Genomic DNA, 111496 nt, shown 5'->3' with positions numbered 1-111496 from the left:
AAGAAGTGACCTCGGTCGAACTGACCGAGGCCTGCCTCAAGGCCATTGACGACGCCGACGCGCTGAACGCGTTTGTCCACAAGACGCCCGAGATCGCGTTGGAGCGCGCCAAGGCGGCGGATGAGCGGATCAAAGGCGGCGACGCGCCTTCGATGTGCGGTCTGCCGATCGGCATCAAGGACCTGTTTTGCACTAAGGGCGTGCCCTCGCAAGCGGCCTCGAGTATTCTCGAGGGGTTCAAGCCCGAATACGAATCCACCGTGTCGCAACAATTGGCGGATGCTGGTGCTGTGATGCTGGGCAAGCTGAACATGGACGAGTTCGCGATGGGTTCGTCTAATGAAACATCCGTTTACGGCAATGCGGTCAGCCCGTGGCGGCGCGGCAATGACGATGCACAGCTGACACCCGGCGGCTCGTCCGGTGGCTCAGCCTCGGCTGTCTCGGCTGACCTGTGTCTGGCCGCGACCGGTACCGATACCGGCGGTTCGATCCGCCAGCCTGCTGCTTTTGTCGGCATCACCGGCATCAAGCCAACCTATGGCCGTTGCTCGCGTTGGGGTATCGTGGCCTTTGCGTCTTCGTTGGATCAGGCTGGACCGATGACCAAGAACGTCCGTGACGCAGCGATCATGCTGGAAACCATGTGCGGTCATGACCCCAAGGATTCCACCAGCGCCGAGCTGGCCGTGCCAAATTTCGAGGCGATGCTGACCGGCGATATCAAAGGCAAGAAAATCGGTATCCCCAAGGAATACCGCATGGACGGCATGCCTGCCGAGATTGAAAAGCTTTGGGCCGATGGCACCGCTATGCTGAAAGACGCAGGCGCCGAAATCGTAGATATCTCGCTGCCGCATACCAAATACGCGCTGCCTGCCTATTACGTGATTGCTCCTGCCGAGGCGTCGTCGAACCTCGCCCGCTATGACGGTGTCCGGTATGGCCGCCGAGCGCAGTTGGCTCAAGGCGATGGCATCACCGAGATGTACGAAAAGACCCGCGCCGAAGGCTTCGGTCATGAGGTCCAGCGCCGGGTGATGATCGGCACCTACGTGCTGTCTGCAGGCTTCTATGACGCCTACTACAACCGCGCCCGCAAGGTCCGCACCCTGATCAAGAAGGACTTCGAAGATGTCTTTGCCGCAGGCGTTGATGCGATCCTGACCCCGGCAACGCCGTCGGCCTCGTTCGGTCTGGGCGAGATGACCGAGGCTGATCCTGTTCAGATGTACCTGAACGATGTGTTCACCGTGACAGTGAACCTCGCTGGCCTGCCCGGTATTTCGGTTCCTGCTGGTCTGGACAAACAGGGCCTTCCGTTGGGTCTGCAGCTGATCGGCCGTCCGTGGGAGGAAGGCGATCTGCTCAACACCGCCTACGCGCTAGAGAGCGCGGCTGGGTTTGTGGCCAAGCCCGGAAAATGGTGGTAATCCTCAATCCTGACACGGCAATAAGGAACCGGAGCAGCCAAATGCGCAAATTGCTTCTGATCCCGGCCCTTGGGCTGATCGCGGCATGTGATACCGTTACCCCTGTTTCGGGTACCGGTTTCAATACGCCGGAATATCAGGCGCAGCGCGAGGCCGAACTGGCCGGGCAGGGTCTGGCCGGTAATCCGCTTGCGCCACCCGAGGCGGTTTCAGAGCAGCCGCTCTCGGCGCAGGGGGCTGTTGGTGCCGTACCAACAGGCGACGCCTCTGACATCGCCAACCAGACGGCCATTGCCTTGGCGAATACGTCGGGTCAAGAGACGCGCGTCGCGCCTCTGACTGCAACAAACAACCCAAGTATCTCTGATGAACAGGATTTTGAGGCTGTCTCAAACCGTCGCAGTATCGATGCCGACGCCGCTCGTATCGAACAGAATCGGCAGTCTTACGAGGTCGTCGCCCCTACTGCCGTGCCCGAGCGTGGCTCTGACGGGCAACCCAATATCGTGCAATACGCCCTGAGCACTTCGAACCCCATCGGTACCCAGTTGTACAGCCGAGCCGGATTTAACCTGCAGGCCAAGGCACAGCGCAACTGCGCTCAGTTCGCCTCTCCTGATCAGGCGCAGATTGAGTTTCTGTCGAATGGAGGCCCCCAGCGTGACCGCAAAGGGCTGGATCCGGATGGCGACGGTTACGCCTGCGGCTGGGACCCCAGCCCGTTCCGCAGTGCCGTCAACAACTAAGCTCTCCCCCATCTGGCACCCATCGCCCAATTTCGGCCCCCGTCGGGATGGGCTGTCACCCAAGCTGATCGTGCTGCACTACACCGCAATGGAGAGCGCTGCTGCCGCGCTTGAACGTCTCTGCGATCCGGGTCCCGAGGTCTCCGCCCACTACCTGATAGGTCGTGACGGTGCGCTCTGGCAGCTTGTCCGAGAGGAAGATCGCGCTTGGCACGCCGGGGCAGGGGAGTGGCAAGGGCAAGCCGACATAAACTCCCGCTCGATCGGGATCGAGCTGGACAATGGCGGAGATCACCCGTTTGCCGAACCCCAAATGCGTGTATTGGAACAGCTTTTGCCCGAACTCATGCAGCGTTGGACCATCGCGCCAGAGGGTGTGATCGGGCATTCCGACATGGCACCGGGCCGCAAGTCCGACCCCGGCCCCCGGTTCGACTGGCAAAGGCTGGAACACCAGCGCCTTGCCGCTCGGCGTGGTACTGCCCTCGAACCGAACGTCAACTTCCGCGAGCTGGCGCAGAACCGGGGCTACACAGCGACAAGCGACGAGAAGACGCTCCTAAATTCCACACGCCTGCGCTATCGCCCGTGGGCCTCAGGCCCCTTGCACCTCGATGATCTCATAGCCCTCTGTCCGCTCCCAAAATCGACCTGATCCGCCCTTCATCTGGCCAAAAATATCTCGGGGATGAATTGGCCGTAGGCCAAGAAGGGGCTGGCCCCTTCACCACCCCAACCCCTCTTGACGCCATCACGCACAGAGCCTACCCAACCCACGCGCGGAGGGCCGGATGGCCGCTGGGGTCGTTAGGCCCGAGAGGAAAGTCCGGACTCCACAAGGCAACGGTGCCGGGTAACGCCCGGGCGGGGAAACCCGACGGAAAGCGCCACAGAAATCAGACCGCCACACACGTGTGGCAAGGGTGAAACGGTGGGGTAAGAGCCCACCGCGCCGCTGGCAACAGTGGCGGCACGGCAAGCCCCACCGGGAGCAATGCCGAATAGGGTCCCCGCGCGGGCCGGTCGGTGCAAACCGATACCGCCGCTAGGCACGCCTTGGCCGAGAGGGACCGGGTTGGCAGCTCGAGCCGCGCAGCAATGCACGGCCTAGAGGAATGGTCATCGAAGGGGGCAACCCTGGAACAGGATCCGGCTTACAGGCCCTCCGCGCATCTCCTGTTACCCGCCCGGAGGTGTGTAGGTGCCGCCAAGTGCTGCAGCTTTTTCGGCGACGGCAACAAATTCCTGCGCCGACCATGCGCGAACGGTCTCGATCCTCGAAACCGCACCCGTGCCCGCGACGGCCATGCCAATTGCCACAGCATCACTGCCTTCAGGCAGTTCGCTGATAACGACGACATCATTGCCTCCGGTGGTTATATAAAATGAGATCAGTCTGCCGCCTGCTTTCTCAAGCAAGGCCTTGACGGGACCGGTGCGATCTTCCGGTTTTGCCAACATTCCTTTGACCCCATCTTGCGAATAAGAAGCATAGGTAATGAAAACAGGCATATTTCTCTCCCTTGGTTGCAGTTTATTCGGAGCGCTAAAAGCGGCCGACTCCCTGGCCGTGTCGCGTGCAGGATTGCGCGCAAACCGGAAAAGACCCGGCCAAGTAGACAGCCGGGCGTTGCTATAGTTGTGAGCGGTGTTGTCTGCCGGAATTTACATCCGGCACGGTATTACCTAAGTCCGTAAAACGGGCTTCGAAGGTTCCGGCGACACTATCACAGAATCGTGAGCGCTCCAAATCGACTGCTCTTGAAGCCGTGTCAGGAATTGTTCCCCTAACGCGGCGAATCCGGTTGACTTGGGCGCATGAGCGGTTAAAAGCGCACGCTCATAAGGATTCAACCGAAAGGCCCCTGCCTTTTCGGACGCAGGAGATAACCATGGCGAAGCCGACGACAATCAAGATCCGTCTGAACTCGACCGCGGGCACGGGCCACTTCTACGTGACCAAGAAGAACGCGCGCACCATGACCGAGAAAATGACCATTCGTAAATACGATCCGGTCGCTCGGAAGCATGTCGAGTACAAAGAAGGCAAGATCAAGTAATCTGCCCTCTGACATACTTTTTGAAGAAGGACTCTGCCATGCAGGGTCCTTTTTTGTATTGTTTTGGGGTATCTCTTGGTCGGCCTAAACCAAGCAGGGGCGTTGCAGGGGCGCATCAGAGGTTTGGGTGTTCTGAATCTCAGCGGCTTGCTTTTTCTAATCCCCTGCCGCTACGCTTCAGCAACCCTTTCCAAAATGTTGACCGCCATGAAAAAAATCTTGTTGCCCGCTCTTGCTGTTCTGACATTGTCAGCCTGCGAAGACCCCTTTAACCGCGAAGGTGTTGGTTTCACCGGGATTGATGGTGAACCGCGCACAGTGTCGGATGTAAAAGGCGCCGTAGCCTTTTTGCCGCCAGAAACCAACATCCCGGCGGAACTGGCCAAGCTGCCAACGGTCCAGGTTACATCGGACAAAGCCGAGCTTGAAAAGATCGCGGGTGTCGCAATCGATAATGGCGGTCGCTCAGATGCGAATTCAGTTCAGCTCACTGGCAGTGATACCAATCTGTACCTGAGCAATGTCAGTGTAAACGGTCAGTTGTTCGGCGTCCTGCGTACGGAAAACAACTCCACCAAAGTTGATACATCGGTGGGCTCGGCCTTTGGCGCTCAAACGGAACGCTTTACCGGATGTTTGCCCGCGGGTGATGTATACCGCAAAGGTTCGTCCGAGCGCAGTTCGGGTTTTGCAGTGCCACTGAACTGCCGTTAATTTAGCTTACACAATCTAAGTAAAAGCCCCCGCCATTGGCGGGGGCTTTCTAGTTTCAGTGTTTCTGCAAGTCTTACGAGGCACTGAACAAGGGCTCAAACCCAGCACCGGTCATTCAATCCATGTGACACACCGGGCGATGATCACGCGAGTTCAGAGGCCCCCGCCATCCGTTGGCATCCAAGCAAGCGCTGTGCGTGTTCTCTATTTCACCCCACCGCCAAAGAATAATCAGTGGTGAAACTCAGACCCGATCAGCAGAACTGTTTAACCTCAACTGATAGGAAGCAACGTTCATTGCTCTACCAATGCCTGCCCATTCTCGTCAAAGAAATGAAGTTTGTCGGTGGGAAAATGCAGGCCGATCTTTGCCCCAGGCTTTAGAGCGGTGTCCCCATTCAGGCGCACGGTAACCTTCTCTTCGGCGCCGCAATCCACGATCAGGAAGGTATCTGCCCCCAGATACTCAATCACCTCGATGATGCCATCACATTGCCCATCGCCCGATGACACAACATCGATGTGTTCGGGGCGAATGCCGAGTTTGCTTGCTACACCCGAGCGCGCGAAGTCACCGCCTCTGCCATGTTCCAGAGTGTAGCCATCGTTCTGAGTCGTGCACGGCAATATGTTCATTTTGGGGCTGCCAATGAACTGTGCGACAAACAGATTGGCAGGGCGTTCGTAAAGTTCGCGGGGTGTGCCGACTTGCGCGATCTTGCCGTACTCAAGCACGACGATGCGGTCGGCCAATGTCATCGCTTCAACCTGATCGTGCGTCACGTAGATCATTGTGCGCTTTAGGTTCTGATGAAGTTTCGCGATTTCGTAACGCATTTCGACACGAAGCGCTGCATCAAGATTCGAGAGCGGTTCATCGAACAGAAACGCCGTCGGGTCGCGCACGATAGAACGACCAATTGCAACGCGCTGCCGCTGTCCACCGGACAGGTCCTTGGGGCGACGTTCCAGAAAAGGTCCCAGCTTGAGAACCTCGGCGGCTTTATTGACCTGCTCTGCTATCTCGGCCTTCGGAACACCCGCGACCTTAAGTGAGAACCCCATATTTTCGGCGACCGTCAGGTGGGGATAAAGCGCATAGGACTGGAACACCATCGTCAGACCCCGCTTGGAGGGTGGGTGATCCGTGACATCATTGCCGTTGATTAGTAGCGATCCGCGCGAGATATCTTCAAGCCCACCGATCATGCGAAGCAGGGTGGATTTTCCACAGCCCGATGGACCGACGAAGACGATGAATTCACCTTCATCAATCATTAGGTCAACGCCTTTGATGACCTGGGCCGAGCCAAACCACTTTTCGACGGATTTTAGTTCGATGCTGCCCATTAGTTCCTCCCTGCCCAATGCAGCCAAACCGCGGCTGTCCAGGTGAATGAATTCCCTCCGGCAGGGCTGCCGGTCAGAGGATCGTAGTATTCAGCGAAGCCGTTTGTTGCGATCAGCTGCGACGTTTTCTGGCGCAGTGCCTCGGCTTCTTCGAGGTGCCCCATATCCGCTAATCCAAACCCGATCAGCATATTCATGAAACCCCAAGTGGGACCCCTCCAGTACCTGCGTTGGTCGAAGTTGGGCATCGCGGGGTCATAGCTGGGAACTGGAAAGGGTACTTTTGCAAGCGTCGCCCGCAGGCGCTCCAGCATGTGCTGTGAGTCAAGTCCCCCAAACCAGCAAAGATACGACGCGTTAGAGATGCTTCCGGCCCAATCACCAGTCAGCGCATCACGCGAGTCGAACGAGCTCAGCGTTTCGTTCCACAAAGATCGCGCGCCCGCTTCGAGCCTTTGAATGTCGCTACTTAGTTCATCCGCAGCAATTCCAAGCCTTTCGCTGATCTCCTGCAGATCGCGTGCGGCGCGCAGAGTGATAAATGTCATCGTCGGATCTGCGACTCGGAAGGGATTCAGGCTCAGCAACTTCTGTTGATCCCAGTCGGCCTGACAGCCGATCTGAACCAATTTGATATAGCGGTCATAGTCGTATTTGGTCGGTCGGTCTGCACTGTTGACGTGGCTTGTGTCACGACGCTGGTAGTCTCCGACACCTGTGGGATCTACGCCCTCCATTGCTTTGTCCCAGTCCGGTGCATTGTCGCGACCAGCTTCCCACGGATGCGTGGTGCAGACCGCGCCGTGTTCGTCGAGTCGCCATTTCATGATCCAGCGATGCCACGCCAGCAGAGATGGGAAGAGCGCGCGAACGCGGTCCGCGCCTGCATCGCTATCTTTTTCCCAGATCTTCCGCGCCACAGTTGCAGCCACCGGGGGCTGAATGATGCCAGAGGACGGGATCGGCCCGTGGCCACCCCAGACATCCGGGCCGGGGTAATATCCGTCATCCTGTTTGTGGAACAGGATATGCGGCACCATTCCATCATCCCACTGGCCCGAGAACAGTGTTTCAAGTTCCACCCAGGCTCGATCAATGTCGAACTCGGCAAAACCAAGCGCCGCAATCGCGCTGTCCCAATTCCATTGATAGGGGTAAAGCCCTTCGGTCGGGATGGTGTAGCCGCCGCGATCATTGGCAACCAGAATGTTGCGCGCCTCGCGGTCGGGGTTTGTATGTTGGTTCATCTCAGTCATCCTTTGACGGACCCCGCAGTCAGGCCCTTAGTCATGAAACGTTCAAGTCCCAGGAACAGCGCCATGATCGGAACGGTGGCGATCACCGCACCGGCCATCAGATGCTGTCGGGGAATTTCCGAGGAGTTCAGCATCGTGACGCCTCGGGTCAGGGTAAATTTCGAAGGGTCGTCCAGCAGCATGAAGGCCAGCAGGAACTCGTTCCAAGCGATCATGAAGACGTAGAGCGAGACCGACGCCAGCGCAGGCAGGCTAAGCGGCAGCGTAATCTTCCAAATCACTGCCAGCCGCGAAAGCCCATCCATGAGACCGGCCTCTTCCACTTCCGTCGGCAAACCACGGAAATAACCTTGCAGCATGTACAGCGCGACAGGGATTGTCGTGACCGGGTAGATCATCACGATGCCAAGGATCGAGTTGCGCAAGCCAGTCAGCGAGAACGCGATATAGATCGGCAGCGCCAGAACGATCATCGGCACCATGTAGATCAGCAGAATCGAGCGCGAGAACGCCTTTTGCCCCGAGAAACGGAACCGCGCGACGGCATAGGCTCCGGGGACGCTGAACAGCAGGGTGATAAAGACCGTCAGGACCGAGACGTAGAGCGAGGTCCAAAGATAGGTGCCGAAGTTGAAATCGCGAAACAGCTCGGTATAGCTGCGAAACAGCGCGGTGCCTTGTGATAGATCTACCGAGAAATCCAGCGGGTTCTGCAACAGGGCCTGTTGCGACTTCAGGCTGGTCATCACCATCACATAGAACGGGATGATCACGATCGCGGTAAAGAAGATGTAGCCAAAGCCCGTACAGAACCGGATCACGGCCTCTTCGTACTCATGACGGGTGAGCTCGCCGAACGGAGTCTCTTTCAGGATTGCGGCAACGGATAGGTGCATCACGACTGCCATCGCCACGACGGTGACCAGTATTGCCTGCAGGGATGTGTCAGAGCCGATCAGGACAGGCCCGACTCCGGTCAGGCAAGACAGGCCTAACAAGGCGGAAACACCCAGTCGGGCCGGTGCGCGTTGCGCCGGGAAGCGGACATACACCAGACCGGCAACAGCCCCCCATATCAAGCAGAGCAAGACCTGTGGCCGGAACGCAGCCCCGGTCGAGAATGACATGGTGATGGCGACAGTAGTGGCGATCACCACCAGCCAGAGCGCGCCTAGAATCGGGGCGGTTATATACCCTTTGCGCATCACAAACCCTCCTCACGGCTGATGAAGCGGAAGAAGACGAAGCTGAAGGCAATCAGGCACATCAGGATCACAACGGCCACCGCTGCGCCTGCGCCGATGTTCGAAACCGCAAAGGCCTGTTCATAGACATTTACGGTCAGAGTACGGGTGCCGGCATTGCCGCCGGTCAGCAGGAAGATGTCGTCGAACTTGTTGAACGTCCAAATGAAACGCAGCAGGAACAGTACCGACAGGATGCCCAGCAGTTGCGGGATGCTCAGTAGCCAGAATTTCTGGAATGGTGAGGCTCCATCCATATCTGCTGCTTCATACATGCTGGAGTCGATTGATTGCATCCGCGCCAGAATGAACAGGAACGACAGCGGGAAATAGCGCCAGATCTCGAACACTGTCACCATGATCAGCGCCAAAGGGCGTTCCCCGAAGAAGTTGATCGGTTCACTGCTTAGTCCCATCTGCACCAACAATGCGTTGGCAGAACCTGAGAACGGGTCGAACAAGGTGACCCATGTGAAGGCCACAGCGATGACTGGCGCCACATAGGGGAACAGATAGAGGCCGCGTATGAACCCTTGTCCCTTGAAGCTTTTGTTCAGCAACAAGGCTGCAAACAGGCCCATCACCAAAGCTCCAATGGTGCCGACCACGGTGTAGAACAACGTGACCCACAGCACGCCCCAGAACTCGTCTCCATCAAAGACACGGGCGTAGTTTTCCAGACTGAATTCAAGGTTGGTCAGGACGCTGGGTCCGCTCCCGGTCACGCCGGGCTCTGATCCTTCGAGCAGCTCTTCGAAAGCGTCCGGATCTCCGTCCAATGTGACCGGAATACGGATGCGTTCGCGTTGACCGCCTTCCAGTGTGCCGAAATCGCAGAACAGGTTTTGCCCGTCCAGAACACAGGGACTTGCAACTTCGCGCGCCGTCACGCCGTCCGGTAGAACATCTGTCAGGGTGACTCCGACAACGGCGATGTCCTGACTTGAGTTGCGGACGCGGTATTCAATCCGCAGATCGTCTCCCGATCCGCGCAGGCTTTCACGCACCACAGGTGCAGGCGGACGAAGGTCAGACAGGGTGAAGGGCTTGAAGCTGATCCAAAAGATCGCCAGCAAGGGCAGGATCACCACAAGCGATACACTGATCACTGTCGGAGCCAGCAGCGTCCAGGCCAGACGCGCCTCGCGTTTGGCTAGCGCCCCGGTTCCGGTCGGTGGGGTGGCCGAAGACATGGGATACCTCGAAGGGTTGGGTGCAGCGGCGCAATCGCCGCTGCATGTGTCACAAGGTTACTGAACCTTCGCGAGCTCGTCGTTCATTGCGGCCACTGCAGCGGCGGCATCGATTTCATCGTCGATATATTGGCGCACGACCCGGTTAATTGCCTGGCTGTTGATCATTTTGGACGCCAAAGCCAGCTGGCCTTCAGCAACGCCCCAGCGCTGCGCCACGTCCAGACCGCCGACGATCTCATCGATCATCGCCTGATCATACAGCTCGCCCAACGGGGCTTTGCGGTCCACGCCTACAGGCAGTTCTGCCCATGCTTCCGAGAACGCGGTCGGGTTGTCAGCATTACCGCGACGGACCGGGAACTTGCCCTCGGGTGCGATGGCCAGTGTTTGAGTATAGCCGTCGTCCATGGCGAATTTCACGAACTCCATCGCCGCGTCGGTGTCGGCGTCGTTGGTGATGCCAAAGTAACGAACGTCACCCCAAGCCGCGCCATCCGGGTTCGATGGGCCCGAGAAGTTAGTGACGATACCAGTCTTCGAGGCCAGATCGCGCGAGGTCGGATCATCGTTGATCGTCGGCGGGGCGCTGTCGCGCAGACCGGCCAGTTCGTCAAGGATGAAGGGCGACCAGATGATCATCGCTGCTTTGCCATCAAAATACAGCTCGCGCGATTGTTTCCAGAATAGCTCACCCGGGGGCGAGGCTTTCGAGATCGCCTTGTAGAAATCCAATACCTCTATGGTCTTGGCTTCATCCAGCGGCTGGAAGCCGTCCGCGCCAACAGGGGTCACGCCATTGGCGAGGAACACATGCTCCAAAACCTGACTCATGAAGTTTTCATCAACTTTGGTTGCAGCAACGAAACCGTACATCTCGGGCGGGTTGTGCAACTGCTCCAGCGCAGCGACGACGTTGGCGAATGAGTTCGGGGCCTCAAGGCCCGCTTCATCAAACAGGTCTTTGCGGTAGACAACCATTTGGGTCCATCCATCGACCGGTACCGACGCGGTTTCGTCATTGAACGCCGCCATACCAAGCGCGCCGGGGGCGAAGGTGTCGGCGCCCAGTTCTTCGATCACTTCGGTGGCGGCTTCGGTGTCCAGAATGCCCGCTTCAGCCCATGGCAGGGCATATTGCAGCGGATGATAGACCACATCTGGCAGGTCTCCGGCGGCAAATGCTGCTGTGGCGCGTGTACCCAGATCACTTTCGGTGACCGGGATAACCTCGACCGTGGTGCCGGTTTCAGCCTTGAACTGGTCAGCCATTTCCTGTTGCTTGGCCAGCCGCTCGGGCTGTTCTTCGGTGGTCCAGAAGCGGATCGTATCCGCCTGAGCTGACGTCGCCGCCAATACTAGCGCAAGCGATGTTCCAAGCATCATTCGCGATGCTAAAGGTGCAAGTTTCATAGTCGGTTTCCTCCCCGGTTATGATCTTTTGAAAGTTGAATTTTTCGGGCCAGTTCCTCGGCTGTAACGCTTGGTGGCCCGTCGGAACTGCGTTCGATCAGAACGGCCTCACCAATCTCACGCAGATCTGCGGGCGCTTCACCGCGAGTCTGACTGATCAGCATCGTCGCAAGGCGTTCTCCTGCCCGCTTAGAATCGACGCTGAACGTGGTTAGACCAGGGCTGACATATTGGCATTCAGGGATGCCGTCATATCCCAGAATTGATATATCTTGCCCGACCTCGAGGCCCAGTTCTGTACAGACCGAGTAACACCCCAGCGCAGCCAGATCCGTTGCAAATACTATTGCAGTAGGTGGGTGATTCAGCGTCAAAAGCGCGCGTGCCTCAACCGCACCCTCCTCGCGCGTACGAGCACCTTCCCGGATCAACTCGGGATCGGCAAGCAAGCCCGCGATCTTGAGACCTTCGAGATAACCGTCACGGCGCAGATGGCTGTAGTTGAATTTCGGATCGCTACCGACATATCCGATACGCGTATGGCCAAAATCGACGAGCCGACCAACCGCATCACGGGTTGCAGATTCACCCGAAATGTCGAACCAGGATGTCTCATCCTGCCAGTCCGCCTGCCCATACCCCGTGCGGCCATACATGATGAAGGGAACCTTCAACTCTTGCAGGTATTTCACCCTCGCATCGTCGACCTCGGTCCGGGGCAGAATGAATCCATCGGCTTTGCGCTCTTCGACAAGCCGCCCCAATACATCAAGCATATCTTTTTCGGACTTCGCCGTAGAAATCGTCATCGTCCAGTCGGATGCGCTCGCCGCTTCGCATGCTCCGGCCAGAAAGTCCTGAAGAAATGGATTATGCCGGTCTGGTTCTTCGCTGTTGATGACCATGGCGATGGCGCGCACCCGCCCGGTTCGTATCGCCTGCGCATGGCTGAGTGGGCGATAGCCCATCTTTCGCGCCGTGGTTTCAACGCGCTTTCTCGTGGATTCCGAGATGTCGGTATATCCATTCAGGGCGCGGGACACCGTGCTCTTAGAAAGCCCAAGATGATCGGCCAATTGATCCAGTTTTACCCTGCCGGGGCCAGAATGACTCCGGGGGCGAGACTGCGGTTGCTGGAGACTTGGATTCGTCATCATTCTTCTATTTGTTTTCTCCGAAACCGGTTTCGGCAATCAAAATTATGAAATTCTTTGATTGGATCGACCAAGTACACGAACGTTCCAATGGCGAAAGGCACTGATGAACGCATATGCAAACTTGCAAACGCGGCTTTCAGAGTGGTGCAAGATTAGGGTTGCGCCAACATGGTTGACTGCCGACTGCTACAGTAACTGCAGGCTGATCATTGTTCGCGGAGCTTTGATGGGAATCGGTGAATTGAGCATGAGGACTATGCGTAAATACGGGCGACTATCCGGCTATGAGGGCGTGTAAAATTTGTGGAGGCAAAATAAACTAGTCGGAACATCATGCGAAGTCACCAAGGCTTGGTATGGGCTTTTGAAGAGCAACATAAAAAAAGCCCCGCTTAGCGGAGTGCCAAGCGGGGCTTTCTGTATTCTGTTGGAAGCAGTTTTATTCTCTGTTGCCCAGTAGTTGCAGCAGGAACATGAACATGTTGATGAAGTCCAGATACAGGTTCAATGCACCCATGATTGCCGCTTTGCCAAGCCATTCCTGATCGCCAGCATGAGCCATCTGCAGATAGGTGGTTTTGATCTTCTGCGTGTCATAGGCGGTCAGGCCGGCAAAGATCAGCACACCCAGGATCGACACTGCGAACATGATCGCAGGCGACTGCAGGAAGATGTTGATAACCATCGCGACGATCAGGCCGATAACGCCCATCATCAGGAAAGTACCCATGCCCGAAAGGTCTTTCTTGGTTACATAACCGTACAGCGAAAGACCTGCAAACGCGATCGAAGTCACCAGGAACACTTGCGCGATCGAAATGCCTGTAAAGGCTACGAAGATCCAGCTCAGCGACAGGCCCATGACTGCTGCAAATGCATAGAAAAACAGCTGTGCGCCAGATGCAGACAGCCGGTTGATCGCAGCGCCAAAGCCAAACACCATCGCCAAAGGTGCAAACATCACGATCCAGCCCAGGATATTGGGGCTCAGCGTGACCGGATCACGGAAGATCGACAGCAGTTGCGGGCTCGAGCCCACGGCCCATGCCACGGCAAATGTGATCAGCATGCCTACGGACATCGTGCCGTAGACTTTGTTCATATGGGCGCGCAGGCCCTCGTCTATCTCGGCAGCGCGCGCGCCGGACGCCGTCCGGATCGTGTCGAATTGTGCCATATAGGGGTCTCCCTTCAATATTCTGTTCGCAGCCCACGGATGCGAGCCGGTTTCCCGGTAAATATCGGAGAGTGTGGCCCTCGTTTCAAGGGTTTTAAGCCTGAAACTCAGCAAAACTGTCGGCAATTTTTGCAACTGTCGCCAAAAAACCGGCGGCTTGGTCGCCAAATCCCTCAAGCCGCCGGTATTTTCGAATTAATACAGATGTTTGTGCCAGCTGTCGGGCGCGTCCCAGAACGGGCGCTCTGCTTCGTTACGCGCGTCTTTGCGTGAAACGCCGATGTCATTCAGTGCATCATCATCAAGCTGGGCGAGTTCGCGACGCTGACGAGCGAGGTTAAACAGGTCAAGTATCCGAGCACCAATCGCCTTACGCTTGATGCGACGAGGGGTTGAGATGGCTATATGGGTCATAATCATTGCCCTTTCCTGATTGTTTGATGAAACTTAGCGCTTCAATCAATTTCCTTGATCTATATGGAGCAGTCTGACATATTTTGGAAATGAATGTTTATGACGAGTCTCATAAGGAATCTTGAACATGCGAAATTTGGACATCACTACATTGCGGTCTTTCGTAGCTGTTGCTGATCATGGTGGCGTGACGCGTGCCGCTGGATTTCTTCACCTCACGCAATCTGCGGTCTCTATGCAGCTAAAACGGCTGGAAGAGCTTTTGGGCCTGGAATTACTGGATCGATCCGGCCGAACCATCGCGCTAACGGCGTCCGGAGAGCAGTTGCTGGCTTATGCGCGGCGGATGATTGCGTTGAATGATGAGGTGATCGGGCGGCTGACGGATCAGGCGTTTGAGGGCGAGGTCGTGCTAGGCGTACCGCATGACGTCGTTCATCCGTTCATTCCGCGCGTGTTGAAGCGTTTCAATGCCAGCTTTCCTCGGGTCAGCGTGAACTTGGTCACTTCCAACACGCGGCACTTGAAAGAAGAGTTCGCACGCGGAAGCTTCGATCTGATTGTGACTACGGAATCGGGCGCGGGCGAGGGCGCCGAAACCCTGCACCATATGCCTTTGCGTTGGGTTGGTGCGCTGAACGGATCTGCCTGGCGCCAAAAGCCTTTGCGGCTGGGGTTTTGCCGGAATTGCATTTTCCGCCCGGTCGCGACAGCGGCGCTGGATGATGCGGGAATCGAATGGGATATGAGTATCGACAGCGATTCCGACCGCACCGTTGAAGCCACCGTCAGCGCTGATCTGGCTGTGGGAGTTTTGCTGGAAGGCACCCAGCCCAGCCATCAGGAACTGATTGACCATGCCGGGGTGCTGCCGGATTTGCCCGTGCAGTTCATAAACCTTTATGGTGCCGAGCGGGTACGTGAGGAATACGTATCAGAGCTTGCGAACCTACTGCGCCAAAATTTCAATCATCCAACGGCGCAGCCGCTTAAAGTGGCGAGTTGACGCGGATCACCACTTTGCCGGTGGATTTGCGATCGCGCAGCAGTTCCAAACCTTTTGCTGCGTCCTGCAAGGGCAGGACGTGGCTGATATGAGGCTTTATCCGGCCCTCTGAGTGCCAGCGGAACAAGGTGCTGAAGCTGTCGCGCACGATCTCGGGTCTGAAATTCAGATAGCCGCCGATATATACGCCGATCACGGTCAGGTTCTTGACCAATAGATGGTTGGCCGGGATCTGGGGCACCTCACCTCCCGCAAATCCGATCGGTAACAAGCGGCCTTCCGGGTTGGTCGCGCGGAAGGCGGCCTTGAAGACATCTCCACCAATCGCATCGTAGACCACGTCAGCACCACCCAGAGCGAGAACGCGGTCGCGCAGGTCTTCGCTGGCGTCAATCAGATGATCTGCACCAGCGTTTTGCGCCACGGCCAATTTGTCCTGACCGCGCGCCTGGGCGATCACCGTCGCACCCATCAACTTGCCGATTTCAACCGCGGTTAACCCGACGCCACCGGCGGCCCCGGTGACCAGCAGTGTCTCACCCGGTTGCAAGCGCGCCCGGTGTGCCAGAGCAATGTGGCTTGTGCCATAGGCGATCTGGATCGCGGCGGCGTCTTCGAAACTTGTGGAATCTGGAAGGGGAATAGCCCGGTCTGCATCAAAAACGCCTGATTCGGCCAACCCACCCTGGCCGGAATAAACCGCAACGCGATCACCCAGTTTGTAATGCGCGACATTGTTTCCAATTTCGGTGACAATCCCCGCGATCTCCATGCCCAGTGTATACGGCGCTTCGGGGGTATCTTGATACGTGCCTTTCTGCATCAGAAGGTCTGCAAAGTTCAGGCCGCAGGCGCGGATTGCGATACGGACCTGGTTATGTTCCAAGGGTGCCTCTTGTGTTTCGCACAGCTGCGCGGGTGCCCCTTTTGTCTCGATACGAAATGCCTGCATAACTGGTCTCCGCTCTTTTTGCCGCCATAGGCTGCCTGGCTTAGCCATTTGTCAATTCCATTCGCAATCTTCACAGCGTTAAACTGAACGGGGTGGATCAACTGTTTCCCATTTAGAAACTATTAATCTCTATGTCGGCCGTACAACCACAAACCACTGTTCGAATTCTCTGATTCAACCAGCTTGAAAAAATAGCGGATTGCGGCAATATTGTACTATGGTGCTGTTCGGGGGGCACGATCCGAATTAGGGAGTTCTTAAGCAGCGACCCGCTAACTAAGCGGCGATGGCTGCTGTCGCGGTTTCCCGGACAGGTGTTTGTGTAAAGGAGACTACCAATGACCCATCACGTCGATGTCCATGTGGGCAAACGCGTCCGGCATCGCCGCTGGCTGATTGGCATGACTCAGCAGCAGTTGGCGCAGCAAGTTGGTATCAAGTTTCAACAAATCCAAAAATACGAAACAGGGGCCAACCGGATAAGCGCATCGCGTTTGTGGGACATTGCCGAAGCGTTGGATGTTCCCGTCAGCTTTTTCTTCGAGGGTCTTGAAGAGGCTCAGAAGTCGGATGCAGACAAGAAATCGGTTCCTGCGGATTTGATGGGTGACAAAGAAGCGCTTGATCTTGTTCGCTCGTATTATGCGATCCCGGAAAACCAGCGTCGCCGCCTGTTTGAACTGGCACGCGTGCTGAGCGACGTCGCCTGATACAAGCGCTTGACTTCGCGGGGTGTGGGGCGCACGGGTAAGCAATGCAAAACACCCTACGAAGCGATCTAGAGATTGCCGAAGAAATGGCCGACGCTGCGCGGGCGGCCATTCTTCCGTTTTTCCGCCAATCTAACCTGAAGACAGACAACAAACTCGATGCCGGTTTTGATCCGGTGACAGCCGCTGATCGCGAAGCAGAAAAAGCAATGCGTAGGGTGCTGGCTGATCACCGGCCTGAGGACGGTATCCTGGGGGAAGAGTTCGGTCATTCCGAGGGAACTACCGGACGAGTTTGGGTGCTGGACCCAATTGATGGCACGCGCGGTTTCATAAGTGGTACGCCCACATGGGGTGTTCTGATCGCCCTAAGCGATGAGACTGGACCGAAGCTTGGTGTGATCGATCAGCCCTATATCGGCGAGCGTTTTATCGGAGATAAAGAGCACGCCTTTGTCAAAGGCCCTTTGGGACGCACCGAACTTGGGACGCGTGACACTCGATCTCTGGACCAGGCGATCATCTTCACCACCTTCCCGGAGGTTGGCAGCGCGGTCGAGGCCGCCGCCTTCAAGGCGGTTTCTCAGAAAACGAAGCTGACACGCTATGGGATGGATTGTTATGCCTACGCGTTGCTCGCTGCAGGTCAAACTGATCTTGTGGTCGAGGCTGGATTGAATTCCTACGATATCCAGGCCCCAATCGCGGTGATCGAGGCCGCGGGTGGTATTGTGACGGATTGGCAGGGTAATCCGGCTCACAATGGTGGGCGTGCGCTCGCTGCAGCCAATACTGAGATTCATGCGGCAGCGCTAGAAATTCTGAAGCAATACTAAACGGGTTGCCGACCCTTCTTTGCGACTTTAAACTGATCACGGCTGGTTCTTACGCCCGTTTTCCACCAGCCCATCACTCCATGCATGAGACGGGCAGTATGCGGGAGTGCGAAAATGACAGATTTTCTGATCCGTAACGCCGATATGATCCTGACGATGGATGATGATCGGCAAGAGCTTGCAGGCGCTGATCTGCTGGTTCGGGATGGTAAGATAGCCCAGATTGGCCACCGCCTTACGAGCGATGGCGAAATACATGATGCCACTGGGTGTGTTGTGACCCCCGGTCTGGTGAACACCCATCACCATCTCTACCAAACGCTCACCCGCGCGGTTCCCGGCGGGCAGGACGCTTTGCTGTTTGGTTGGTTGCGAACGCTCTATCCCATCTGGTCCCGCTTTGGTCCTGACGAGATGTTTATATCTGCCCAGATCGGATTGGCCGAGATGGCACTGTCCGGCTGCTCGCTTAGCTCTGACCACCTTTACCTATATCCCAATGGCGCGCGGCTTGAACACACGATCCATGCAGCGTCAGAGCTGGGGCTGCGTTTTCATCCCACGCGTGGGGCTATGAGCATTGGCGAAAGTGATGGTGGACTGCCTCCTGATGCTTTGGTCGAATCCGAGCAGGCTATTCTGGAGGATATGATCCGTGTCGTAGACGCCTATCACGACCCATCTGAGGGTTCGATGTGTCGCGTTGGTTTGGCGCCATGTTCGCCGTTCTCGGTTAGCCGAGACTTGATGCGTGATGCCGCGCTGTTGGCGCGCGACAAAGGTGTGATGCTGCACACCCATCTGGCGGAGAACGATGAGGATATTGCCTATTCTCAAGATCAGTTCGGATGTAGACCCGGCCAATACGCCGAAGAATTAGGCTGGACCGGTTCGGATGTCTGGCACGCTCATTGTGTCAAGCTGGATGGCGCCGAGATTGACCTGTTTGCACGTAGCCGAACCGGCGTTGCGCACTGTCCATGTTCCAATTGTCGTCTTGGTTCAGGTATCGCGCCAGTCCGAAAAATGCGTGATCAAGGCGTGCCAGTCGGGTTGGGCGTGGATGGATCAGCCAGCAACGACAGCGGCAATCTGATGGCCGAGGCGCGCCAGTCTATGCTGCTGCAACGAGTCGCAAACGGCGCTGACGCCATGTCGGCCCGTGAGGCGCTTGAGATCGCCACCCGAGGCGGGGCGGATGTGTTGAATCGGCCCGATTGCGGCCGGCTTATACCCGGTAAACGAGCTGATATTGCCATTTGGGACGTGCAGGCAATTGAAAGTGCAGGCAGTTGGGACCCCGCTGCGCTCCTTCTGGCCGGACCGACGCGTGTCAAACACCTCTTTGTCGAGGGACGCCAGATTGTTCGTAACAGTCAGATCGCCACGATCGACCTGCCAAGGGTCATAGAAACCCAGAATCTTCTGGCACGCGCGCTGGCAGAATAGCGGATCCGCTCTTCATCTGGCTAAAAATACCTCCGCCGGAGGCATGGGCCATAGGCCCATTCCTATCGACCAGAAACAGCTCGTCCGGCGATCCAGGTATCGGTTACGGCACGGTCATCACCCATCATAATGGTCGGGAACACCGCTTCCCAAAGATCATCAGCATGAGCTTCGCGCTGGGCGATAGCAGGCGTCGATGCGAGGTTCAGCACCGCCAGATCGGCCTCCATGCCCACGGCGATGTTGCCAATACGGTCATCCATCCGCAGGGTACGAGCCGATCCCACCGTTCCAAGCCAAAGCAATTGCGAGGGGTGCAAGGGATGGCCTCGCAATTGACCAATCTCATAGGCCGCAGCCATTGTGCGCAGCATTGAAAAACTTGAGCCGCCTCCGGTGTCGGTGGCCAAGCCCACGCGGTGCCCTGAGTGGATCAGACCATTCATGTCAAACAGGCCAGAGCCGATAAACGTGTTTGATGTGGGGCAGTGGATCAGAGCTGCATCTACCTCGCGCAGACGATCGCGCTCCCGCTCTTCCAGATGGATCACGTGCCCGTAAAGGCCATTTCCACCCAGCAGCCCAAACTGCTCATAGGTGTCCAGATAGTCGCGCGCGTCGGGGAACAGGGATCGGACCCATTCGATCTCATCGGTCTGTTCGCTCAGATGGGTTTGCATCAGGCAGTCGGGATGCTCGGCCCAAAGCGCGCCCATCGCCTCCAGCTGTTCTGGCGTCGATGTCGGCGAAAATCGTGGAGTGATGGCGTAAGATATGCGATCAACCCCATGCCACTTTTCAAGCAGAGCTTTGGACTGGTCGTATCCGGTTTGTGCAGTATCTCGCAGCCCCTCAGGCGCATTGCGATCCATGCAGGTTTTACCCGCGACAACCCGCTGCCCACGCGCCTGCGCGGCGGTAAAGAAGGCATCAACACTCTCTGGATGAATGGTGCAAAAGCTGCACATGGTTGTGGTGCCATGGGCTGCGGTTAGGTCTAGATATCTGTTTGCAATTTCAGCGGCATAGGCGGGGTCGTCAAACTTCATCTCTTCAGGGAACGTGTAGCTGTTCAGCCAATCGATCAGCCGCTTTCCCCAGCTCGCGATCATCGCCGTCTGCGGATAGTGGACATGAGAATCCACAAATCCCGCCATGATCAGCTGATCGCCATAATCCTTAATGTTGGCTTCGGGATGCGCGTCAGACAGGTCGGACGCCTGGCCCAGTGCCGCGATGCGGCCATCTTCGATCAGGACGGCTTGGTGAATTTTGGTCGCATCGGTGGGCTCACCTTCGAACGGTGATCCGTTGAAGCTAAGCACACGTCCCTTCAGAAGCGTCTTTTGCGCCATTTGTTCTGTTCTCCGCCTATTTTGGACCGTCAACCAGCATAGGGGCGCGAAAGATGCGGGTAAATTGGACCATTGTCATTGTTTTCCGGTAGCTGCTTCTTCTATCTAGGGGCAATCGACAAGAAAGAGGGGCAGCGCATGACGACAGGCAACGACGAAGCCAGACCCGATCAGCCCCGTGACGAAGACGCCTATGCGCTGGACCCGCGAACCGTTGCGGCCATCCTTTATGCGGTTGATGTCGAAGATCGTGCCAAGCTGATTGAGCTGATGGAGCCGCTACACGCGGCCGATATCGCTGACCTTCTGGAACAGATCAATCCTTACGACCGTGCGCGCCTGATCCGGCTGTATGACAAAGAGTTCGACGGCGATATCCTGTCGGAGCTCGACGAGTCAGTTCGGGAAGAAGTAATCAATGTCCTGAAACCGGACGTTCTGGCCGAAGCCGTTCGGGATATGGAAAGTGATGACGTTGTTGACCTTCTGGAAGACCTTGAAGAGCCGCAGCAAGAAACCATCCTGGGCGCGCTTGAAGACTCCGAACGCGTCGCGGCAGAGCAAGCCCTATCTTATCCAGAAAACTCTGCTGGCCGCCTTATGCAGCGCGAGGTGGTCATGGCGCCCGATCACTGGACCGTGGGGCAGGCCATCGATTTCATGCGTGCCACCGACGATTTGCCGGAACAGTTCTATCACGTCATACTTGTTGACCCGCGATTGAAACCGGTTGCTCAGGTCACGCTGGGCAAGTTGATGGCAACCCGGCGCGAGGTGCCGCTGCAGGACATTGCCGAAGATGAATTCCACACCATCCCCGTCGAACAGGATGAAGAGGACGTGGCCTATGCGTTCAATCAGTATCACCTGATTTCGGCTCCCGTCGTGGATGGCGACGGTCGTTTGGTCGGTGTCATCACCATCGACGATGCGATGGTGGTCCTGGACGAAGAATACGAAGAGGATATGCTGCGTCTTGCGGGCGTCTCGGACGAAAGCTCTCTGTCCGATAGTGTAGCGGCAACCAGTAGGCGCCGCTTGCCTTGGCTTGGTGTCAATCTGGTTACGGCGATTTGCGGATCGCTGGTGATTTCTCAGTTTGAAGCCGCGATTGATCAACTGGTGGCGCTCGCGATCCTGATGCCGATCGTCGCCTCGATGGGGGGCAATGCCGGGACCCAATCACTTACCGTTGCAGTGCGGGCGTTGGCAACACGCGACCTGACCGGCTCGAACGTAGGGCGCGTAATCCGGCGAGAACTGCTGGTGGGAATGCTCAACGGGCTGTGTTTCGCTATCGTGTTGGGAACCGTCGGGATGATGTGGTTCGACTCCCCGCTGCTGGGTGTCGTGATCGGATCTGCGCTGGTCGTGAACATGATCATCGCGGGCTTTGCTGGTACGGTAGTACCGGTGGTGCTGGACCGTCTGGGTGTTGACCCGGCGCTGGCGTCAGGAACCTTTGTGACCACGACAACGGATGTCATGGGGTTCTTCATCTTTCTGGGGCTTGCCAGCGTGGTGCTATTGTGAACGAGACAACCGATCTGACCGAAATCAAGGCCGCAGCGCGCAAGGCGGCATTCGCGCGACGCAAGGTAGCGTTTGATATGCGCATCCCGGGCGCGGCCGGGCGCTTGTCCGAGGTTCTGGCGGGTCATCGCGGTGTTCCCATGTCTGGCTACATGCCGATCCGCACCGAAATCGACCCGCTGCCTGCAATGGCCGAGGCTTCTGCATATGGTCCAGTGGGCGTGCCTGTCATTCAGGCCGCAGGGCAGGCGTTGCGCTTCTCTCGATGGACGCCTGAGGGCATACTGAAAGATGGACCCTTCGGCGCGAAAGTGCCCGAGATCGATGACTATTTCGACCCGGAAATCCTGATCGTGCCACTGGTTGCGTTTGATGCGAAGGGTGGCCGCTTGGGCTATGGCGGCGGCTTCTATGATCGCACGCTTGAAGGGTTGCGCGCCAAGCGCCCGACGCTTGCCATAGGATTTGCCTTTGATGCGCAGGAAGCCGAACATCTGCCGCTGGAGCCGACCGATCAACCACTCGATATGGTGATTACTGAAAGCCGGGTGCTAACTTTCTAAGTTATCCCTCGCTATGCGCGATCGCGATTTCCTTTACATTGGCAGGCTTCAGGCTGAGTGATTGTTTGCTTCTGCCTTGTTATTGCCACTTCCAGCCCCTAGGACCGCAATCATGAGGATTTTGTTTCTTGGTGACGTCATGGGGCGCTCGGGTCGCGCCGCCATCCAGCAGCATCTGCCACGCCTGCGTGACGAATGGCGGCTGGATTTTGTCGTTGTCAACGGCGAGAACTCCTCGAACGGAATGGGGCTGAGCGGGGACCACGCCAAGCTGCTTTTGGACGCGGGGGCCGATTGTATCACCTTGGGCGATCATGCTTTCGACCAGAAAGACATGCTGCAGTTTATTGAGAAAGAACCTCGCATCGTGCGTCCGTTGAATTATGCCAAAGGGGCACCGGGGCGGGGGCATCGACTGTTCACCGCGCCGGGCGGTCGCAAGGTTCTGGTGGTGCAGGTGTTAGGGCAGGTCTTCATGAAACGCCCCTTTGACGATCCCTTTTCGGCCATTGAACCGATCCTGAAATCGCACCCACGCGGCGGCCAGGCGCAGGCGATCATCGTCGACATGCATTGCGAGGCAACGTCCGAGAAAATGGCGATGGGCCATTATTGCGACAAACGCGCAAGCCTTGTGGTTGGGACGCATACGCATGTGCCTACCGCGGATGCGCAGGTATTGCCGGGCGGTACAGGATACCTGACCGATGCCGGGATGTGCGGCGACTATGACTCGGTCATCGGAATGGACAAGCAGGAACCGATGCGCCGGTTCATAACCGGGATGCCCAAGGCGCGGTTTACGCCTGCGACCGGTGAGGCGACCTTGAGCGGAGTTTTTGTCGAAACCGATGACCGCGATGGAAGCGCAAAATCCGTGCAGATGATTCGTGTTGGCGGGCGGTTGCAGCAGTCTACACCCTGAAAAGCACGTCAGACTTGCCCCGCCGCACGCAATACGTGAAACTACCTATTAGGCGCGTATGCCAGATCAGGGTTCGGACAGAATACCAAGAATGCAATTCCTTCAACTGACAGAGATGGGCAGCGCAATTCTGGCGCTGATGATCGTAGCGGGCATGTTCATCATGTTTCTGCGCGAGGTCTATCCGACCGAAGTTGTCGCCATCGGCGGGGCGGCCCTGATGCTGGCAACCGGTATCCTGCCCTATCAAAGTGCGCTTGCAGTCCTTTCGAATCCCGCGCCGTGGACCATCGGCGCGATGTTCATCATCATGGGTGCCTTGGTGCGCACCGGAGCGCTTGATGCCTTCACCTCGCTCGCGCAGAAGCAGGCGCAGGTGAACCCTCGGTTTGCTATCGGGTTATTGATGGCGTTTGTCGTCGTCGCTTCAGCGGTGGTGTCGAACACACCGGTTGTTGTTGTAATGATCCCGGTCTTTATCCAGATCGCCCGCACGCTGAACGTTTCGGCGTCCAAATTGTTGATCCCGCTCAGCTATGCGGCGATCCTTGGGGGTACGCTGACGCTGATTGGCACCTCGACTAACCTGTTGGTCGATGGTGTGGCCCGCGCACAGGGTATGACGGCGTTTTCAATCTTCGAGGTTACCCCGCTGGGCATCGCGCTGGTGATCTACGGTATGGTGTACCTGCGCTTCATTGCGCCACGACTGCTACCCGAGCGTGATAGCATGGCTGAGATGCTCAGCGACCGGTCCAAGATGAAGTTCTTTACTGAGGCGGTTATCCCACCCGACAGCAATCTGATCGACCGCGAAGTGACCGGCGTTCAGCTGTTCAAGCGCCCCGGTGTGCGCCTGATCGACGTCATCCGAGGCGATGACTCGCTGCGGCGGAACCTCAAGGGGGTGACGCTGAAAGTGGGCGACAGGGTAGTTTTGCGCACCGAGATGACCGAATTGCTGAGTCTTCAAAGCAACAAGGAACTCAAGCGCGTGGATCAGGTCTCAGCCGTTGAGACCAAGACGGTTGAGGTTCTGATCACGCCGGGCTGCCGAATGGTCGGTCGAACGCTTGGTGCGATGCGGTTACGTCGCCGATATGGTGTCTACGTCCTGGCGGTTCATCGCAGGAACCAGAATATCGGGCGTCAGTTGGATGCTTTGACCGTGCGCGTCGGGGATACGCTGCTGTTAGAGGGCTCGCCTGCGGATATCCAGAAGCTGGCCGCCGATATGGATATGGTCGATGTTACGCAACCTTCGGCACGAGCGTTTCGCCGCAGCCATGCGCCCATAGCCATCGGTGCGCTGGTCGGGATCGTCGCCATGGCGGGGTTGGGCGTGGCACCGATTTTGCTGTTGTCGATCATCGCCGTTGCTGTGGTTTTGCTGACCCGATGTATCGACGCGGATGAGGCGTTCTCATTTGTCGAAGGCCGATTGCTGGCCCTGATCTTCTCCATGCTCGCAATTGGGGCTGCGCTCGATAAATCGGGCGCGGTTACACTGATTGTCGAAGCGGTCGCACCGGCGCTGGGCATGTTGCCACCTTTCTTGATCATATGGGCCGTATATCTGTTGACCTCGGTGCTAACCGAATTGGTTTCGAACAACGCCGTGGCGGTGGTGGTCACTCCGATCGCGATCTCTCTGGCTCAGGCTGTAGGAATTGATCCGCGCCCGCTGGTGGTCGCGGTGATGGTGGCGGCATCGGCATCCTTTGCGACGCCGATTGGCTATCAGACCAACATGATGGTGTATGGCCCGGGTGGGTACAGATTCACCGATTTTCTGAAAGTTGGTGTGCCGCTGAACCTGACTGTGGGTCTGCTGGCGTCACTTCTTATTCCGTTCATCTGGCCGCTCTGACACTGGCACGGATTCGCCGACCTGGTGTTTCGGGCCTTGTAAATGTCGATATCGTCACAATCTTTTTGCCTAAGATGAATGTGAAAGGATGGGATCATGCCTTTTCCAAAACTCGGGCAGGCCATTGTGGCCGGAGCAATCGTATTGGCCTTGCTGGGCAGCCAAAGCTCGGCAGGAACAGTCACTGGCACGGCAACCTACCGTGAACGGATCGCCCTGCCACCGGATGCGACGCTATTTGTCGAATTGCAGGATATCTCTCGGGCCGATGCGGCAGCGGTCACGCTGGCGGCGCAACGCTATGCGTTGAACGGAGTGCCCTCGGAATTTGAGCTGACTTTTGATGACGCGCTGATCCGCGAGGGTATGACCTATGCAGTACGCGGATCGATCTATCGCGGGGGTGAGCTGTTGTTTACGACGGATACGGTCCATCCCGTGCTGACCAACGGCGAAGGCAATTCGGCAGATCTTGTGCTGGTGCAGGCCGGTGCTCAGAGCCCCGCGACCCTGGAAGGGACTGAGTGGACAGCCATCGGTATCGGTGGAACCGTGCTCGATACAAAACGGCCGCCCCAGCTTTCCTTCGCCCAAGGTGGTGCGTTCGGTGGCACGGGCGGTTGCAACCGGTTTTCCGGGCAAGCCGAGATCACCGGCAACAGCCTTGAGTTTCCAGACAATATGGCCGCGACTTTAATGGCGTGCCCGCCAGAACTGGACGAGGTCGAGGATCAGTTCTTTGCCGCCCTGCAAAACGTGACGAGCTATGCCGTTGCCGGTGACAGCATGGTTTTGCTCGATGCTGCAGGTGAGCCGATACTGAAATTCGTGCGCACCCAGTAATCAGGCCACTGCGCGGGACCTTCCTGCGTTGCGACCCGAGAAGATGCAACCGCCCAGAAACGTGCCCTCTAGCGCGTTGTACCCGTGATAGCCGCCGCCGCCAAAGCCCGCGACCTCTCCGGCTGCAAACAAGCCGGGGACGATTTGTCCATTGGCGCCGATCATCTGACTGTCCAGATTGGTCTGCAGCCCGCCCAGTGTCTTGCGGGTCAGTACGTGCAGCTTGACCGCGATTAGCGGGCCGTTTGATGGATCGAGGAACTTGTGCGGTTTGGCCGTCCGGATCAGCTTGTCGCCCCGATAATTGCGTGCGGCAAGGATGGCCATCATCTGGGCGTCTTTGGAAAACGGATTGTCGACCTGAGAATCCCGTGCCTCGATCTGGGTGCGCAAATGCGTCTCGTCTATCAGACCTCCGCCTAATTGGTTCATGCCGCTGACCAATTCAGTCAGCGTGTTGGCGACGACGAAATCCTCGCCCTTTTCCTTGAACGCCTCGACCGGGCCGGTCGCCTTGGTGCCAGACAGGATGCGCTGACGGATCACCTCTTTCCAGCTGCCCGAAGTGAAATCCGGGTTCTGCTCGGACCCCGATAGTGCAAATTCCTTTTTGATGATCTTCTGGGTCAGAACGAACCAGCTGTATTCATATCCGGTTTTCAGGATCTCTTTCAGCGTTCCCAGCGTATCGAACCCCGGCAGGCAAGGGGGTTGCAGGCGATTGCCGCGCGCATCGAACCACATCGAACTTGGGCCGGGTAGAATACGTATACCGTGCGCGGGCCAGATCGGATCCCAATTGCGCACCCCTTCGGTGTAATGCCACATTCTGTCGCCGTTGATGACATGTCCGCCAGCTTTCTCGCTGATCGGGATCATGCGGCCATCGACATGAAACGGAACGCCTGCCACCATCTCTTTGGGCGGTTCACCCAGCCGGTCGCGGGGCCAGTTCTGTCTCACCATCTCAAAATTCCCACCGATCCCACCAGAGGTGACAATAATCGAAGGGGCATAGACTTCGAATTCGCCTACTTCGTCCCGGTTGGTCTTGCCACCTCTTTGAATGCCGTCATCGGCCAGGACTTCCCCTGACACGCCTTTGGCAGAACCATTTTGCATAATGATGTGGCTGACTTGGTGACGGAACTTCAATTGGATCAAGCCGGCGTCGACATGCGCGCGGACGCGGCGGATAAAATGCTCAAGTACACCTGGGCCGGTTCCCCAAGTGATGTGAAAGCGCGGGACCGAGTTGCCATGTCCGTCCGCATAAGAACCGCCGCGTTCGGCCCAGCCCACGACGGGAAACCAGCGCAGCCCCATGTCATGCAGCCACGGACGCATTTCACCTGCGGCGAACTCGACATAGGCTTCAGCCCATTTGCGGGGCCAGTTGTCTTCATCGCGGTCAAACTGCGCGCTGCCCATCCAGTCGCGCAGGGCCAGATCGTGGCTGTCGCGGATGCCCATGCGGCGCTGCTCGGGGGTGCCGATCATGAACAGGCCGCCGAGGCTCCAAAACGCCTGTCCACCCAGAAAATGCTCGGGCTCCTGATCCAGCACGATCACCCGCTTGCCCCGGTCGCCCAATTCGGCCGCCGCCGAGAGGCCCGCAAGGCCGCCTCCGATCACGATCGCATCTGCGGTGTTATTGGTCATCGGATGTCCTTTCAGCGGCTGCGGAACCAAAGGATGAAGGGGGTTACGACCACATACATCGTGATGCCATAAACGGCGGCAGGAACGGCAAGTGGGCTGAAGCCGGTCGTGGTGCCGGTGATCAAAGCTGCCAGCGTAATTCCCATCGCCGAATTCTGAATGCCAGTCTCGACCGAGATCGTTTTCGCCTCACTCCATGTCAGATTGGCGATGCGCGCCAGCCCCAGACCGATCAGCAACAGCGCAACGTTCAACGCGATCAGAGCTGCCCCAATCGAGCTGAGGTTTTGGATGAAGAACTGCCAGTTTCCGGCCAGTGCCGCCGCGACGATCAGCACGAACAGTATCGATGCGAGCGTCGAAAGCGGGCCGTCGACCCGAATGGCGAACCCCCTTGCAAAGTGACGTATGGCGACACCAATGGCGACTGGAAGGGTCGTGATCAGGAACAGCGCGGTGGCTAATGCGCTGATCGAAACTTTGGGTGCGGCCTCGCCCATGAAATGATCTATGGACCATGCGGCGAGAATGGGGACGGTCACGATGGACAGCAGGCTGATCACCGCTGTCAGGCTGACCGACAGCGCCACATCACCTTTGGCAAACTTTGCTAGGATGTTGCTGGTGACCCCACCGGGGCAAAAGCTTAAAAGCATGACACCCACGGCGATTTCAGCGGGCAATCCGAACAGAGTGACCGTCGCGAAGGCAGCCAATGGTATCAGCACAACTTGACTGATGGCGCCAATGGCGAAGGGGTACCCCCGCGCCAAAACCCGGCGGAAATCGGCGGCTTCTAGCCCGATCCCCAGTGACAACATGATAATGGCCAGCGAAATGGGCAGGCCAACGTTGATAAGCAGGTCCAAGAACAACTCCTCCCAAAGTCATTCGGGCCAGCCTATGCGAGGGGTCGTAGATCAGGCAACAACGCCGTTGGGTCACCCGTAGCGTTGAGCAAACCGGCGCAGGATTTCACCCGGCTCCGTAACGTCTGCGGCATGGCACATATCGATCAAGCTTTGCGCATCCTCCGGCGGAAAATAGCCGTGGTCCTTGTAGATGTTAATCCGCTGCTCAAAATCTTTGGCGTCCGCTTCGGGGTGGAACTGGGTGGCATAGACATTCTGCCCCCAGCGGATCATCTGAAACGGGCAGGGGTCAGACGCTACCAGATGAACGCAGCCATCCGGCAGTAACTGTACGGCTTCCTTATGTCCCACAAACGCTTCGAATTTCGGCTTTAGGCCTGCGGTCAAGGGGTCTTGGGCGCCATCCTCTGTCAGACGGCAGTCGGACGGTCCGACCGGTTCGCCAAATTGCCGTTTGCTGACATCTCCGCCCAAATGTACGGCGAGAATACCCAAGCCATAGCAGCAGCCCATGAACGGGTGATCTTTCGCAGTGATCTGGGGCATCAGTCTCATGATCGCGCCTTCGATCTTTGCATCCAGCGCGGATTTGGTGGTCGGATCGTCACTGACGCAGCCGGGACCCCCACCCACGATGACACCAGCGTAATCGACGACATCCAGCCCTTCGGGCAGGTCTTCGCAATCCAGCCGGATGCGATGAGTTTGCGCAGGGCGCAGCCCGGTTTTGTCCAGTATCGAGGCATATTCGGCATCCGATGCATCGGTTTCCGGGCGCAGTTGCAGGATCAGAAAGCGTTTCATAGGCAGCCTTTAGCCATCAAAGCGGCCAGAACACAAGGATCGCGGGGATCGAGACCGCGATGATCAGGATTTCCAGCGGCAACCCCATGCGCCAGTAATCGCCAAAGCGGTATCCTCCGGGACCAAGCACCAGCGTATTGTTCTTGTGCCCAATGGGCGTCAGAAACGCGGCAGACGCCGCAACGGCCACCGTCATCAGAAACGGATCGGGCGACACCTCAAGCGTGCGCGCCATCTGAATGCCAACCGGGGCGGCGACAATGGCGGTGGCTGTGTTGTTCAACACATCGGACAGGGTCATCGTCACGACCATCAGTACGGTCAGGATTGCCCAGGCGGGCAGGCCGTTGGTCAGCTGAATCAAGGCGTTGGCGATCAACTCGGTTCCGCCCGAGGTTTCAAGCGCGCTGCCCAGTGGGATCATTGACCCCAGCAATACAACCACCGGCCATTCGATGTGGTTGTAGATATCCGCAATCGGCATGATCTTAGTCAGAACATAGGCTACGACCACGAACCCCAGTGCGATCGGCAGATAGATCAGCCCGATACTGGCCGCCAACACGGCAGCCGCAAATAGGCCGATGGCAAGCCAGGCTTTCTCATTCGCGGTTACATTCAAGCCGCGCTCGGCCAGGGGCAGGCAGCCGAGCCACTCGGTGACATCGGGTGCTCGGTCGCGCGGGCACAGCAGCAATAAGATGTCGCCGGGCTCGACCTCGGTTTTGCGAACCTGACTGGTGATCCGGCGCCCTTGGCGTGAAATGCCCATCAGGACTGTACTCTGTCGCCAGGCCAGTCCTAACGCCTGCGCAGTTCGCCCAGTGATGCGCGCGCTTTCGGGGACAACGACTTCAACCACTTCCAGCCCTTCGCCTTCGGCAGTCAAAACCTCCTGCCGACGGGCGTCCGAGAAATCCAGATTGAGCGCGGCGCGGAACTCATCCAGCGCTTCGGGGCGTGCTTCCAGAACAAGCGCATCGCCTTCATGCAGGGTTGCGTGGGTTGATCGACCATAGCGTCGCTTTCCGTCCCGGATCAGGCCGATGATAGCGACGTCAGATTTCTCGGCGGCCTCATAAAGCTCACTGACCCGTTTCCCGATATGGGGCGATTCAGGTGGGATCGTCAGTTCGGCGATGTATTCGGCCAAAACTTCCGAGGGTTCTTCCTGCGCGCCGCGATTGGGAATGAGGCGCCAGCCGATCAGCGCGACGAACGCCAGCCCCGCAATTGCAGCCAATCCGCCCACCGGTGCGAAATCGAACATGTGAAACGGTTCGCCCAGTGTTTCAGCCCTGATCGAGGCGATGATGATATTTGGCGGCGTACCAATCAGCGTGGCCATCCCTCCCAGGATCGTCGCAAAGCTGAGCGGCATCAGGCTAAGGCCGACCGGGCGCCCCGCTTTGCGCGCGGTCTGGATATCGACTGGCATCAGTAGCGCCAGCGCCGCGACGTTGTTCATGAAGGCCGATAGGATCGCCCCGATGCCGCCCATTAGCGCGATATGCGCGCCCAATCCGCGCGATGCGTCGACCAGTGTGCGCGTGATCATGAACACTGCACCCGAGCGCACCAGACCGGCAGAAACCACCAGCACCAACGCCACGATGATCGTGGCCGGGTGCCCGAACCCGGCAAAGGCATTGTCAACGGGCACCACACCCAGCGTGACCGCGATCATCAAGGCGGTGAATGCTACAAGGTCATAGCGGAACCGCCCCCAGAGCAGCATTCCGAAAACGGCGATGAAAAGGGAAAAAAGAATGATCTGATCTGTCGTCATACCGCCACCATAGTCACGGGCGAAGACAGGGCAAGCCGCTCTCTTGATCCTTTGCCCCGCAAACGTCTATATGAGCGCCAAACACGCAATCACGATGACGAGGACGCACCATGGCAGGCCACTCCAAATGGGCCAATATCCAACACCGCAAGGGACGTCAGGACGCCGCGCGGTCCAAACTGTTTTCCAAGCTGTCGAAAGAGATCACGGTCGCCGCCAAGATGGGCGACCCCGATCCCGACAAGAACCCGCGCCTGCGTCTGGCGGTGAAAGAGGCCAAGTCGAATTCGGTGCCCAAGGACGTGATCGACCGTGCGATCAAGAAGTCCGTAGCAGGCGAGGGCGATGAATACGAAGAAATCCGGTATGAGGGCTATGGTCCCAACGGTGTGGCCGTGATTGTTGAAACGATGACCGATAATCGGAACCGTACCGCCTCGACTGTTCGTTCGACCTTTTCGAAGAATGGTGGAAACTTGGGTGAAACCGGCTCGGTCGGGTTCATGTTCGACCGCAAGGGCGAAGTTGTGTATCAGGCAGACGCAGGCGATGCGGATACGATTTTCGAAGCCGCGATCGAGGCCGGGGCAGAGGATGTCGAAAGCTCGGATGACGGTCACATCATCTGGTGCGCAGATACGGATCTGAACGATGTGTCAAACGCGCTGGAAGAGGCGCTGGGCGAATCCGAATCCACCAAGCTGGTCTGGAAGCCGACAACGACGACCGAGTTGGGTCTGGAAGACATGCAAAAGCTGATGAAATTGGTGGATGCATTGGAAGACGACGACGACGTTCAGCGCGTGACCACTAACTTCGAAGCGACCGACGAGGTTATGGCGCAGCTCTGATGTATCGGACAAACGCCAGATGAACCAAACCCGGCCCAGCGGCCGGGTTTTTCTGTTGCAGTTGCGCGTCTTACACAAGCCTTGGTCCTGAAGCCTCTTGCGATTAAACTCAGATCATTGAGGCTGAAGGACCTGAAAGGCAACCGTAGGCACATCATGCAGAGCATCGCAAATGGCGAGTAAATCGACTGATCCGGCCCGACGAAATGTCCCGGTTCTGGCTAGCCAAAGTATCCTTTCCCAGGTGGCGTGGACTTTGGGCAGCCCGTCTATCGTATTGCCATTCCTTGCGGTCTCGCTGGAGTTACCGATGTTCCTTGCCGGTGCATTGGTGTCGATCCGCATGGTTGGCAGCATGATCTCGGACGTGTTTTTCGCCCGCTCCATTGCTGCGCAGGCGCGGAAGAAACGCGGGATTGCCCTGACCGAGATCGGAATTGGCGGTTGCCTTCTGATGGCCCTTTTGATCGCGGCCACCGGCAGTGTCTCATTGACGGCCATTGCCTTTGTGATCGCCTTTTTCATGATTGGGCTTATTGAAGAAAGCCAATCCCTGATGCTGTCTGACTTGTTGGGCGATCATCTGAAATCGAAATCCCGGATGGTTATCCGTTATCTCCAATTGGGCGCGGGAGGTCTTTGTGCCATCGGCTTGGTATTGCTGATACACGAGATCACGAAAGAGTACCCGCCATTCTCGCGGCATTCCGCGGTGATTGCGGCCTCGGTCGTGTTTTTCTTGTTTTCAGCATTATGCATTCTCGGCATGGCCGAGATCGCCCCCGATGAGTCCGGTAATGGAAAACCTAAAGGTGCAGGACGTCAATCGCTGCAGAACATCATCTCCGGAATCGTAAGTATGTTCGAACAGCCATGGTTCCGGCGCTATATGGCTCTGCGGCTTCCTTTGGTTGTCGTGTCGCTGTCGGTTCCGTTTTTTGCGCTCATCGCTGCCGAGGCACATCACAACTCGGCCAAGGGTTTGACGGCCATGATCATCTCATCCGCGTCCGGCTATCTGGTCTCGGCACCCTTGTGGCAACTGGTGAACATGAAATCACACCGTACCGTGATGGTCGCGGGCAACTTGTTGGTCGCAGTGACAGGGATCGTTTTGTTGGCGTTCCACTATGCCGGTATCGATCACGAAGTTCACTTGCACGCCATTGCTCTGTTTGTCGTCTCGGTGGCGACAACTGGAATTTCCAGTGCGCGCCAGCTTTATTTTTTAGACGTTGCGCCCAAGGAACAACGTATTCAGGGCGCAGCAGCCATCAAATCCATCTGCAGACTCGCTGCCGTTGCACTGTCCGCAATTTTGGCCGCGGTTGCACATATGCACGAGGTTGCAGCTGCCATCGTGTTTATCGTGCTGGCCAGCATCTGGGCGGCATTTAGCTGTTACCGCATCGCGAAACCGCAAAAGGCTTCAGAGTCGCAGGCCTAATCTGCCGCCGGTGCGATCAGTTGCTGCGTTGCCGCGCGACGTACCGCTTGGGTCAAGGGTGCAAGGGCAGGGGCAAGGACACGCCCGATCTGCCAGGTCAGTTCGATATCGAGCGGCGCATCGGGGATTACTTCGCAGATCTGCCCATTTGCGATCGCTCTTCTTACAAGGCTTTCGGGGTTCATACCCCATCCTAATCCGGCGATTGCCGCATCAACAAAGGCATTTGTGGACGGCAGAAAGTGAGACGGTGGCGAAAGACGGCTGCCTGTCTGGGTATATATCCAGGATTTCTGCAGATTATCTTTACGGTTGAAGGTCAAGCAGGGGGCCTGTGCCAGGGATTTGGCGGAAACCCCATCAGAAAACCACCGCTGCATGAAGCCAGGGCTCGCGGTCGGCAAATAGCGCAAAGTGCCCAACGCAATGGCATCGCATCCGGTAATGTTCTGACCACCCACCGTTATCGCCGCACTTACGTCGCCACGCCGCAGCCAGTCAGCCGAATGGTCCTGATCGTCAATTACAAGGTCGAACAGTATGTCTTCGGCGCGCGCCATCGCGTCGATAAACCACGTGGCCAGACTGTCAGCCGGTAGCGCGACGCGAACCCGTACCGGACCTTCACGCTGATCCAAAGTCAGCTCTCGCGCCAACTTTGCCTCCAACAGGCCGATATCTTCGGCATGACGGGCGATCCGCAGACCCGCCGGAGTGCCGGTGCATGGGGTGCCGCGATGAATAAGGGCCGCACCAACACGATCCTCCAACGCCTTGATCCTCTGCGAAATAGCCGACGGGGTGACGGATAGCTCTGCGGCTGCGGCCTCAAAGCTGCCGTGTCGCAAAATCGCCGCCAATGCTGATAGCTGATGAGGATCGAGGAGCATTAGAGATACTTAATCTGGGTAATCATCATTAATTTGATAGATTCACACTGGCCATGTAGTCAACGAGCATCGACAGGAGGCTGCATGTTCCCATCAATGATTGCCGGGTTTGCCCTGAGTTTTAGCCTTATATTGGCGATAGGCGCTCAGAACGCCTTTGTTCTGCGCCAAGGCCTGCGGCGCGAGCATGTCTTTGCACTGTGCCTGACCTGCGCAGTGTCTGACGCGATACTGATCGGGGCGGGTGTTGCAGGGTTCGGCACCCTGGCTCAGGCCGCGCCGTGGTTTGAAACGGTGATGCGCTATGGTGGGGCAGTGTTTCTGATTTGGTACGCCCTACGAAGTTTTGGGTCTGCCTGGCAGGGAGGGGCGGTGATGGATACCGCAACAGGGCAGCACACCAGTCTGCGTGCGGCCATGCTGACCGTGCTGGCCTTCACTTGGCTCAACCCCCATGTATATCTGGATACGGTCGTATTGATCGGGTCGATATCGGCCCAATATCCAGATCGCATGGGGTTTGCGATAGGGGCGATGACTTCGAGTTTCGTTTTCTTTTTTTCGCTCGGCTACGGTGCCAGAGTGCTTTCACCGATTTTTGCACGCCCGCGCGCATGGCAGATTCTTGATTTTATCATCGGAATCGTGATGCTTATGATCGCGTTGAAACTTGTTATCATGTGAAGGGTTGTCCCGGATCAGAATTCGGTGTTCAACCGTTTGTATGACCTCACCTAATGATCAGCACCGCCCGCTTGTTGGCATGTTTTGGATGCTTGCGGCCGGGCTGTCCTTTGTGGGCATGAATGCGCTGGTGAAGGTGCTGGGAACCAGCATGAACCCCATTCAAGCGGCATTCTTGCGCTATGTCCTGGGTCTGGTGTTTCTTTTGCCCGCAATCCGGGCGATCCTCGGAACTCCATTGACCCCGCGCAATCTAACGCTGTTTGGACTACGCGGAATGGTCCACGCCATCGCCGTCATGCTGTGGTTTTTTGCGATGACGCGCATCCCCCTCGCCGAGGTGACCGCGATGAATTACATGACACCTATCTACGTCACGGTGGGTGCGGCACTGTTCTTGGGTGAAAAGCTAGCTTTTCGTCGTATCGCCGCGATTGGTGTTGCTGTGATTGGAGTAGTGATCATCCTGCGCCCGGGCTTTCGCGAGATTTTGCCCGGTCACATAGCGATGCTGGGGGCTGCACTAGCGCTTGGTGGTTCCTATCTGCTGGCCAAAGTCATGGTCCGTGATATCCGTCCCTCAGCCGTTGTTGCCCATCTTTCGATATGGGTCACCATCGCGCTTATCCCTTTCGCCGTCGCGGTTTGGGAGCCGCCCAGCCTGCGCGATCTTGGTATACTTTTCATCGTCGCCAGCTTTGCGACTGCGGGGCACTATTTCATGACGCTTGCATTGCAGGCTGCCCCGGTCGCCGTGACCCAGCCAGTGACGTTCCTGCAGCTGATCTGGGCCACTTTGCTCGGCGCTTTGGCCTTCCATGAACGCATCGACATCTGGGTAATCGCAGGAGGCACTCTGATCCTGGCTGCCGTCAGCTTCATCACCTGGCGTGAAGCCGTGCTGAGCCGTGGCGGCACACCGCCGCAAGGTTCTGAGACCCCACCGGCGAAACCAAGAACCGTTATTGATTGACGAGTCAATAAAAACCGCTTAGCCTTCCTTGCACTCAGGTATGGCGAAGAGGCGAAGATGCCAAAACTCGGAATGGAGCCGATCCGGCGGGACGCGATCGTCAAGGCGACGATCGCCGAGCTTGGCGCGCAAAAATCCCTTGATGTCACCGTTAGCCAGATCGCCAAACGCGCAGGGATGTCCAGTGCATTGGCGCATCATTACTTTGGGGGCAAAGAACAGATATTCCTAGCCGCGATGCGGCGTATCCTGACGGATTTTGGATCTGAAGCGCGCGCACAACTCAGCACGGCAGATCCGGAAGAGCGCGCACAGGCCATCATTCGTGCCTGTTTCGCGCCATCATGTTTCACACCGGATGTTATCGCAGCTTGGATGACTTTTTATGTTTTGGCGCAAACCAACGATGATGCGCTGAGGCTCTGGCAAATCTATCAGGCACGCATCCGCTCGAACCTGATCCATGCGTTGCGCCCACATATGAGTGACCCGAGCGAGGCTGCCGAAGGTATGATCGCGCTGATCGATGGGTTGTACATCCACTCTGCACTGAATTCCCCACAAGAGCCGCAGCGGGCAGTCACCCATGCGCTGCGGGTACTGAGAGTTTTCCTAGAGGCCGAAAAATGACAAAGCCGAATATTCTGATCCTGATGGTGGATCAGCTCAACGGGACCCTCTTCCCCGACGGTCCTGCAGAATGGTTGCATGCGCCGAACCTGAAGAAGCTGGCGGCAAGATCAACGCGTTTCGCAAATGCCTACACTGCTTCGCCGCTCTGTGCTCCGGGACGTGCGAGCTTTATGTCGGGTCAACTGCCATCGCGCACTGGCGTCTATGACAACGCCGCCGAGTTCAGCAGCGATATCCCGACCTATGCCCACCACCTTCGTCGTGCGGGATATTACACCTGCTTGTCCGGCAAGATGCACTTTGTCGGCCCAGACCAGTTGCACGGGTTCGAAGATCGTCTGACCACTGATATCTACCCGGCAGATTTCGGTTGGACGCCGGATTATCGTAAACCCGGTGAGCGCATCGACTGGTGGTATCACAATATGGGCTCGGTCACTGGGGCAGGCATTGCCGAGATTTCCAACCAGATGGAATATGATGACGAGGTCGCTTATAACGCCAAGGCCAAGCTATATGACCTTGCACGCGGCAAGGATGATCGCCCCTGGTGTGTGACCGTCAGCTTCACGCACCCACACGATCCTTACGTGGCGCGACGCAAGTACTGGGATCTGTATGAAGACTGTGAGCATCTTGAGCCACAGATCGCGGATCTGGGATATGACAATCAGGACCCGCATTCCAAACGTATTTTCGATGCCAATGACTGGCGCAGCTTCGACATAACGACCGAGGATATTCGCAAATCCCGTCGCGCCTATTTCGCCAATATCTCATATCTGGATGACAAGATCGGTGAGATACTGGAGGTTCTGGAAACGACGCGTCAAGAGGCGATCATACTGTTCGTGTCCGACCACGGCGACATGCTGGGTGAGCGCGGGTTGTGGTTCAAGATGACTTTCTTCGAAGGCTCTTCCCGCGTGCCGCTCATGATTTCGGCCCCCGATCTTCCAGTTGGTCGCATCGATACACCAGTTTCGACGATCGACGTGACACCGACGCTTGGTACGTTGGCGGGCGTCGATATGGCTGAAATCTCACCTTGGACGGATGGTGAGGACCTTGTTCCGTTGGCAAAGGGCACAGACCGAACCGCGCCGGTTGCAATGGAATATGCCGCCGAGGCCTCATACGCTCCTTTAGTCTCTTTGCGTTATGGCAAGTGGAAATACAATCGCTGTACATTGGACCCCGATCAACTGTTCGATCTCGAGGCTGATCCGCATGAGATGGAAAATCTCGCTGGCCTGCCCGAACATGCAGGCACCTTGCAAACACTGCGTACTAAATCCGAGTCGCGATGGGATTTGGATCGCTTTGATGCCGATGTGAGGGCCAGCCAAGCCCGGCGCTGGGTGGTTTACGAGGCATTACGGCAGGGTGGCTATTATCCTTGGGATTACCAGCCTCTTCAGAAAGCGTCTGAACGGTACATGCGCAATCATATGGACCTGAACGATGTCGAGGATAGCCAGCGTTATCCGCGTGGCGAGTAATCCTTTACATTTTTGAAATTGCACCCGTCGGAAGTGCGGAGATTTTTCGTCGAAAAATCTTGCCCCGAAGGTGAACGGAGACACGAATATGGAAGCAGATTTTGTCATTGTTGGCGCCGGTTCTGCTGGTTGCGCGATGGCTTACCGTCTGAGTGAGGCCGGAGCCTCGGTTCTGGTGATCGAGCATGGCGGCACTGACGCTGGACCCTTCATCCAAATGCCTGCCGCCCTAAGCTATCCGATGAATATGTCGCGATATGACTGGGGCTACAAATCCGAGCCCGAACCGCATCTGAACAATCGTCAACTTGCTTGCCCCAGAGGCAAGGTGATCGGAGGGTCTTCTTCGATCAATGGCATGGTCTATGTGCGCGGTCACGCGCGAGATTTTGACACCTGGGCCGAGATGGGCGCAGATGGATGGTCTTACGCAGATGTGCTGCCGTACTACAAACGCATGGAAACCTGGCATGATGGTGGCCATGGCGGTGATCACACCTGGAGAGGCACGGATGGACCTCTGCACGTGTCGCGAGGGCCTCGTGAAAATCCGCTGTTTAAGGCGTTCGTCGATGCAGGTCAGCAGGCTGGATATGAGGTCACTGGCGACTACAACGGTGAGAAACAAGAAGGTTTTGGGCCGATGGAGCAGACCGTCTGGAAAGGACGGCGCTGGTCGGCGGCGAATGCGTACCTTAGGCCAGCGCTCAAGCGGCAAAACTGCGAAATCATCCGGGGTCTTGCGGCGCGCGTGATTATTGAATCCGGGCGCGCATCCGGGGTCGAATTGATACGGGGTGGCAAACGGGAAGTGATCACAGCGCGGCGCGAGGTTGTATTGGCGGCTTCGTCTATCAATTCGCCTAAGTTGCTGATGCTTTCGGGGGTTGGACCCGCGGCGCACCTGGCTGAGCACGGTATCAAAGTGGTCGCCGACCGCCCTGGCGTCGGCGCCAATCTGCAGGACCACCTAGAGCTTTATATTCAGCAGGCCTCGATCCAGCCGATCACGCTTTACAAGCATTGGAACCTGATCAGCAAAGGAATGATCGGAGCGCAATGGCTGTTTACCAAAACAGGCCTTGGCGCATCGAACCAGTTTGAAAGCGCCGCCTTTGTGCGTTCGAAACCGGGTGTGGAATATCCTGACATACAATATCATTTTCTGCCGATGGCGGTTCGCTATGATGGGCAGGCGGCAGCCGAAGGGCACGGATTCCAGGCGCATGTGGGGCCAATGCGGTCGCCCTCGCGCGGCGCTGTGACTCTGCGATCCGCCAAAGCCGAAGACGCGCCGGTGATCCGCTTCAACTACATGAGCCATGACGCGGATTGGGAAGACTTCAGAACCTGCATTCGCTTGACCCGAGAGATCTTTGGACAGCAGGCGTTCAAACCCTTTGCCGGTAAAGAGATCCAACCGGGGGCGGAGGTTCAGTCGGACGATGAGCTAGATGCCTTTATCGCCGAGCATGCCGAAAGCGCCTATCACCCTTGCGGGACTTGCCGCATGGGACGTGCGGATGACAAGGATGCCGTTGTCGACCCGCAGGGGCGTGTGATTGGGGTGGATGGATTGCGCGTCGCCGATAGCTCGATTTTCCCGCAAATCACCAATGGCAATCTGAACGCGCCGTCGATCATGGTGGGTGAAAAGATGTCGGACCATTTGCTGCAGAAAGACCCTCTGCCCAAAGCGAACGACCAGCCCTGGATAAGTCCGAGATGGGCAACGGCACAGCGCTGACACATCCAAAACCCACGGTGTGCATTTATCCTGAAAGCTGGATGATTGCGCTCGGAATTTGATCGGCGTCAAAGCGGAGTGCGACAGTCATGTTTAGCCTTGGGATGTAACGCTGAAACAAGGAGCCAACTGGATGTCTCATACCCCGCATGAACTGGCTGAAGAGTTCCCCGACAAGCTCGAAGTGATGAGCCAGCTCAAGCAAACGGATGCGCATTTTGCCCGACTTGCGGATGAGTATCATGAGGTCAACCGCACCGTGCATCGGGCTGAAACCAATGTTGAGCCGATGGAGGAATTGGCCGAGGTTGATTTGCGCAAGAAACGCGCGGCGCTCAAGGACGAGATCTGGGCGATCTTGTCAAAAAGCTAAGGATTAGGCGGGGGCTCTGCCCCCGGACTCGCAGGATATATATGGCCAGATGAAGATCAGGTGACCTCATAAGGCAGGGTGCCGCGGCTATGGGCGTCGATGGTCAGGCGGCGCTCTAACGGTGGGACTGATCTTTGGTGGCAGGTTTGGCGCTCGCATATGCGACATGATATGCCGATGGGCTCGTAAGCGCTCGCGTTGTTTATGTCGAGATTATCGGCGTAGACCAATGCTTCGGCATGACGAACCTCACATCCCAAGGCGATGGCGTAGCGGCGGACAGGAGCACCGAACGAGCCCCCGGATTTTGAAACATCACGAGCCAATGAGATATAGCGGACGCCATCCGGTGTCTCGGCTAGCTGTTGCAGGAAATGACCCGGGGTCTCGAATGCCCGGTGGACATTCCAGAGTGGGCAGGCGCCGCCGAAGCGGGCGAATTGAAGCCGCGTGGCTGAATGTCGTTTAGTGATTGTGCCCGCCTGATCCACGCGGACGAAGAAGAAGGGAATTCCTTTTGCACCGGGGCGCTGTAGCGTGGACAGGCGGTGCGCCACCTGTTCAATCGACGCCCCGAACCGGTTGCTGAGCAGCTCCAAATCGTGCCGATAGTCCTGCGCTGCGGATAGGAAAGCGCCGTAAGGCATCAGCGAAGCCCCGGCAAAATAGTTGGCGAGGCCAATTTTGGCGATGGCGCGGGCCTCATCGCTTTGGAAACGGGCGAAATCTAGCGTTGCTTCAAGCAGCTTATCCTGACTGATCAACGCCACCTGCAGCAATAGTTGGAAGACCTGCGTTTGTGGTGCGGCGCGCGAGGAAAGGCGCAGGGTTTTGTCACCAGCATTGTAGCTGCGTAAGGTTTCTGTGTCGGCGAAAGTGACGTGAATGCCGCGTTCTGACAGGCTGTTCAGGGCGACTTGCCGAATATCGCTGGTTTCATCGGCACGGCTGGCGAAGCGTTCGGCGGCGCGGTCAACGGCGTCAATATAATTGTCGCAGTAGTGAAAGAAATCGCGCACCTCTTCCCAAGGGCTGGCCTGAATACGGGCATCCTCGCGGCCCAATGCCTCGTCGAGCGAGGCGAGGCGTTCATGGGTCTGGCGATAGGCGCGGTGTAACTCGATGAACGCGCGTGCAAGCGCGGGCGCATTTGAAGCGGTGAGCCTGAGATCAGCCAGAGGGGGCGCCGTTTCGGCGAACACCGGATCGGCCAGTGCTTCGCGCATGTCCGAAACCAATCGTTCGCTATCCCCTGTGCTGAGTTCGGTCACATCCATACCAAACTCTTGCGCCAGTGCCAGGACAACGGTTGTCGAGATCGGCCGGTTGTTATTCTCCATCTGGTTCAAATAGGGCAGTGAAACGCCCAGTTTTGCGGCGAAATCCTTCTGCGTGAGGGTCAGGCGTGTGCGCATTTCGCGCAGCTTGGCGCCAGCGTATAGTTTCTGAGTGGCCATGGCGGTTCTTTGCAGCTTTACTGAATCTGCAGGCTAACTTTGCAAACCCTGTCGCGCAAGCCGTCTACAGACCCAATTGCCGTTCGCGCCAGATAACAACGCTGATCGCGCAGATTGCCAGTGCGGCGGTTGCCAGCATCAGCCAAAGCAGAGGCATCGCGCCTGTCTCATGCGTCAGCAATGCGCCTGCCAATGCGCTGAGTGCCGCGCCGCCGCCCAACATGATCGCACCGCTCAAACCAGAGGCTGTAGCCGCAAGATGCGGGCGGACCGAAAGCGATCCGGCGGTTGCATTTGGGATCGCCATGCCGTTGCCCAACCCGACGAAGGTCATCAGGCCGAAGAAGCTGAGAGCCGTTCCCAAATCCACTAGGAACAACAAAGCTGATAGGGCCACGCCAATTGCATTCAGCCAGCATCCCCAGCGCACCATTCGGTTGACGCCGAAGCGAACCGAGAATCGACCGCTGATGAAGTTACCGAAGAAATAGCCAATCGCAGGCGCACCAAAGTAGATGCCGACCTCGGCGGCTGTCATGCCGAACACTTCGGTCCCGATAAATGGTGCGCCCCCGAGATAGGCAAAGAACGCGCCTGAAGAGAAAGCTGAGGACAGGGAATAGCCCCAGAAGCGGGGCGATTTCAGCAGTTCAGGGTATTCGCGAAATTGCTGCATCAGTGTTTTGCCGCTTGCGGCTGCGGTTTCGCCAAAATCTTGGTAGGTCAGCACCAACGCTAGCGCCGCAAGGGCAAAGGGTAGCCAGAAATTGGCTTTCCAGCCAAAAGTTTCTTCGAGAAGCCCGCCGACAGCAGGGCCGATCATCGGGACGACCGCCATGCCCATGGTGACATATCCGAGCATTGAGGCAGCCTGGTCCTGTTCGTACATGTCCCGCACAGCCGCACGACTTAAGACAATACCAACGACAATGACGGCCTGAAACATTCTGAAGGCCAGAAAGGTTTCGACATTTGGGGCGTATATACACCCCAGCGTTGCCAGCAGAAAAAGGGCGAGTCCCCACAGCAGTACAGGCCGACGTCCGGCCTTATCGGCGATGGGTCCTATTAAGATTTGCAGTGCCGCGTTGACCAGAAGATAAAGCGCGATCGAAAGCTGCATCACCTTGTAATCAGTCTGAAAATACGTCGCCATAAAGGGAAGGCTGGGCAGATACAGATTCATGCTCAGCGCCGACAATCCTGACAACAAAACGAGTGTTGCAAGCGTGGGGGGCGTGCGGCTGACAGAGGGTGAACTGAACTGCATGGTTTACCTTTAGACCCTGATCGCGCGAAATGCCATCGGCAGTTTGGCTTGTTGTGTTAATTAACAAATTTGCAGTTATCTCAAATAGTGTTGCCAAATATTTGCAAATTTGCCGAAAACTTCTTTGGCCGCCGATCCCAACTCGTTATGGTCGCGCAAATTCTCTTGGGAGACTACCGACATGAAAGACATCCTTTCCGAGCTCGAAGGCCGTCGCAACAACGCGCGATTGGGTGGCGGGCAAAAACGCATCGACTCGCAACACGCCCGCGGAAAGCTGACGGCACGCGAACGGATCGAGTTGCTGGTAGACGAAGGCAGCTTTGAAGAGTTTGACATGTTTGTCAGCCATCGCTGCACTGATTTCGGGATGGAGAAACAAAAGCCTGCTGGTGATGGGGTGGTCACAGGCTGGGGTACGATCAATGGTCGAATGGTCTACGTCTTCAGCCAGGACTTCACCGTATTCGGCGGCTCGCTGTCAGAAACCCATGCGCAGAAGATTTGCAAGATCATGGACATGGCAGTTCAAAACGGAGCGCCGGTGATCGGGATCAACGACTCGGGCGGCGCGCGGATTCAGGAGGGCGTCGCTTCATTGGCCGGATATGCTGAGGTGTTCCAGCGTAATATCATGGCCTCAGGCGTCGTGCCACAGATTAGCGTGATAATGGGGCCGTGTGCAGGTGGTGCGGTTTACAGTCCTGCGATGACCGACTTCATATTCATGGTCAAAGACACCTCGTACATGTTCGTAACCGGCCCAGACGTTGTGAAGACCGTCACCAATGAGGTCGTGACGGCAGAGGAATTGGGCGGGGCTTCAACCCACACCAAAAAGTCTTCGGTCGCTGATGGTGCGTTTGAAAACGATGTGGAGGCCCTGGCCGAGGTGCGCCGTCTTGTCGACTTCCTTCCGCTCAACAATCGCGAGAAACCGCCAGTTCGTCCGTTTTTTGACAGCCCTGACAGGGTCGAGACATCGCTGGATACGCTGATCCCGGACAATCCGAACACGCCGTACGACATGAAGGAACTGATCACCAAAGTGGCGGATGAGGGTGATTTTTACGAGATTCAGGAAGACTACGCTAAGAACATCATCACCGGTTTTATCCGGCTTGAAGGGCAGACCGTGGGCGTCGTGGCCAACCAACCCATGGTATTGGCAGGATGTTTGGACATCGATAGTTCCCGAAAAGCGGCCCGGTTCGTGCGGTTCTGTGATTGCTTTGAAATCCCGATCCTGACGCTTGTTGATGTTCCGGGCTTTCTGCCGGGCACTTCGCAGGAGTATGGCGGCGTGATCAAGCACGGCGCGAAACTGCTATTTGCTTATGGCGAAGCGACCGTGCCAAAGGTCACCGTAATCACGCGTAAGGCCTACGGTGGCGCGTATGATGTTATGGCCTCCAAACACCTGCGCGGCGACTTCAACTATGCGTGGCCCACGGCTGAGATCGCGGTGATGGGCGCAAAGGGCGCGACCGAAATCATCCACCGCGCCGATCTGGGCGACGCCGACAAGATTGCGAAACACACTCAGGACTACGAGGACCGGTTCGCAAATCCCTTCGTCGCGGCCGAGCGCGGCTTTATCGACGAGGTGATCATGCCACAATCGACCCGCCGCCGTGTATCACGTGCATTTGCGAGCCTGCGCGGCAAGCAACTGAAGAACCCTTGGAAAAAGCACGACAATATCCCGCTGTAAATGCCCGCCGAGGAGGCCCGAGCCGTAAATGCCCCAATTGACCGGACATAAGACCGTGCAGGTTGCAACCACTCTGCACGCTCCCCCGGAGGAAGGAAGCCGCCGCTGGCGGATCCGGGGATGCGCCGGGGTTTTTACGTTGCTGGTCGGAGTAGGTTCGGCGCTGGCCTCAAACCTGCTGCCCGTGCCGTCGGGTCAACCGGTCGAGCTTAGCGATGTGCTTCTGGACACCAATCCGGGTGAGCTTTGGGTGCGGTTTCGGTTCATTGCACCCAAGATCGGATCGACTGCAGGTCGTATCACATATGATGTCGCCGTAGTCGACATGGAGCATTTGTGTGAAACACTGGCGGTGCCTTACGTGGCCCAGCACGAATTGCAGCCTGCCCGGATTGTGATTTCGTTTTCGGACAGACCGGTAGCGTTCGGCACCTCCGAACCTGACGCAACGCAGTTCTTCGAAGCCTACCGGCTGGATCAATCCCGGTGTATCTGGGAGGGGCTCTGACCATGAACCAACAATGTCACGGTCTCAGAGTGTCCCGATACAGTGATGCAGCTCTGGAGGTTCGCATGATCACTTCAATCCCGCAGGCATGTCCGATGGCCTGCCATATCTGGAACTTGTCCGTTGAGGTTTCGCAATGCTGAAACATCGCGGTTTCCCCGGACGTTTGCCCGGAACAGACTTCCAGTTCACCATTCGGCGGGCCAATCCCAAGGGCGTTACGCCGCTGACCCAGCGAGAACGCTTTCGCGATCGCAAACCCGCCGACAAGCGCGCAGATGTCGCGTTTATCGAGGCGTTATGGGCGCATTTTGGTGATCAGCCCTTTGAGCGAGGCAATCTGGACGCGGGCCGTCTAAGTTGGCTGTTCGGGCGTGAGGTTGTCGCCGCCGAAGACCCGTTTGATCCTGCAAGCTACGATGCTCTGCTGGTGATCAATCTGGACGCCGCGCGCCAATCTTTCCCTGACGTGTTCGACGGAGTGCGCTGATTGTGACCGGGGCTGCCGCACATAACACTCAGATGATCAGTGACACTGGAACCCTGCCCGCTGATGGGCAGGGTAGGCTGTTTTCATCAGAAGTTGAGTTGCGCGGCCAACTGGACACGATTGCCGTCGAATGTGTCGCCGGAAATTGTGTCGTTCCGCTCTCCATAGATGTATTCGGCGCTGAGCGTCAGGTTGTCTGTCGCCTTGTAAAAGGCATTGACGTGGATCGTCTCAAGCTCGGTGAACGACAAAGTACCGGTCGAGGTAGGCAGGTCGTAGTCTTCCTTGCCATAGGCGATGCCGACGTTCCATTTGGAACTCAGGTCCTGACGGAATTCGATGGTGTAGCCATCAACATCGTTGGCCTGACCCCCGACGACTGCGTCGCCCAAGCCGATCAGGTAGGGGCCAAGTGCCTCGCCGTTGACATAGTTGACCTGGAACAACCCACCTTCCCACGGTCGGATCGAGCCCGACAAAGAGAAACCGGTCTGATCGACCTCGACGTCGCCGGATTGCGCCTTGCCGTAGAGCGCCGAGGCACGAGCGATGTATTTGCCATCGTTGTATTCGACCGAACCAGTCAGCACAGGATCATCCGAATCCGAGCCGCCGACGTTTTCTTCAACGGAAACGGCGAAGGTGGTATTCGATCCGATATTGTTGGTGTAGCGCACCTGCGGTACGCGCGCGAAAGCGATCCCGACCGGCCCGTTAAATTCCACCGAGGTCGGGTAGGTGTCCAGAGGTTGGAAATTGGTCCAGTATTGTCCGATCAGCCATTGTTCCCCAATTCGGATATTGGCATGACGAATTCGGAATTCGGCGGTTCCGTCCGAGCCGAAGGCATCGACTTCGATCTGGCCCTGAATGTCACCGATTCCCGAAGGCGTGCTGGTGCGCAGCCCGATACGAGACTGACGGACTGTGGCGCCAAACGTTCCATCCGTCTCGGCCGAGGGTTCACCAATCACGTTTACGAATGCGGTGTCGCCCTGATCGTATTCGAAGTCATAGAAGAAGTCGGCTTTGACATAACCGTAGACGTCCAGAGTGGTGTTGCCGATCTGCAGATCCCCAGTGCCAGACCCGGGATTGGAGGATTCCAGCGCTTCGACCCGGGCGCGCAGTGCAGCCAATTCAGCCTGAGTTTGTGCATCTTGCGCCAAGGCTTGCATACCGGTCACGGAAAGCGCGCTGGCAGCAAGCAGGCTGGCGGTTTTACCCTTTGTTATCATATGGATAGTTCCTTGTGTGCGAGTGTGCAGGGGCACCGTTCCACGCAACTGAATTCTTGGGAAATCACCAAGTTGAGAGAAGATGCTCTCAATTTTTCAAGCAAAAGTGTCGGTAGACATGTGACGTTTCACGCTGCGGTGAAACCGGAATCTAAGTTACTGTCACCGGAAGGATTTTTGCGTGAGTTTGTAGTGATGTTGCGTGAGGTGCCTCGCGCACTGCCTCGCTACAAGTCTTCGATTTGTAACAGGAACGTGACGGATTTCAGACGTAGTCGTCGCTGTCCGGGCGATTACGACGTCGGCGCAAATCTGCGTGGTGCCGCGCTGGATGGGCAGGTTTCAGCCGGAATCTCAGATGGAAACAATAACTGGTTGGCGGCCAGAATTGTGCTGTGCACAGTGATTGAGCCGTGCGGCTCTACTTTGCCTGCGTCGCACAAGCACCTACTATTCCGTACCCCTTCCTTCCGCGGGCAGGCTTGTGTTCCCCACAGAGTTCTGTCCGCGGTTTTCTTTTTGTCAGGTTTGGACAAAAAGCGGCAAAAACCTGCGCAATTCGCAAGATTGTGGTCCGTGTTATTGCATAACAAGGCGCGAAATCGGCATCTGCTCTCAAAGACTGCAAAAAATCTAGAAGGGCAGAAACCATGCGAATCAAACGAATTTCCCTTGCGTTGGCAACCTGCGCGGGTTTGGCGGCCTGCGGTGGCTCGACCGGCGAACAGGCGATCCTTGGCGGCGGTGCGGGGGCTCTGGGGGCAGCGGTCCTCAGTGCAGATCCGCTGCTTGGGGCGGCAGTCGGGGCTGCGGGCAACGTGCTTTACTGCAAGACCCAGAACAACTGTAACTAAAGCTGAATTTAACGGGGCTGGAAAAGTCCCGTCCGTCATTGCGCATCACGCCGTCGTGGGGTCAACGCCCCGCGGCGGCGTTTTGCGTTTCCAGAACATCAAGCCAAAGGACGTTCCATGTTCAACAAGATCCTGATCGCAAACCGGGGCGAGATTGCCTGCCGGGTCATCAAGACCGCCCGCAAGATGGGCATTGGCACGGTTGCCATCTATTCAGATGCTGACAAGAACGCCCTGCATGTTTCAATGGCGGATGAGGCCGTGCATATCGGCCCGCCGCCCGCCAACCAGTCATACATCGTCATCGACAAGGTGATGGATGCCATCCGTAAAAGCGGCGCGCAGGCGGTCCACCCCGGTTATGGCTTTCTGTCCGAGAACTCCAAATTCGCCGAGGCGCTGGATGCCGAAGGCGTCGCCTTTGTCGGCCCCCCGGTCGGTGCGATCGAAAGCATGGGGGACAAGATCACCTCGAAGAAGATCGCGCAGGAGGCCGGGGTTTCGACGGTGCCCGGTTACATGGGCCTGATCGAAGACGCCGATGAGGCGGTGAAGATTTCGAACGACATTGGCTATCCGGTGATGATCAAGGCCAGCGCTGGCGGCGGTGGCAAGGGCATGCGGATTGCGTGGAATGACGAAGAGGCGCGGGAAGGTTTCCAGTCATCCAAGAACGAGGCCGCGAACTCCTTCGGCGACGACCGGATTTTCATCGAGAAATTTGTGACTCAGCCGCGCCATATCGAGATTCAGGTGCTCTGTGACAGTCACGGCAATGGCATCTATCTCGGGGAACGCGAATGCTCGATCCAGCGCCGGAACCAGAAAGTTGTGGAAGAGGCGCCATCGCCGTTCCTTGACCCTGAAACCCGCAAGGCGATGGGCGAACAGGCGGTCGCGTTGGCCAAGGCTGTGAACTATGCCAGCGCCGGTACGGTGGAATTCATCGTGGATGGCGAAAAGAACTTCTACTTCCTCGAAATGAACACCCGCCTGCAGGTGGAACACCCGGTGACCGAACTGATCACTGGTGTCGATCTTGTCGAACAGATGATCCGTGTGGCCGCTGGTGAAAAACTGTCGATCACGCAGGATGACGTCACCCTGACAGGCTGGGCGATTGAAAACCGTCTTTATGCAGAGGACCCGTATCGTGGCTTCTTGCCCTCGATTGGCCGCCTTACCCGTTATCGCCCGCCGCAGGAGGTCGCAGCCGGCCCGCTGCTTGTGAATGACAAATGGCAAGGTGATGCGCCTAAAGGGGATAGCGCTGTGCGTAACGATACCGGCGTCTATGAGGGCGGCGAGATCAGCATGTATTACGACCCGATGATCGCCAAGCTGTGTACTTGGGCACCGACCCGCGAACAGGCGATTGAAGCCATGCGCGTGGCGCTGGACAGTTTCGAAGTCGAAGGCATCGGTCACAACTTGCCATTCCTGTCAGCGGTCATGGATCACCCGAAATTTGTAAGTGGTGACATGACGACCGCTTTCATCGCCGAGGAGTATCCGGACGGGTTCGAAGGCGTCGACCTTCCCGAAGAGGATTTGCGCCGTATCGCAGCCTCGTGCGCTGCCATGCACCGGGTTGCCGAAATCCGTCGCACCCGCGTATCGGGCCGGATGGACAACCATGAACGGAAGGTCGGCAAACGTTGGAATGTCGCTCTGCAAGGGCAGGATTTCAGCGTCAAGGTTAAGGCTGACAAACAGGGCGCGACTGTCAAATTCAAAGACGGGTCAGCTCTGCGTGTGTCCTCTGACTGGACGCCGGGTGACCAACTTGCGGTGTTGGACGTGGATGGCAGCCCGTTGGTCTTGAAGGTTGGAAAGATATCGGGCGGGTTCCGTATCCGAAACCGAGGGGCTGACCTCAAGGTACATGTGCGCACCCCGCGTCAGGCCGAACTGGCCCGCCTGATGCCCGAGAAGCTGCCGCCTGATACATCGAAAATGCTGCTCTGCCCAATGCCGGGCTTGATCGTGAAGATTGATGTGGAAGTAGGTCAGGAGGTGCAGGAAGGTCAGGCACTTTGTACCGTTGAGGCGATGAAGATGGAGAACATCCTGCGCGCTGAGAAAAAAGGCGTTGTCTCCAAGATCAACGCGGGCCCCGGCGACAGTCTGGCCGTTGATGATGTGATCATCGAGTTCGAGTGATGATGCGGACACCTGCGACATATCTCTCAAGGTTCCCAGCGGCTTCCGCCGGGATATTGAGGCATGTCGCAGGTGCTCAGCCGCCCTCACGTCGTTCGCGGATTTCGCGTTCGCGCAAAGGCGTCTTGTCAATGGATCGGCCAATCTCACGCACGCTCCATGGGCTGGGTTTGCGCAGTTTGACGACACCATCCTTGTCAACAAACACCATCTGGAAACCACGCGGTCGCAGTTTTGATCGGATCGATGATCGCGCCGCCGGATCAGTATCGGTCAAGACAATCACGTCGCGATCCCGCATTGCGTCCTCGCCTTCGAGCAACATGTCAATCTGTTGCTGGAATCTTGGGTCTGCCGGGGTATCGGCAAAAACGACGATCGGGCGATGCGTCCAGAGAAAATCGCTTAGATCGCTGTCAGCTACTGGACGAACAAAGCTGTCATCCGCAGGGGCAGTCGCGTCGGCGGCCAAGGCGGCCAACGGGAATAGTGCCGAGAAAACAAAGGCAAGCGTGCGTGTCATGAGGCCTCCTGTTGTGATGAATATAGCCTCTGCTGGGGCGAATGCGACTGACGAAATGCGTGTGATCACCAAAAATTTGCTTCGTGGACGCCGCACCCACCCATGCGTATTTATCAATTTGCCTACAAAACGCGCCGTTCCCGCGGCCTTCGCGTTGGGAGAGTAGGCCGATGGAAGTGATCCTGCATTGTGGCGCGCATCGGTGTGCAAGCACCAGTTTCCAGAACTATCTAAGCCGGAACGTGCAGGTCCTTGCAGATCAAGGTCTGGCGTATTGGGGGCCGGAGCGAACACGCTCCAATGGCCTCAACAGCTTGAACAAATTGACGCCTGAGGTCTGTGATGGATTACGCCGCGAGTTGGACGTATGTCAGCAAGACGGCGCGACGCAACTGTTGGTCAGCCAAGAGAATTTCGTGGGCTCAATGGAGCGCAATATTGCCTTTGCCTCGCTCTATCCAGGTATGCAGGAACGTGGGCAGCTTTTGGCAAGGGCATTTGATGGAAGAGTCACCAAAATTGCTTTGAATATCCGCGCGTTGGATATGTATTGGTCTTCCGTGGCCGCCTATAAGTTCAAACGTGGCAGCGCCCCAATAGAGCCCACAAAGTGGACCCGCATCGCGCAAAGCAAGCGGAGCTGGCGAGACGTCATCACCGATATTAGCCACGCCTTCCCGGGCGTCCCATTACTCGTTTTGCCGTTTGAGGAATTTGCGGGTCATCAACAGGCGCAGCTTCAGGCGCTGACGGGTCGCACCGCGCCCGAATTCAGCGATGGCCTTGCGTTGAATGCTGCGCCCAAACCCACGCCCCATGGTCTGACCGCTGAACAGGCGATGCAGCTTTGGGCTGATTATGCCGATGATCTGGAATGGCTTGCCTCGGGCGCCGATGGGAGGGCTGAACTGATCTGCCGGACAGATAGCAATGCACGCGGGGTCGCCCCCGCCGAAACCAGAATTGAACAGAGGAAATCGACATGACCGACACCAACGACTGGCAGGTGCTGGCTGAAAAAGAGCTGCGCGGCCGACCTTTGGGCGATCTGACCAAAGAGACGCTGGAAGGCATCGAAGTCAAACCGCTTTACACTCAGGAAGACACGGCTGATCTGCCGCATATGGGCTCGCTTCCGGGCTTCGGTCCGTTTACGCGCGGCGTAAAGGCGACGATGTATGCAGGGCGCCCTTGGACGATCCGTCAATATGCAGGCTTCTCGACGGCTGAAGAATCGAATGCATTTTACCGCCGCAATCTGGCGGCCGGCCAGCAAGGTGTCTCGGTCGCCTTCGATCTGGCGACTCACCGGGGTTATGACAGTGACCATCCCCGTGTGGTGGGCGATGTCGGCAAAGCCGGTGTGGCCATCGACAGCGTTGAGGATATGAAAATCCTGTTCGACGGTATCCCGCTGGACAAGGTTTCAGTCTCAATGACGATGAACGGGGCAGTGATCCCGGTTCTGGCCAGCTTCATCGTTGCAGGTGAAGAGCAGGGGCATGACAAGGCCGTGCTCTCGGGCACCATTCAGAACGACATTCTGAAAGAGTTTATGGTGCGTAACACCTATATCTACCCGCCCGAGCCTTCGATGAAGATCATCTCGGACATCATCGATTACACTTCGAATGAGATGCCCAAGTTCAACTCGATCTCGATCTCGGGCTATCACATGCAAGAGGCCGGGGCGAACCTGGTGCAGGAACTGGCTTATACGCTGGCCGACGGGCGCGAATATGTGCGCGCCGCGACGGAATCAGGCATGGACGTGGATCAGTTCGCGGGTCGTCTGTCGTTCTTCTTTGCCATCGGCATGAATTTCTTCATGGAGATCGCGAAACTGCGCGCCGCGCGCACCCTTTGGCATCGGGTAATGACCGAGTTCGGGGCGAAATCCGAACGGTCGAAAATGCTACGAACTCATTGCCAGACCTCGGGCGTGTCGCTGCAGGAACAGGACCCCTATAACAACGTGGTCCGCACCGCCTATGAGGCCATGAGCGCGGTTCTGGGCGGCACACAGTCACTGCATACCAACGCACTGGACGAGGCGATCGCGCTGCCAACCGATTTCTCGGCACGTATCGCGCGAAACACGCAGCTGGTGTTGCAAGAGGAAACCGGCGTGACCGATGTGGTCGATCCGCTGGCGGGCTCTTACTACGTCGAAAGCCTGACCAACGAGCTGGTCGAAAAAGCCTGGGCTCTAATGGAAGAGGTCGAGGAAATGGGCGGTATGACCAAGGCCGTTGCTAGTGGCATGCCCAAGCTGCGGATCGAGGAAAGCGCTGCGCGCCGTCAGGCCATGATCGACCGGGGTGAAGAGGTCATCGTTGGTGTCAACAAGTATCGCAAAGAGCAAGAAGACCCGATCGATATTCTGGACGTCGATAACGTGGCCGTGCGTGAAGCTCAGGTCGCGCGGCTGGAGCGTATCCGTGCAACGCGCGACGAGGCGGATTGCCAACAGGCGCTGGACGCCCTGACAACAACCGCCCGCGAGGGAGGCAACCTGCTGGCCGCCGCCGTCGAGGCCGCCCGAGCCCGCGCATCCGTAGGAGAGATCAGCATGGCAATGGAGAAAGAGTTCGGTCGTCACCGTGCCGAAGTGAAGACCCTGGCCGGTGTTTACGGTGCGGCCTACGAGGGTGACGAAGGTTTTGCCGCGATTCAGAATTCCATAGAAGAATTCGCCAAGGCCGAGGGGCGTCGCCCGCGTCTGCTGGTGGTCAAGATGGGGCAGGACGGCCACGATCGAGGGGCTAAGGTGATTGCCACTGCCTTTGCCGATATCGGGTTTGATGTGGATGTCGGCCCTCTGTTCCAGACGCCTGCAGAAGCCGCACAGGACGCGGTGGACAATGATGTGCATGTGATCGGGATCTCTTCGCAGGCTGCGGGGCATAAGACATTGGCGCCTCAGTTGGTTGAGGAACTGAAAAAGGCAGGGGCTGAAGACATCATAGTCATCTGCGGTGGGGTCATTCCGCAACAGGATTACCAGTTCCTTTACGATCACGGTGTGAAGGCGATCTTTGGTCCGGGAACGAATATCCCTGACGCGGCAAAAGACATCTTGCGTTTGATCGGCGAAGCCAAAACCTGACGCCGGCGCCAAGATTTTTCGTACGAAAAATCTTGTGATTTCGCCCCTTTGCGGAAAACATGCGACCAGACCCAAATGGTCTGGTCGTTTGTCATCAGGAGGCGTCTTCATGTTACTGGATCATCTGGCTGTTGCGGGCGAAACGCTTGAAGAAGCTTCTGACCATATCGAACAGGCGCTGGGCGTGCGGCTTCAGGACGGCGGCAAGCACGAAAAATTCGGAACGTATAATCGACTTCTGGGCTTGCGGGATGGGCTCTATCTGGAGGCGATTGCGATCGACCCCGAAGCCTCCAAACCGCAAAGGACGCGCTGGTTCGATCTGGACCGGTTCACCGGATCACCCCGCCTGACCAACTGGATTTGCCGGGTTCCGGATATCGAAGCGTCACTGACCGTTTTCCCCGACGGCGTCGGACAACCTATCGATCTGAACCGAGGCGCGCTGCGCTGGCGTATGGCAGTCCCCCCAAATGGACGTCTGCCATTTGACAACCTCTTTCCGGCGCTTATCGAGTGGAAGGGTGATCTGCATCCGGCGCAAATGCTTCAGGACAGTGGCTGCCGGTTACGCCGCCTTATAGTGTGCCATCCGGATGCAATCGACTTAGCCAAAGGTCTGGGGGCGTTGGAGCATGTCGCGTTTGACAGCGGCCCGGCTGCTTTGCGCGCTGAAATCGATACCCCGCACGGGCTACGCGTGCTGGAATGAACATCCGGCAGGCCAGAGCCCAGGATGCATCCGCGATTGCGGCGATAGCAAACGTGATTATCCGTGATACGCTGGTCACTTTCACCACCGATGAACGCAGCGTTGAAAGCGTGGTGGCAGAGATCGAAAGCAGAGGTCCCGCCTTCTTGGTCGCCGAGCGCAGTGGTGCCGTCGAGGGGTTTGCGACCTATGGCACCTTCCGCTCGGGACCGGGATATGCGCAGTGCCGCGAACATTCGATACAGTTGGCACCCGAAGCCAGAGGCCAGAATGTTGGCCGTTCGTTGATGGAGGCTCTTGAAGCCATCGCGCGGGAGGATAACGTGCATGTCTTGGTGGCGGGCATTTCATCGGCCAACCCCGCAGCCATCGCCTTCCATAAGGCAATTGGCTTCAAGCAGGTGGGACGCATGCCTGAAGTGGGGTTCAAATGGGGGCAGCGGCTGGATCTTGTCCTGATGCAGAAAATACTCGGCCCGCAGTCATCTGTCGCACCTGACAGTCGTGACAAGGCACGCTAGGGTGCGCCCATGTCGATCTGGTCCAGAATAGCCGACGCGCTGAACGCGCTTGCCCAGGGCGAAAGCCTGACTGCGGTGTTTGAGAAACTGCGCACGCCGCCAGAACGTTCGGTGGCCTTTGCGATTGCTGTCGTGGCGCTTGGCGCCAAGATGGCCAAGGCCGACGGTCAGGTGACGCGGGATGAGGTGACGGCTTTCCGTGAAGTGTTCCAGATCGCGCCCGAAGATGAAGACGGGGCGGCCAAGGTCTTTGACATGGCACGGACAGACGTTGCTGGATATCAGGACTATGCCCGCCGGATTGCCCGCATGTTCGCCGAAGATAGCACCACCCTGTGCGATTTGATGGAAGGGCTGTTTCACATTGCCATGGCGGACGGGTTCTACCATCCGAACGAAAACGAGTTTTTGGAAGAAGTCAGCCGCATTTTCGGCCAGACCGACGCTCAGTTCATGGCCCTGCGCGCGCGTTTCGTACCGGATGCGCCGAAAGACCCCTATACGGTTCTGGGCGTTCCCCGCGACGCTCCTCTGACCGAAATTCGCAAGGTTTGGCGGCAACTGGTGCGAGAAACTCACCCCGATGCGATGCTGGCACGCGGCGTTCCGGAAGAGGCGGTGCGGCTGGCCGAGAAAAAGATGATTGACATCAACCGCGCCTGGGATGAAATCAATGGCGCTCGGGTCTGATCCGTGCGGTTGGCGACCTACAATATCGAATGGTTCGCCAACCTGTTTGATCGCAAAGACAGCCTGATTGTCGATGGCAGCTGGTCAGGGCGTCACGATGTGACCAAGGCCCGGCAGGTTGAGGCGATCGCAAAGGTGCTGACGGCGATCGATGCCGATGCGATGCTGATCGTCGAAGCCCCCAACACAGGCAAGTCTCAGAATACCGTCCGTGCCTTGCAGCGATTTGCCGAGGCGTTCGGTCTGCGTACAAGCCATGCAATCATGGGATTTCCCAATGATACACATCAGGAATTGGCCCTGCTTTATGATCCCGAAATTCTTACAGCCAAACACGACGCAAGGGAGGCTGAGAACGCGCCGCGTTTCGATGCCGAGTTCCGGATCGACCTGGATGTGGATGCGACCGAGGATCTTGTTCGGTTTTCAAAGCCTCCGATGGAATTGGCGATCCAAACAACCTCAGGGCAGGAGTTTCGACTGATCGGGGCGCATCTGAAGTCCAAAGCGCCCCATGGCGCTGCATCGCGGGATGAGATGATACGAATTTCGATTGCCAATCGCCGTAAGCAGTTGGCGCAGGCGGTATGGCTGGGTCGACGGGTCCGACATCATTTGACGGAGCAAGAGCCGGTGATTTTGCTGGGCGATCTCAATGACGGACCCGGGCTGGACGAGTTCGAACACCTCTTCGGTCGATCGTCGGTCGAGATATTGTTGCAGGCGGGGCTCTATGATCCTCATGCAGCAAGGGCATTGGAACTGCGCCCCGGTTCCGTTCCGGCAACTGCACGATTTGCGCGGCCTAATGAGGGACGGTATCTTGAGGCGTTGTTGGACTACATCATGATTAGCGAGGATTTGCGCACCCACCACCCGAACTGGCGCATCTGGCATCCGTTTCGCGATGCCGCCTGCTGGGGCAACCCCGAGCTGAGGGATGCCTTGCTAACCGCATCCGACCACTTCCCGGTGACGTTGGATATCGACCTCTGACCTTTCAACACTCGGCACGCTCGCTTATATTCAAGCTATGCTACGTCTCATGCTGATCAGCGCTATTTGTACTGCCTTGGCCCTGCCTGCCCAAGCACAGGACGATTCGGGTAAGTCGCTGATGGAGCGGGGTGCCGAGTTGTTTCTGGAAGGCTTGCGGCAAGAGATGGAGCCCACGATCGAAGACCTGCGTGGATTTGCGGACCAATTTGGTCCGGCTTTGCAGTCTTTCATGCGGGAAATGGGTCCGGCGCTGGCTGAGTTGGCTGCTCAGGTGCAGGATTGGAGCGCGTATGAATCGCCCGAGATGTTACCAAACGGCGACATTATCATCCGCAAGAAGCCCAAAGATCAGCCCGAAGAAGTTGTGCCGGAAGAAGAGACTTCTAACGGTTATACCGATATCTGATTATCCGCGAATGATCACTTTGGGTTCTGATTTCAGCGCGCCGGCCAACGAGTTAAAACGGGCCTCGGCGACTTCGTTGAACAATGCGCCTGCCGATTTGGGCAGACGCAGTTCGAGCTTTTGTTTTTTGGGATAGTAACGCATCTTGCCCATGGCTGCGTCGTGCTGCATCCAAAGCATCGCTCCGAACCGTAGTGCTTTGCCTAGGATTTCGGCCTGTTCTTGGCCGCGTTCTTCGAGCAGTTCGTAAAGCTCGGTAAAGCGGCTCCCTTCACGTTTGTTGCGATATCGGTGTTGCAAAGCGAGCCCGATAAAGATCCGCTCGGAATGTTTGATCCCGCTCATGTTGGCGCGGGTGACATATTCGAAACAGGCCTCGGCCCGGTAATCTGGATGCGCACGCCAACTAACGTCGTGCAGCAGACAAGCTGCCTTGATCAGGCGCAGCATCGGTTCCGGCGCCGAACGGAACAAGGGCATGACAAAATCGAACAGGTGTTTGCCGAAACCGGGCAAGCGCGCGTCTTTCGCTTCGGCAAACCGGCAGGCTTCGATCAAAGGATCCCGGTCGCGCAGGCGTTGCGGCATCTGTTCATACAGCAATCCTTCGCGGATGCCGTAGCTTGAAATCGCGATGTCCTTTGGTTTGAACGTGCGGATCAGGCGTGAAAGCACATCCATTGCATAGGGGATCAATGCCATACGCGATCCCGACACACCGGCCAATGCGCGCAATTCATCAGGATCATTCTGTTCGATGAACTTGATGGTCTCGCGTACCTGACTTTGTGTCATGCGGTATTCGTGCAGCACGTTCAGCGGATAGCCTCGGCGCAACATGTCCAGACGTGCGAAGGCGCGCCAACTGCCGCCGACCAGAAACAGCCGATCACGTTGAGGGCCCATCCGGTCGCGCATCTCTTCCAGCGTCTTCTTGATATGCTCCTTACGCGCCCGGCGACCGCCTTTGATATCGCGCAGCTTGAGCGGCCCCAGGGGCGAAGTCATGCGACGTCCGACCTTGCCGCCTCCGATCTCAGCGAGTTCGACGGACGAGCCACCGATGTCGCAGATCAGCCCATAAGCTCCGGGCCAACCCAGCAGCACGCCCTGAGCTGAGAGCCGTGCTTCTTCCTCGCCATCGACAACGTTGATGATCAGGCCGGTTTCGGCTTTTGCCTGCGCGCAGAAATCCGGTCCATCGCTGGCCTCGCGCACCGCAGCGGTGGCGACCGCGTGCAGGGCGGGCAGGCCGAGGTCTCTGGCAAGATGCTGAAACCTGTGCAAGGCAGCCAGCGCCCGTTTGCGACCTTCAGGGTTCAGTCGGCCGGTCTCTGACAGGCCGGCGCCCAGTTCGCACATCACCTTTTCATTGTAGAAATAGGCCGGTGAGCGCGCCGCGCCGTCAAAAATCACCATCCGGACCGAGTTCGATCCGATATCGACAACCCCGACCCGGGAAAGTGCACGGGCGCCCGGATCTTCGAACAGCGGCCTTCCGAACAGCCCGTGATCCGGGAAATCAGTCTCGGCAATCTTGGTCATGGTGTCCCCAGGTCTTTTGCGCGACAGGATGCGAGATCACCCTTGTCCGGTCAATTGCAGGCATCCGATTGTTCGGCTTCTGTGTTCAATAGACGCACCGCCAGCGCACGGGTGATGTCGCGTTTTTCGGTCAGCGCAATTTCGTCCAGCTGTTCGACGACGCGGGCGGCGGTTTCAAAGCTGCGATTCATGTGCTTGACCAGATAGGCTATGACATCAGGCCCCGGATTGAGCTGCCGGTCGGTGAATAGCTTCGCCAGCACTGCGCCCAGCAACGCATCGTCCGGTCCTTCAAGCGACACATGATGCGCACCTTCGGCCCGGCTTTGCAGATCGGCCAGCGGCAGATGCCACAGTTTCGGCGTCGTGCGCCCGGTCATCAGCAAGGCGTGGCCCTCGGCCAGAACCAGATTGTGCAAATGGAACAGAGTTTTCTGCTGCTCGACGTCCGCCGCGATTACTGGCACATCTTCGACCGCCACCGGACCGCGCGCCAGGTCCGGCACGTCGTCATATCGAAGCGCGGCGGCTTGTACGATTCGACCGCCGGTCTCGCCGGCCCAGACATGCGCCAGATGGGTCTTGCCCGATCCTGCAGGGCCGCTCAGCACCAGTTTGTTGCCAGGCCATGAGGTGGCAGAGATCATCGCAACAGCTAGCGCATTAGCAGGCGAGACGAAAAAGTCTTCGCGGCCCAAGGCAGTCTTGGACGGCAGATCAAAGCTGAGCTGCATGGCCATTTATTCGTCTTCCTGATTGAGCCCTTCAAGCCCGGTATATAGGCGGCTGTGCAGATACTGCTCGGTCGCAAACCGTGCCAGCACACCCAAGGCAGCCGCTACAGGTACTGCGATCAGCATTCCGACGAAGCCGAACAGCGCGCCGAAGACCGACAAGGCCAGCAGCAGCCAGACCGGGTGCAGGCCCACCGAACTACCGACGAGTTTGGGCGTCAGGAAGTTGCCCTCGGTCACCTGTCCGATAGCAAAAATACCGGCGACCAAACCGATATGTGCCCAATCCCCCCAGAACTGAAACAGGGCCAGGCCTATGGCCAGGGTGCCTCCGATCAGGGCGCCCAAATAGGGGATGAAGGTTACCAGCCCTGCAATGAAGCCGACGATCAGGCCGAATTGCAGACCGACCAGCATCAATGCGACAGCATAGTAGGTGCCGAGGATCAGGCAGACGGTACCCATTCCACGCACGAATGAGGCAAGAACGGCGTCGATTTCACCAGCAAGTCGTTTGATCGTGGGGGCGTGATCACGGGGCAAGAGCTCTCCGATCCGGGTGATCATGCGATCCCAATCCATCAGCAGATAAACCGCGACAACCGGTACGATAACCAACAGGACGACAACATTTATCGCTGAACCCAATGAGGCCAGAACGGTTTGCAGCACATCGCCGGTTTTTGATTTCAGCGTCTCGCCAAATGACACCAGCATCTGGTGGGTATTTGATTCGCGATCGAGCAAAGCCGGGAATTGTTTCTCAATAAAGGCGCGCAGTTCTTTAAAAAGGCTTGGCAAAACATCAATCAGATCCAGTAGCTGTGTGATCAACGCGGGCACAACCATAAGAATCATCAAAACAAAACCAAACACGCCGACAACGGTAATGATCCCGGTCGCAGCCATGCGCGAAAGGCCGAGTGTTTCCAGGCGGTCCGCAACGGGATCAAGGAAATATGCAATCGCACCACCGATCACAAAGGGCAGCAAGACATCGCCCAACAGGTACAAAAGCAGCACGAAAACAGCGGCGGCAATGCCCCAGTATCTAAGCTGATCCTTCACCGGCAAGGCCATGGCGCAATCCCTCGTTTGCACAGCATTGCCGTGTTCTTGGCCCATGACGCCCGGCGATGCAAGCGGTTCATGGCGAGCGATTTTTATACCCTAGTCTGTCAGAGTACCCAGTTCCGGTGTCTCACCTGTGGCCATTTCATCAGGCCAGTTGGTGCGCCAGATTTCCGCCGACCAGTGTCCGCAATGTACCTTCGGGCGATCAAAGCCGGGCAGGGCAGGCAGCAGTGGCGCAACCACCACATCGTGGCGCGGAACGGCGAAATAAGGGAAGGAATAGCGTTCACGCCCGGATCGATTAACCACGCGATGCGGGGTCGATTTCAACCGCCCGCCCGACCACAGTTCCAGCATGTCGCCGATATTGACCACGAAGCCGCCGGGCGGGCAGTCCGGTGTGATCCAGCCGCCGGTGCGGGTCTGCACCTCAAGTCCTCCGACCGGATCGGGAGCGATTATTGTCAGCGCGTCGGTGTCCTTATGCGGATGAATTCCATAGCCAAGCTCATCCGGGGATTGTGGCGGATAGTGTAGCAGGGTCATGTTGGTCATCGGGTCGCGGAAGGCGTCGCGTAGTGTGTTGGGCGGGATTTTTAACCCCACTTCCAATGCACCCAGCAAAAGATCTGTCACGCCATCAAGCTGTAGCCAGTAATCCAGTATTACCGCGCGGGCCTGGGGCACTTCTCGGGGCCAGATATTCGGGCCGTAAAGTGCGCATTCAACCCGGATCGGCGCATCTTCGGCTGCTTCGAAATGCAGCTTGTACCCTTCGTACTTATCCGCCGCGCCCGAGCCGTCATTGGGCGTGAAGAACCCCATCGGAATGTACCCACGATAGTTTTCGCGGGTGATGGCCTGATCCCATTTTCGGGCCTCGTCGATATCAAAGATCGCACTGACACACTCGCGCACCTGCTCGATGTGCTCAGGCGCGATGCCTGTCCCTGTGATCGATAGAAACCCGATGCTGGTGCAGGCATCCATGATCTGCGCGACCGTTGCCTGATACAGCGGACCAGAAGGATCAGTCAGCGGGCTGATATCTATGGTTGGAATACGCTCCATCAGTTAATTCTCACGCCTTGTCGTTCCAGTTCCTGATGCACAGGAACAAGGTTCATGCTGTCGAGATCTTGATTGCTTTTCAAGGATAACGCCGCAGCGATCCCTGCGCCCTGACCCATCACCGCACAGCAGGACATGTTGCGCGTCGCGGCGTGAGCGACCCGATCCGCGCCATGGGAACGGCCCGCAACCAACAGGCCCTTGATCCCTTTGGGCAGCATCGAGCGATACGGAATCTGCATATATCGCCCCGTGGTCGGCAAGATCAGAATGCCGTAGCCATCGATGAATTCAGGGTAGATACCGATGGAATCCTCGAACCGGCCCTGATGTCGGGCATCGGTTTCGGTCATGTTGTAGACGGCATCGATCTTGCGCGTGTCCCGAATGCCGATGGTCATTCCGAAATTGCGTAGACGTGCGTTTTCGCACCCCGGCATGAAACGGCGAAGGGCATCAATGGCCAGCATCGCCTGTCGGCGGCCTTCGATTTCACCAAAGGTCAGGCTGTCGGGGTCGGTTCCGTCAATCTGATCCATATGAATCAGGTTCATATAAGTCAGTTCTCCGGTATCGTGCATCGCCCCCCAGGTCCCCGCGATCGTGTTCAAATGAGCCGGTATCAGGCCCTCATCAATCGCCTGCTGGAAGGGTTTCTTGACGAATGGCGAGAACATGTCGTCCTCTTTGCCCGAGGTTTCGATATTCCATTCGCCACCGCCACCCCAGTCTTTATAGGTCTGCGGGTCGGCTTTGACACCTTCAATAAAGGCCCGTTTATCGACACCGGCCAGATGGAACATCACTGAGGCCGCCATCATGTCCTCGCGTGGCGTCTTGTGGGTCGGGGCGCCCGCGCGATGCGCTACATCTGCATCCCCTGTGGCGTCGATGACAACCTTGGCCAAGATCGCCTCACGTCCCGCTTTGGATTCGGTAATCACCCCAGTGATGCGATCCCCCTCCATGATCGGGGCGACGAATTGCCGGTGCAACATCGGATGGACGCCAGCCTCTTCAACCAGCTTGTCGGCCACCAGCTTGAAGCCCTCGCTGTCCAGTTCGTAGCTGAGCGATTGGCTTTCAGGCACTGCTGCACCCATCTCTTTGGCGCGGGTTTCGAACTCCATGCCGATGCCTCCGGCCTCGACAGTTTGTTCGTGGCGATACCAGGCAAAACCTTCGACGCCGACTGCCGTAATATTCCCACCCATGCAACCGAATCTATCCATCAAGGAAACTTCGGCCCCAGCGCGTGCGGCAGCCAGCGCTGCTGACAATCCAGCGGGGCCCGAGCCCACAACCAATACGTCTGTCTGATGAACAACGGGGATCTGGCGGGCGGGTTCGGTGATTGTTTGCATTGCTGCCTCGCGGTTTAACGTTTGCGCCAACATTGAAAACCCCAACGCTCGGGTCAATCAAAAAACCGACTGCGCATGGGTCGCAAAACACCGATGTGCGATTGCCCCCGGCTAGGCTTTGGAATAATCACCTTGCAGCGAAATTCTCACCCGTAAGGTTACGTTATGCGCCTCAGCCGTTACTTTCTGCCCGTTCTCAAGGAAAACCCCTCGGAGGCTCAGATCGTCAGCCACCGGCTGATGCTGCGTGCCGGGATGATCAAACAGGCCGCCGCCGGGATTTATTCCTGGTTGCCATTGGGCTTCAAAGTTCTGCGCAAGCTGGAGAACATTGTGCATGAAGAGCAGGCGCGGGCTGGGCACATCGCGATCCAGATGCCGATTCTGCAATCAGCCGACCTTTGGCGCGAATCCGGTCGTTATGACGATTATGGCCAGGAAATGCTGCGCATGCAGGACCGCCACGGTCGCGATATGCTGTACACGCCGACCGCCGAGGAACTGGTGACCGACATCTTCCGCGGCCACGTGAGCAGCTACAAAGACCTGCCGCTGACGCTCTATCAGATTCAGTGGAAGTTCCGCGATGAAATCCGCCCACGTTTCGGCGTGATGCGGGGGCGCGAGTTCTACATGAAGGACGGATACAATTTCGATCTGACCAAAGAAGACGCGCTGCACGCCTATAACCGCCACTTGGTCAGCTATCTGCGCACTTATGAGCGGATGGGTCTGCAAGCCATCCCAATGCGCGCTGATTCTGGACCTATCGGCGGTGACTACACGCATGAGTTCCTGGTTCTGGCCGATACTGGTGAATCCGAGGTCTTTTATGACAGCGCGGTAACCGATCTGACCTTCGGCGATCGTGAGATCGACTATGATAGCCGCGAACAGTGTCAGGCGATCCTCGAAGAGTTCACCTCTAAATACGCCCGCACGGACGAAACCCACGACGAAGCCCTGTTTGACCAAATCCCCGAAAACCGCCGCCGCGTGGCGCGTGGTATCGAAGTGGGGCAGATCTTTTATTTTGGCACCCAGTATTCCGAAGCTCTTGGAGCGACTGTGCAAGGCCCGGATGGCAAGCCGGTTCCGGTGCATATGGGCAGCCACGGCATCGGCGTTAGCCGCCTGATCGGTGCGATCATCGAAGCCAGCCATGACGATAAGGGCATCATTTGGCCCGAAGGCGTGACTCCATTCCATTGCGGCATTGTGAACTTGAAGCAAGGTGATGAAGAGGCGGACGCGGCGTGCGATAAACTCTACAGCGCGTTGACTGCGCTGGGGCTTGAGCCGCTTTATGATGATCGGAATGAACGGGCAGGGGGCAAGTTTGCCACCATGGACCTGATCGGTCTGCCGTGGCGCATCACAGTGGGCCCGCGTGGTCTGAAGAACGGTGTGGTCGAACTCACCAGCCGCCGTACCGGCGAAAGTGAGGAACTCAGCCCCGAAGCGGCCGTCACCAAGATCGCAGAAATCTATGAGGGCATCGCCTGAACAAGGCGGTGCAACGTTCGGCGGTTTAGCTCAGGAAGCTGAGGTCGGACGTGCGGTCAGGAAATCGCCGTCCGCTTCGCTGCCGCGTGCGACCACGATCGGGCGACCAAAGCGGCGTACAAGTTCCGCCAGTTCGAAGCCCAGAAACCGCAATCCACAGACGCGTTCGTCAGTGGTGCGATCCGTGATGCACAGCCGCCCCTGCCGGAAAGCAAGGCGATAGCCTTTGTCCCGCAGTATGTCGGCCAACCCGGCCCAGCTTGCTGCGCTTGTGAAAACTGGCCTGATCGCTGCCCGCAACAATGCGGCGCTTTCGCAATCCAGTTCTGTTGCTGCTGAACGGGCAGTAATCGGGCCCGTACCTTCCATATGTTCTTGAATACCCATGAGCGTGCCTCCGCCCTTAAACTCTTAAAATGTGTCCCCCACACAAATAGGGTGACAAAGTTTCTCACACTAATCAATTTGTGAAACAATATTTCGCACCTGAATGTTGCGATTGTGACTCAGTCGGGTGCTGATATCTCACATTGACTTCATAACTGAAACAATAAGCCCTTGTCTGTGAAGGGGTTCACAACCATTGGTATAATTTGCGGCCAGTGATTTCTCGCGCTGCCGCTGATGAGTTGGCGCTTGGGGCAAATGATTCGTTTCAAACTGTTCTTTTCGCCCCTTTATCGGGCGCAGTAACGCCGAACCGGTGTCCGCACGATAACTGGCTTGACCATCCGGCGAAATGTCGAAAGGGTCGCGAAAAATCTGAACCCGAGGCAGGAATGGCCAAATCTCCCCCGCCCTTTGCCCCTTTCGAATGGAAAATCGCCTGGCGATACCTCCGTGCCCGTAGGGCCGAAGGGGGCGTTAGCGTGATGACCTGGATCTCGCTGATCGGGATTACGCTCGCTGTGTTCGCTCTGATCGCGACGCTGGCTGTTCGGTCCGGATTCCGGTCAGAATTCGTGGGCACTATTCTTGGGGCCAACGCACATGTCACGGTGTATTCCGCCGGAGAAATCGATGCGCAGGGGCGGCTAGACCGCACCATCACGGATTTCGATGGAATGGCCGAGCGGATCGCGCAGGTGCCGGGGGTCGAACGGGCAGCACCGCTTGTCAAAGGGCAGGTGCTGATCACCAATGCGGACCGCAGTTCAGGCGTGCAGGTCTTTGGCATTCGTCCCGACGATCTGGCCGGGTTGCCCGGTATTGCAGAAAGCGAAGAGGCCTATGGTGACCTGTCACGGTTCCCGGACGGCATCGCCATCGGCTCGGGGGTGGCGCGGGCCATCGGGGCGACGGTGGGGGATCGGGTCAAACTGACCTCGCCCAACGGTGTCAAAACCGCATTTGGCACATCTCCCCGCGTGAACGCTTATGAGGTGGTCTATGTCTTTTCTGCCGGGCGCTATGACATCGACCGCACGCGCGTCTACATGCCGTTTGCCGAGGCGCAAAGCTTTTTCAACCGTGAAGGCGTGGCGGACGAGATCGAAGTGATGGTCGAGCGCCCCGAAGAGCTGACCCCGATCCTGATTCCGATCCTTGAGGCCGCAGGTGAGCGCAGCCAGATATGGACTTGGCAGGATGCCTCAGGAGGATTCCTGCGAGCGCTGGAGGTCGAAGACAATGTGATGTTCATCATCCTGTCGATCCTCGTGCTGATTGCAGCAATGAACATCGTCTCGGGGTTGATCATGCTGGTGAAGAACAAAGGGCGCGACATCGGTATCTTACGCACCATCGGGCTCAGCGAAGGATCAGTGCTGCGGGTGTTCTTCATTTGCGGGGCCTTTACGGGAATCATCGGAACAGCGATGGGCGTCGTACTGGGCTGCCTCTTCGCTATCTATATCGACCCGATTTTTTCCTTCGCGAACTACGTCATGGGTGGCGGCGTCTGGGACCCGTCCATTCGCGGCATCTACGCATTGCCCGCCGAATTGCACCTGTCTGACGTCATGAAAGCGATAGGGCTGTCACTTGGCCTGTCTTTCCTTGTCACTTATTTCCCGGCTCGTCGCGCAGCGCGGCTGAACCCGGTTGAGGCGCTGCGCTATGAGTGATGTGACTTTAAGGCTCAGCGGTCTGACCAAGACCTATCTGCAAGGCACCCCAGGAGAGGTGCAGGTTCTGCGCGGTGCCGATCTGGAGCTGCGCGCGGGTGAGGCTGTGGCATTGGTTGCGCCATCCGGGGCGGGCAAGTCGACCCTGCTGCATATCGCGGGCCTGCTGGATATCCCGGATACCGGCGAAGTCGAAGTCGCAGGGCAGGGCGCGACGGGCAAAGGGGATCGCACGCGCACAGCGATCCGTCGGCGCGATGTTGGCTTCGTCTATCAGTTCCACCATCTGTTGCCTGAGTTTACGGCGCTGGAGAACATCGTGTTGCCGCAACTGGCAAACGGTGCTTCCGAGAAAGCAGCGCAAGCCCGTGCGATGCAGTTGCTTGATCGCGTTGGCGTCGCTCCGCGCGCAGATCACCGGCCAGCAGCCTTGTCGGGCGGAGAGCAACAGCGCGTGGCCTTCTGCCGGGCACTGGCAAATCAGCCACGTGTGCTGCTGGCGGATGAGCCAACCGGCAATCTGGACCCCGATACCTCGGATCAGGTGTTTGCGGCCCTTATGGCGCTGGTCCGGGATGAGGGGCTTTCGGCGCTGATCGCGACGCATAACCTTGATCTGGCGGCGCGGATGGACCGGATGTTGCGGCTGGAGGGTGGCGTGCTCAGGCCAGCTGAGTGATTGCGACCCCGATTGCCATCACCGTAATGCCTCCGGCCCGCATTAATGTCAGCGGCGTAACCTGCGCGCCGAACAAGCCAAAATGGTCAATTGCGGCTGTGCTGATCAACTGGCCCAGCAGGACGAAGAACACCGCATTGCCCACGCCAAAATGTGGGGCCACATGGGTGATTGAAAGCACATAGAATGCGATTAATACGCCGCCCAGCAGCAGATGTTTGGGGGCTTGGGTGAGTTTGGCAAAGGCATCGGATCCACCGAGTACCAACAGCGCCAGCGCTGAAGCGACAAAGGCGATCGCGAACAGGATGACGGCGGCCGCATTGGGTGAGCCGATCAACCTGCCCAAGGCTGCATTCAGAGCGGCGAGGATGGGAACGCCGATTCCGGCGGCCAGCATGATGGCTGCGTATTGTGTCATTGCCTTTTGTCCCTGCGCCTATTTCGTTGATCTGGATCATTGCGCCAGCGTGAACTCCCGGCAAGTCTCGATTTGCCAGGCAGGAGGGAGAAAAGTGATGATCCGATCAATACTTGGCGCGGGCGCGCTGACAGTACTTACCATGATACCACAGGCCTCTTCAGCTCAGGACGTGGAAACCGGGGCCGAGCTGTATCAGCACTATTGCGCTACCTGTCATGGGCTGGATGCAACGGGGCATGGGCCAATGGCCGGGGTGCTGGTGATCCAGCCGACAAACCTGAGAACGCTGGCCGATGCAAATGGTGTATTTCCGACAGCGCGCGTCGTGGCGCGGATTGACGGGCGCGAACCGTTGGTCAGCCATGGCAGCCCGATGCCGGTTTATGGCCCCTATTTCGAAGGTAACGACACCGCGATCAAAACGCCGGAAGGGCAGCCAATCCTGACCAGCAAGCCAATCGTGGATCTAGTGGCTTACCTGAAGACCCTGCAAGTAAACTAACAAGCTCAGCGACAGATGCCATTAATCTCTGCGCCCGCCCAGGGTATCAGGACGGAGCTTTCGCGCCTGCTACCGGGCAATTTCGAGACTTCAAATTGGGCGCTTAGCATATCGTGCAGACGCTTGGTTCGAGGTGCGTCGGGGTCGAGCGCCCGGCAGCAAACATATTCCTCGACGATGGCGCCCTGCTGTTCGTAGCCATAGGCCAGAAAATCGGGCGAAGTATCAAGGTCGAACAGGTAAGGATCGTCCTTCCGGCCATGCTCTGCCGCAGCGCGGAACGGGTGATAACCAGTTGTCTTGCGATTTTGCCACTGCCAGACATGGGTTAATTCATGCGCAAGCAACATTGCCCCGATCAGGTTCACCTGATCGGGGTACTGGCTCATGTAGTCGTCCAGATACCAGTCCTTCGTGAAGTATACATGATTGAACAGCGCAACGCCCGCGGGTTTGCCGGTCACGGTTTCCTCTTTGACAGGTGGTAAGATTCGTTCACGGCAGGCAACCCGAGGGCGGGCTTTGCGGGTAAATGTAACCGCTGCGACGGGGGCACCCTCTACCAATCGCACACGATCCAGATTCAATGTGTCACCGTGGATTTTACTGACAAATGCGCGCTCGTGATCGGTTAGAGGTCGACCACAGGCTACAAATAGAAACAGCAATGAAATCAACAGGGGGCGGATCATGGCATTAAGCCTAATGCGGCAGCTCGGCGCTGCAAGTCGTTTTCAAAGGCTCATCGCCAGAACCCGGCTGATTTCCGTCAGCGATCGCCCGGATTGTCCCATCCATGTATTGAACGCGGCCTGCACCGCGGCCATTGCTTTTTTGGAGGTTGCAGGTTTGTCGATAACGCCCTCAGCGATCAGACGAGCTGTTACATCTTGGGACAGAATAAAGCTGTCCCGACCGGCAAATCGCATAGCATACTGCGCCGAAGCACCGCCAAGCCGCGATCCGCGCTTGGCGAGCATCTGTAGCAAGCCGACATAATCCTGTGATGGCCACCCGCCCAGAATTTGCCCGACGCCACCTTCCGCGCGGAGTTCCAGCAGAAACGCGGCATTGTCGCGCACTGTGGCAATCTTAGTTCCGTTGCGGACAATGCGGGTGTCCTGCAGCAGTGCGTCGAATTTCTCGTCATCCATGAATGCGCAGCGTCCAATGTCGAAGCCGTCAAATGCCGTTTCGAATCCGTCCCACTTCGATTCGATCACTTTCCAGTTAAACCCTGCCTGGAACACGGTTTTCGTAATAATCGATAACCAGCGATCATCTGACATCGCCACCAATTCGGCGATTGGTTTAGGCTTGCTTAGCTTGCTTTCCAGTTCGGCGGGGCCGCCGTGGCGATCAGCCGATATCTGGTAGATCTTTTCAAAGTGACGCATCTCCCAGACCCTCCCTTATCCAGATGCTGCCTTATTAAGAAGATTTGACAAGGCAAATCAGATCTTGAGATGAAGCGCGTGTTTTATATTGACTAGTCAATCAATATCTTTGACGGTTCCGAACTGACGGTGTTAAGTGTGTGTATTGCCGAGTGGAGCAGCAGGGATGGGTCGTGTTTTCACGCTTGATGAAGAGCGTCGGACCCGGAACAACTGTTCCCTTTCCTTTTTCGGCTAAACTTGTGCATGTTGCGAAATGTGCTGTGACCACAAATGATCCTGGGCGGGCTCGATATCGCCATGGGGCAAACGTAAAAAACAGGGAGTTGTTGTTATGAAAAAGCTAAGCGTAAGCTTTTTGGCTATCGCAGTGGCCGGGGCGGCCCATGCCGCAGATATGGGCGCGGTCGATGAACCGATCAAGCTGGCGATCAACGAATGGACCGGTCAACATGTGACCACCCATGTGGCAGGTGAGATGCTGAAGGCCGCCGGTTATAACGTAGAATACGTGACCGCCGGGATGATGAATCAGTTCCAGGCGTTGGCCGATGGGGACATTGACGCGACATTGGAAATTTGGTCGTCCAACGTGTCCGACGAATATGCCAAGAAGATTGACGAAGGCACCGTTGTTGAAATCGGCGATCTAGGGCTTGATGCCAAGGAAGGCATTGCCTACCCGGCACATGTAGCGGAGCTGTGCCCGGGCCTGCCTGCGTGGGAAGCGCTGAAAGAGTGTGCGCAAGTTTTTGCTACGGCTGAAACTCTGCCCGGTGGCCGTCTGGTCGATTACCCAGCGGATTGGGGTACGCCCGGCGCGGATCGTATGACCGGTCTTGAATTGCCGTTCAAAGCGGTCCCCGCGGGTTCCGAGGGCGCTTTGATCGCCGAATTGCGCGCCTCGACCGAGCGCAAGTCGCCGTTGCTGATCACCTTCTGGCAGCCACATTGGGCGATGTCGGCATATGACGTACAGTTTGTCGAACTGCCTGCAGGCGAAGAGGCGTGCTTTAACGATCCGTCTTGGGGCCCGAACCCCAACGCAGTGAATGATTGCGATTTCTCGCCGTCACGTATCTTCAAGGCCGGTTGGAGCGGCATGGCAGACAAGTGGCCCGCTGCCTATGAAATCCTGACTAACTATCAGCTTTCGGTCGAAGACCAGCAGCCAATGATGGGGGCGATCGACGTAGATGGTGGCGCGGTCGAAGAAGTCGTCGCGGCATGGATGGCCGAGAATGAAGACAAATGGCGCCCCGTCGTTGACGCGGCAACGCAGTGAGTCCGCTTAAGTGACTGAAGCGAATACGCCAGCCATCGCCTGCCAGAATCTCTGGCAGGTGTTTGGCCAAGGTGCCGACAAAGCTCTGACCGACGCGCTGTCTCGGTCAGGGAGTGACGCTGACAAAGCCGCCGCCGATTTGCGCGAACTGGGGTTTATCCCTGCTGTTCAGGATGCCAATTTCGAGGTCAAAGAAGGCGAGCTTTTTGTCATCATGGGCCTGTCCGGCTCGGGCAAATCGACGCTGATTCGTTGCATTTCGCAACTTCTGCCCGGTACGGGCGGCGAGATCCGTGTGGATGGCGAGAATGTCATCGGTGCATCGAAGAGGACCCTGACTGAACTAAGGCGCAAGAAGCTGGGCATGGTTTTCCAGCATTTTGGCCTGTTCCCTCATATGACCGTGGCCGAAAACGTGGCTTATCCGCTGCGTGTGCAAGGCGTCGGTAAAAAGGAACGTTTGGCGCGTGCGCAGGAAGTAATCTCGCTGGTCGGCTTGGAAGGCCGCGAAGATAGCTTTCCCCGGCAGCTTTCGGGTGGTCAACGCCAACGCGTAGGGATCGCGCGCAGCCTTGCGGTGAATCCCGATATCTGGTTTCTGGACGAGCCGTTCTCGGCCCTTGATCCTTTGATCCGCCGCCAGCTGCAGGATGAATTCCTACGCATCCAGGCGACGTTGAAGAAATCCATCGTCTTTATCACTCACGACATTCAAGAGGCGCTGAAACTGGCCGACCGCATCGCCATCATGCGCGATGGCAAGATCGTTCAGATCGGCACGCCGACGGATATCGTGCTGCGTCCGGTAGACGACTACGTGCGCGAATTTTCCAAGGACGTGGCCAAAGGCCAGCATGCTAAGGTTGCTTCGGTCATGCGTGATGATGCTGATCGTGGGCCGGATGATCCGGGCTTGACCACATCCATGACGCTCGACGCGGCGCTCGCACATTGCATGGAGCTGTATGAACCCGTGCCCGTCCGCGATGCAGACGGCAATATTGTCGGTACGGTTCATCCGTCCGATCTCGCCGCAGCTTTGCAGGTGGATGAAGCATGACCGCTGTGACGGATATCCCCGCGCGGCAGGCCCGCCTGACGGCTGGGGCGCAGGCCGCGCTGATTACCCTTGTCGTTGGCGCGGTTTGCCTTGCGCTGGAAGGCGTCGCCCCATGGCTGGTCACATGGCCCAAAGAATGGGAACTGCCTGCAACGCAATGGGTTGGTGCGTTTCTAGACTGGTTTCTGAATGGCATTAAACCGGCGATGCGGTTGTTTTCGGACCTGATGACTTATCCGATGAATGCTGCAAACTACGTGCTTGGCAGCACGCCCTGGCCGATCTTGATTGGGGTCGTCACTGCGCTGGGTTGGTATCTGGGCGGTCTGCCGATGGCGGCGCTGGGGTTCTTTGGCCTCAGCTTCGTTCTGGCTTCAGGCTATTGGGCCGAGAGCATGAATACGCTGGCCCTTGTCGCCGTATCTGTCCCCGTGGCGCTGATTATGGGCGGGGCTATCGGTATTCTTGCCAATGAAGTGCCACGTGTGAAGGCCTTCGTTCAGGCAGTACTGGACATCATGCAAACGGTGCCGACCTTTGCCTATCTGACGCCGCTGCTGCTTCTGTTTGGCTTCGGTCCGGTGGTCGGCCTGATCGCTTCGGCCATCTACGCCGCGCCACCTATGGCTCGCAACGTTATGCTGGGGCTGGAACGGGTAGAGCCCGAAATCAAAGAAGCTGCGATCATGTCCGGCGGGACGCGCTGGCAGCAGCTCTTTCAGGTCGAAATTCCTGCTGCCACGACTCAGATCATGGTTGGTGTGAACCAATGCCTGATGGCCGCCCTGTCGATGGTGATCATCGCTGCGGTCATCGGCGGCTTCAACGACATCGGCTGGGAAGTCCTTTTGACCATGCGCAAGGCGCAGTTCGGTGAATCCCTCATGGCCGGTCTGGTCATCGTTGTCTTCGCAGTGATCATCGACAGGATGAGCGGCACTTTGGCGACCGAGCGCAAGCGATATGACAGCCGCGTTGTCTGGGCGATGCTGGGCTTTGCAGTGCTATTTACCGCTGCCTTCTGGTCCCGGTTGCCGAACCCGTCTGGCCTTACAGTTCTGGACCCGATGGCCGAGGCGATTGACATCGGCCTGACCTCATTTACGCAGGCTAACGGGCCTTGGCTGGACGCACTCAAGAACAACTCTCTGTTCTATGTGTTGTTGCCCTTGCGGATCGGTCTGGACCAGGCTGTACTACCGTTCACCTGGGGGTTCCAGTGGACCCCGAGCATGAGCTGGGGTCTGTTCGCCGCCGGTGCGGCTATCGCTCTGCTGATGGCATGGCGCGGGCATCTGACCGGCGGTCTGATCGTTCTTATCCTGATCGGAATGCTGGAAACCGGCATATCAAACCTGCCTTGGCCGTTTGTCCTGACGGGCGCGGCTGCGCTGGGTTGGGTCGCGGGTGGCTGGCGTCTTGCGGCGCTGTCGGTTGGGCTGCTGTGTACCATCCTCGTTTCAGGCCTGTGGGAGCGGGCACTCCTGTCGCTCTACCTCAGCGGTGCCGCAGTGTTTTCCTGCGCAGTGGTCGGAGGGATGATCGGTCTTGCCAGTGCAGTTTGGGGACCGGTCTGGAAAGTGGTTCGCCCGATCTGTGATATGCTGCAGACGATCCCACTGTTTGTGTTCCTGATCCCGGTTCTGATGGTGTTTCAGATCGGTGAGTTCTCGGCCTTCCTAGCGATCTGCGCCTACGCCATCGTCCCGATGATCCGCTACACGCGACACGGGCTGGTCAACACACCCGAGGAAATGATGGAAGCCGCAATCTCCAGCGGCGCGACCGAGTGGCAGATCATGCGCGACGTCCGCGCGCCCTATGCCGCACCGACCATCCTACTGGGGCTGAACCAGACCATCCTCTATGCCTTCGCCATGCTGGTGATAGCGGCACTGATCGGGACAACCGGTCTGGGCCAGTCGATTTATCTGGCGCTGGGGCAGGCGGATGTGGGGCTTGGCATCTCGGCCGGTGCCGCCATGGCGATTTTAGCACTGATCGCTGATCGTATGGTGCAGGGTTTTGCCGAGGAACGCCGCAAGGCGCTGGGCCTGTAAGACAGGGCAGGGGCGGGTAACCGCCCCTTTGCCCTCACTTGATTTCGGACAAAGACCAGCGCGCTGTCTCGGCCTAAACCGGGCGCAACACGTTCGGAGATTACGATGACTGGTTGGGGCCTTTTCCTTGCTGCACTTGCCACATTCCTTCTTAGCCACATGATTCCAGCACGCCCAGCAGTGCGCGGCTGGCTGATCGGTACGATGGGAAAGCGCGCATATTTCGCCAGCTATTCAATGGTTTCTCTAGCAGTTTTGGCCTGGTTGATCATCGCCGCCGCAAATGCGCCCTATGTCGAAGTGATCCCGCCGCTTCCAATCTTTCGCTGGGTGCCTTTGCTGGTCATGCCTATAGTCTGCTGGTTGGCCATTGCGGGCCTGTCGATCCGGAACCCGTTCTCATTCGGAGGGCTGGGGCACCGTCCGTTCGATCCCGAAAACCCTGGAATCCTGCACACGACGCGTCATCCGATACTTGCGGCGTTGATGCTATGGGCTTTGGCACATCTGTTGGCCAATGGAAGCCTGTCGCATGTCATCTTGTTCGGCTTGTTTGCTGGCTTTGCGGCGATGGGCATGGCGCTCATTGATCACCGGACCGCGCGCAATTTGGGGACGGAATGGGTACGCCTTTCCCGCAATACGGCGCGCCTGTCACTCAGCGCGCCCCGCCCTTGGCCCAGCCTTTGGGTCTGGTTGACTGCTTTGGCTTCTTACGCGGTTCTCCTCCACCTGCACGCATCTGTGATCGGGCTTTCTCCATTGCCTTAATGGATGAAGGTGGTCGGACAAGCCGGCGCGTGCTATCTGAAACGTCATCGACTGAAATCTGAGGTCCAAAAAATGCATCTGGCCTATGTAACGACAACCGATCGCGGTGCGACTGACCGCCTGCTTAGCGAATTTGCGGATGGTCTTGTGCTGGTCGGAACACCGATTGCCGGGGTTGTGCAGACCAACACCGAATGTGCCGACGGATATAAATGCGATATGGATCTGAAAGTCTTGCCGACCGGGGAAACCATTCGCATCTCACAATCTCTTGGCAAGAACGCTCGGGGTTGCCGTCTGGATCCGGCTGAATTGGAACGGGCCGTCGGCCTCGTGACGCGGTCGCTTGAGGATGGCCCTCAATTGCTGATCATCAACAAGTTCGGAAAGCACGAGGCGGACGGGCGGGGTTTTCGCCCAATTATCGCCGACGCACTAGAGCGTGAGATTCCCGTCTTGGTGGGCGTCAATAAATTGAACATTGAAAAGTTTCAGGAATTCGCCGGCGGCATAGCCGAGGCGCTTGGCCCCGATGTCAGCAGCCTGACTGAGTGGTTTGACAAAATATCCCAAACTGACGTTCAACCCGCCGCGGCATCTGGCGGCTGAAGCCCAGGCATCCATCTGCTGAGCTGCGCGCATTGTTTCTCGCGCGCCCAACTGCCGCAAAAATGGTGGACTTGAGCCCACACATCGGGTCTAGCTTCGGTCAAAGTTGCAATCCGGCGGCCAGATATCCTGGGCGAGTGCCGACGAAATGGGCTTATCCATGATCGAAGATCAGTGCGTCTCAGATGAGCGATCTCTGGAAGCCGCTTGCGGGGTCGATGACCCGGCAGCGAAGCAATCCCGTCTCGATGGGTTGATGTCGACAGATCGCTTCTGGTTAAGCATAGTCACGGCTTACTTTCTGCTTCATGTCGTATTGCGAGTTGCAACCGGCGGCGCGCTTGGTCTGGATGAGGCTGAGATACTTCTTGATGCGCGCCGCTTGGAATGGGGCTACGGCCCGCAACTGCCACTTTATGCCTGGCTGCAATGGGGCATCTTTCAGATAACCGGTCCCGGCATATTAGGGCTGTCACTGCTGAAGAACGGGATGCTGCTGGCGACGGTTGTCGCGCTGTACCTGACCATACGAACCCGTCATGCGCCACTGTGGGCAGGGCTGTCGGTCCTGTCACTTCTGATGCTCTATCAGTTTAGTTGGGAGGCGCAACGCGCGCTGACGCATACCGTTCTGGCCAATCTCTGCTCGGTTCTGACCTTCGCGGTGATTTGGGGGCTAATTCGCAAACCGACGACTTGGGGATTCGTCTTGCTGGGCGTAGTCGTGGCAATGGGAAGTTTGTCAAAATACAACTATGCGATCGCGCTGCTGGCCATGTTGCTGGCGGCTTTCAGTGCATCTGAGACGCGCAAGCCTCTCTGGTCGCCTCGACTGCTGCTTTCGTTGGGTGTCGCCGCATTGCTTGTCACACCACCGATGCTATGGGTTCTGAACAATCCCGAACACGCATTTGCAAGCGCGCGCAAGTTGGACATGAGCAGCGATGACCCAACCACATTGATCGCGCTGCAAGGCTTGGTTGAGCTGGCCTTGGCGTCGGCTGGGTTTGTATCGCTCTTGCTGATCGTACTGGGCGTCCTTTGGTCGATCTATCTCAGGCAAGGGGTGGCCGCCAAAGGCGATGATCTGTGGCGATTGATGACGCGTACACTGGTCTGGGCGTTGTTACTTATGGCGGCTGTAGTGCTTGTGAGCGGAAGCACCAACGTAAAGGATCGCTGGCTGCAACCGATTTTGATTTATGCCGGCCCCGTACTGTGTTTGTGGCTACTACCCAGAACAGGTCGTAAAGGCGTAAACCGATTTGCTCAGGTCAGCGCCGTTCTGGCGGTGTTTATCGGACTGGCGATGCTGCATCACAATCTGGCAGGGGATGCCAAACGTGCGGCCCCTTTCGCTACTTTGACCTCTGAGATAATCGCGCAAACAACGCCCGAAAGTGCGATTGTTGCTGACAATTGGATTTCCGGAAACATGGCCTATTTTGCGCCCAATCATCCTGTTTACAGCGATCGGGACCCGCGCGCGCCAAATGCTGCTCTTCGGGTTTGGGAATCGGCTCGAAATGTCCCGAAGGACGTCGACCCAGCACAGGTGAAAACCTTGGTTGCGCCATACCGCTTTGACAACAACGAAGAGATGACGCTGTCATTTGGACCTGTGACGCAATAGCGCGGGGACCATGGCAACTGACAGCGCGCGGTGCAATCAAACAGATATCGGCCTGAACGAATGGCCCAAATTTATCGGTGAGTAAGTGGTGGGCGACCCTGGAATCGAACCAGGCGTGCGTCTCCGCGAGGGAGTTACAGTCCCCTGCCACACCTTGCGGCCTGTCGCCCACTGTCAGGCGTTGCACCTGACGTGGAGGCGTGATTACTAGCGCGTCTAAAGGGCGTCAACAGGAAAATACCGCTTTGACGCAGGAAACCGAATTCCCGGCCCGGAGGCCCGTATTATGAAGAAACCAAAGTGGGTCGTTGAGAAGGAACAGGCGCGCAAAGCGGCTGCGGCAGAAACCGTCTGGCTGTTCGGTTTACACGCCGTACGCGACGCGCTGATGAACCCGAAACGGCAGAAGCTGCGCCTGATTGTGACGCGCAATGCCCGCGACAAACTGCTGGAAGCTATTGAATTTGCGGAGATTGTACCCGAGATGGTTGATCCGCGAAAATTCACCGCACCGATTGATCCGGGATCGGTTCATCAGGGCGCGGCACTTGAGGTCAAGCCGCTGGAATGGGGTGGGCTTGCCGACAATTGTATTGGGCAGGAAAACCCACGTGTGCTGCTGCTGGACCGGGTGACAGACCCACATAATGTCGGGGCGATTCTACGCTCGGCAGAAGTGCTGGGCGCCAGCGCCGTCATTGGCACCCGCCACCATTCAGCACCCGAGACCGGCGCTTTGGCAAAGACTGCCAGCGGCGCGTTGGAACGACAACCCTATCTACGCGTGCGCAATTTGGCCGATACGATCATCGAGCTGCAGAACATGGGGTATTTAGTCCTGGGTCTGGATGGTGAGGCCGAACAGACGATAGAAGCCACGCTGGGTGACAAGCGTGATCGCCCGGTGGCGCTGGTGCTTGGGGCCGAGGGGCCTGGGTTGCGGCAGAAAACCAAAGAAACCGTCGATCAATTGGTAAAAATTGACGCGGCGGGGGGATTTGGTTCTCTAAACGTCTCAAATGCCGCGGCTATCGCACTATATGCATCCAAACCCAGATGACAGGAGGCCCCCATATCCACTCCACATAAAATTGCCACCTGCTGCTATTGCGGTACCCGTGCCGCATTGGTGCTTCGGGGAAAGCAACAGCACGAGCTGAGTTGCGCAAGCTGCGGCGCACCCCTGCATAATCTCAAGATGGTGCCAAAAGCCAAACTGGCAGATCGGCCGATCAAAAGTTACCAGCCGGCACAGAAGCACAAAAAATACAAAAAGAAGAAAAAGCGGGGCCTGTTCTCAAAGGTGTTGGACGAAGCCTGGGACGTGATCGAAGACGTTTTCGATTAACAACCGCACGCCCGTTCACATCGGCGTCATGGGGGTTTCAGATACGGTTTGAAATATGCATCTTGAAGCCCTCTAACCGCAATCCAGTGAATCACCTATGTTGTCTCGACGTTCCTTCTTGATCAGTCTCTCTTGTACCCCGTTTGCCTCTGTCGTCGGTGCGCAGGAAATGCCCATGTTCTACGTGGACGATGGGATGGCGGTCTCAGGCTATGATGCGGTTTCTTATTTCAAGGCTGGAGCACCAGAGTTGGGTCAGCCCGACATAGCGCTGATGTGGAAGGGTGCGATCTGGCGGTTTGCGTCAGAGGAAAATCGCGATCGATTTGAACGCAATCCGCGCGCCTATGCCCCGCAGTTTGGTGGTTACTGCGCCTATGCGATGGCGAAAGGTCTGCTAAGCAGTACCGATCCCATGGCATGGCAGATTGTGGATGGGCGGTTATATCTGACCCACTCGGAAGCGATCGAACGTATCTGGGAACGCGATGTCACCAATTACATCCGCGAGGCCGAGGGGCATTGGCCTGCGGTTCTTTACCAATAAAGCCTATTGCTCTTGGCTTAAGATCGGCGCGCGGCTTATGTAACGAGCCGTTCTGACCATGATCGCCGAAGGAAATGCGCACGGTTTCATTCGGCGGCATTCCGCCTTTTGTGATGTGTCATCACAAAAATGCGCGCGACCTCTTTTTTTTAGAAAACTCATGCTTAAATGTCACAGTGACCGCGGAATGGAACTGCCGCGGGTCATTTCACTGTCCCTCGTTCCAACAACTGGCGCTCAGGAGTTTCCTGGGCGCTTTTTTCTTTGCATGCGCTTGCTTATGGTGTGCTCATGAATGACTACTCCGACGATGTTCTGACCCAAATCCTTAGGCGCACCAAAGTGGTTGCGGTGGTTGGGGTTTCTATGAACCCGGTGCGGCCCAGCTACTACGTCGCGCGTTATCTGTCGCTCAAGGGATATCGGGTGATACCGGTCAATCCGGGCCATGCAGGCAAGATGCTGTTTGGCCAGACGGTGCAGGCTTCGCTGTCCGACATTCCCGAGCCCGTCGATATGGTTGACATCTTTCGCCGCTCCGAGGCCGTGCCACCCATTGTCGACGAGGCGCTGGATGCGTTTCCCGACTTGCGCACCATCTGGATGCAGATCGGAGTTGAACATGCCGAGGCCGCTGCCAAAGCGCAGGCCCGCGATATCGACGTAGTCATGAACCGCTGCCCCAAGATCGAATATCAGCGCCTGTTTGGCGAACTGCGTATGGGTGGGTTTGCGACTGGAGTGATTTCGTCCAAGCTGTGACAGCCCTGACGTTTGTGTCTACGCCCCGGCCTGAATTGAACAGAAATGGTGCATTTGTTGAGGGCGAGGTCCAATTGACCTATACCCATTCAGCAAACCAATAAGACAGGACCATGCGGAATGATTGCTTATGTGACCGTTGGTGTTGACGATATCACGCGCGCTGAGCGGTTTTATTCGGCGTTCCTGCCCGCCCTTGGTTATGCGTTGGAGCGGTATCACGGAGACTTGAGCTATGCGCTGCCAGTGCCGCCGGGGCAATCCCCGGTTCAGCCCGAGTTCTATGTAAAATCACCCTTTGATGGAGGCGCGGCTTCGGCTGGCAACGGGTCCATGGTGGCGTTTGAGGCGCGCACCCAACAGCAGGTTTGCGACCTTCACGCCGCTGCGCTTGCCGCAGGCGGCTCTGACGAAGGCCAGCCGGGCTTTCGCGCCTCGTATGGTCCGAATTTCTATGTCGGCTATCTGCGCGATCCTCAGGGCAACAAAATCGCGCTGTTTTCCAGCAATCCAAACGAGCCTGGGCGCGACGGGTAACGCTTTCGTCGGGTCGCTGTGGCGCTTCGATCGCTGCCCGCAGAAGCTCAGTCTCACAGGCTGGATGCTTGTTCCTGTCGCCGCTTTTCCAGAACCACTTCGCGTGGAACCCACTCGTAACGGGTGTCCTCAACCAGGGGCGACCAGAATAGCACTCCGCCATAGCGCCAGGGATCCAAGACGACGCCTTCGTACATGCTCTCTCCCTTGCGGCTGATAATGGCAGTGCTGTGGTCGATGCGGAACGGGTTATCCGCGTTGGCGATGGCGCGGTGCATTTCCAGAGTGCGGAACTGCTCCTGATCCAGTCGCCGCTCAATATCTTCAGCCCAGTGCCAGCACAGACCACGCGGACGCAGACCCTTGTTGACCTTGGCGTTGTGGATAAGCGGAGGGTCGGTGATCTCGTATTCCTGCGCCAGTTGCGCAGTATAGGCATAGGCGATGCGGGCGGCGCGGGTGGCCTCTTCCGGGTCGATATCGGGGCCGAGGCTTTGGATTTCAGCCGCCAGCCGCTGGACCTCATCTCCGGAAGACGGGGGAGGGGTGGCACAGGCGGCGAGGGTGGCAAGCGCTGCCGCGAACACCAAAGCTCTGATCATCTGCGCGTCCTTTGCCTCAATGCACCCGAAGCCGCAGTATAGCGGGCCGGGTCATCGCACGAAACCCGCTTAGTCTTTTGGTCGGGATGCCTTTTCCGTGATGCCGCTGGTGCCCTGTCGACGGGCCAGTTCGCCCAGCACATCATCCAGCGCAACATCGCGCGCAGCCAGCATCACTAGCAGGTGATAAAGCACATCAGCCGCCTCGGAGGTCAGTTTTTCCCTGTCCCCTTTGGCGGCTTCGATGATTGCCTCAATGGCTTCTTCGCCGAATTTCTCGGCACATTTCTCGGGACCTTTGGCCAACAGCTTGGCGGTCCAGCTGCTGTCTGGGTCTGCCCCTTTACGGGCTTCAATCGTAGCCGCCAGATCGTGCAGAATGCTCATGTCAGCCTCATCGGAATGCCAGCGGCGGCCATATGCTCTTTGGCCTCGTGGATGGTGTATTCGCCGAAATGGAAGATCGAGGCGGCAAGCACCGCGCTGGCCCCACCTTTAGTCACACCTTCGACAAGATGGTCCAGATTGCCCACGCCCCCGCTGGCGATCACCGGCACTTCCACCGCGTCACTGATCGCGCGGGTCAGAGGCAGGTTGAACCCGGCCTTGGTACCATCGCGATCCATCGAGGTTAGCAGGATTTCCCCCGCGCCCTTGGCGACAACGGTTTTGGCAAATTCAACCGCGTCGATGCCTGTTGGCTTGCGCCCGCCATGGGTGAAAATCTCCCACTTGCCGGGGCTGACGGTCTTGGCGTCAATGGCGCAGACAATGCATTGGCTGCCGAACTGATCCGCTGCTTCGGCGATGACGTCCGGATTCGCGACGGCGGCCGAGTTAAAGCTGACCTTATCAGCCCCCGCCAGCAACAGGGCCCGCACGTCATCTTTGGTGCGCACGCCACCACCTACAGTCAGAGGCACAAAGCACTGCTCTGCCGTGCGTTGGACCACATCGAACATCGTGCCGCGGTTCTCATGCGTCGCATGAATGTCCAGAAAGCAGATCTCATCCGCTCCGGCGGCGTCGTATGCCTTGGCCGATTCCACGGGGTCACCGGCATCGCGCAGGCCAACGAAATTCACACCTTTGACCACACGGCCATCGGCGACATCCAAACAGGGAATGATGCGGGTTTTCAGCATGGGCTTTCCTTTGCTCGGGGCACCTGTACCGGCAAAGCCCCGCCGATGCCAGACTTGTGATTGTGATCTGTCGCGAAGCCATGGAAATTAGGGGTGAAATTTATGAAAAGGATTACCCAGATGCGACAACTTCTTTTGGCTTCAATTCTCACATTCGGAGGCGCCCTGTCCGCCATGGCTGACGACATCATCAAAGTGGAAACCAACAAATCCGTGGCCGAGGCGCTGGACGCGCTGGAAGCCGCCGTGGGTAATGCGGGCGCCACCGTGTTTGCCCGCGTGGATCACGCGGCGGGGGCGGAAAAGGTAGGAACGCCAATCCCGGCCAATCAGGTGCTGATTTTCGGCAACCCTGCTCTGGGCACTCCCGCCATGCAGATCGACCCGCGCGCGGGGCTGTTCTTGCCGCTGAAGGTGCAGGCCTACGAAGACGCAAACGGACAGGTCTGGCTGGCTTATGAAGATCCGAAAGAGACGATGGACGAGCTCGACGAAGTAGAGAAATCCCCCATCATCGAAAAGATGCGCGGCGCTTTGGCGAAACTGACCGCCGCCGCTGCTCAATAACTCAGTTCAGGGCGCGAATGGCCTCTTTTAGGTCAATCGCGCCATCATATAGCGCGCGGCCAGAGATCGCGCCGTTCAACTCGACGCCACAATCACGCAGGGCGATCAGGTCGTCCAGTGAGCTGACGCCGCCCGAGGCAATTACCGGAATCGAAACCGCCTGCGCGAGCGCCGCCGTGGCTTCGATATTCGGACCCTGCATCGCACCGTCGCGGTTGATGTCTGTATAGATGATCGCTGCCACGCCAGCGTCCTCGAAACTGTGCGCCAGATCGGTGACCTGTACGTCGGTCTCTTCGGCCCAGCCCTTGGTGGCAACCATGCCGTTTCGTGCATCTATACCGACGGCTACCTTGCCCGGGAAGGCTTTGGCAGCTTCGCGCACCAGATCTGGGTTTTCGACTGCAACGGTGCCCAGAATCACCCGCGCCAGACCTTTTTCGATCCAGGTCTCGATTGTGGCCATGTCCCGGATACCACCACCCAGCTGAGCGGGCACATCACAGGCTTTCAGAATTGCCTCAACGGGTGCCGCATTAACAGGCTCCCCGGCAAAAGCACCGTTCAGATCAACCAGATGCAGCCACTCGCAACCAGCCTCGACAAAGGCGCGGGCCTGCGCAGCAGGGTCTTCGTTAAAGACCGTCGCCTTATCCATTTCACCACGCAGCAGGCGCACGGCGTTGCCGTCTTTCAGATCGATGGCGGGGTAGAGGATCATGTCGGGCGGCCCTATATCACTGTTACACGCGCGGGATATCGCACAGGCAGGGCAGGGGCGCAACGCGACGCTAAGTCATTCTTGCCCGGTGCCGAACGGCAGGTCAGACTGACCGGAAAGACAGGGAGATAACCATGAAGACATATTCTCTTGCAGCGGTCTTCGCTGCGATGGCCACCACCGCCTTTGCTGCCGATCCGGTAGACGGGCTGTGGAAGACCGCTCCGGGCGATACGGGCGGCTATTTGCATGTGTCGATTTCGGAATGTGGCAGCGCCATCTGCGGAACTATCGACAGCGCATTTGATGCTCAAGGCAACCAACAGCTGGAGTACGAAAACCTTGGCAAGCAGATCATCTGGGACATGATCCCCGAGGGCAACGGCAGCTATGACGACGGCAAAATCTGGGCCCCGGATCGCGACAAAACCTATAGCTCGAAAATGACGCTGGACAGCCAGAACAAACTGACCGTTAAGGGATGTGCCGTTGGGGGTCTGGTCTGCCGGGGTCAGGTCTGGACACGGGTTCAGTAAATCTCAGGGCTTCCAGGTCAGGAAATTGCCGATCATCCGCAGGCCAACGTCTTGGCTTTTCTCAGGGTGAAACTGCATCCCAACCATAGTGTCGCGGCCAATCACGGCCGTGACCTCTTGCCCGTAGTCCACATAGGCCAGCCGTTGCGCCGGATCCATCACCCGGAAGTGGTAGGAGTGCACAAAATAGGCGTGATCGCCTGATTTTATCCCGTCAAAGACCGGATGGTCGCTTTCCAGAATCAGATCGTTCCAGCCCATATGTGGCACCTTGAGCGCGCTGTCCGAGGGCTCGATCTTCACAACATCACCTGCGACCCAGCCCAGACCGTCGGTCTCAGCATATTCATGGCCCTTGGTCGCCATCAGCTGCATTCCGACGCAGATGCCCAGAAACGGGCGGCCTTTCTGCTCGACGGCTTCTACCATAGCGTCATAGATGCCTTTGTGGCCGCGCAACTCGGCGGCGCATGCCGGGAAAGCGCCATCACCGGGCAGAACCAATCGATCAGCCCGCGCGACAACATCTGCATCCGATGTCACGACGACCTCGCCCGCATCCAGTTCGCGGGCCATCCGTTGAAACGCCTTCTCCGCCGAGTGCAGGTTACCGCTCTCGTAGTCAATGATGGCTGTCAGCATCTACAGCGCGCCCTTAGTCGAGGGAATCGCATCCGCCTTGCGTGGGTCGGTTTCGACCGCATCGCGCAAAGCACGGGCAACGGCCTTGAAGGCGGCCTCGGCAATGTGGTGGCTGTTCAAGCCATGCAACTGATCAATATGCAGGGTGATCCCGCCATGGGTGCTGAGCGCCTGAAAGAACTCGCGCACCAGCTCGGTGTCGAACGTGCCGATCTTTTGCGTCGGCAGGTCCACATTCCAGATCAGGAACGGGCGGCCCGACAGATCCAGCGCACAGCGCACCTGTGCGTCATCCATGGGCAGATGGCATTCGCCATAGCGACGAATACCCTTCTTATCCCCTAGCGCCTGCGTCAGTGCCTGACCCAGCGTAATCCCGGTGTCTTCGACTGTGTGGTGGTCGTCGATGTGGTAATCGCCCTTGGCACGGATCGTCATGTCGATCAGCGAATGCCGCGCCAATTGATCCAGCATGTGATCAAAGAACCCGACGCCAGTCTGGTTGTCATACTGGCCGGTGCCGTCCAGATTGACCTCGACCGAGATCTCGGTCTCGGCGGTCTGACGACTGATCTTAGCGCTGCGCATGGGCGAATTCCTTTTGCTACAGGGCGCTTATAGACGCGGATGAACGGCCTATCCAGACCGCTTTAAGCCTTCGCTGCAAACTGTTGCAGGGGATTGCACCTGGGCGCGGCCCGTGCCAGCCTGCGGGCAACACGAACCAACAAGGCCCGGCCCATGTCCACCTGCGTTTTCATCCAGATCCGTTGTAAACCCGGCACCACTTACAAAGTCGCCGAAGAGATCGCGCTGCGTGAAATCCATTCCGAATTGTATTCCACAAGCGGCGAATACGACCTGCTGCTGAAGCTCTACATCCCCGAAACCGAGGATGTGGGCCATTTCATCAACGAAAACCTGCTGGTGATTCCCAATATCGAACGCTCGCTGACCACGATGACGTTCAAGGCGTTCTAGCCCAGTTCAAACGTCGTGATGCCATATATCCGGTCAAGGTCGATGTCTGGCGCGTGACTGGAATACATGCGCCCCGTTTCAAATACTTTGGTCAGCCCCAACTGTTTGGCCAATTCCATGGCTTGTGCGTTTGGATTAGGCTTGTCGATGAATACCTCGGCCTTTGCCTGATCGGCGGGTAGCGTCGTCAGAAGGGAAACCAAAAGCGCCTGCGCGATTTGTGGATTGTTGGCAAACAGAGGCCCGACCTTGTACCCGCTCAGGCAGCGCCGCAACGTTGCATAGCCTTTGATCCGCCCATTTTCCTCAAACACCCGCGAAACGTGGCTGGGTGCCTCCAACCAGCCGCGCAAGAACGTGTCGCGCGCGGCGGGGAACAGGCCTCGGTCATACGACTTTAGATCATCGGTTAGCGCGTTGATTGGACGAACCCGAGTGTCCTCCACGCGACTCAGGGCATCCAGGATGCCGCCGACGGTGCCGGCGAATCGATAATTGTCATACGCCAGTTCAAAACCGAATTTCCGATAGTTGTCCTGCTGTTCGACCACACCATCCATGCCCATGTTACGATCCTGGCAATGTGCCTTGACCGCTTCGGCGACCTGCAATCCGTATCCCGAGCCGCGAAACTCGGGGCGCACGATGTAGAAGCCAAGAAATGCGTAGGCATCATCGTAGTTCACGGCGGATGCGGACGCGATCATCTGGCCGTCCAGGAAACCGCCCTTGAATCCTTCGGGGTCCGAACTGCGAAAACAGACCGCGTCGTGCAGCCCGGGGTTCCAGCCTTCCTGTCCCGCCCAATCTACAGCGGTTTGAAGTTCGTCTGCTGTTAAGGCGCGAATGACGTAATCGGGCATATCCGCATCTCCGTCGTAATTTCATGTGCAGCAAAGATGCCGTAGCAATCGCGAAAGAACCAGCATGTTCGGAGAGTTTGGTATCTGGAGCGGGCGAGGCGATTCGAACGCCCGACCCTAACCTTGGCAAGGTTATGCTCTACCCCTGAGCTACGCCCGCATCAGATACTTATATGGTCCGTAGACCTCTCAATGGAGCGGGCGAGGCGATTCGAACGCCCGACCCTAACCTTGGCAAGGTTATGCTCTACCCCTGAGCTACGCCCGCGCCGTTGAGTGAGGAGGGATGTATAAATTCCCACACGAGGCTGCAAGCGGAAAAACACAAAAAACAGCAAAAAATCTTTCGACGGAAATTCGGGGCTGCGGTGTTCAAGAGATATAGCAGTGAACGAAATAAGGGATTGGGCAGAGGAAATGAAAGATATTGCAGATATTAAGATGGCGGCATTGGCGGCGCTGATTGTTCTTACCACCGTGATCTACAGTCAGAGCGATGAAACACTGGCAGAGGCGCAGCCTAGCCTCCCGCATGCTCCTTTGATCGAAACGCAGGTTTGGACGGGCTAAATCGCGCGCTCAAACAGCCAATGCGAGGTTCGCGATCGCGGCAATCAGAATTGCAGTGAAGGTCAGACCCATTCCGATCTGGCGCAGGATGATGATCTGTGGGGTCTTGCCAAAACCATAAGCGTGCAGAAGCCTGCCCGCCAAAAGTAACATCCCCAACAGGTTCACAAGCCAGCCGCCAGCATCTTGCAGTTCGACCATGGCGATAAGCAGCAAAGCAAAGGGAGCGTATTCGGCGCAGTTCGCATGCGTTCGCATTGCCTTGATCATGGCCTTGTCGCCATGATCCCCGACCGATATTTTGCCCACCCGGCGTTGCCGAATGACATTCACGCTGAGTGCGACGTACAGAAATGCGATCAACGCGGCGTAGATCGGGGTGATGGTCAGCATGCGGCCTCCTGATGTTGCAAGGGCCGCCCGGTTCCCCGAACGGCCCTTATTAGCGTAGAAGGCTAAACCGGTTATTCCAGTTCGACCAGCAGATCCTTGGCGTCGATTTGACCTCCAGGCTGGACGTGAACAGCCTTGACCACCGCGTCGCGCTCGGCGTGGATACCTGTTTCCATCTTCATCGCTTCGATGGTCAGCAGCAGATCGCCTTCTTTGACTTCTTGACCTGTGACAGCGGCAACAGTTGCAACGACACCCGGCATTGGCGCGCCGATATGGTTGGGGTTACCAACTTCGGCCTTTGGCCGCTGAGCGGTTGATGCTTTCACCAAACGGTTCGGCACGCGGATCACGCGGGGCTGACCGTTGAGTTCGAAGAACACGCGAACCTCGCCATTCTCGTCCGTCTCGCCGATGGCCTGACAGCGAATCTCCAGCGTCTTGCCGGGATCGATCTCGGCGGTGATCTCCTCGCCCGGCTCCATGCCGTAAAAGAAGGTACGCGTGGGGAGAGTACGGACCGGGCCATAAGTGCGGTGACGGCCCATATAGTCGAGGAACACCTTGGGATACATCAGATATCCATTCAGGTCCTCGTCATCGATCTCTTTGCCCTCAAGCTGTTTGGACAAATCGGCGCGGGTGGCCTCGAGATCGACCGCTTCGACATGCTTGCCGGGGCGTTCGGTGTTGGGGGCCTCGTCCTTCAGGACCTTCTGGATGATTGTATCGGGGAACCCGCCCGGAGGCTGACCCAGATTGCCGCGCATCATGTCCACCACCGAGTCGGGGAAGGCGACATCAGTGTTCGGGTCTTCGACCTGCGCGCGGGTCATGTTCTGGCTGACCATCATCAGCGCCATGTCACCGACCACCTTGGACGACGGCGTCACCTTGACGATATCGCCGAACATCTGGTTCACGTCCGCATACATCTGAGCAACCTCGTGCCAGCGTTCTTCGAGTCCAAGCGAACGCGCCTGTGCCTTGAGGTTGGTAAACTGACCACCAGGCATTTCGTGCAGATATACCTCGGAGGCCGGGGCCTGCAGGCTGGACTCGAAGGCCGCGTATTGGCCACGCACTGCCTCGAAATAGTCGCTGATCTCACGGATGGCCTTGATGTCCAGCCCGGTGTCTCGCTCGGTATGGCGCAACGCCTCGACCACGGTGCCGAGCGTTGCCTGAGAGGTGTTGCCGCTGAAACTGTCCATCGCGCAATCCACCGCGTCCACACCGGCCTCGGAGGCGGCCAGAATGGTGGCGCTTGCAATGCCTGCGGTGTCATGGGTGTGGAAGTGGATCGGCAGCCCGACCTCTTCCTTCAGCGCCCGGATCAGGATCTTGGCGGAGGCCGGTTTCAGAAGCCCCGCCATATCCTTCAGGCCCAGCACATGTGCGCCAGCGTCACGCAGTTCCTTGGCCATTCCGACATAGTATTTGAGGTCATACTTAGCACGGTCCGGGTCCAGAATATCGCCGGTATAGCAAACGGTGCCTTCACAGATCTTGTTGTTTTCGATCACCGCGTCCATGGCGACGCGCATGTTCTCGACCCAGTTCAGCGAATCGAACACGCGGAACACGTCGACACCCTTGGCCGCCTGACGCACAAACTCCTGCACCACGTTATCGGGATAGTTGGTATAGCCAACCCCGTTCGCCCCGCGCAGCAGCATCTGGGTCATCAGGTTCGGCATCGCCTCACGCAGATCACGCAGGCGCTGCCAAGGGCATTCCTGTAGGAAGCGATAGGCGACATCGAAGGTTGCACCGCCCCAGCATTCGACGCTGAATAGCTGCGGCAAGTTCGCAGCATAGCTGGGTGCTACTTTGATCATATCGATCGAGCGCATCCGGGTTGCCAGCAGCGACTGGTGCCCGTCGCGCATGGTGGTGTCGGTGATCAGCAGCTGACGCTGCGCCTTCATCCAGTCAGCCACCGCCTGCGGGCCTTTTTGTTCCAGCAGGTTGCGGGTGCCCATCTGCGGTTCGGCCTTGGGCGCGGGGGGCCTGGCCTCTTTCAGGTCGGGGCGCGGCATCGGGCGATCCTTGGTTTCGGGATGCCCGTTCACAGTGATGTCGGCGATATAGTTCAGAACCTTGGTGCCCCGGTCGCGGCGCTTCTTGAACTGGAACAGGTCCGGTGTCTCATCGATGAACTTGGTGGTGTATTCATTCGACAGGAAAGTCGGGTGCTTTAGCAGGTTTTCGACAAATGCGATGTTGGTGGAAACACCGCGCACACGGAATTCCCGCAGCGCACGGTCCATCCGCGCAATCGCCTTTTCTGGCGTTGGGGCCCAAGCGGTCACCTTGGTCAGCAGCGAATCGTAATACCGCGTGATCACACCGCCTGCATAAGCGGTGCCGCCATCCAGACGGATGCCCATGCCGGTGGCCGAGCGATAGGCGGTGATGCGGCCATAATCGGGGATGAAGTTGTTCAGCGGGTCCTCGGTTGTCACGCGGGTCTGCAACGCGTGGCCGTTCAGGCGGATATCGTCCTGGCTGGCTTTGCCGGTGGCCTCGGCCAGCGTCTTGCCCTCGGCAATCAGGATCTGAGCCTGCACGATGTCGATGCCGGTGACTTCCTCGGTGACGGTGTGTTCCACCTGCACGCGCGGGTTCACTTCGATGAAATAGAACTTGCCGGTGTTCATATCCATCAGGAACTCGACTGTGCCCGCGCATTCATAGTTCACATGGGCGCAGATACGGCGGCCCAGCTCGCAGATTTCGGCGCGCTGTTCTTCGGTCAGGTACGGGGCAGGCGCGCGTTCCACGACCTTCTGGTTGCGGCGCTGGACCGAACAATCGCGTTCATAGAGGTGGTATATCTCACCGTGCTTATCGCCGAGAATCTGCACCTCAACATGGCGGGCACGGGTGATCATCTTTTCCAGATAGCCCTCACCGTTGCCAAAGGCGGCCTCGGCTTCGCGGCGGCCTTCCAGCACTTTCTCTTCCAGTTCATCCTCGGACAGGATCGGGCGCATCCCGCGTCCGCCACCGCCCCAAGACGCTTTCAGCATCAGCGGATAGCCGATCTCGGCTGCCTCGGCCTTGATGGCTGCCATGTCGTCGCCCAACACCTCGGTCGCCGGGATAACCGGAACGTCGGCGGCAATCGCCACTTTCCGGGCGCTAGCCTTGTCGCCAAGCGCGCGCATGGTCTCGGCCTTGGGGCCGATGAAGGTGATGCCGTTTTGAACGCAGGCATCCACGAAATCCGGGTTTTCGGACAGCAAACCGTAACCGGGGTGGATCGCATCTGCGCCGCTTTCTTTGGCCACCCGGATGATCTCGTCAATCGACAGATACGCCGCAACCGGTCCCAGATCTGCGCCAATGCGATAGGCCTCATCCGCCTTGAACCGGTGCAGGCCCAACTTGTCCTCCTCGGCGAAGACCGCGACGGTGCGCTTGCCCATCTCGTTGGCTGCCCGCATCACACGGATGGCAATCTCGCCGCGATTGGCAATCAGGATTTTCTTGAAGTCTGTCATTTCAGGTCCCGGTCTTAATGGCTGTGGCCTTGTGCATAGGCGGACAATACGGCCACGTACATATGTAGTTCTGGGTAGAACCGGCATGTTAACGCTCGCAAACGCCGCCCTTTTGCGCAAACTTATTGCACATGCTGCATTGCGGCATCAATCCCCCGTAGAAAAGAGCAGATTATGCCCGTTTCCCCGAATATCTTCGCTGCGCCCTTTGGAGGGATGATTCTATTTGATTTGAGCGAACAAGCCGTGAACAAACCCTTTCCCTCCGCGCCCATCCGACGTAGTTTAGAGCCATGAGCAGTTTTGACGAATTGGACGCCTTCGAAGGCGCATCGCTGTCGGCGCGGGCGATGCCTGCGACCTCGGCTGAGTACCTCAACGATCTCAACCCGGCGCAGCGCGAAGCGGTTGAGCGGCTGGATGGTCCGGTGCTGATGTTGGCTGGTGCGGGCACGGGCAAAACAAAAGCTCTGACCGCTCGGATCACCCATCTGCTCAGGACACATAGTGTGCGTGAGAATGAGATTCTGGCGGTGACCTTCACCAATAAGGCCGCGCGAGAGATGAAAGAGCGGGTAGGGCGGATGCTGGGCCGACCCGCTGAGGGGATGCCGTGGCTTGGCACCTTCCACGCAATTTGCGTCAAGCTGCTGCGTCGCCATGCGGAACTGGTCGATCTGAAATCGAACTTCACAATTTTGGACACTGACGATCAGAAACGGCTGCTGAAACAGCTGACTCAAGCCGCCAACATTGACGACAAGCGCTGGCCCGCTCGGATGCTGGCCGGGATCATCGATGACTGGAAAAACCGAGCGCTGACGCCCGACAAGGTGCCTGCTGCGGATGCGGGGGCCTATAATCACAAGGGCATCGAGCTTTATGCCCAATACCAGACCCGCCTACGCGAGCTGAATGCGGTGGATTTCGGCGACCTGTTGCTGCACATGGTCACGATTTTCCAAACCCACCCGGACGTGCTGGAGCAATACCAGCGCTGGTTCCGTTACATCCTTGTGGACGAGTATCAGGATACCAACGTCGCCCAATATCTCTGGCTTCGTCTGCTTGCAGGGGGCCACAAGAACATCTGTTGCGTCGGCGATGACGATCAGTCGATCTATGGCTGGCGCGGAGCCGAGGTGGGCAACATTCTGCGGTTCGAAAAGGACTTCCCTGGCGCCTTTGTGGTCCGGCTGGAACAGAACTACCGCTCGACCCCGCATATTCTGGCCGCTGCGTCCAACGTCATTCGTGGCAATGAAAGCCGCTTGGGCAAAGAGCTTTGGACCGATCGCGAAGAGGGTGAAAAGGTCCGTCTGATCGGCCATTGGGATGGCGAGGAAGAAGCGCGTTGGATCGGGGAAGAGATCGACGCGATGCAAGGTGGCACGCGCGGTGTGCGGCCGGTGAACCTTGATGAGATCGCGATCCTCGTACGCGCTTCGCACCAGATGCGGGCGTTTGAGGATCGGTTTTTGACCATCGGTCTGCCCTACAAAGTGATCGGAGGGCCGCGATTCTACGAGCGGATGGAGATCCGTGATGCCATGGCCTATTTCCGGCTGGTGGTCAGCCCCGAGGATGATCTGGCGTTCGAGCGGATCGTAAACACGCCCAAACGCGGCCTCGGCGACAAAGCGCAGCAGGCGATTCAGGTTGTGGCGCGCGAGAACGGAGTGTCTCTGGTCGAAGGCGCGCGGATCGCGGTCGATAACAGCCTGATCAAGGGCAAGGGTGGCAAGGCGCTGCGCGAACTGATCGACGGGTTGGCGCGGTGGAATGCAATGACGCGTGGGCCTCGGATCGAGGTGGACGATGATACGGTGATTGATGACGGTGTTTCACCGATCCGATACGGCGCGCCCGAGCATACGCATATCGAGCTGGCGCAGATCGTCTTGGACGAATCCGGCTATACCGCGCATTGGCAGAACGAAAAGACGCCCGAGGCGCCGGGGCGGCTGGAAAACCTAAAAGAACTGGTCAATCAGCTGGACAATTTCGAAAACCTGCAAGGGTTTCTGGAGCATGTCAGTCTGGTGATGGATAACGAGCAGGACAGCGACGGGGCCAAAGTCTCGATCATGACGCTGCACGCGGCCAAGGGGCTGGAGTTTCCCGCGGTTTTCCTTCCGGGGTGGGAGGATGGATTGTTCCCCTCTCAGCGTTCGATGGACGAATCCGGTGTCAAAGGCCTCGAAGAAGAACGAAGGCTGGCCTATGTCGGTATTACCCGTGCAGAAGAAGTCTGTACGATTTCCTTTGCAGCCAACCGACGGGTGTTCGGACAATGGCAGAATTCGATGCCGTCCCGGTTCATTGATGAGTTGCCCGAAGATCATGTGGAAGTGCTGACATCTCCGGGGCTCTATGGGGGTGGTCAGCAGGCAGCCGGGATCGAAACCCGCGCAGCCGAGGCGAATGTCTATAACTCTCCGGGCTGGAAGCGGATGCAGGCGCGGCAGGGGCAATATGGCATGTCTCAGCCAAAAGAAAGCCGGAATACTGTGATTGATGCGACAGCCGTGGCCAGCTTTACGCTGGGCGAGCGAGTGTTTCACCAGAAATTCGGCTATGGCGCAGTGATCGGCATCGAAGGTGATAAAGTCGAGGTCGATTTCGACAAGGCAGGGGTGAAGAAAGTGGTCTCGCGCTTTCTGACCAACAAGGATGACGTGCCGTTCTGAAGCTTACAACCCTTCGACCAGCACAAGATTCGCCGTCGCCGTTTTTTGCCTGATCTTAGCCAATTCGACATAGTCCGGATCGTCCTTCCACGCGTTTGCGGCAGCCATATCCGGAAACTCCATCAGGACGATCCCATCTTCTTCCCAACTGCCTTCGATCACTTCAACGGGTTTTGAGGATACGGTCAGAAGCCTTCCGCCATGCCGGTCAAAGATCGGCATGAATCCTTCGAGGTATTTCTGGTACCCATCCCGGTCATGAATGGAAATCTGGGCGATGAAATAAGCGGCCATGGGAGACTCCTGACAAATCGTTCACGACCCCAGCCTACATCTTGTGCGCAAAAAACGAAAAACGGCGGTTCCCAGGGAGGAGGAGGGGAACCGCCGTTCTTTTCTACATCAGGGCAGGGAGGAGGAAGCCCCGATGTATCCGAACCCGGGTTTGATCCCGGTATGAGGAAGACGCGGCGACGTCAGGGAGGAGGAAGACGTCGCCGCGCGCTTTCAACATCGAGGCAGGGAGGAGGAGAGCCCCGATGTATCAGGTTCCGGCGGTCAGGGCCGGTATTAGGTGCGGCAACGTCAGGGAGGAGGAGAGACGCTGCCGCTAAAATACAGGTCCGAAAGGGAGGAGGACGGACCTGATCTCGGTGTTCTTGTTGCGCTTACCGCGCGATCTGCTCTTCGGTGGCCTGTTGGGCCAGCCGGCGGATCATCGAGCGGTGCAAGCCCAGATCAGCCAATTCCCGATCTGACAGTCCCGACAATTCGTTGACTGTCTGACGGTACAGGCGATAACGAGCAACCCGGGTTTTCACGGTCTCAACCAGCGTTGAGATTCCATTTGCCGGTGTGCCTTTCAGAGCCGTTTGTGTGCTTGCGACTGCCATCTTCATGATCCGTTCATTCTTACTGTTGCCGGCATCGTCCGGCGTTTGCTTGAGACTGAAGATAGGCAAATGCTGCGATTGCACAATAGTTCGCGTCGTCAATGCTGCTATGCAGCAAATGCATGGATTGGCAGGATAATCCGGTACGCCCCAATAATTGCCTTTAAAATACTGGTTTTCACGTGTGGTTGACGTTTCGTGTGTCCAGACCCTGTGATGGTGACCGCTTATCTATTGAGCGGAATTGGTGTTTGTTTGGGCATGTTGTGTCAACTCAAGAGGGGCAAATCTTCTCACGGCAGGTCCGGCGCCTGGGGTGATGGTGCTATGGGAAAGCATGGGGCGACTATGGGAAAGGCCCTGTAAAGGGACCGCGATTCGTCCTCTTCGGCTGTCATTCATGAGTGTCTGCGCCAAATAATCCATAATTCTGAAAATTATTGGGAATTCATGGGAGGAATAATTTAGGCGTCAATTCTTACATATTTAGTGTTGGTGAGCATCAGGGGCACAATTTGTGGCATATTTGATCCAAGTTTCGATTGTATTAGTCTTGATCTGAAGTCTGCATCAGGCCTCCATATGCAAATTTCCTATTGATTTCCATGAATTCCCATGGCATCCCTTGTGTACCCGATGAGGGCGAGGACAGTTAAGGGGCGCCAAACGACCCCGAACCAAAAATACAAAAACAGGTTTCATACAGGCATCTCGCTTTCATCACTTAACAGATCCGGCGCGCGGGCGAGCAGACATCCCCCCAGGTGGCGCGCGCAGCTGGACATCCCGCAAAGCGGGTCAATGCGGCGGGTTGATCAGTGGCAGCAGATCAACCCGCCGTTTTACTTCCGGGGGAACGTGAATTTTGAGGTGGGGCGCAAGCGAAAGGGACAGTCGTCTTGGCGCGCAGGTTTAGAGGCGAAAGCCAGCATAAGGTGGATACGAAGGGCAGGGTCTCGATCCCGGCCTCGTTTCGTCGTGTGCTTGAGGCCTCGGACCCCAGCTGGCAACCCGGTGACAATCCTGAACTCGTGATTGTCTATGGCGACCACCGCCGCAAATACCTTGAATGTTACACCATGGAAGCGATCGACGAGGTGGATGCCAAGATCGATGCGCTGCCACGTGGCTCGATGCAGCGTCGGATGCTTCAGCGGATGTTCCATGGTCAGTCCTTCCCGACCAATGTGGACGAAACGGGTCGTTTGGTGCTGCCCGCAAAGCTGCGCAACAAGATCGACCTTGAAAACGAGGCGTTCTTTATCGCCGCCGGTGATACCTTCCAGATCTGGAAGCCCGAGACATACGAGGCCGAGGAACTGGCCACGACCGAGGAATGGCTGGACGATCTGCCGGATGATTTCGATCCGATGCAGTATCTCGATGGCATCGGGGATGGGTGACGGCATGGCCGGCGCTCAGACCTCATCGGACAAACCTCATATCCCCGTACTGCTGCGCCCGTTGCTGGCCGCTGTGGCGCCGGTATCCGGTGCCTGGCTGGACGGCACATTCGGCGCAGGCGGCTATACTCGTGCATTGCTGGAGGCCGGGGCCGAGAAAGTCATTGGCGTCGATCGCGACCCACTGGCATTTGAAATGGCCGCTGACTGGGCTGGGGAATATGGTGACCGGCTGGTGATGCAGCAGGGCGTGTTCTCTCACATGGATGATTATGCAAAGGACCTGGATGGCGTGGTGCTGGACCTTGGTGTCTCATCCATGCAGTTGGATCAGGCTGAACGCGGTTTTTCCTTCATGAAAGACGGTCCGTTGGACATGCGGATGAGCCAAGATGGTGAAAGCGCAGCTGATCTGGTGAATGCGGCAACCGAGACGCAATTGGCCGACATCCTGTTCCATTTCGGGGAGGAACGCGCCAGTCGTCGTATAGCAAAGGCCATCGTCAAGGCGCGGGCCGAAGAACCGATCAAAACAACTCTGCGGCTGGTCGAGATTATCGAATCCTGCCTGCCGCGCCCCAAACCGGGCCAATCGCACCCGGCGACGCGCAGCTTTCAGGGGCTAAGGATCGCGGTGAACGCAGAATACGAAGAACTGTTTCAGGGGCTTATGGCCGCCGAGCGCGCTTTGAAGCCGGGGGGGCAACTGGCCGTTGTGACTTTCCATTCCATAGAAGACCGGATGGTGAAGCGGTTCTTCCAATCGCGCGCGGGCAAAACCGGACGCGCCAACCGTTATGCGCCTGAGATGGAGCAGGAGAAGCCGCAATTCACACTCAAGACCCGCAAGGCCGTTGGGCCGGATGAGCAGGAACTTGAAGAAAACCCACGTGCACGCTCGGCAAAATTGCGTGTCGCGATAAGAACGGATGCCCCGGCAGGGGAAATTGAGGCCCGGGCCATCGGCATGCCGCAATTGGGGGGAAGGGCAAGATGAAGAGTATTCTGTATGTGTTGACTGCACTATCCGTGTTCGGGCTGGCGCTTTGGGCTTATCAAGAGAACTACCGCACGCAGCAGGTGCTGAAGGAAACGCAGTCGCTGCAAGGCCAGATTGGTATGGCGCAGGCGCGACTCGCCGTGCTGAATGCTGAATGGGCCTATCTAAACCGGCCTGATCGTTTGCGTGAGCTGGCGGACTTGAATTTCGAACGTCTCAGCTTGCTGCCTCTGCGGGCTGAGCAGTTTGGTCGCGCCGATCAGATTTCCTATGGCGAGGACCCGGATCTGCCCATCGTCGACCCGCTTGAAATACAGGACGTCACTGACATTCAGGCACTGATCGAGGTGCAGGTTCCATGACCCGCACACCACTTCGCCCTCTGGCCCGTATCCTCGACGCCCGTGCAAAGGGTGAAAACCCCAAGGCGATTGAGAGAGAGAACATCCGCAAACGCCACGAAGACATGAAAGACCGCGCCCGCGCACGCGCCGAGGGCCGCCTGTTGGTGTTGGGTCTTTTCTTCTTTTGCGCCTTTTCGATCGTAGGCTTTCGTATGGGCGTTCTGGCGACATCCGAGGCGCAAGAACCATTGGCAAGTGCGCCGGGGGCCTCCATCGCCATGCAACGCGCCAATATCGTGGATCGCGAAGGCCGTATTCTGGCGACCAATCTGGACACCTATTCTGTCTATGCGCAGCCACCGCTGATGATTGACCCGATCGCCGCAGCCGAGCAACTGGTCGCTATTTTCCCTGATCTGGAAAAAGAGCGTTTGGTCAAAGACTTCACCGGTAAGCGAAAATTCCTGTGGATCAAGAAGCGCATCTCGCCCGAGCAGAAGCAGGCGGTGCATGACATCGGAGATCCCGGCATCCTGTTCGGCCCGCGCGAAATGCGGCTATATCCCAATGGCAGACTCGCGGCGCATATTCTGGGCGGCTCGGGCTTTGGCCGCGAAGGTGTCAGCGCAGCTGAGGTGATCGGCGTAGCTGGCGTCGAAAAACAGTTCGACGGCTATCTGCGCGACCCGGCCAACGGCAACAAGCCGCTGCAACTGTCGCTGGATCTGACCGTTCAAGCGGCGGTGGAACAGGTGCTTTATGGCGGCATGAAGATCATGAACGCCAAAGGAGCCTCGGCGGTTCTGATGAACGCCCATACGGGCGAGGTCGTCTCGGCCGCGTCGTTGCCGTCTTTTGACCCCAATGACCGTCCGCGCCCACCGACCTCGGGCTTCGATCCCTCGGACAGCCCGCTGTTCAATCGCTACGTACAGGGTGTCTATGAGCTGGGTTCGGTGTTCAAAATCTTCACCGCCGCGCAGGCGGTGCAGCTAGGTCTGGTGAACTCCAACACCATCATTGACACTTCCGGCCCAATGAAAATCGGGCGCTTCCCGATTGGCGAGTTTAACGGCAAGAATTATGGTGAGATCAGTGTCTCGGATGTAATCAAATACAGCTCGAACCGAGGCACCGGGCGGCTGGCCTTGCAAATCGGGGCCGACCGGCAACAGGATTTTCTGAACGCGCTAGGCATGTTCGACCCAACCCCATTCGAGATTGTCGAGGCCAAGGGCGGGCAACCGCTCAAGCCCAAGAAATGGGGCGAGTTGAGCACCGTGACGATTTCTTATGGCCACGGCCTTTCGACCAGCCCCATGCATCTGGCCGCTGGTTACGCAGCGATTGCCAATGGCGGGTACTATGTCAGCCCCACGATCTTGCGCCGCAATGGCCCGCAATACGGCCCTCGCGTGATGTCCGAAAACACCGCCAAGCAGGCGCAAAATATGCTACGCAAAGTGGTCACGGATGGCACCGCCAGCTTTGGTGATGTCAAAGGGTACGACGTGGCGGGAAAAACCGGTACTGCCGATAAACCCAAGCCGCGTGGCGGGTACTATGAGGACAAGGTGATTGCCACCTTCGCCACCATCTTCCCGGCTTATGATCCGAAATATGTGCTAATCGTCACGCTGGATGAACCGTCCATCGTAGCCTATGGCGAAAAGCGCCGCACGGCGGGTTGGACTGCCGTTCCCGTTGCTGCCGAACTGATTGGACGGGTGGCGCCGCTATTGGGTCTCAGACCCCGGCTTGAGCCTGAGGCGCGCGCTGCTATAACGCTGACCTCAAATTAGGCTGTCCAGCGAAAGGTGGGTCATGGGCAATCGGTCAAAGAAACTCAGCGAACTGGCCCTGACCGCACGGGGAGGGGCCAATCCCGAAATCACCGGTCTGGCTGTCGACAGCCGCGAGGTCAAAGACGGTTTCCTCTTTGCAGCCCTTCCCGGCACCCGAGTCCATGGTGGAGACTTCATCCAATACGCCTTGCGCATGGGGGCCACCGCGATCCTGACGGACGCGAAAGGGGCCGAGATCGCCACCGACGAACTGGCCGCATCCGATGCTGCGCTGATCGTCACGGAAGACCCCCGTCAGGCACTGGCAGGGGCCGCCGCCCTATGGTTTGGCGCGCAACCGCAGACTATCGTGGCGGTCACCGGCACCAATGGAAAAACCTCGGTCGCCAGTTTCGTCCGCCAGATCTGGACCGAGCTTGGACTTGCCGCCGTCAACCTGGGCACCACTGGGGTCGAGGGCGCATGGACTGCGCCGCTGGCCCATACCACACCCGAGCCGGTCACTCTGCACCGCTGTCTTGCCGAGGCTGCCGAAAATGGCGTGACCCATGCGGCGATGGAGGCCTCCTCGCACGGGCTTGAACAGCGTCGCTTGGACGGGGTGCATCTGACCGCTGCCGGGTTCTCGAATTTCACGCAGGATCATCTGGATTATCACGACACGTTCGAGGCCTATTTCGCAGCCAAGGCGGGTCTGTTTGATCGTGTGCTACCTGAAGACGGGGTCGCTGTGGTCAACCTTGGTGATCCCAAGGGTGCCGAGATGCGCAAGATCGCCGAAGCACGCGGCCAGAATATCATCACCGTAGGCCCTGAGGGTTCTGATCTTTGTCTTCTGAATCAACGCTTTGACGCGACCGGGCAGGATTTGCGCTTTTCATGGAAAGGCAAGGCCTATCAAACCTGCCTGAATCTGATCGGCGGCTTTCAGGCCGAGAACGTTTTGCTGGCTTGCGGATTGGTCATCGCGGCGGGCGAGGACCCCGACCGCGTGTTCGATACCTTGCCGCACCTGATCACCGTGCGCGGGCGGATGCAGCTGGCTGCCACACGCGACAACGGCGCGGCGGTGTTTGTCGATTACGCTCATACGCCGGATGCCGTGGCCACTGCACTGAAGGCGATGCGCCCGCATGTCATGGGACGTCTGATCGCCATTGTTGGTGCAGGTGGTGACCGAGACGCCACTAAACGCCCATTGATGGGGCGGGCCGCTGCTGAAAACGCCGATGTGGTCTTTGTTACCGATGACAACCCGCGCAGCGAAGACCCGGCCACCATCCGCGGTGCTGTCATGTTGGGCGCACCCGAAGCCACGGAAGTCGGGGACCGGGCGGAGGCCATCCTGCGCGGCATCGACGCGCTGCAACCGGGCGACGCTCTGCTGATTGCGGGCAAGGGACACGAAACCGGCCAGATAGTCGGAGATCAGGTCCTGCCCTTTGACGATGTGGAACAGGCCAGTATCAGCGTTGCCGCGCTGGACGGGAGGGTCGCATGACGCTCTGGACCGCAGCCGAGGCCGCAGAGGCCACCAACGGGCGCGCCACCACCGATTGGCAGGTGAACGGCGTCTCCATCGACACGCGCACCCTGCAGCCGGGTGACCTGTTCGTTGCGTTGAAGGCTGCCCGCGACGGCCATGATTTCGTCGCCCAAGCGCTTGAAAAAGGCGCAGGCGCAGCGCTTGTGTCGCATATTCCCGAAGGCGTGCCCGAAGATGCACCGCTGTTGATCGTCGACGATGTGCAGACGGGTCTAGAGGCGTTGGGGCAGGCGGCTCGCGCCCGGACAGGTGCGCGCGTGGTGGGGGTGACTGGCAGCGTGGGTAAGACCTCGACCAAGGAAATGCTGGCCAGCATTCTGGAGACGCAAGGCAAAACTCATGCCAGCGTCGCCAGCTACAATAACCATTGGGGCGTGCCTTTGACGCTGGCGCGAATGCCGCGCGACACCGAGTTCGCGGTGATCGAGATCGGCATGAATCATCCGGGCGAAATCGCTCCGCTGGCGCGTCAGGCGCAACCGCATGTGGGGCTGGTGACCACAGTAGCCGCGGTCCACCTCGAAGCCTTCGACTCGGTTGCGGGTATTGCATTTGAAAAAGCTGCGATCTTCGACGGGGTGGCCGAGGGCGGCACCGCTATCGTCAACGCCGATATCGAACACGCGGGCATCTTGCGCGACTGCGCCGCTGCGCATGGTGCAAGGATCGTCGAATTTGGCCACAAGGCGCGGGACTATGCCCTGAGCAACGTGCTCCAAGGCCCTGACTCGGTGCGGGGACACGGTATTGTCGGCGGAGCAGACATCACATTCGATGTCCAATCCGCGGGAACTCACTTTGCTATGAACGCGCTGGGCGCTCTGGCGGCCTGTGTCGCGCTGGGGGTCGATCTGGATCAGGCGATTGCCGGTCTGCGCGGCTGGTCTCCGGTCAAAGGGCGCGGTGTGCGCGAGGTGATCGCGCTGCCAGATGGTGGGCAGATTGAACTGCTCGATGACAGCTACAACGCCAATCCAACCTCGATGGAGGCCGCTCTCGACGTGCTGTTTGCGTCGGCGGGCAAACGCAAGGTCGCGTTTCTGGGCGACATGAAAGAGCTTGGTGCGCAAGAGCAGGCGATGCACGCCGCCATGGCCGAGGTGCCTGCGATGGCGCATGTTGATCAGGTTCATTGCATCGGCCCGTTGATGCAAGCGCTGCATCAGGCTCTGCCCGAGGGCAAGCGCGGGTTGTGGACGGAAACCAGCGATGAGATGGCCGCCCATCTGCCGGAATTGATCCGTAGCGGCGATGTAGTGATGGCCAAGGGCTCTCTCAGCATGGCTCTGGCGCAGATCGTTGACGGTCTGCGGCAAATGGGGCATGGCAGCGCGCCAGAGAGCCGCCGTATTGTGAGAAAGGTTTTGTAATGCTCTATTGGTTAACCGCCCTGTCGGACGGAGGGGATTTCTGGAACCTCTTCCGCTATATCACCTTCCGGGCAGGGGGCGCCTTTCTGACTGCGCTGATCTTTGGGTTTCTGTTCGGAAAACCCTTGATCAACGTATTGCGCAAGCGGCAAGGTAAAGGTCAACCGATCCGCGATGACGGCCCCGAGGCGCATCTGTCCAAGGCCGGGACCCCCACCATGGGCGGGCTGCTGATCGTGGGCGCTCTGGTCACGTCGACCCTGATCTGGGCGCGCTGGGACAATCCATATGTCTGGATGGTACTGTTCGTGACGCTGGCCTATGCGGCCATCGGCTTTGCGGACGATTATGCCAAAGTCTCAAAGCAGAACACCAAGGGCGTTTCCGGTAAGATGCGGTTGGCGCTGGGAATCATCATTGCCGTGCTGGCGTCACTCTGGGCGACGCTGCACCATCCCAGCGATTTGCAAAACCAGCTGGCTCTGCCGGTGTTCAAGGATACGCTGATCAATCTTGGCCTTTTCTATATCCCCTTTGCGGTGATCGTCATTGTGGGTGCGGCCAACGCGGTGAACCTGACAGATGGTCTGGACGGGCTGGCGATCATGCCCGCGATGATCGCGGCCTCGACCCTTGGTGTGATTGCCTATGCGGTTGGGCGGGTCGACTTCACCGAGTATCTTGATGTTCACTATGTGCCTGGCACCGGTGAAATCTTCATCTTCACTTCAGCGCTGTTTGGCGCAGGGCTGGGATTCCTTTGGTACAACGCCCCGCCGGCGGCGGTTTTCATGGGTGATACCGGATCACTGGCTCTGGGCGGTGCGCTGGGCGCGATCGCCGTGGCTACCAAACACGAGTTGGTATTGGCAGTCGTGGGCGGGCTGTTCGTGGTCGAGGCGCTGAGCGTGATCATCCAGGTTCTTTATTTCAAACGGACCGGAAAGCGCGTGTTCCTGATGGCACCGATCCATCACCATTATGAGAAAAAGGGTTGGGCTGAACCCACCATCGTGATCCGGTTCTGGATCATTTCACTGATCTTAGCGATGATCGGGCTGGCGACGCTGAAAGTCAGATGAGCCCGCGTTGCGTCGTGCTTTCTGGATGCTCCGGTGGTGGCAAATCAACACTGCTGGAGGAGATGGCCCGACGCGGATATTCAACAGTTTCCGAGCCGGGTCGTCGTGTCATTGCCGAGGAAAGACAAGGTGGTGGTCGCGCTCTGCCTTGGGTCAACTCCGAGGTATTCTGCCGCAGGATCATTGAACTTGCGATATCTGACTTCAGCAATGCCAAAGATGATCTTGTGCTATTTGATCGTTCGGCATTGGACGCGCTGATTTGGTTTGATCGAACCGGTACACCGTTGGAGACCAAAGTGCGTGAACAGATACTGCACTTGGGCTACGACCCATGCGTGTTTCTCTTTCCTCCTTGGCCTGAGATATTCGAACAGGATGATGACCGGCGGCACAACTTGGCCGCAGCTATTGCGGAATACGATGCTTTGTGCGACCGGTTACCAGACTATGGGTTCGTAATAGAAAACGTTCCAAAAGGGCCGGTCTCTTGGCGGGCGGACTGGCTGGAAGAGCGGCTCGGATAGAAGGTGTATGGCAATGATCCCGGTCAAAGGGTTTTCGGGGCAAAAAGTAGCGGTTCTGGGGCTAGGTCGGTCGGGTCTGACCACCGCACGAGCGCTGCGCGCTGGCAGGGCTGAGCCGATCTGCTGGGATGACAACCCCGCCGCGCGTGAAGCGGCAGAGGTCGAGGGATTCTCGTGTGTCGATCTGCGCCGCCACGGGGCGTTTGACGATATTGCCGCACTAATTGTCTCGCCCGGCATCCCTCATCTCTACCCCGCGCCGAACCCGGTTGTGGCCGCTGCGTTGGAAGCCGGAGTTCCGGTCGACAATGATATAGGTCTGTTCTTTTGCTCTTTCGCAGGCCCTGAATGGAACAACTACGACATCCCACCGCGCGTCATCGCGGTGACGGGATCGAATGGCAAATCAACCACCGCTGCGTTGATCCAACATATCCTGACCGAGGCCGGGCGCGACTCGCAACTGGCGGGTAACATTGGGCGCGGCGTGCTGGACATCGACCCAGGTGGCGATGGATCGGTCGTGGTACTGGAGCTATCGAGCTACCAGACCGAACTGGCCCGCGCACTGACGCCGGATGTGGCGGTTTTCACCAATCTTTCACCTGATCACTTGGATCGACATGGTGGAATGGGTGGTTACTTTGCCGCCAAACGTCGCCTGTTCGCCGAAGGCGGCCCGGACCGCGCCGTGATCGGCATTGATGAAGCCGAGGGCGCGTTTCTGGCCGGGCAACTGGCCGAGGGGCCGTCGGATGACCGGGTGATCCGCGTCTCGGTGGCGCGCAAGCTGACCGGGGCGGGTTGGCAGGTCTTTGCCCGCAAGGGTTTCCTGTCGGAATACCGCAAGGGCCGTCAGGCCGGATCGATCGACCTGCGTGAGATCAAGGGCCTGCCCGGTGCGCATAATCACCAGAACGCATGTGCTGCCTATGCCGCCTGTCGCTCATTGGGCCTTGCGCCGCGCGTCATAGAAGATGCGCTGCACAGTTTCCCCGGTCTGCCGCATCGTAGCCAGATCATCGCCGAGGCGGATGGCGTGACCTATGTGAACGACTCGAAAGCTACCAACGTAGATAGCGCCCTCAAAGCGTTGAGCGCGTTCAAGAAGATACGTTGGATCTGTGGCGGGCTTGAGAAAGAAGGCGGGCTTGAGGCGCTGAACGGGGCAGGGGACCACGTAATCAAGGCCTACGTCATCGGGCGTGAGGCGGCGAGCTTTGCAATGCAGTTGCAGGCCGATGCGCAAGTCTGCACCACTATGGAAGCGGCGGTTATGCAGGCCATGGCCGATGCACAGCCCGGTGAAACCGTTCTATTGGCACCTGCTGCGGCCAGTTTCGACCAGTATGACAACTTCGAACAACGTGGCGATGACTTCGTGGTTCAGGTTAAAAAACGCCTCTGAAAGCAATGCGTTTGCAATAGATCGCCGGTTCGGCGAAGCTGTGGGCCTATCTGCTTGACGCACTGCCTGCATTGGTTTTTGCCTTCAGGAAATTCAACACGAGGTCATGAATATGCCAAACCGTAAACTTCTTCTGGTCGTTCCAGCGCTGCTGGCTGCTGCGGCTTGCACCAATACCGGGGCCAACTATCAGCCCGTGATCGATGGCCCAGTAGGCCCGAACTACAACTCGGACCTGTATCAGTGCCAGCAACTTGCAGCCTCGCAGGCCAGCGTTGACGGATCGACCGCAGGTAATGCCGCAATCGGCGCCGCAGGTGCTGCAGCCGTCACCGGCATCGTTCAGGACAGCAGCGACAACCTGGGTCGCGCCGCCGTTGCCGGTGCGTTGGTTGGTGCAGGTGCTGACGTGATCAACAAGAACCAGAACAAGGAAGTCATCGTGCGCAACTGTATGCGCGGACGGGGTTACAACGTCGTAGGCTAACGGCTTGCGATGGCACTTCCGGCGGCGTGGCCCGAGGACCACGCCCATTGGAAGTTATAACCGCCAAGCCAGCCGGTGACATCCACCGCTTCACCAATGACATAGAGGCCGGGGACATCCCTGGCCTCCATCGTTTTGGACGACAGCCCGTCAGTGTCGATCCCGCCCAGAGTGACCTCGGCGGTGCGATAGCCCTCGGTGCCCGACGGCGTAAGCCGCCAGTTGGACAATGCGGCGATCAGTTCCGACAGCGCCGTGTCGGACTGATCCGCAAGATTGCCCTTCATCGGGATATGGTGTGCGAGGTATTCCACCAGACGCGTAGGCAGGTGGCGTGCCAATTCGGTGGTCAGCGCCTTGCGCCCAACAGCCTGCCGCTGATCGCGAAGCAGATCGTATAAAGGCAAATCGGGGATCAGGTTGACCCATATTGCCTCACCCTCGCGCCAGTACGAAGACAATTGCAGTACCGAAGGACCGCTCAACCCGCGATGGGTGAACAACAAAGCCTCGTCGAAACTGCTGCGCTCGTTTGACAGTCGAGCGGGCAGGGAGACGCCGGACAGATCCTTGAACCGACCGTCCGAGAAGGTGAACGGCACCAGCGCCGCCCGTGTCTCGGTTATCTGCAGCCCGAATTGCTGCGCGATGTCATAGGCCAACCCCGTTGCGCCCATTTTGGGGATCGATTTGCCACCCGTGGCCAGAACCAGATTGCGACAGGTCAGAGGGATGTGTTTGCCATCGCGTTCGACATCCAAAGCGAAACCGCTTTCGGTTTTGCGCAAGTTGCGCAGCGACGTCTGCACCCAGAGCTCGGCCTCGGCCTTGACCATTTCATTCAGCAGCATCTGGACGATCTGTTTCGAAGACCCGTCGCAGAACAATTGCCCAAGCGTTTTTTCATGCCATGCAATGCCATGGCGATCGACCAGTTCGATGAAATCCCACTGTGTATATCGCGCCAGCGCTGATTTGCTGAAATGCGGATTCTGAGACAGGAAATTGCCCGGTCCCGCATACATATTGGTGAAATTGCATCGTCCACCACCCGAGATGCGGATCTTTTCTCCGGGAGCTTTTGCATGGTCGATCACCAGCGCCTGGCCACCGCAATGGGCTGCGCACATCATGCCGGCCGCGCCAGCACCGAGGATGATCGTCTCGAAATCCATATGCTGCGCATGGCGTGGATTGTGAGCGATGGCAAGAGCGCAGACCAAAAACGGTTTGGGTTTGGCCCACGGAATTTCTCAGCAGCACATGGGTTTGTGCCATATGGTATGTGAATTTTTACTCGTAGTGCATTCTGACATGCTAGGCTCTGTGCTAATGCTTGCCGGTTAGATCCATTTAAAGGGATAAAAATATGCGCTTTCCAAACTTCATTACAGACTTTCCAAGACTAGACGTGCCATTTCCCGAAGACGTCGTGCAGACGGCAGTCATTCGATCTGATGCTGGTTTGGTCGCCTTTTTTACTTTTCTTAAAGAAATGGAACTCCCACTACATTCACATGGTGCCCAATGGGGTACGGTGGTGGAAGGAGAAATTGAACTCACCATTGGCGGCGAGACGAAAGTTTATCTGCCCGGCGACAGCTATTCTATCCCAGCCGGAGTGGAGCATGGCGGGCGCATCAAGGCGGGTTCCCGAGTGATCGATGTGTTTGAAGAGCCTGACAGATACCCCATCAAAGACTGACGATTTACTTTTTGAACAATGACGTTGGGCGCGGTTGATATTTGGATGAACTCAAACCGAGCCTCAACGGGCCGTCGATCAGAACAGGCAGCATGCGCTGCTTGAATGCATGCGCGTTTGTCAACGGCGGCTCATCGTTCCGGAATTCCAGTTCTGCCTGTCATTCTGCTAGCCCAAATGTAAAAATCCCTGTAGACTCTCAATCAGATCCCGAAAACGGGACGTTAACGAGGCAGATAGTGGCGGTATCTCATGACTGAGATGGTGTATGGCGCGGTCCAGGACCAGCGCGGAGAACCGATTCTTCCGAAGTGGTGGCGAACGATTGATCGCTGGACGATGTCCTGCGTTCTGATCCTGTTTGTCATCGGGCTTTTGCTTGGGCTGGCCTCGTCGCCGCCACTGGCGGGGCGTAACGGGTTCGATCCTTTCCACTATGTAGAACGTCAGGCGATCTTTGGCGGGCTGGCGCTGGTCGCGATGCTGCTGACCTCAATGATGTCGCCGACACTGGTGCGGCGGCTGGCGATTCTGGGCTTTCTGGCCTCGTTCGTGGCGCTGGCCTTCTTGCCGGTCTTCGGTACAGACTTTGGCAAAGGCGCGGTGCGCTGGTATTCGCTGGGTTTTGCCTCGTTGCAGCCATCCGAGTTCCTCAAGCCCGGTTTTGTCGTGGTGGCCGCATGGCTGTTGGCCGCATCACAGGAAATCAACGGCCCGCCGGGGCGGTTGTGGTCCTTTGCACTGTGTATGTCCATCGTGGCAATGCTGGTGATGCAGCCCGATTTCGGGCAGGCCTGCCTTATCCTTTTTGGTTGGGGTGTGATGTATTTTGTCGCCGGAGCCCCGATGCTATTGCTGGTCGGCATGGCCGGAGCGGTCGTTCTGGGCGGCATGTTTGCCTATTCCAATTCCGAGCACTTTGCCCGTCGTATCGATGGTTTCCTTAATCAGGAACTCGATCCGACCACCCAGCTTGGGTATGCCACCAATGCCATCCGCGAAGGCGGTCTGTTCGGCGTCGGCGTGGGTGAGGGGCAGGTCAAGTGGTCTCTGCCTGATGCGCATACGGATTTCATCATCGCGGTCGCGGCCGAAGAATACGGGCTGATTTTGGTGCTGATTATCATCGCGCTGTACTCGCTGATCGTTGTGCGTTCGCTGCTGCGGCTGATGCGCGAACGCGACATGTTCATCCGTCTGGCTGGCACTGGTCTGGCCTGCATGTTTGGCGTGCAGGCTATGATCAACATGGGCGTCGCCGTGCGTCTTCTGCCCGCCAAGGGCATGACGTTGCCCTTTGTCAGTTATGGCGGATCGTCTCTGATTGCTGGCGGCATCGCGGTTGGCATGTTGCTGGCCTTCACCCGAACCCGCCCGCAGGGCGAGCTGGGCGACATTCTGCGCGGACGAGGCTGATGGGCAAACCTTATCTACTAGTCGCAGCAGGTGGCACCGGGGGCCACATGTTCCCCGCGCAGGCGTTGGCCGAGGCGATGCTGCAGAAAGGCTGGCGTGTGCGCCTGTCCACCGACCCGCGCGGAGCGCGCTATACCGGCGCGTTCCCCGCAGACGTCGAGATTGTCGAGGCATCCTCGGCCACCTTCGCCCGAGGCGGATTAGCGGCCAAGATGTTGGTTGGACCCAAGATTGCTGCTGGAGTCACTGGCATGGCTGTGCAGATGATGCGTGACAAGCCGAATGTGGTGGTGGGCTTTGGCGGCTATCCGTCGATACCGGCGCTGGGCGCGGCCATCCTGCTGAAGCTGCCGCGTATGATCCATGAACAAAATGGCGTTCTGGGCCGGGTAAACCAACTGTTTGCCACCCGTGTGGCTCAAGTGGCCTGTGGTGTCTGGCCCACCGATTTGCCTGAAGGGTCCAAGGGCATACACACTGGTAACCCGGTTCGCGCCTCCGTTCTTGAACGCGCTGCTGCCCCCTATATCCCGCCTGGGGAGTACCCGATGTCCGTCCTGGTGATGGGCGGCTCTCAGGGCGCACGTATCCTCAGTGACGTGGTGCCGGGTGCCATCGCTGCGCTGCCTGAAGATCTGCGCGGGTATATCCGCGTCTCGCATCAGGCCCGCGATGAGGATGGTGAACGGGTCAAGGCCTTTTACGCCGATCACGGCATACGCGCCGATGTACAGCCTTTCTTTGACGACGTACCTCGCCGTATGTCCGACGCGCAGCTGGTTGTCAGCCGGTCAGGTGCCTCCAGTATCGCCGACATTTCCGTGATTGGCCGCCCGTCGATTTTGATCCCGCTTGCCACGGCTGCCGGAGATCATCAAACAGCCAATGCGCGTGGATTGGTTCAGGCAGGCGGTGCGATCATGATCCCCGAAAACGCCCTTGACGTTCCCGCGCTGACACAGCAAATGACCACGGTTCTCACCAACCCCGAAGCCGCACAGCAAATGGCCCATGCCGCGCTATCGGTCGGGGCACCGGACGCCACCGAGCGTCTGGTCGCCCTTGTCGAGCAACTGGCGCAGAAGGAGACCTCATGAATCCAGCAACCAAACTGCCGCAGGACGTCGGACCGATCCACTTCGTGGGCATCGGTGGGATCGGGATGTCGGGTATCGCAGAGGTGCTTTTGAACCTTGGCTACCGTGTACAAGGTTCGGACTTGAAAACCTCGAAGATTACTGACCGGCTGGCTGGGCTGGGTGCTGAGATTTTCGAAGGCCAGCGTGCCGAGAACTTGCAGAACGCCGCCGTGGTCGTGGTCTCAACTGCGATCAAACCGGGGAACCCGGAACTGGACGAGGCACGCGCGCAGGGCCTGCCCGTCGTCCGTCGCGCCGACATGCTGGCGGAACTCATGCGCCTGCGCTCGAACATTGCCATCGCCGGAACTCACGGTAAGACCACAACAACCACTATGATGGCGGAACTGATGGTCGCCGGCGATTTCGATCCCACCGTCATCAATGGCGGCATCATCCACGCCTATGGGAGCAACGCCCGCATGGGGCAGGGCGAATGGATGGTGGTTGAAGCGGATGAGAGCGACGGCTCATTCAATCGCCTGCCTGCAACCATCGCCATCGTCACCAATATCGACCCCGAGCATATGGAGCACTGGGGCGATTTCGACCAACTGCGCGACGGGTTTTACGAGTTCGTCTCGAACCTGCCGTTTTATGGCTTGGCCGTCTGCTGCACAGATCATGCCGAGGTGCAGGCGCTTGTTGGCCGCATCTCCGACCGCCGCGTGCGCACCTATGGTTTCAACGCACAGGCCGATGTGCGGGCCGAAAACCTGACCTATAAGGGTGGCGTCGCCCATTTCGACATCCACCTACGCCATGAAGACAAGGTGATCGAAGGTTGCACCTTGCCAATGCCCGGCGACCACAATGTCTCTAATGCGCTGAGCGCCGTGGCCGTGGCCCGTCATCTGGGCATGAAGGCCAGTGAAATCCGCGATGCGCTGGCCGATTTCGGCGGCGTCAACCGCCGCTTTACCAAGGTCGGGGAAATTAACGGCGTCACCATCATCGACGATTACGGCCACCACCCGGTCGAAATCGCCGCCGTTCTCAAGGCCGCACGTCAGGCCACCGAGGGCCGCGTCATCGCAGTCCACCAGCCGCACCGCTACTCCCGCCTGTCCGACCTGTTCGACGATTTCTGCACCTGCTTCAACGACGCCGACGTGGTCGCTATTGCGGAGGTCTTTGCTGCAGGCGAAGATCCGATCGAAGGTGCCAGCCGTGACGATCTTGTGCAGGGCCTGATCCGCCACGGCCACCGCCACGCGCGCGCGATCTTGAACGAAGAAGACCTGGCCCGCCTTGTCCGTGAACAGGCCCGCCCGGGCGATATGGTCGTCTGCCTCGGCGCAGGTACGATCAGCACCTGGGCCAACGGTTTGCCTGACCGGTTAATCGCCAAAGCGAGCTAACCTCGTGGCGCTATCGCTCATACTCGCCTGCGTCTGGGTCTTCGCTTCCACCATTGTGGCGATGCTGCCGATGCGCCTGCAATTCCCACCGGGTGTTGTACTGTTTGCCAGCGCGCCTGCTCTGATTCTGTGGCTGAGTTTAGACTATGGCTGGTTCGTCGGAATCCTGGCTGCTGGCGGTTTTGTTTCGATGTACCGCAACCCGATCCGCTACTACTGGCGCAAGTGGACGGGTAAAGAGGTGTCGGAATGAACTGGTCGATTGCGCTTGCCGGTCTGTGGGGTGTTGTCGCCAACGTGTTGGCGATGTTGCCCAGCAAGGACAACCATTGGCGGCGCGCATATTTCCTGATCGCCGTTGGCGTCCCCATCCTAGGCTATGTCACCTATGAAAATGGTCCATGGATCGGGCTGCTGGTCCTGGCGGCAGGTATGTCAGTTCTGCGTTGGCCGGTGATTTACCTCACCCGTTGGACAAAGGCGAAAATGCAGGGCATGAAGGCGGCGAACAAGTAACTGGCCATTTTCAGGAGGCCCCCATGGTCGACATCGCCACTTTCGCCTATTTGCCGCTGATTACCCTGATCCTCGGGACGCTTGCGGGTTTTGTCGCCGCGCGCTGGATCGGCCTCAAGGCACTGCTGTGGCTGATCGGGCTGACCTCGGCCCTTGGTCTGGTACTGATCATAGTGCTGGCCGGTGTCGGGACAGGAGAAGAAGAACAGGCGTTCGGACCC

Annotated in this window: 112 protein-coding genes, 3 tRNA genes and 1 other RNA gene (2 of these 116 cut by a window edge); 72 read left to right on the top strand and 44 right to left on the bottom strand. The window is 57.8% G+C overall.

Translation table 11 applies throughout. The features are described 5' to 3' along the window. The 4 genes from gatA to rnpB form a co-directional block, all read left to right on the top strand. On the top strand, window positions 1-1433 hold the 3' portion of the coding sequence (gene gatA, locus ACR0DK_RS01325; RefSeq protein ID WP_480734594.1) for an Asp-tRNA(Asn)/Glu-tRNA(Gln) amidotransferase subunit GatA. 55 nt of this gene lie to the left of the window's left edge; only the last 1433 of its 1488 coding nucleotides appear in the window; its start codon lies beyond the left edge, outside the window; its stop codon occupies window positions 1431-1433. Between the two features lie 41 nt (window positions 1434-1474). Continuing rightward, a complete protein-coding gene (locus tag ACR0DK_RS01320) occupies window positions 1475-2179 on the top strand; it encodes an excalibur calcium-binding domain-containing protein (RefSeq protein ID WP_170512388.1) in 705 nt (234 codons plus the stop codon). Further along, a complete protein-coding gene (locus tag ACR0DK_RS01315) occupies window positions 2163-2834 on the top strand; it encodes an N-acetylmuramoyl-L-alanine amidase (RefSeq protein WP_255611736.1) in 672 nt (223 codons plus the stop codon). Before ACR0DK_RS01320 ends, ACR0DK_RS01315 begins: the two co-directional genes overlap by 17 nt. Before the next feature lie 124 nt (window positions 2835-2958). Beyond that, an RNA gene (gene rnpB / locus ACR0DK_RS01310) (RNase P RNA component class A) lies at window positions 2959-3352 on the top strand. Window positions 3353-3358: 6 nt separating this feature from the next. Here the strand turns inward: rnpB and ACR0DK_RS01305 are convergent. Then, on the bottom strand, window positions 3359-3691 hold the full coding sequence (locus ACR0DK_RS01305) for a GYD domain-containing protein (RefSeq protein ID WP_170392216.1): 333 nt from the start codon (window positions 3689-3691) through the stop codon (window positions 3359-3361). A 380-nt stretch (window positions 3692-4071) separates the two neighbouring features. Between ACR0DK_RS01305 and rpmG the strand changes: the two genes are divergently transcribed. Both rpmG and ACR0DK_RS01295 read left to right on the top strand, forming a co-directional pair. Next, window positions 4072-4239 carry a 50S ribosomal protein L33 gene (gene rpmG, locus ACR0DK_RS01300; RefSeq protein WP_010441901.1) on the top strand — a complete coding sequence of 56 codons (168 nt, stop codon included), beginning with the start codon at window positions 4072-4074 and terminating at the stop codon, window positions 4237-4239. Window positions 4240-4446: 207 nt separating this feature from the next. Beyond that, window positions 4447-4953, top strand: a complete 507-nt coding sequence (locus ACR0DK_RS01295; protein ID WP_170392214.1) for a membrane lipoprotein lipid attachment site-containing protein — start codon at window positions 4447-4449, stop codon at window positions 4951-4953. Window positions 4954-5247: 294 nt separating this feature from the next. On the opposite strand, the gene ACR0DK_RS01290 is transcribed toward ACR0DK_RS01295, so the two are convergent. The 8 genes from ACR0DK_RS01290 to ACR0DK_RS01255 all read right to left on the bottom strand — a co-directional run bounded on the left by ACR0DK_RS01290 (window position 5248) and on the right by ACR0DK_RS01255 (window position 14157). Then, window positions 5248-6303, bottom strand: a complete 1056-nt coding sequence (locus ACR0DK_RS01290; protein WP_170392212.1) for an ABC transporter ATP-binding protein — start codon at window positions 6301-6303, stop codon at window positions 5248-5250. Continuing rightward, the gene (locus ACR0DK_RS01285) at window positions 6303-7550 is read right to left on the bottom strand and encodes an MGH1-like glycoside hydrolase domain-containing protein (RefSeq protein ID WP_480734593.1); all 1248 of its coding nucleotides are present in this window, start codon (window positions 7548-7550) and stop codon (window positions 6303-6305) included. The genes ACR0DK_RS01290 and ACR0DK_RS01285 overlap by 1 nt, the downstream gene beginning before the upstream one ends. 5 nt (window positions 7551-7555) lie before the next feature. Continuing rightward, window positions 7556-8764 carry a carbohydrate ABC transporter permease gene (locus ACR0DK_RS01280; RefSeq protein ID WP_170512414.1) on the bottom strand — a complete coding sequence of 403 codons (1209 nt, stop codon included), beginning with the start codon at window positions 8762-8764 and terminating at the stop codon, window positions 7556-7558. Beyond that, window positions 8764-9996: a carbohydrate ABC transporter permease gene (locus ACR0DK_RS01275; protein ID WP_170512412.1), complete on the bottom strand. Its 1233-nt coding sequence runs from the start codon at window positions 9994-9996 to the stop codon at window positions 8764-8766. The genes ACR0DK_RS01280 and ACR0DK_RS01275 overlap by 1 nt, the downstream gene beginning before the upstream one ends. 57 nt (window positions 9997-10053) lie before the next feature. Beyond that, window positions 10054-11409 carry an extracellular solute-binding protein gene (locus ACR0DK_RS01270; RefSeq protein WP_170392204.1) on the bottom strand — a complete coding sequence of 452 codons (1356 nt, stop codon included), beginning with the start codon at window positions 11407-11409 and terminating at the stop codon, window positions 10054-10056. Beyond that, complete coding sequence (locus ACR0DK_RS01265) at window positions 11406-12563, bottom strand: LacI family DNA-binding transcriptional regulator (RefSeq protein ID WP_480735673.1); 1158 nt, start codon at window positions 12561-12563, stop codon at window positions 11406-11408. Before ACR0DK_RS01265 ends, ACR0DK_RS01270 begins: the two co-directional genes overlap by 4 nt. 442 nt (window positions 12564-13005) lie before the next feature. Then, complete coding sequence (locus ACR0DK_RS01260) at window positions 13006-13743, bottom strand: Bax inhibitor-1/YccA family protein (protein ID WP_010441904.1); 738 nt, start codon at window positions 13741-13743, stop codon at window positions 13006-13008. A 195-nt stretch (window positions 13744-13938) separates the two neighbouring features. Continuing rightward, complete coding sequence (locus ACR0DK_RS01255; protein WP_170594665.1) at window positions 13939-14157, bottom strand: YjiS-like domain-containing protein; 219 nt, start codon at window positions 14155-14157, stop codon at window positions 13939-13941. 127 nt (window positions 14158-14284) lie between these two features. On the opposite strand from ACR0DK_RS01255, the gene ACR0DK_RS01250 reads away from it, so the two are divergent. Next, window positions 14285-15163: a LysR family transcriptional regulator gene (locus tag ACR0DK_RS01250; RefSeq protein WP_170392200.1), complete on the top strand. Its 879-nt coding sequence runs from the start codon at window positions 14285-14287 to the stop codon at window positions 15161-15163. Here the strand turns inward: ACR0DK_RS01250 and ACR0DK_RS01245 are convergent. Then, window positions 15147-16115 (bottom strand): NADPH:quinone oxidoreductase family protein, encoded by a 969-nt coding sequence (locus ACR0DK_RS01245; protein ID WP_480734592.1) that lies wholly within the window; start codon window positions 16113-16115, stop codon window positions 15147-15149. The genes ACR0DK_RS01250 and ACR0DK_RS01245 overlap by 17 nt on opposite strands. Window positions 16116-16453: 338 nt before the next feature. On the opposite strand from ACR0DK_RS01245, the gene ACR0DK_RS01240 reads away from it, so the two are divergent. The 3 genes from ACR0DK_RS01240 (at window position 16454) to ACR0DK_RS01230 (ending at window position 19110) form a co-directional block, all read left to right on the top strand. After that, a complete protein-coding gene (locus tag ACR0DK_RS01240) occupies window positions 16454-16825 on the top strand; it encodes a helix-turn-helix domain-containing protein (protein ID WP_170343628.1) in 372 nt (123 codons plus the stop codon). A 44-nt stretch (window positions 16826-16869) separates the two neighbouring features. Continuing rightward, entirely contained in the window at window positions 16870-17661 is a 792-nt protein-coding gene (gene hisN, locus ACR0DK_RS01235) for a histidinol-phosphatase (protein WP_170392196.1), read from the top strand. A gap of 114 nt (window positions 17662-17775) precedes the next feature. Continuing rightward, window positions 17776-19110, top strand: coding sequence for an 8-oxoguanine deaminase (locus ACR0DK_RS01230; RefSeq protein WP_480734591.1), 1335 nt, complete (start codon window positions 17776-17778; stop codon window positions 19108-19110). 62 nt (window positions 19111-19172) lie between these two features. On the opposite strand, the gene guaD is transcribed toward ACR0DK_RS01230, so the two are convergent. Beyond that, window positions 19173-20465 (bottom strand): guanine deaminase, encoded by a 1293-nt coding sequence (gene guaD, locus ACR0DK_RS01225; protein WP_170392193.1) that lies wholly within the window; start codon window positions 20463-20465, stop codon window positions 19173-19175. 138 nt (window positions 20466-20603) lie between these two features. Between guaD and mgtE the strand changes: the two genes are divergently transcribed. From mgtE to ACR0DK_RS01200, 5 genes are all read left to right on the top strand, one after another. Beyond that, window positions 20604-21998 carry a magnesium transporter gene (mgtE, locus tag ACR0DK_RS01220; protein ID WP_170401569.1) on the top strand — a complete coding sequence of 465 codons (1395 nt, stop codon included), beginning with the start codon at window positions 20604-20606 and terminating at the stop codon, window positions 21996-21998. After that, on the top strand, window positions 21995-22561 hold the full coding sequence (locus tag ACR0DK_RS01215; protein WP_223116808.1) for a 5-formyltetrahydrofolate cyclo-ligase: 567 nt from the start codon (window positions 21995-21997) through the stop codon (window positions 22559-22561). Before mgtE ends, ACR0DK_RS01215 begins: the two co-directional genes overlap by 4 nt. Before the next feature lie 112 nt (window positions 22562-22673). After that, complete coding sequence (locus ACR0DK_RS01210; RefSeq protein ID WP_170512362.1) at window positions 22674-23486, top strand: TIGR00282 family metallophosphoesterase; 813 nt, start codon at window positions 22674-22676, stop codon at window positions 23484-23486. Between the two features lie 91 nt (window positions 23487-23577). Continuing rightward, window positions 23578-25356, top strand: coding sequence for an SLC13 family permease (locus ACR0DK_RS01205; RefSeq protein ID WP_480734590.1), 1779 nt, complete (start codon window positions 23578-23580; stop codon window positions 25354-25356). A 96-nt stretch (window positions 25357-25452) separates the two neighbouring features. Continuing rightward, window positions 25453-26199: a YbaY family lipoprotein gene (locus ACR0DK_RS01200; protein WP_170625249.1), complete on the top strand. Its 747-nt coding sequence runs from the start codon at window positions 25453-25455 to the stop codon at window positions 26197-26199. Here the strand turns inward: ACR0DK_RS01200 and ACR0DK_RS01195 are convergent, their stop codons facing one another. The 4 genes from ACR0DK_RS01195 to ACR0DK_RS01180 all read right to left on the bottom strand — a co-directional run bounded on the left by ACR0DK_RS01195 (window position 26200) and on the right by ACR0DK_RS01180 (window position 31326). Beyond that, window positions 26200-27861, bottom strand: coding sequence for an FAD-binding dehydrogenase (locus ACR0DK_RS01195; RefSeq protein WP_170625250.1), 1662 nt, complete (start codon window positions 27859-27861; stop codon window positions 26200-26202). 11 nt (window positions 27862-27872) lie between these two features. Continuing rightward, a complete protein-coding gene (locus ACR0DK_RS01190; protein WP_170512356.1) occupies window positions 27873-28730 on the bottom strand; it encodes a bile acid:sodium symporter family protein in 858 nt (285 codons plus the stop codon). 72 nt (window positions 28731-28802) lie between these two features. Further along, entirely contained in the window at window positions 28803-29537 is a 735-nt protein-coding gene (locus ACR0DK_RS01185; protein ID WP_170647947.1) for a glutamine amidotransferase, read from the bottom strand. A 16-nt stretch (window positions 29538-29553) separates the two neighbouring features. Next, complete coding sequence (locus ACR0DK_RS01180; protein WP_480734589.1) at window positions 29554-31326, bottom strand: SLC13 family permease; 1773 nt, start codon at window positions 31324-31326, stop codon at window positions 29554-29556. 110 nt (window positions 31327-31436) lie between these two features. On the opposite strand from ACR0DK_RS01180, the gene ACR0DK_RS01175 reads away from it, so the two are divergent. Then, complete coding sequence (locus ACR0DK_RS01175; protein WP_170392173.1) at window positions 31437-32177, top strand: YebC/PmpR family DNA-binding transcriptional regulator; 741 nt, start codon at window positions 31437-31439, stop codon at window positions 32175-32177. Window positions 32178-32349: 172 nt separating this feature from the next. Then, the gene (locus tag ACR0DK_RS01170) at window positions 32350-33624 is read left to right on the top strand and encodes an MFS transporter (RefSeq protein ID WP_170420736.1); all 1275 of its coding nucleotides are present in this window, start codon (window positions 32350-32352) and stop codon (window positions 33622-33624) included. On the opposite strand, the gene ACR0DK_RS01165 is transcribed toward ACR0DK_RS01170, so the two are convergent. Beyond that, complete coding sequence (locus ACR0DK_RS01165; RefSeq protein ID WP_480734588.1) at window positions 33621-34514, bottom strand: LysR family transcriptional regulator ArgP; 894 nt, start codon at window positions 34512-34514, stop codon at window positions 33621-33623. The two genes, ACR0DK_RS01170 and ACR0DK_RS01165, sit on opposite strands and share 4 nt — an antisense overlap. An 84-nt stretch (window positions 34515-34598) precedes the next feature. Between ACR0DK_RS01165 and ACR0DK_RS01160 the strand changes: the two genes are divergently transcribed. The 6 genes from ACR0DK_RS01160 to ACR0DK_RS01135 all read left to right on the top strand — a co-directional run bounded on the left by ACR0DK_RS01160 (window position 34599) and on the right by ACR0DK_RS01135 (window position 40426). Next, a complete protein-coding gene (locus tag ACR0DK_RS01160) occupies window positions 34599-35198 on the top strand; it encodes a LysE/ArgO family amino acid transporter (protein WP_480562391.1) in 600 nt (199 codons plus the stop codon). A gap of 40 nt (window positions 35199-35238) precedes the next feature. After that, window positions 35239-36171, top strand: coding sequence for a DMT family transporter (locus ACR0DK_RS01155; protein WP_170392166.1), 933 nt, complete (start codon window positions 35239-35241; stop codon window positions 36169-36171). A gap of 57 nt (window positions 36172-36228) precedes the next feature. Then, window positions 36229-36801: a choline-binding transcriptional repressor BetI gene (gene betI, locus ACR0DK_RS01150; protein WP_170392164.1), complete on the top strand. Its 573-nt coding sequence runs from the start codon at window positions 36229-36231 to the stop codon at window positions 36799-36801. After that, the gene (gene betC / locus ACR0DK_RS01145) at window positions 36798-38306 is read left to right on the top strand and encodes a choline-sulfatase (protein WP_480734587.1); all 1509 of its coding nucleotides are present in this window, start codon (window positions 36798-36800) and stop codon (window positions 38304-38306) included. Before betI ends, betC begins: the two co-directional genes overlap by 4 nt. An 88-nt stretch (window positions 38307-38394) precedes the next feature. Continuing rightward, window positions 38395-40053: a choline dehydrogenase gene (gene betA / locus ACR0DK_RS01140; RefSeq protein WP_170563896.1), complete on the top strand. Its 1659-nt coding sequence runs from the start codon at window positions 38395-38397 to the stop codon at window positions 40051-40053. Between the two features lie 133 nt (window positions 40054-40186). Next, on the top strand, window positions 40187-40426 hold the full coding sequence (locus ACR0DK_RS01135; RefSeq protein WP_170392158.1) for an HP1242/YdcH family protein: 240 nt from the start codon (window positions 40187-40189) through the stop codon (window positions 40424-40426). Between the two features lie 56 nt (window positions 40427-40482). Here ACR0DK_RS01135 and ACR0DK_RS01130 read toward each other — a convergent pair whose 3' ends face one another. Then, entirely contained in the window at window positions 40483-41883 is a 1401-nt protein-coding gene (locus ACR0DK_RS01130; RefSeq protein WP_170392156.1) for a helix-turn-helix transcriptional regulator, read from the bottom strand. A 64-nt stretch (window positions 41884-41947) separates the two neighbouring features. Then, window positions 41948-43153: a multidrug effflux MFS transporter gene (locus tag ACR0DK_RS01125; RefSeq protein ID WP_170420747.1), complete on the bottom strand. Its 1206-nt coding sequence runs from the start codon at window positions 43151-43153 to the stop codon at window positions 41948-41950. Window positions 43154-43334: 181 nt separating this feature from the next. Here ACR0DK_RS01125 and ACR0DK_RS01120 point away from each other — a divergent pair, with 181 nt between their 5' ends. The 3 genes from ACR0DK_RS01120 (at window position 43335) to ACR0DK_RS01110 (ending at window position 45865) form a co-directional block, all read left to right on the top strand. Next, window positions 43335-44867, top strand: a complete 1533-nt coding sequence (locus tag ACR0DK_RS01120; protein WP_170563888.1) for an acyl-CoA carboxylase subunit beta — start codon at window positions 43335-43337, stop codon at window positions 44865-44867. Between the two features lie 28 nt (window positions 44868-44895). Beyond that, complete coding sequence (locus tag ACR0DK_RS01115; RefSeq protein ID WP_480734586.1) at window positions 44896-45375, top strand: DUF6497 family protein; 480 nt, start codon at window positions 44896-44898, stop codon at window positions 45373-45375. 136 nt (window positions 45376-45511) lie between these two features. Next, complete coding sequence (locus tag ACR0DK_RS01110) at window positions 45512-45865, top strand: hypothetical protein (protein ID WP_170392151.1); 354 nt, start codon at window positions 45512-45514, stop codon at window positions 45863-45865. A gap of 86 nt (window positions 45866-45951) precedes the next feature. Here ACR0DK_RS01110 and ACR0DK_RS01105 read toward each other — a convergent pair whose 3' ends face one another. After that, window positions 45952-47103 (bottom strand): DcaP family trimeric outer membrane transporter, encoded by a 1152-nt coding sequence (locus ACR0DK_RS01105; RefSeq protein WP_170401530.1) that lies wholly within the window; start codon window positions 47101-47103, stop codon window positions 45952-45954. A 650-nt stretch (window positions 47104-47753) separates the two neighbouring features. Here ACR0DK_RS01105 and ACR0DK_RS01100 point away from each other — a divergent pair. Next, window positions 47754-47957: a hypothetical protein gene (locus ACR0DK_RS01100; protein ID WP_170392147.1), complete on the top strand. Its 204-nt coding sequence runs from the start codon at window positions 47754-47756 to the stop codon at window positions 47955-47957. Window positions 47958-48074: 117 nt separating this feature from the next. Further along, window positions 48075-50120, top strand: coding sequence for an acetyl-CoA carboxylase biotin carboxylase subunit (locus ACR0DK_RS01095; protein ID WP_170512365.1), 2046 nt, complete (start codon window positions 48075-48077; stop codon window positions 50118-50120). A gap of 76 nt (window positions 50121-50196) precedes the next feature. On the opposite strand, the gene ACR0DK_RS01090 is transcribed toward ACR0DK_RS01095, so the two are convergent. Continuing rightward, on the bottom strand, window positions 50197-50643 hold the full coding sequence (locus ACR0DK_RS01090; protein WP_170392143.1) for a DUF4174 domain-containing protein: 447 nt from the start codon (window positions 50641-50643) through the stop codon (window positions 50197-50199). A 170-nt stretch (window positions 50644-50813) separates the two neighbouring features. Here ACR0DK_RS01090 and ACR0DK_RS01085 point away from each other — a divergent pair, with 170 nt between their 5' ends. The 7 genes from ACR0DK_RS01085 to ACR0DK_RS01055 all read left to right on the top strand — a co-directional run bounded on the left by ACR0DK_RS01085 (window position 50814) and on the right by ACR0DK_RS01055 (window position 57080). Beyond that, window positions 50814-51629, top strand: a complete 816-nt coding sequence (locus tag ACR0DK_RS01085) for a hypothetical protein (protein ID WP_170594698.1) — start codon at window positions 50814-50816, stop codon at window positions 51627-51629. Next, on the top strand, window positions 51626-53752 hold the full coding sequence (gene scpA, locus ACR0DK_RS01080; RefSeq protein WP_480734585.1) for a methylmalonyl-CoA mutase: 2127 nt from the start codon (window positions 51626-51628) through the stop codon (window positions 53750-53752). Before ACR0DK_RS01085 ends, scpA begins: the two co-directional genes overlap by 4 nt. A gap of 109 nt (window positions 53753-53861) precedes the next feature. After that, window positions 53862-54464, top strand: coding sequence for a VOC family protein (locus tag ACR0DK_RS01075; RefSeq protein WP_480734584.1), 603 nt, complete (start codon window positions 53862-53864; stop codon window positions 54462-54464). Beyond that, window positions 54461-54985 carry an N-acetyltransferase family protein gene (locus ACR0DK_RS01070; protein WP_480734583.1) on the top strand — a complete coding sequence of 175 codons (525 nt, stop codon included), beginning with the start codon at window positions 54461-54463 and terminating at the stop codon, window positions 54983-54985. The genes ACR0DK_RS01075 and ACR0DK_RS01070 overlap by 4 nt, the downstream gene beginning before the upstream one ends. Before the next feature lie 9 nt (window positions 54986-54994). Further along, window positions 54995-55675: a molecular chaperone DjiA gene (locus tag ACR0DK_RS01065; RefSeq protein WP_170392133.1), complete on the top strand. Its 681-nt coding sequence runs from the start codon at window positions 54995-54997 to the stop codon at window positions 55673-55675. A 3-nt stretch (window positions 55676-55678) separates the two neighbouring features. Further along, entirely contained in the window at window positions 55679-56671 is a 993-nt protein-coding gene (locus ACR0DK_RS01060) for an endonuclease/exonuclease/phosphatase family protein (protein ID WP_480734582.1), read from the top strand. Window positions 56672-56708: 37 nt separating this feature from the next. Next, the gene (locus ACR0DK_RS01055; protein ID WP_170512319.1) at window positions 56709-57080 is read left to right on the top strand and encodes a hypothetical protein; all 372 of its coding nucleotides are present in this window, start codon (window positions 56709-56711) and stop codon (window positions 57078-57080) included. On the opposite strand, the gene ACR0DK_RS01050 is transcribed toward ACR0DK_RS01055, so the two are convergent. The 5 genes from ACR0DK_RS01050 to ACR0DK_RS01030 all read right to left on the bottom strand — a co-directional run bounded on the left by ACR0DK_RS01050 (window position 57081) and on the right by ACR0DK_RS01030 (window position 62901). Next, complete coding sequence (locus ACR0DK_RS01050) at window positions 57081-58625, bottom strand: Ppx/GppA family phosphatase (RefSeq protein WP_170732939.1); 1545 nt, start codon at window positions 58623-58625, stop codon at window positions 57081-57083. A gap of 50 nt (window positions 58626-58675) precedes the next feature. Next, a complete protein-coding gene (locus tag ACR0DK_RS01045) occupies window positions 58676-59365 on the bottom strand; it encodes an HdaA/DnaA family protein (protein WP_170392125.1) in 690 nt (229 codons plus the stop codon). Continuing rightward, complete coding sequence (locus ACR0DK_RS01040; protein WP_170392915.1) at window positions 59366-60439, bottom strand: AI-2E family transporter; 1074 nt, start codon at window positions 60437-60439, stop codon at window positions 59366-59368. A 90-nt stretch (window positions 60440-60529) separates the two neighbouring features. Further along, on the bottom strand, window positions 60530-61504 hold the full coding sequence (locus tag ACR0DK_RS01035; RefSeq protein WP_170401499.1) for an isopenicillin N synthase family oxygenase: 975 nt from the start codon (window positions 61502-61504) through the stop codon (window positions 60530-60532). Beyond that, window positions 61504-62901: an FAD-dependent oxidoreductase gene (locus tag ACR0DK_RS01030; protein WP_170594715.1), complete on the bottom strand. Its 1398-nt coding sequence runs from the start codon at window positions 62899-62901 to the stop codon at window positions 61504-61506. Before ACR0DK_RS01030 ends, ACR0DK_RS01035 begins: the two co-directional genes overlap by 1 nt. Window positions 62902-63033: 132 nt before the next feature. Between ACR0DK_RS01030 and proS the strand changes: the two genes are divergently transcribed. After that, window positions 63034-64374 carry a proline--tRNA ligase gene (proS, locus tag ACR0DK_RS01025; RefSeq protein WP_170818770.1) on the top strand — a complete coding sequence of 447 codons (1341 nt, stop codon included), beginning with the start codon at window positions 63034-63036 and terminating at the stop codon, window positions 64372-64374. Window positions 64375-64404: 30 nt separating this feature from the next. Here the strand turns inward: proS and ACR0DK_RS01020 are convergent, their stop codons facing one another. Beyond that, entirely contained in the window at window positions 64405-64761 is a 357-nt protein-coding gene (locus tag ACR0DK_RS01020; RefSeq protein WP_170563856.1) for a hypothetical protein, read from the bottom strand. Window positions 64762-65153: 392 nt separating this feature from the next. Here ACR0DK_RS01020 and ACR0DK_RS01015 point away from each other — a divergent pair, with 392 nt between their 5' ends. Next, window positions 65154-66440 (top strand): lipoprotein-releasing ABC transporter permease subunit, encoded by a 1287-nt coding sequence (locus tag ACR0DK_RS01015; RefSeq protein WP_480734581.1) that lies wholly within the window; start codon window positions 65154-65156, stop codon window positions 66438-66440. Next, a complete protein-coding gene (locus tag ACR0DK_RS01010) occupies window positions 66433-67119 on the top strand; it encodes an ABC transporter ATP-binding protein (protein ID WP_170392116.1) in 687 nt (228 codons plus the stop codon). Before ACR0DK_RS01015 ends, ACR0DK_RS01010 begins: the two co-directional genes overlap by 8 nt. Here the strand turns inward: ACR0DK_RS01010 and ACR0DK_RS01005 are convergent. Then, entirely contained in the window at window positions 67103-67540 is a 438-nt protein-coding gene (locus ACR0DK_RS01005; protein ID WP_170420778.1) for a DMT family transporter, read from the bottom strand. The genes ACR0DK_RS01010 and ACR0DK_RS01005 overlap by 17 nt on opposite strands. A gap of 97 nt (window positions 67541-67637) precedes the next feature. Between ACR0DK_RS01005 and ACR0DK_RS01000 the strand changes: the two genes are divergently transcribed. Further along, on the top strand, window positions 67638-68045 hold the full coding sequence (locus tag ACR0DK_RS01000; RefSeq protein ID WP_170392112.1) for a c-type cytochrome: 408 nt from the start codon (window positions 67638-67640) through the stop codon (window positions 68043-68045). Between the two features lie 5 nt (window positions 68046-68050). On the opposite strand, the gene ACR0DK_RS00995 is transcribed toward ACR0DK_RS01000, so the two are convergent. Both ACR0DK_RS00995 and ACR0DK_RS00990 read right to left on the bottom strand, forming a co-directional pair. Further along, window positions 68051-68737 carry a hypothetical protein gene (locus ACR0DK_RS00995; RefSeq protein ID WP_223116794.1) on the bottom strand — a complete coding sequence of 229 codons (687 nt, stop codon included), beginning with the start codon at window positions 68735-68737 and terminating at the stop codon, window positions 68051-68053. Window positions 68738-68779: 42 nt separating this feature from the next. Further along, window positions 68780-69442, bottom strand: a complete 663-nt coding sequence (locus ACR0DK_RS00990; protein ID WP_170512305.1) for a DNA-3-methyladenine glycosylase I — start codon at window positions 69440-69442, stop codon at window positions 68780-68782. Window positions 69443-69776: 334 nt separating this feature from the next. Between ACR0DK_RS00990 and ACR0DK_RS00985 the strand changes: the two genes are divergently transcribed. From ACR0DK_RS00985 to ACR0DK_RS00960, 6 genes are all read left to right on the top strand, one after another. Beyond that, the gene (locus tag ACR0DK_RS00985) at window positions 69777-70727 is read left to right on the top strand and encodes an ABC transporter substrate-binding protein (protein ID WP_170392106.1); all 951 of its coding nucleotides are present in this window, start codon (window positions 69777-69779) and stop codon (window positions 70725-70727) included. 10 nt (window positions 70728-70737) lie between these two features. After that, a complete protein-coding gene (locus ACR0DK_RS00980) occupies window positions 70738-71787 on the top strand; it encodes a quaternary amine ABC transporter ATP-binding protein (RefSeq protein WP_480734580.1) in 1050 nt (349 codons plus the stop codon). Then, window positions 71784-73847, top strand: a complete 2064-nt coding sequence (locus ACR0DK_RS00975) for an ABC transporter permease (RefSeq protein WP_480734579.1) — start codon at window positions 71784-71786, stop codon at window positions 73845-73847. The genes ACR0DK_RS00980 and ACR0DK_RS00975 overlap by 4 nt, the downstream gene beginning before the upstream one ends. Window positions 73848-73952: 105 nt before the next feature. Further along, a complete protein-coding gene (locus ACR0DK_RS00970; RefSeq protein WP_480734578.1) occupies window positions 73953-74618 on the top strand; it encodes an NnrU family protein in 666 nt (221 codons plus the stop codon). A gap of 72 nt (window positions 74619-74690) precedes the next feature. Next, a complete protein-coding gene (locus ACR0DK_RS00965) occupies window positions 74691-75227 on the top strand; it encodes a DUF2478 domain-containing protein (protein ID WP_170625269.1) in 537 nt (178 codons plus the stop codon). A 160-nt stretch (window positions 75228-75387) separates the two neighbouring features. Continuing rightward, on the top strand, window positions 75388-76860 hold the full coding sequence (locus ACR0DK_RS00960) for an ArnT family glycosyltransferase (RefSeq protein ID WP_480734577.1): 1473 nt from the start codon (window positions 75388-75390) through the stop codon (window positions 76858-76860). Between the two features lie 86 nt (window positions 76861-76946). Here ACR0DK_RS00960 and ACR0DK_RS00955 read toward each other — a convergent pair. Then, window positions 76947-77030: transfer RNA gene (locus ACR0DK_RS00955), tRNA-Tyr, on the bottom strand. Between the two features lie 116 nt (window positions 77031-77146). Between ACR0DK_RS00955 and rlmB the strand changes: the two genes are divergently transcribed. The 5 genes from rlmB (at window position 77147) to ACR0DK_RS00930 (ending at window position 80054) form a co-directional block, all read left to right on the top strand. Then, complete coding sequence (rlmB, locus tag ACR0DK_RS00950) at window positions 77147-77920, top strand: 23S rRNA (guanosine(2251)-2'-O)-methyltransferase RlmB (RefSeq protein ID WP_170512293.1); 774 nt, start codon at window positions 77147-77149, stop codon at window positions 77918-77920. A 12-nt stretch (window positions 77921-77932) separates the two neighbouring features. Beyond that, complete coding sequence (locus tag ACR0DK_RS00945; RefSeq protein ID WP_255612144.1) at window positions 77933-78208, top strand: hypothetical protein; 276 nt, start codon at window positions 77933-77935, stop codon at window positions 78206-78208. A gap of 175 nt (window positions 78209-78383) precedes the next feature. Then, window positions 78384-78755: a YHS domain-containing (seleno)protein gene (locus tag ACR0DK_RS00940; RefSeq protein WP_255611718.1), complete on the top strand. Its 372-nt coding sequence runs from the start codon at window positions 78384-78386 to the stop codon at window positions 78753-78755. 291 nt (window positions 78756-79046) lie between these two features. After that, a complete protein-coding gene (locus ACR0DK_RS00935; RefSeq protein ID WP_170392089.1) occupies window positions 79047-79517 on the top strand; it encodes a CoA-binding protein in 471 nt (156 codons plus the stop codon). A gap of 120 nt (window positions 79518-79637) precedes the next feature. Next, window positions 79638-80054, top strand: a complete 417-nt coding sequence (locus tag ACR0DK_RS00930; RefSeq protein WP_480586688.1) for a VOC family protein — start codon at window positions 79638-79640, stop codon at window positions 80052-80054. A 53-nt stretch (window positions 80055-80107) separates the two neighbouring features. Here ACR0DK_RS00930 and ACR0DK_RS00925 read toward each other — a convergent pair whose 3' ends face one another. From ACR0DK_RS00925 to hisF, 3 genes are all read right to left on the bottom strand, one after another. Then, the gene (locus tag ACR0DK_RS00925) at window positions 80108-80656 is read right to left on the bottom strand and encodes a hypothetical protein (RefSeq protein ID WP_170661969.1); all 549 of its coding nucleotides are present in this window, start codon (window positions 80654-80656) and stop codon (window positions 80108-80110) included. Window positions 80657-80725: 69 nt separating this feature from the next. Then, window positions 80726-81043, bottom strand: a complete 318-nt coding sequence (locus ACR0DK_RS00920; protein ID WP_223116789.1) for a phosphoribosyl-ATP diphosphatase — start codon at window positions 81041-81043, stop codon at window positions 80726-80728. After that, window positions 81040-81801 carry an imidazole glycerol phosphate synthase subunit HisF gene (gene hisF / locus ACR0DK_RS00915; protein WP_170392081.1) on the bottom strand — a complete coding sequence of 254 codons (762 nt, stop codon included), beginning with the start codon at window positions 81799-81801 and terminating at the stop codon, window positions 81040-81042. The genes ACR0DK_RS00920 and hisF overlap by 4 nt, the downstream gene beginning before the upstream one ends. Window positions 81802-81921: 120 nt before the next feature. Here hisF and ACR0DK_RS00910 point away from each other — a divergent pair, with 120 nt between their 5' ends. Further along, on the top strand, window positions 81922-82368 hold the full coding sequence (locus ACR0DK_RS00910; protein ID WP_255611717.1) for a DUF302 domain-containing protein: 447 nt from the start codon (window positions 81922-81924) through the stop codon (window positions 82366-82368). Window position 82369: 1 nt separating this feature from the next. Here the strand turns inward: ACR0DK_RS00910 and hisA are convergent, their stop codons facing one another. Then, window positions 82370-83089 carry a 1-(5-phosphoribosyl)-5-[(5-phosphoribosylamino)methylideneamino]imidazole-4-carboxamide isomerase gene (gene hisA, locus ACR0DK_RS00905; protein ID WP_170401433.1) on the bottom strand — a complete coding sequence of 240 codons (720 nt, stop codon included), beginning with the start codon at window positions 83087-83089 and terminating at the stop codon, window positions 82370-82372. A gap of 134 nt (window positions 83090-83223) precedes the next feature. Here hisA and ACR0DK_RS00900 point away from each other — a divergent pair, with 134 nt between their 5' ends. Then, window positions 83224-83625, top strand: a complete 402-nt coding sequence (locus ACR0DK_RS00900) for a DUF2147 domain-containing protein (protein ID WP_170563813.1) — start codon at window positions 83224-83226, stop codon at window positions 83623-83625. 3 nt (window positions 83626-83628) lie between these two features. On the opposite strand, the gene hisH is transcribed toward ACR0DK_RS00900, so the two are convergent. Both hisH and hisB read right to left on the bottom strand, forming a co-directional pair. After that, on the bottom strand, window positions 83629-84267 hold the full coding sequence (hisH, locus tag ACR0DK_RS00895) for an imidazole glycerol phosphate synthase subunit HisH (RefSeq protein WP_170401427.1): 639 nt from the start codon (window positions 84265-84267) through the stop codon (window positions 83629-83631). Beyond that, the gene (gene hisB, locus ACR0DK_RS00890; protein WP_480734576.1) at window positions 84268-84855 is read right to left on the bottom strand and encodes an imidazoleglycerol-phosphate dehydratase HisB; all 588 of its coding nucleotides are present in this window, start codon (window positions 84853-84855) and stop codon (window positions 84268-84270) included. It abuts the gene before it with no gap. A gap of 153 nt (window positions 84856-85008) precedes the next feature. Between hisB and ACR0DK_RS00885 the strand changes: the two genes are divergently transcribed. Then, window positions 85009-85248, top strand: a complete 240-nt coding sequence (locus tag ACR0DK_RS00885; protein WP_170325761.1) for an Lrp/AsnC family transcriptional regulator — start codon at window positions 85009-85011, stop codon at window positions 85246-85248. Here the strand turns inward: ACR0DK_RS00885 and ACR0DK_RS00880 are convergent. The 3 genes from ACR0DK_RS00880 to ACR0DK_RS00870 form a co-directional block, all read right to left on the bottom strand. Continuing rightward, window positions 85245-86111 carry a GNAT family N-acetyltransferase gene (locus tag ACR0DK_RS00880; RefSeq protein WP_170625275.1) on the bottom strand — a complete coding sequence of 289 codons (867 nt, stop codon included), beginning with the start codon at window positions 86109-86111 and terminating at the stop codon, window positions 85245-85247. The genes ACR0DK_RS00885 and ACR0DK_RS00880 overlap by 4 nt on opposite strands. Before the next feature lie 85 nt (window positions 86112-86196). Next, a tRNA-Gly gene (locus ACR0DK_RS00875) sits at window positions 86197-86271 on the bottom strand. A 33-nt stretch (window positions 86272-86304) separates the two neighbouring features. After that, a tRNA-Gly gene (locus ACR0DK_RS00870) sits at window positions 86305-86379 on the bottom strand. A gap of 149 nt (window positions 86380-86528) precedes the next feature. Here ACR0DK_RS00870 and ACR0DK_RS00865 point away from each other — a divergent pair. Beyond that, a complete protein-coding gene (locus ACR0DK_RS00865; RefSeq protein ID WP_170625276.1) occupies window positions 86529-86681 on the top strand; it encodes a hypothetical protein in 153 nt (50 codons plus the stop codon). Between the two features lie 9 nt (window positions 86682-86690). Here the strand turns inward: ACR0DK_RS00865 and ACR0DK_RS00860 are convergent, their stop codons facing one another. Further along, window positions 86691-87074: an MAPEG family protein gene (locus tag ACR0DK_RS00860; protein WP_480706728.1), complete on the bottom strand. Its 384-nt coding sequence runs from the start codon at window positions 87072-87074 to the stop codon at window positions 86691-86693. Between the two features lie 71 nt (window positions 87075-87145). Next, window positions 87146-90583 carry a pyruvate carboxylase gene (locus ACR0DK_RS00855; RefSeq protein ID WP_170609399.1) on the bottom strand — a complete coding sequence of 1146 codons (3438 nt, stop codon included), beginning with the start codon at window positions 90581-90583 and terminating at the stop codon, window positions 87146-87148. Window positions 90584-90876: 293 nt separating this feature from the next. Here ACR0DK_RS00855 and ACR0DK_RS00850 point away from each other — a divergent pair, with 293 nt between their 5' ends. Then, entirely contained in the window at window positions 90877-93273 is a 2397-nt protein-coding gene (locus ACR0DK_RS00850) for an ATP-dependent helicase (RefSeq protein ID WP_480734575.1), read from the top strand. A 3-nt stretch (window positions 93274-93276) separates the two neighbouring features. On the opposite strand, the gene ACR0DK_RS00845 is transcribed toward ACR0DK_RS00850, so the two are convergent. Both ACR0DK_RS00845 and ACR0DK_RS00840 read right to left on the bottom strand, forming a co-directional pair. Continuing rightward, entirely contained in the window at window positions 93277-93567 is a 291-nt protein-coding gene (locus ACR0DK_RS00845; RefSeq protein WP_480734574.1) for a DUF1330 domain-containing protein, read from the bottom strand. A 374-nt stretch (window positions 93568-93941) separates the two neighbouring features. Next, a complete protein-coding gene (locus ACR0DK_RS00840) occupies window positions 93942-94166 on the bottom strand; it encodes a DUF1127 domain-containing protein (protein WP_170392061.1) in 225 nt (74 codons plus the stop codon). A gap of 935 nt (window positions 94167-95101) precedes the next feature. On the opposite strand from ACR0DK_RS00840, the gene mraZ reads away from it, so the two are divergent. The 10 genes from mraZ to ACR0DK_RS00790 all read left to right on the top strand — a co-directional run bounded on the left by mraZ (window position 95102) and on the right by ACR0DK_RS00790 (window position 105138). Beyond that, window positions 95102-95569 (top strand): division/cell wall cluster transcriptional repressor MraZ, encoded by a 468-nt coding sequence (mraZ, locus tag ACR0DK_RS00835; protein WP_480439182.1) that lies wholly within the window; start codon window positions 95102-95104, stop codon window positions 95567-95569. A gap of 4 nt (window positions 95570-95573) precedes the next feature. Next, entirely contained in the window at window positions 95574-96566 is a 993-nt protein-coding gene (rsmH, locus tag ACR0DK_RS00830; RefSeq protein ID WP_480735669.1) for a 16S rRNA (cytosine(1402)-N(4))-methyltransferase RsmH, read from the top strand. Further along, window positions 96563-96931 (top strand): cell division protein FtsL, encoded by a 369-nt coding sequence (gene ftsL, locus ACR0DK_RS00825; protein ID WP_170392057.1) that lies wholly within the window; start codon window positions 96563-96565, stop codon window positions 96929-96931. Before rsmH ends, ftsL begins: the two co-directional genes overlap by 4 nt. Then, window positions 96928-98715: a peptidoglycan D,D-transpeptidase FtsI family protein gene (locus ACR0DK_RS00820; RefSeq protein ID WP_223116784.1), complete on the top strand. Its 1788-nt coding sequence runs from the start codon at window positions 96928-96930 to the stop codon at window positions 98713-98715. The genes ftsL and ACR0DK_RS00820 overlap by 4 nt, the downstream gene beginning before the upstream one ends. Before the next feature lie 22 nt (window positions 98716-98737). Beyond that, window positions 98738-100219 carry a UDP-N-acetylmuramoyl-L-alanyl-D-glutamate--2,6-diaminopimelate ligase gene (locus ACR0DK_RS00815; RefSeq protein ID WP_480734573.1) on the top strand — a complete coding sequence of 494 codons (1482 nt, stop codon included), beginning with the start codon at window positions 98738-98740 and terminating at the stop codon, window positions 100217-100219. Then, on the top strand, window positions 100216-101634 hold the full coding sequence (locus tag ACR0DK_RS00810) for a UDP-N-acetylmuramoyl-tripeptide--D-alanyl-D-alanine ligase (RefSeq protein WP_480734572.1): 1419 nt from the start codon (window positions 100216-100218) through the stop codon (window positions 101632-101634). The genes ACR0DK_RS00815 and ACR0DK_RS00810 overlap by 4 nt, the downstream gene beginning before the upstream one ends. Beyond that, window positions 101634-102716, top strand: coding sequence for a phospho-N-acetylmuramoyl-pentapeptide-transferase (mraY, locus tag ACR0DK_RS00805; protein WP_170392049.1), 1083 nt, complete (start codon window positions 101634-101636; stop codon window positions 102714-102716). The genes ACR0DK_RS00810 and mraY overlap by 1 nt, the downstream gene beginning before the upstream one ends. Beyond that, window positions 102713-103243 carry an AAA family ATPase gene (locus tag ACR0DK_RS00800; RefSeq protein ID WP_480734571.1) on the top strand — a complete coding sequence of 177 codons (531 nt, stop codon included), beginning with the start codon at window positions 102713-102715 and terminating at the stop codon, window positions 103241-103243. The genes mraY and ACR0DK_RS00800 overlap by 4 nt, the downstream gene beginning before the upstream one ends. A 13-nt stretch (window positions 103244-103256) precedes the next feature. Next, complete coding sequence (murD, locus tag ACR0DK_RS00795) at window positions 103257-104651, top strand: UDP-N-acetylmuramoyl-L-alanine--D-glutamate ligase (protein ID WP_480735667.1); 1395 nt, start codon at window positions 103257-103259, stop codon at window positions 104649-104651. 106 nt (window positions 104652-104757) lie between these two features. Further along, window positions 104758-105138 (top strand): glycine zipper family protein, encoded by a 381-nt coding sequence (locus tag ACR0DK_RS00790; RefSeq protein WP_170392045.1) that lies wholly within the window; start codon window positions 104758-104760, stop codon window positions 105136-105138. Here the strand turns inward: ACR0DK_RS00790 and ACR0DK_RS00785 are convergent. After that, the gene (locus ACR0DK_RS00785) at window positions 105135-106313 is read right to left on the bottom strand and encodes a BaiN/RdsA family NAD(P)/FAD-dependent oxidoreductase (RefSeq protein WP_170801888.1); all 1179 of its coding nucleotides are present in this window, start codon (window positions 106311-106313) and stop codon (window positions 105135-105137) included. The genes ACR0DK_RS00790 and ACR0DK_RS00785 overlap by 4 nt on opposite strands. 194 nt (window positions 106314-106507) lie before the next feature. Between ACR0DK_RS00785 and ACR0DK_RS00780 the strand changes: the two genes are divergently transcribed. The 7 genes from ACR0DK_RS00780 to ACR0DK_RS00750 all read left to right on the top strand — a co-directional run. Beyond that, a complete protein-coding gene (locus ACR0DK_RS00780; RefSeq protein ID WP_170392042.1) occupies window positions 106508-106843 on the top strand; it encodes a cupin domain-containing protein in 336 nt (111 codons plus the stop codon). A gap of 252 nt (window positions 106844-107095) precedes the next feature. Continuing rightward, window positions 107096-108259, top strand: coding sequence for a putative lipid II flippase FtsW (gene ftsW / locus ACR0DK_RS00775; protein WP_170392040.1), 1164 nt, complete (start codon window positions 107096-107098; stop codon window positions 108257-108259). Next, window positions 108259-109356 carry a UDP-N-acetylglucosamine--N-acetylmuramyl-(pentapeptide) pyrophosphoryl-undecaprenol N-acetylglucosamine transferase gene (locus ACR0DK_RS00770; RefSeq protein ID WP_170625283.1) on the top strand — a complete coding sequence of 366 codons (1098 nt, stop codon included), beginning with the start codon at window positions 108259-108261 and terminating at the stop codon, window positions 109354-109356. Before ftsW ends, ACR0DK_RS00770 begins: the two co-directional genes overlap by 1 nt. Then, window positions 109353-110759 carry a UDP-N-acetylmuramate--L-alanine ligase gene (murC, locus tag ACR0DK_RS00765; protein WP_170512296.1) on the top strand — a complete coding sequence of 469 codons (1407 nt, stop codon included), beginning with the start codon at window positions 109353-109355 and terminating at the stop codon, window positions 110757-110759. Before ACR0DK_RS00770 ends, murC begins: the two co-directional genes overlap by 4 nt. A 4-nt stretch (window positions 110760-110763) precedes the next feature. Beyond that, the gene (locus tag ACR0DK_RS00760) at window positions 110764-111012 is read left to right on the top strand and encodes a DUF2484 family protein (protein ID WP_170420832.1); all 249 of its coding nucleotides are present in this window, start codon (window positions 110764-110766) and stop codon (window positions 111010-111012) included. Further along, the gene (locus tag ACR0DK_RS00755) at window positions 111009-111275 is read left to right on the top strand and encodes a DUF2484 family protein (protein WP_170392032.1); all 267 of its coding nucleotides are present in this window, start codon (window positions 111009-111011) and stop codon (window positions 111273-111275) included. The genes ACR0DK_RS00760 and ACR0DK_RS00755 overlap by 4 nt, the downstream gene beginning before the upstream one ends. A 23-nt stretch (window positions 111276-111298) precedes the next feature. Continuing rightward, window positions 111299-111496: the 5' portion of a hypothetical protein gene (locus ACR0DK_RS00750; protein ID WP_170401372.1), read on the top strand. 96 nt of this gene lie beyond the right edge of the window; only the first 198 of its 294 coding nucleotides appear in the window; its start codon is at window positions 111299-111301; its stop codon lies beyond the right edge, outside the window.

This window comes from Ruegeria sp. CE6 (assembly GCF_056537485.1).
Note: the sequence above shows the minus strand (reverse complement) of the source record. Positions and strands in the feature narration are given on the sequence as shown.

Coding starts and splice junctions, on each gene's coding strand:
- ACR0DK_RS01290 (WP_170392212.1), bottom strand. CDS start 6,303: ATGGGCAGCATCGAACTAAAATCCGTCGAAAAGTGGTTTGGCTCGGCC.
- betA (WP_170563896.1), top strand. CDS start 38,395: ATGGAAGCAGATTTTGTCATTGTTGGCGCCGGTTCTGCTGGTTGCGCG.
- ACR0DK_RS01030 (WP_170594715.1), bottom strand. CDS start 62,901: ATGTTGGCGCAAACGTTAAACCGCGAGGCAGCAATGCAAACAATCACC.
- ACR0DK_RS01230 (WP_480734591.1), top strand. CDS start 17,776: ATGACAGATTTTCTGATCCGTAACGCCGATATGATCCTGACGATGGAT.
- ACR0DK_RS00990 (WP_170512305.1), bottom strand. CDS start 69,442: ATGCGTCACTTTGAAAAGATCTACCAGATATCGGCTGATCGCCACGGC.
- ACR0DK_RS00930 (WP_480586688.1), top strand. CDS start 79,638: ATGATTGCTTATGTGACCGTTGGTGTTGACGATATCACGCGCGCTGAG.
- ACR0DK_RS00880 (WP_170625275.1), bottom strand. CDS start 86,111: ATGCCCGATTACGTCATTCGCGCCTTAACAGCAGACGAACTTCAAACC.
- ACR0DK_RS01015 (WP_480734581.1), top strand. CDS start 65,154: ATGGCCAAATCTCCCCCGCCCTTTGCCCCTTTCGAATGGAAAATCGCC.
- ACR0DK_RS01065 (WP_170392133.1), top strand. CDS start 54,995: ATGTCGATCTGGTCCAGAATAGCCGACGCGCTGAACGCGCTTGCCCAG.
- ACR0DK_RS00910 (WP_255611717.1), top strand. CDS start 81,922: ATGCGACAACTTCTTTTGGCTTCAATTCTCACATTCGGAGGCGCCCTG.
- hisB (WP_480734576.1), bottom strand. CDS start 84,855: ATGCGCAGCGCTAAGATCAGTCGTCAGACCGCCGAGACCGAGATCTCG.
- ACR0DK_RS01090 (WP_170392143.1), bottom strand. CDS start 50,643: ATGACACGCACGCTTGCCTTTGTTTTCTCGGCACTATTCCCGTTGGCC.
- rlmB (WP_170512293.1), top strand. CDS start 77,147: ATGAAGAAACCAAAGTGGGTCGTTGAGAAGGAACAGGCGCGCAAAGCG.
- ACR0DK_RS01260 (WP_010441904.1), bottom strand. CDS start 13,743: ATGGCACAATTCGACACGATCCGGACGGCGTCCGGCGCGCGCGCTGCC.
- guaD (WP_170392193.1), bottom strand. CDS start 20,465: ATGGCGCAAAAGACGCTTCTGAAGGGACGTGTGCTTAGCTTCAACGGA.
- ACR0DK_RS01240 (WP_170343628.1), top strand. CDS start 16,454: ATGACCCATCACGTCGATGTCCATGTGGGCAAACGCGTCCGGCATCGC.
- ACR0DK_RS01135 (WP_170392158.1), top strand. CDS start 40,187: ATGTCTCATACCCCGCATGAACTGGCTGAAGAGTTCCCCGACAAGCTC.
- ACR0DK_RS00755 (WP_170392032.1), top strand. CDS start 111,009: ATGAACTGGTCGATTGCGCTTGCCGGTCTGTGGGGTGTTGTCGCCAAC.
- ACR0DK_RS01130 (WP_170392156.1), bottom strand. CDS start 41,883: ATGGCCACTCAGAAACTATACGCTGGCGCCAAGCTGCGCGAAATGCGC.
- ACR0DK_RS01045 (WP_170392125.1), bottom strand. CDS start 59,365: ATGGCCATGCAGCTCAGCTTTGATCTGCCGTCCAAGACTGCCTTGGGC.
- ACR0DK_RS01305 (WP_170392216.1), bottom strand. CDS start 3,691: ATGCCTGTTTTCATTACCTATGCTTCTTATTCGCAAGATGGGGTCAAA.
- ACR0DK_RS01170 (WP_170420736.1), top strand. CDS start 32,350: ATGGCGAGTAAATCGACTGATCCGGCCCGACGAAATGTCCCGGTTCTG.
- ACR0DK_RS01165 (WP_480734588.1), bottom strand. CDS start 34,514: ATGCTCCTCGATCCTCATCAGCTATCAGCATTGGCGGCGATTTTGCGA.
- betC (WP_480734587.1), top strand. CDS start 36,798: ATGACAAAGCCGAATATTCTGATCCTGATGGTGGATCAGCTCAACGGG.
- rpmG (WP_010441901.1), top strand. CDS start 4,072: ATGGCGAAGCCGACGACAATCAAGATCCGTCTGAACTCGACCGCGGGC.
- ACR0DK_RS00965 (WP_170625269.1), top strand. CDS start 74,691: ATGCATCTGGCCTATGTAACGACAACCGATCGCGGTGCGACTGACCGC.
- ACR0DK_RS00925 (WP_170661969.1), bottom strand. CDS start 80,656: ATGATCAGAGCTTTGGTGTTCGCGGCAGCGCTTGCCACCCTCGCCGCC.
- ACR0DK_RS00940 (WP_255611718.1), top strand. CDS start 78,384: ATGTTCTACGTGGACGATGGGATGGCGGTCTCAGGCTATGATGCGGTT.
- ACR0DK_RS01265 (WP_480735673.1), bottom strand. CDS start 12,563: ATGACGAATCCAAGTCTCCAGCAACCGCAGTCTCGCCCCCGGAGTCAT.
- ACR0DK_RS01095 (WP_170512365.1), top strand. CDS start 48,075: ATGTTCAACAAGATCCTGATCGCAAACCGGGGCGAGATTGCCTGCCGG.
- ACR0DK_RS00850 (WP_480734575.1), top strand. CDS start 90,877: ATGAGCAGTTTTGACGAATTGGACGCCTTCGAAGGCGCATCGCTGTCG.
- ACR0DK_RS01040 (WP_170392915.1), bottom strand. CDS start 60,439: ATGGCCTTGCCGGTGAAGGATCAGCTTAGATACTGGGGCATTGCCGCC.
- ACR0DK_RS00860 (WP_480706728.1), bottom strand. CDS start 87,074: ATGCTGACCATCACCCCGATCTACGCCGCGTTGATCGCATTTCTGTAC.
- ACR0DK_RS01105 (WP_170401530.1), bottom strand. CDS start 47,103: ATGATAACAAAGGGTAAAACCGCCAGCCTGCTTGCTGCCAGCGCGCTT.
- murC (WP_170512296.1), top strand. CDS start 109,353: ATGAATCCAGCAACCAAACTGCCGCAGGACGTCGGACCGATCCACTTC.
- ACR0DK_RS01255 (WP_170594665.1), bottom strand. CDS start 14,157: ATGACCCATATAGCCATCTCAACCCCTCGTCGCATCAAGCGTAAGGCG.
- ACR0DK_RS00810 (WP_480734572.1), top strand. CDS start 100,216: ATGACGCTCTGGACCGCAGCCGAGGCCGCAGAGGCCACCAACGGGCGC.
- ACR0DK_RS00780 (WP_170392042.1), top strand. CDS start 106,508: ATGCGCTTTCCAAACTTCATTACAGACTTTCCAAGACTAGACGTGCCA.
- ACR0DK_RS01280 (WP_170512414.1), bottom strand. CDS start 8,764: ATGCGCAAAGGGTATATAACCGCCCCGATTCTAGGCGCGCTCTGGCTG.
- ACR0DK_RS00935 (WP_170392089.1), top strand. CDS start 79,047: ATGAATGACTACTCCGACGATGTTCTGACCCAAATCCTTAGGCGCACC.
- ACR0DK_RS00815 (WP_480734573.1), top strand. CDS start 98,738: ATGGGCAATCGGTCAAAGAAACTCAGCGAACTGGCCCTGACCGCACGG.
- ACR0DK_RS01120 (WP_170563888.1), top strand. CDS start 43,335: ATGAAAGACATCCTTTCCGAGCTCGAAGGCCGTCGCAACAACGCGCGA.
- betI (WP_170392164.1), top strand. CDS start 36,229: ATGCCAAAACTCGGAATGGAGCCGATCCGGCGGGACGCGATCGTCAAG.
- ACR0DK_RS00985 (WP_170392106.1), top strand. CDS start 69,777: ATGAAAAAGCTAAGCGTAAGCTTTTTGGCTATCGCAGTGGCCGGGGCG.
- mraY (WP_170392049.1), top strand. CDS start 101,634: ATGCTCTATTGGTTAACCGCCCTGTCGGACGGAGGGGATTTCTGGAAC.
- ACR0DK_RS01100 (WP_170392147.1), top strand. CDS start 47,754: ATGCGAATCAAACGAATTTCCCTTGCGTTGGCAACCTGCGCGGGTTTG.
- ftsL (WP_170392057.1), top strand. CDS start 96,563: ATGAAGAGTATTCTGTATGTGTTGACTGCACTATCCGTGTTCGGGCTG.
- scpA (WP_480734585.1), top strand. CDS start 51,626: ATGACCGACACCAACGACTGGCAGGTGCTGGCTGAAAAAGAGCTGCGC.
- ACR0DK_RS00820 (WP_223116784.1), top strand. CDS start 96,928: ATGACCCGCACACCACTTCGCCCTCTGGCCCGTATCCTCGACGCCCGT.
- hisF (WP_170392081.1), bottom strand. CDS start 81,801: ATGCTGAAAACCCGCATCATTCCCTGTTTGGATGTCGCCGATGGCCGT.
- ACR0DK_RS01070 (WP_480734583.1), top strand. CDS start 54,461: ATGAACATCCGGCAGGCCAGAGCCCAGGATGCATCCGCGATTGCGGCG.
- ACR0DK_RS01000 (WP_170392112.1), top strand. CDS start 67,638: ATGATCCGATCAATACTTGGCGCGGGCGCGCTGACAGTACTTACCATG.
- ACR0DK_RS01210 (WP_170512362.1), top strand. CDS start 22,674: ATGAGGATTTTGTTTCTTGGTGACGTCATGGGGCGCTCGGGTCGCGCC.
- ACR0DK_RS00970 (WP_480734578.1), top strand. CDS start 73,953: ATGACTGGTTGGGGCCTTTTCCTTGCTGCACTTGCCACATTCCTTCTT.
- ACR0DK_RS01125 (WP_170420747.1), bottom strand. CDS start 43,153: ATGCAGTTCAGTTCACCCTCTGTCAGCCGCACGCCCCCCACGCTTGCA.
- ACR0DK_RS00865 (WP_170625276.1), top strand. CDS start 86,529: ATGAAAGATATTGCAGATATTAAGATGGCGGCATTGGCGGCGCTGATT.
- ACR0DK_RS01180 (WP_480734589.1), bottom strand. CDS start 31,326: ATGACGACAGATCAGATCATTCTTTTTTCCCTTTTCATCGCCGTTTTC.
- ACR0DK_RS00840 (WP_170392061.1), bottom strand. CDS start 94,166: ATGGCAGTCGCAAGCACACAAACGGCTCTGAAAGGCACACCGGCAAAT.
- ACR0DK_RS01075 (WP_480734584.1), top strand. CDS start 53,862: ATGTTACTGGATCATCTGGCTGTTGCGGGCGAAACGCTTGAAGAAGCT.
- ACR0DK_RS01020 (WP_170563856.1), bottom strand. CDS start 64,761: ATGGGTATTCAAGAACATATGGAAGGTACGGGCCCGATTACTGCCCGT.
- ACR0DK_RS00885 (WP_170325761.1), top strand. CDS start 85,009: ATGTCCACCTGCGTTTTCATCCAGATCCGTTGTAAACCCGGCACCACT.
- ACR0DK_RS01155 (WP_170392166.1), top strand. CDS start 35,239: ATGACCTCACCTAATGATCAGCACCGCCCGCTTGTTGGCATGTTTTGG.
- hisA (WP_170401433.1), bottom strand. CDS start 83,089: ATGATCCTCTACCCCGCCATCGATCTGAAAGACGGCAACGCCGTGCGC.
- ACR0DK_RS01195 (WP_170625250.1), bottom strand. CDS start 27,861: ATGACCAATAACACCGCAGATGCGATCGTGATCGGAGGCGGCCTTGCG.
- ACR0DK_RS00995 (WP_223116794.1), bottom strand. CDS start 68,737: ATGATCCGCCCCCTGTTGATTTCATTGCTGTTTCTATTTGTAGCCTGT.
- ACR0DK_RS00920 (WP_223116789.1), bottom strand. CDS start 81,043: ATGAGCATTCTGCACGATCTGGCGGCTACGATTGAAGCCCGTAAAGGG.
- ACR0DK_RS01200 (WP_170625249.1), top strand. CDS start 25,453: ATGCCTTTTCCAAAACTCGGGCAGGCCATTGTGGCCGGAGCAATCGTA.
- murD (WP_480735667.1), top strand. CDS start 103,257: ATGATCCCGGTCAAAGGGTTTTCGGGGCAAAAAGTAGCGGTTCTGGGG.
- ACR0DK_RS01245 (WP_480734592.1), bottom strand. CDS start 16,115: ATGCAGGCATTTCGTATCGAGACAAAAGGGGCACCCGCGCAGCTGTGC.
- proS (WP_170818770.1), top strand. CDS start 63,034: ATGCGCCTCAGCCGTTACTTTCTGCCCGTTCTCAAGGAAAACCCCTCG.
- ACR0DK_RS00770 (WP_170625283.1), top strand. CDS start 108,259: ATGGGCAAACCTTATCTACTAGTCGCAGCAGGTGGCACCGGGGGCCAC.
- ACR0DK_RS00855 (WP_170609399.1), bottom strand. CDS start 90,583: ATGACAGACTTCAAGAAAATCCTGATTGCCAATCGCGGCGAGATTGCC.
- ACR0DK_RS01205 (WP_480734590.1), top strand. CDS start 23,578: ATGCAATTCCTTCAACTGACAGAGATGGGCAGCGCAATTCTGGCGCTG.
- ACR0DK_RS01250 (WP_170392200.1), top strand. CDS start 14,285: ATGCGAAATTTGGACATCACTACATTGCGGTCTTTCGTAGCTGTTGCT.
- ACR0DK_RS01185 (WP_170647947.1), bottom strand. CDS start 29,537: ATGAAACGCTTTCTGATCCTGCAACTGCGCCCGGAAACCGATGCATCG.
- ACR0DK_RS01010 (WP_170392116.1), top strand. CDS start 66,433: ATGAGTGATGTGACTTTAAGGCTCAGCGGTCTGACCAAGACCTATCTG.
- ACR0DK_RS01270 (WP_170392204.1), bottom strand. CDS start 11,409: ATGAAACTTGCACCTTTAGCATCGCGAATGATGCTTGGAACATCGCTT.
- ACR0DK_RS01320 (WP_170512388.1), top strand. CDS start 1,475: ATGCGCAAATTGCTTCTGATCCCGGCCCTTGGGCTGATCGCGGCATGT.
- ACR0DK_RS00800 (WP_480734571.1), top strand. CDS start 102,713: ATGAGCCCGCGTTGCGTCGTGCTTTCTGGATGCTCCGGTGGTGGCAAA.
- ACR0DK_RS01055 (WP_170512319.1), top strand. CDS start 56,709: ATGCTACGTCTCATGCTGATCAGCGCTATTTGTACTGCCTTGGCCCTG.
- ACR0DK_RS01175 (WP_170392173.1), top strand. CDS start 31,437: ATGGCAGGCCACTCCAAATGGGCCAATATCCAACACCGCAAGGGACGT.
- ACR0DK_RS01295 (WP_170392214.1), top strand. CDS start 4,447: ATGAAAAAAATCTTGTTGCCCGCTCTTGCTGTTCTGACATTGTCAGCC.
- ACR0DK_RS00845 (WP_480734574.1), bottom strand. CDS start 93,567: ATGGCCGCTTATTTCATCGCCCAGATTTCCATTCATGACCGGGATGGG.
- ACR0DK_RS00785 (WP_170801888.1), bottom strand. CDS start 106,313: ATGGATTTCGAGACGATCATCCTCGGTGCTGGCGCGGCCGGCATGATG.
- mgtE (WP_170401569.1), top strand. CDS start 20,604: ATGACGACAGGCAACGACGAAGCCAGACCCGATCAGCCCCGTGACGAA.
- rsmH (WP_480735669.1), top strand. CDS start 95,574: ATGGCCGGCGCTCAGACCTCATCGGACAAACCTCATATCCCCGTACTG.
- ACR0DK_RS00960 (WP_480734577.1), top strand. CDS start 75,388: ATGATCGAAGATCAGTGCGTCTCAGATGAGCGATCTCTGGAAGCCGCT.
- ACR0DK_RS01110 (WP_170392151.1), top strand. CDS start 45,512: ATGCTGAAACATCGCGGTTTCCCCGGACGTTTGCCCGGAACAGACTTC.
- ACR0DK_RS01285 (WP_480734593.1), bottom strand. CDS start 7,550: ATGAACCAACATACAAACCCCGACCGCGAGGCGCGCAACATTCTGGTT.
- ACR0DK_RS01160 (WP_480562391.1), top strand. CDS start 34,599: ATGTTCCCATCAATGATTGCCGGGTTTGCCCTGAGTTTTAGCCTTATA.
- ACR0DK_RS00790 (WP_170392045.1), top strand. CDS start 104,758: ATGAATATGCCAAACCGTAAACTTCTTCTGGTCGTTCCAGCGCTGCTG.
- hisN (WP_170392196.1), top strand. CDS start 16,870: ATGCAAAACACCCTACGAAGCGATCTAGAGATTGCCGAAGAAATGGCC.
- ACR0DK_RS01050 (WP_170732939.1), bottom strand. CDS start 58,625: ATGACCAAGATTGCCGAGACTGATTTCCCGGATCACGGGCTGTTCGGA.
- ACR0DK_RS00900 (WP_170563813.1), top strand. CDS start 83,224: ATGAAGACATATTCTCTTGCAGCGGTCTTCGCTGCGATGGCCACCACC.
- ACR0DK_RS01275 (WP_170512412.1), bottom strand. CDS start 9,996: ATGTCTTCGGCCACCCCACCGACCGGAACCGGGGCGCTAGCCAAACGC.
- ACR0DK_RS01005 (WP_170420778.1), bottom strand. CDS start 67,540: ATGACACAATACGCAGCCATCATGCTGGCCGCCGGAATCGGCGTTCCC.
- ftsW (WP_170392040.1), top strand. CDS start 107,096: ATGACTGAGATGGTGTATGGCGCGGTCCAGGACCAGCGCGGAGAACCG.
- hisH (WP_170401427.1), bottom strand. CDS start 84,267: ATGCTGACAGCCATCATTGACTACGAGAGCGGTAACCTGCACTCGGCG.
- ACR0DK_RS01115 (WP_480734586.1), top strand. CDS start 44,896: ATGCCCCAATTGACCGGACATAAGACCGTGCAGGTTGCAACCACTCTG.
- ACR0DK_RS01035 (WP_170401499.1), bottom strand. CDS start 61,504: ATGGAGCGTATTCCAACCATAGATATCAGCCCGCTGACTGATCCTTCT.
- ACR0DK_RS01085 (WP_170594698.1), top strand. CDS start 50,814: ATGGAAGTGATCCTGCATTGTGGCGCGCATCGGTGTGCAAGCACCAGT.
- ACR0DK_RS00975 (WP_480734579.1), top strand. CDS start 71,784: ATGACCGCTGTGACGGATATCCCCGCGCGGCAGGCCCGCCTGACGGCT.